A 114711-nucleotide genomic window follows, 5' to 3' on the forward strand; every position below is an offset into this window, starting at 1 on the left:
AGATGTACATATTTATACGTGGGATGAATGGTCCCAGAGTCGCGTGAATCCTCCTTATGTTTTTGGACATGAGTTTGCGGGAGTAGTCGTAGAAAAAGGGAAAAATGTTACGAATCTAGAAGTTGGAGACCACGTTTCAGCAGAAACACATATTGTTTGTAACCAATGTCCACAATGTTTAACAGGGAAGTTTCATATTTGTGAAAATACGAAGATTATCGGTGTGGATACAGACGGGTGCTTTGCAGAGTATGTCGCTCTCCCATCTCAAAACATATGGAAAAATCCTGAGTCGCTATCATTTGATGTCGCTTCTGTACAAGAGCCAATGGGAAATGCTGTTCATACAGTACTCGCTGGAGACGTTGCTGGAAAGACAGTAGCCATTATTGGTTGCGGACCAATTGGGATTATGGCGGTAGGTGTTGCTAAAGCAGCTGGTGCTTCACAGGTTATCGCACTGGATTTAAATGATTATCGTCTGAACCTTGCGAAAGAAATGGGCGCAACGACGGTCGTTAATTCTCGAAATGAAGATCCACTTCAAGTTGTGAATGAACTAACAAACGGTCACGGCGTTGACGTTGTCTGTGAAATGTCGGGACATCCAATCGCCATGAACCAGGGCTTTAAAATGGTAACAAACGGTGGACGTGTTTCCATTCTTAGTTTGCCAGTCCGTCCTGTCGAAATTGATGTAACGAATGACATTGTTTTTAAAGGCATCACGGTCCAAGGCATTACAGGAAGAAAAATGTTTGAAACCTGGCGCCAGGTTTCAGGATTATTGCAGTCAGGACAGGTCGATGTAGAACCGATGATTACGCATCATTTCCCGCTTGAAGACTTTGAAAAAGGCTTCGAATTAATGATTGAAGGTAAATGTGGTAAGGTAGTATTACATCCATAAGGCTCACAAGTGAGCCATTACATACTATTAAGGAGGCCGATCAATGAAAGGTTTTGAATATCTCCAAAAAGAGCTTGATCAAATGCAGGAGGAAGGCGTTTTTCGTAACTTGATTCCACTTGAGTCTGCTCAAGGATCACGCGTTACGATTAAAGGAAAAAATGTCATTCAGCTTTCGTCAAACAACTATCTAGGGCTAACGGACCATCCGAAAATGAAGCAAGCAGCGATTGAAGCGGTTGAAAAATACGGTGCAGGAACAGGGTCTGTACGTACGATTGCTGGGACGCTTTCTATGCATGAACAGTTTGAAGAAAAGCTTGCTGAATTTAAACATACGGAAGCGGCACTCGTTCTCCAATCCGGATTTGCCACCAATCAGGCAGTCCTTTCAGCGATTCTAACAAAAGAAGACGTCGTGATTTCGGATGAACTAAATCACGCTTCGATTATCGATGGCATTCGCTTAACAAAAGCGGGACGTCGTATTTACAAGCATACAGACATGGAAGACCTCGAGAATGCATTAAAAGAAACGCAAGATTATCGCACGCGTCTTGTTGTAACGGACGGCGTTTTCTCAATGGATGGAAACATTGCGCCACTTACTGAAATTGTGGAGCTTTGTGAGAAATACGATGCGCTTGTGATGGTGGATGACGCTCATGCAAGTGGTGTACTTGGTGAGAACGGTCGTGGAACGGTTGACCACTTCGGCTTAAACGGACGCGTTCACATTCAGGTTGGGACGCTTAGTAAGGCGATTGGCGTTCTTGGTGGTTACATTGCAAGTACGAAAACACTTCGCGATTATTTGATTCACAAAGGCCGTCCTTTCTTATTTAGTACATCTCACCCACCTGCAGTCACTGCTGCTTGCTCAGCTGCAATTGACGTTCTTGTAGAAGAACCTGAATTGATTGAGAAACTTTGGGATAACACGAAGTTCTTTAAAGCTGGTTTGAAAGAACTTGGTTTTGACACTGGTATAAGTGAAACACCGGTGACGCCAGTGATCATTGGTGATGAGGCACTTACGCACAAGTTTTCCGATAAACTGTTTGAAAACGGCGTTTTTGCGCAGGGTATTGCGTTCCCAACGGTTGCAAAAGGAAAAGGTCGCGTTCGTACGATCGTAACGGCGCAGCATTCAAAAGAAGATCTTCAAGAAGCTTTAGACGCATTTGAGAAGTCTGCAAAAGAGCTTGGAATCCTATAAATGAAAGAGAGAGGGGGGATGGTCCTCCTCTTTTTTTCGGCTAGTGAAGTCATTTTATAAATTGTTCACTAAATCGTGCTCTTAGGCTTTTCCAGGTTTTATTGATTAAATACTCTGAACCCCTTATAATAAAGGAATGTGCATTAGTTTCACATTTCTTAATTGACATTAAAGGATAACGAATAAAACGGAAGCTTTTATAGAATGGATTTCTATTAGCGAGGTTTTTCTAAGTTTAGGAGCATTAAGCTCTTTTTCATAGCAGGGTCATCCTTTTTAATTAGAAAGGGGTCGAGCGACATGAACGAACAGCAACGGCTGGATTCGCAGATCAATGTAAAGAAAACAGAGAAAACGACGGAAGATTACGCGAAGTATTTCCAGACAACGTATCAGGCACCTAACTTAAAAGATGCCAAGCGCAGAGGAAAAGAAAATGTAAACGTTCATTACGATTTTGAAATTCCAGAGAATATTAAAAACCTTGGGAAAGATAAGAAGTTTTTGATTCGTACGTACGGATGTCAAATGAATGAACATGATACGGAAGTAATGGCAGGAATTTTTGAAGAAATGGGCTTTGAAGCTACAACTGAGGTAACGGAAGCAGATGTTGTTCTCCTGAATACGTGTGCGATTCGCGAAAATGCGGAAAACAAAGTATTTGGTGAGCTAGGCCATTTAAAACCATTAAAGATGGAAAACCCGGACCTGATCATTGGCGTATGTGGTTGTATGTCACAGGAAGAATCTGTGGTCAACCGCATCATGCAGAAGCATCAGTTTGTTGATTTAATCTTTGGTACACATAACATTCACCGTCTTCCTGAACTAATGGAGCAGGCCGTCTTTGGGAAAGAAATGGTGATGGAAGTTTGGTCTAAAGAAGGCGACATTATTGAAAACCTTCCAAGAACGAGAAAAGGCGAAATCAAAGCGTGGGTTAACATCATGTACGGCTGTGATAAATTCTGTACATATTGCATCGTGCCTTATACACGAGGTAAAGAAAGAAGCCGTCGTCCTGAAGATATCATTCAGGAAGTACGCCATTTAGCCGCAAAAGGCTATAAAGAAGTGACGCTCCTCGGACAGAATGTAAACGCCTACGGGAAAGATTTAGAAGACATTGAATATGGTCTCGGTGACCTGATGAACGAGATTCATAAAATTGATATTCCTAGAGTTCGCTTCACAACGAGTCACCCACGTGACTTTGATGATCGTCTTGTAGAAGTACTTGGTCAGGGTGGCAATTTAGTCGATCATATCCATCTTCCTGTTCAAAGTGGAAGCAATGAGGTTCTGAAGTTAATGAACCGCCGCTATACGCGCGAAACGTATTTAGAGCTTGTTCGCAAGATTAAAAACGTAATGCCAAACGCAACCTTTACAACAGATATCATCGTAGGTTTCCCTAACGAAACGGATGAACAGTTCGAAGAGACGATGGAACTCGTGAAGGAAGTCGAGTATGACAGTGCGTATACGTTCATTTATTCGCAGCGTGATGGTACACCAGCTGCTAAAATGAAAGATAACGTCCCAATGGAAGTTAAGAAAGAACGCCTGCAACGCTTGAATGCACTCGTAAACGAAATGGCTGCGAAAAACAACGCTGTTTTTGAGGGTCAAATCGTGGAAGTGCTTGTTGAAGGGGAAAGTAAGAAAAACGCAGATGTGCTTTCTGGCTACACAAGCAAGAATAAAGTAGTAAACTTTAGAGGTCCAAAATCGTTAATTGGTCAAATCGTTCAAGTGAAAATCACAAAAGCAAAAACGTGGTCGCTTGATGGCGAATATATTGAAAAAACGGCTGAGGTGAATGCATAATGGTATCTAGAATGGAAGTTATTGCAAAAGCAAAAGATCTTGCGAAGCTCGTTTCTGAAACAGAAGAAGTCGATTTCTTCAAGCGTGCTGAAGAAAAGATCAATGAAAACAAAAAAGTGCAAAGCTTGATTGCGCGTATTAAATTAGAGCAAAAAGAAGCAGTGAACCTTCAGCACTACAGCAAGCATGAAGCGTTAAAGGAGAAAGATGAGCGCATTGATAAGCTGATGCAGCAGCTTGATGAGATTCCAGTTGTACAGGAATTCAAACGCTCGCAGTCAGATGTGAATGACCTTCTTCAGCTTGTCGCAAACACGATTTCTAACACGGTAACAGATGAGATCATCGAGTCCACTGGTGGAAATGTTCTTGAAGGAACAACTGGTTCAAGTCAGCAGGGACATGGATGTAAGTAAGCACAAATAAAATGAATCTAAAAGCCTTCCACTACACTGGAAGGCTTTTTTTCATGCCATACAAAGTATTTTTTCGAAATATTCTCTTAAATATCTGGATCATTATGCTAATATAAGCGAAGAGGATGTTCTAAGAAGTAGGGAGAATCGGGGGGATCGCGCGGTGAAACGATATAGTATTAAAAATGAAACGACGCATGTTCACCTCACTGAATGGGGAGAAAAAGAGTTTCCGGTTATCATCTGTTTGCACGGATTAGGAAGCACAAGTCTATCTTTTATCGAAATAGCCGAGGAGCTAAAAGATCACTATCACATCATTGCAATAGATGCGCCAGGTCATGGAAGCACACCACCTTTTAAGCATGCAGAAGAATATGAAATGCCTCAAATGGCTTGTTGGTTGGACAACATCATAGATGAGCTTCAAATACATGACTTTTATTTGTTATCCCATTCCTGGGGAAGTTTTCTAGCGCTATATTATCTCTATTATTATGGTGAACGCGTTATTGGAAGCATTTTAATTGATGGCGGCTATCAAACAAAACGTCTAGGGAATCAGTCGATGGAAGAAGAGGCTGCTTTCTATGAACAGGACTTTGAAGAGTATGTCGATTCGTGGAAAAAATTTTTAGATGAGGCGGCTTATGGAAGCGTAACAAGACGTTCGAAGCTGTTGGACCTGGCTGCAAAAGATCTCGCTATAGAGAAAAATGGTAATTTCTACTGGCATGCGAGAGGAAAGACGGCTGGGTACATCATTCAAGCCATGCACAAACATGAGACGATTGATCTTTATGACGCGTTACCTTCAACGATCATTTTATTAAGAGCAACGTTACCTGAGCATTTACAGGAGAAGCGGCAGCTAACTTCAACCATTTTTAAAGAGAAAACAGGTTGTTCGGTTAAACTTATACCGGAAACGACCCATATGTTGCATTGGGATAGCCCTGAAATAGTCATAAACGAAGTTAAATCAAATTGGGGAAGTAGGTAATTGAAGTGCAAAGAGAGGAAAGCACCCGAGTTGTCATTGGAGCAGGAGACTATTCGAATAACCCTGGCTGGATCGAAACACAGGAGTCCGAGCTCGATCTATTAAACGGGCTACAGTGGCAAGCACGTTTTGACGAGTCCTCCATTCGTGCTATTTTGGCGGAGCACGTATGGGAGCACTTAACCTATGAAGAAGGGAAGAAAGCAGCGGAAACCTGCTATCCGTATTTAATGAGAAACGGGTATATTCGTTGTGCCGTGCCGGACGGGTATTTTCCAGATAAAGCTTATCAAAAAGGTGTGCAAGTAGGAGGCCCAGGACCTAAGGATCATCCTGTTCATAATTACAAGACGCTAACATCCATGTTTGAAGAAGCAGGTTATCAAGTGCGTTTGCTTGAATATTGCAATGAACAAGGCGAGTTTATTTATAACGATTGGGATGAAAAAGATGGTTTTATCTATCGATCGAAGCGATTTGATCAAAGAAATGCTGAAGGGAAATTGGGATTTGTTTCGCTGATTGTTGATGCGATTAAATGGGAACAGAGTTAGGTTTCATTTGTATGAAGGGATGGTGAACTAATCATGTCTAACTGGCAAACCTGCTCCACTGAAGTAGCTGATTTTGTTAAACAACTAATGGAGGAAACGAAAAAAATACTTGGAAGTCATTACATAGGTTTCTATCTCCACGGTTCGTTAGCGATGGGTGGGTTTAATTCCAACCGAAGCGATGTCGATTTTTTAATCATAACCAAAAAGGGCGTTAGTGTTCAAGCGAAAAAAGAGTTAGCGCAATTGTATTTATTTTCCTCCAACAAGCCCTATCCGATCGAAATGAGTATCCTTCAGGAAAGGCACCTGAAGAATTGGGAACACCCGAGTGAGTACGATTTCCATTTTAGCGAATTTTGGAGAGAGCGTTATAAACGTGATTTAGAAACAAACGGAAGTGAATACTTAAATGCAGAAGTCTACAAAGACTCAGACCTTGCAGCTCATATAACAATCACGACAGAGCGAGGGATTTGTCTCGATGGGGAACCGATTGACCGAATTTTTCCTATTGTGCCTAAAGAAGATTATCTTTCTTCTATTTTAATTGACTTCGAGGAATGTGTAGAAGATATAAATCGTCACCCTATTTATAGCATCCATAACATGTTACGCGTTTATTGGTATGTGAAAGAGGAAGTGATTTCATCAAAAAAAGAAGCAGGTGACTGGGGAATAACTTCCCTTCCAAGAGAGCTTAGGTTAACTGTTGAAAAAGCCGTTCATTGTATTGAGGATGGAGAAAGCACTTATGAATTTAAGCAAGAAGAATTAATGACGTTCACTCATTACATAACGAAAGAAGTTCGCTCTCTTACTAAATAAGACCCGTTAAACTTAAAGGAGGCGCTCGTTTGCGCATTTTTCATGTTAGTGAAGAAGATGACATTCAAGAATTTCTGCCGCGCATTCCAACGCGTAAAGATCTTGACCAATCAAAAGGACTTGTATGGGCTGTTAACGAAACCTGTTTACCGAACTTTTTAACACCCCGGAATTGTCCACGCGTTTGTTTTCACATTGGGTCCAATACATCAGAAGCTGATAAGGAAATGTATCTCACGTCGTGCTCTCGCCATGTTGTCATCGTTGAGAACAGTTGGTTTGACAGGATGACTAACACCGAACTCTACGTGTATGAGTTTAATCCGGATTTTTTTTGCCTTCAGGATGACAATGCTGGCTATTACGTCAGTGAAAGGACTCAAGTGCCTATGAATAAATGGAAGGTTGAAAATCCTTTGGAGGAGTTATTCCGTCGCCAAGTCGAAGTGAGGTTTGTTGAGCATTTGTGGGACAGCTATGATGAAATACAACAAACAACGCTCCATTGGTCTATGTGTCGAATGAGAAATGCAAAGCCACGGAACTAGGAAGAGAGGGGAATTAGAATGAAACTTGGTCATCCAGTCGCTGAGGGAAATACAGCCACCATATACCAGATTCATGACAAGATTGTGAAGGTATTCCGCGAAGACCTCCCAGATGGAACCTCTTCCTATGAAGCGAAGAAGCAACGTTATGCCTTATCAAAAGGTCTTCCAGTCCCTAATATCTTTGAGGTAACGAAAATAGACGGTAAACAGGCCATTATCATGGAAAAAATGAGCGGCCGTACATTAGGTGATCTTCTTTTAGAAAATCGGGATCGTGCTGAGGTATATATGGAACTTTCCGTTAACATTCAACACAGCATTCACCAAATCAGCGCAGATTCGTTTGAACCGATGACTGAAAAATTAACGAGACAAATAGAAGAAGCGAACGAGTTAAGTCAAAAGCAAAAAGCAGCATTGCTCTGTAAGTTAAAGGAAATGCCTGTTAAGAAGCAGCTGTGCCACGGTGATTTGCATCTATTTAATCTGGTCATGGGCGATCAAGTGACGATCATTGATTGGGTAGATGCAAGTGCGGGGGATAGCCGAGCAGACGTATGCAGAACGTATCTCTTGTACACTCAATTTTCAAGTGATTTAGCGGATCTGTATTTAAAGCTTTACTGCATGAAAACCGGTGAATTAAAAGAAGTGATCCTGGAGTGGGCACCGATTATTGCTGGTGCACGGTTAGCTGAAGGGGTCCTATCAGAAGACTCTGATCGTTTGTTAAGGATTGTAGATCAGTACCTATAAGCCTGGAAGGAAAAAATTATTCTGAGGCTTCGTTTTATACTAATAATAATTTTCACATACCGTACTTTTTTAAAAAAATAACAAAAGGTTGTAAAGCATTGGACATTCGAGACATAGACTGATAGTGGAACAGCCTTTATATATAAAAAACTTTTATTCTATGGTGTTGGTTATGTTTTTTTGCTGTAAGAAAAAAAGAGGAACAATGGTCGTTTGTCTTGCATAGGATGAGAATGAAGATTGGAAGAGGAGGTATGATCGATGTCAGAGGAATATAATTACAGAGAGATATTCGCCAAAGCTGTTTGCGGAAAAGGGCGTAAATTTACACAGGATACAAACACAGTAACACCAACCCATAAGCCTTCTAGTATTCTGGGTTGCTGGATTATTAACAACCAATTCACTGCCAAAAAGCGTGGTGACGTTGTCCTAGTTGAAGGATCTTATGACATTAATATCTGGTATTCTTACAGCCATAATACCAAAACAGAAGTCGTAACCGAAACAGTTAAATACCATGAAGAAATTCCTCTTCGCTACAAAGACAAAGACTGTGTTGCTGATGAAGTAGTGGCAAAAGCAATTCAGGAGCCTAACTGTCTCGAAGCGACTATTGCGCCGAGCGGTCATAAGGTGATTGTACAAGTGGAAAGAGAATTTCTTGTAGAAGTTATCGGTGAAACGAAGATTTGCGTCTACGTAAATCCGGATGGCTGTGAAGACGATGACGATGATTGGGATTATGATGTAGATGATGAAGAGTTTGAGGATTTAGATCCGAACTTCTTAATTGGTGATCTTGAAGAATAGTGCGTCCAGGGAGAAGCAAACCTTCTTCCTGGTTTTTATTTTGTGGTAAAGTACGACTGATGAAACAGAAGCTTTCGTTTACTGATCCAGCTTTAGCCTCCAGACACCCGATCCCTTCACCTCTGAACACAATGCCCTAATGAAAAGGTTCCAGTGCTGTGCCTAAACCGAGGCTTCCGCTTTACTGATATGCTATACTGTTAGGTGACTAGATTTAAGATTGGTGGAGAAGAAACATGGCTCGTTATACCCCGATGATGGAACAATATTTGCGAATTAAGGCAGAGTACCAGGATGCCTTTTTATTTTTTCGTTTAGGCGATTTTTATGAAATGTTTTTTGATGACGCGATGCGTGCATCGAAGGAATTGGAAATTACATTAACAAGCAGAGATGGTGGGGGAGAAGGTCGGATTCCGATGTGTGGTGTCCCGTATCATTCTGCTGAAAACTATATATCCCAGCTTGTAACCAAAGGATACAAAATTGCGATATGTGAGCAAACGGAAGATCCGAAACAGGCGAAAGGTGTCGTTCGAAGAGAAGTTGTTCAGCTTATTACACCTGGAACGGTTATGTCAGACCATTTAATTAAAGAAAAAGAAAATAACTACATTGTCGCAATCTCATCGTTTGATGATGAGACGTTTGCGCTAGCAGCAAATGATTTAACGACGGGTGAATCCATGGCAACGATTTTAGCTGGTGACCATCATGAAGTGATTGGTGAGCTTTCAAATCTTGCCCCGCGTGAAGTAATTCTTGCGAGCGATAGCGAAGCGCTATCGAACGCGATTCAAGAGCGCATGACTGTGACTGTATCAATTGAGGATGACGTGACAATTCCAGATTCACTCAAAATGTTAAGCAACCATATCGATCAGCCTAAGCTTCTTCAAGTGTTTGGCAGACTGCTTCAGTACTTAATACGTACACAGAAGCGATCGATGGATCACCTCCAGCCGCTTCGTCACTACCATGTTTCTCAATACATGAAACTTGATGTGAATTCAAAACGTAACCTTGAACTTGTTGAGACGATTCGCGATAAAAAGCGGACAGGCTCTCTCGTTTGGTTCTTAGATAGTTCGGTAACGGCAATGGGAGGACGTTTATTAAAGCAGTGGGTAGAGCGACCACTCTTACAACAACGAGAAATTGAGAAGCGCCAGGAACTTGTTGAGACACTAATGAAGCAGTTTTTTGAACGTGAGACGATTCGTGAACAGCTTCAAGGGGTTTATGATCTGGAGCGACTTGCAGGAAAAGTAGCGTTTGGAAACCTCAATGCGCGTGACCTCGTCCAGCTACGAAAATCGCTTGAGAAAATTCCAGAGATCAAGCGAGCGGTGGGTTCTCTTGATAACCCGTATGCAAAAGAGCTTGCGGAAGAAATTCTTCCTTGTGATGACCTCGTTGGGCTACTGCAAGAAGCGATTGAAGACAATCCGCCGCTTTCAGTGAAAGAAGGGCAAATGATTCGAGACGGCTATCATGCTGATCTTGATAAATACCGTGATGCGAGCCGTAACGGCAAAGATTGGATCGCGGCGCTTCAAATGCAAGAGCGTGAGCGGACTGGCATTAAATCGCTTAAGATTGGCTACAACAAAGTATTTGGCTATTATATTGAAATAACGCGATCAAACCTAGCGAATCTCCCAGAAGGGCGCTATGAGCGGAAACAGACGCTTTCCAATGCGGAGCGTTTTATTACCCCGGAATTGAAAGAAAAAGAAACGCTTATTTTAGAAGCGGAAGAAAAGATTGTGGATCTAGAATATAGCTTGTTTACGAACCTGCGTGAAGAAGTAAAAGCCTATATCCCTGAGCTTCAACAACTTGCGAGAAAAATTAGCGAGCTTGACGTTCTTCAATCGTTTGCGGTTGTAAGTGAAGAAAATCGTTTCACCAAACCGATCTTTTCAAAAGAGCGTAAAGTAGCGGTTGAAGGCGGACGTCACCCGGTAGTTGAAAAAATGTTGAAAGGCAGAGAATATGTTGCGAATGACGTGATGATGGATCGTGATCGTGAAATCCTCTTAATTACAGGTCCTAACATGAGTGGTAAAAGTACGTATATGCGCCAGCTTGCGCTCATTTCCATTCTCGGTCAAATCGGCTGCTTCGTTCCGGCAGAATCCGCAGTACTTCCTGTGTTTGACCAGATTTTCACTCGAATTGGTGCGGCGGATGACCTTGCAGCGGGACAAAGTACGTTTATGGTGGAAATGCTTGAAGCGAACTACGCGATTACCCGTGCCACGCAAGATAGCTTGATATTGCTTGATGAAATTGGCCGCGGAACATCAACATATGACGGTATGGCGCTTGCACAGTCAATCATTGAATATGTGCATAGTGAAGTACGAGCAAAGACGCTGTTTTCCACACACTATCATGAACTGACATCGCTTGAGGAAGATCTTGATCGTGTAAAGAATGTTCACGTTAAAGCAGTTGAAGAAAAGGGACGAGTTGTTTTCCTTCACCGCGTGCATGACGGATCAGCTGATAAAAGTTACGGTATTCATGTAGCGCAACTTGCGAACTTACCCGATGCACTCATTCAGCGTGCAGAAGCTATACTAGCTGAGTTTGAGGCGGAAACGGATGTCGTGAAAGCGCCGAAAGTACCTGTAGAGAAACCTCGTCCTGAAGTAAAAGAAGACGAAGCGCAGCTTGCCTTCTTCGATCAGGAGGAGGATAAGAAAAAGCCCGCTCGTACATCAGGGGAGAAAGCGATCCTTGATCGATTAAAGTCAGTGGATATTATGGAAATGACGCCGATGGATGCGATTAATACGCTATACGAATTAAAGAAGCACTTAAAGTCATAGAGAAAGGGTGAGGAAGATGGGAAAGATCGTACAGCTTGATGATCAGCTTTCAAACAAAATAGCTGCCGGTGAAGTGGTGGAAAGACCGGCCTCTGTTGTGAAGGAACTTGTGGAGAATGCGATAGATGCACAAAGCAGTGAAATCACAATTGAAATTGAAGAGGGCGGTCTTTCCAAAATTCGCATCGTAGATAATGGAAGCGGCATGGACGAGGAAGACTGCAAACTCGCTTTCTTCCGTCATGCAACGAGCAAAATAAAAAACGAGCGTGACTTGTTTCAGATTGAAACGCTCGGCTTCCGAGGAGAAGCACTTCCAAGTATCGCGGCGGTGTCTCACTTAGAATTGAAAACCTCAACAGGTGATGAGGCTGGAACGTACGTCAAGATTGAAGCGGGAAAAGTAGCAGAGTTTAAAGCGACCGACAGTCGTAAAGGAACGGAAATGACAATTACGGGTTTGTTTTACAACACTCCTGCACGTCTGAAGCACATGAAAACCGTTCATACCGAGCTTGCGAACGTAGCGGACGTCATTAACCGTCAGGCGATGGCTCATCCGGACATTGCCTTCCGCTTCTTTCATAATGAGAAGAAGCTGTTATCAACAACAGGAAATGGTGATCTTCTACAAGTGATTGCGGCGATTTATGGCTATAACACGGCACGTAAAATGCTCCCACTAAAAGCAGAGACAATCGACTTTTCTGTTAGCGGCTATGCAGCAAAGCCAGAGTTAACGCGCGCTTCTCGTCAGTACATTTCACTCATCATTAACGGTCGTTACATCAAAAATTTTCCGATCTCAAAAGGGATACAGCAGGGCTACCATACGCTTCTTCCAATCGGACGCTATCCGATCGTTGTGCTTCATATTAAAATGAACCCAACGCTCATCGATGTAAACGTACATCCCTCAAAGTTGGAAGCGCGAATAAGTAAGGAACAGGACCTTGCTCTTGCGATTGAGAATGCGATAAAAGGTCTTTTTAAGAAAATTGAGCTCATTCCTGAGCAAGCTCCTCCAAAGAAAAAAGAAGAAGAAAGCGAGCAGCCGGCATTCCAGTTTCAACACAATGTTCATGAAAATGAGCCGGAAGAAATACCGATTCGTCAAGAATGGACGAAAGGGAAGGTGGAACATTCGGAAGAGCAGTCGAAGCCGCAGAATGATTTCCTTCAACCTTTTAGTATAAAAGAAGAAATGCAAACAGAGTCATACGAGTCGATGGCCCCTACCACACATTCCACGCGATCGGAAACCCGAGATGAGCTTGAGATGGCCATGGACTTTGTGAAGGAGACAAATAGTGATTCACGAATCCCGCCGCTTTACCCGATCGGTCAAATGCACGGAACGTATATCCTAGCACAGAATGAAAATGGGCTTTATATCATCGATCAGCACGCCGCTCAGGAACGAATAAAGTACGAGTTTTATCGTGAAAAAGTAGGTGAGATCGATCCAGTTGTACAAGAGCTTCTCGTTCCGATTACGCTTGAATACAACACGTCGGAGTCTGCAATCATTGATAGTCGGATTGATGACCTTGCGAAAGTTGGCGTTTTCTTAGAGTCATTCGGTCCCAACAGCTATATGGTCAGCGCTCACCCAGTTTGGTTCCCCAAAGGCGCTGAACAAAATACGATTGAGGAATTAATTCAGGAGGTCGTTGATAATCGCAGAATTGATGTGAAGAAGCTACGTGAAGAAGCGGCCATTATGATGTCCTGTAAGAAATCGATTAAGGCTAACCGTCATCTTCGTGATGACGAAGTGTTCACGCTATTAGAAACGCTTAGACAATCCGTTGATCCGTATACATGTCCACATGGACGACCGATTATTATTCATTATTCGACGTATGAAATGGAAAAAATGTTTAAGCGGGTTATGTAACGAGCACAATGAGAAAAGAATGCAGGAAAGTACGTGAGAGTAATGGATAAACAAAAACTAGTAACGGTTTTAGGTCCGACAGCTGTTGGTAAAACAAAGACAAGCATTGAACTTGCGAAGGCGCTTGACGGGGAAATCATTAGCGGTGATTCGATGCAAATTTACCGTGGCATGGACATAGGAACAGCGAAAGTCACGGAAGAAGAGATGGAAGGTATTCCCCATTATTTAATAGATATTAAGGAACCAAAGGAAAGCTTTTCAGCTGCTGAATTTCAAAAGCTTGCGACAGAGCTTGTTGCGGATATTAATAGCAGAGGCAAAGTGCCGATTATTGCTGGGGGAACGGGTCTTTACGTGAAATCCGTGACCCATCAGTACGCTTTTTCAGAAGCAAAGGAAGATCCGGCATACCGCCAGCAACTTGAGCAACAAGCAGAAGAAGAAGGGGCGGTAACGTTTCACGCGCGATTAAAAGATGTTGATCCAGTGAGCTATGAAGCAATCCATCCAAATAATGTACGAAGGGTCATTCGGGCATTAGAAGTGTATCACGTAACAGGTGAGCCCGTATCCGCTTCAAAAGATGCTTTGCCTGAGGAATCTCCCTATCATCTTGTAAATGTCGGTCTTACGATGGATCGTGATATCCTGTATGAGCGAATTAACAAGCGAGTCGACAATATGATGGAGGATGGGCTTCTTGAAGAAGCACAGCGGCTCTACAAGAATGGCATTCGTCACTGTCAATCCGTTCAGGCTATTGGCTACAAAGAAATCTACAATTATCTCGAAGATCGGATCTCATTAGAAGAGGCGGTCCTTGAGTTAAAGCAGAACTCAAGACGTTATGCAAAGAGGCAACTCACGTGGTTTCGTCATCAAATGGCGATGGACTGGTATGACATGACGGCGCATCGTGAAGAAAAAATTAACGAAATCTTGAAAGTTGTTGCAGGAAAGTTAGCAGAAAGATAGAAATGTAGTTAAGGAATGCCTTTAGAGAAAAAGAGGAGGACTGACAATGAAGCAGCAAATTAACATCCAGGATCAATTCCTGAACCAATTAAGAAAAGATAACGTTTTTGTAACCGTGTACCTGCTAAACGGATTCCAGCTAAAAGGGACAATTAAAGGATTTGATAATTTCACGATTATCCTTGAGTCCGACGGAAAACAACAGTTGATTTACAAACACGCCATTTCTACGTTCGCTCCACAGCGATCCGTTGAAATAAATTTTGAGTCTGACAAGTAAACACATAGTCCCTCGTTCTGGTTAAAGCAGGATGAGGGACTTTTTCATATTTACTATGATGAAATTTGCTGCTTTTCCATATAATCAAAATAGCGTTTCAGGGTAAGGTCGGCTTTAAGACCAAATTGCATCCGTAGCTGATCGACAGAAAGATCATTTTCAATGGCTTTGATGACGCATGTTCGTCTCATATGCTGAGCGGACACACCTTTACGGATTCCAGCTCGCTGAACTTCAAGGCGAATCATTTTTTGTACGGCAATTTCTGTTAACCGCTTCGGGCGATCAACTTCATAACTCCAGCGATACGTTTGCCGTTGAAAGTCGAACGAAACAAAAAGCGGATCGTCGCTATGAAGTCTTGGTCTAACCGGCGCTGGAATCGTGTGATAATAGTCGAACAAAATTTTCTTATGATCAGGATCTAACTGGATCGTTCGTTTTCCTAATGCCGAAGTGACGCTTAGTTCATTTTGTTCGAAAGAAATGTCTTTCATGGAAAGCGAACAGAGCTCTTGTAACGTTAATCCGTAATTCAGGAAGAGCCTGGCGATAATTAAATTTCGATCAATCAGAAATTCACGCGCTCTTAACTGGTTGTCCGTTAAATCGTCAAGCGATACGATCGTCTTAAGCAGCTTTTCAGCTTCTTCCTCTTTTAGAAAATCGGTTTCGATATAACCGGCGTCTTCGTTTGTTGGTAGGACGACTTCTTTCATTGGATTGGTCTTTGTTCGATTTAACGACATATAATAACGATATACTTGATTTAATACAGTCATAATTCTCTTTAACGTCCGCTCAGAATAATGACGCTCAAGATGCAAATAGCGCACGTACTCCTGAAGCTGCTCCGTTGTCAGATTACGAAAGTTCTCGAAATCGACCTTTCGATGGAGCGTTCGGTGCCAGACGGTATAATCGGCAAGGTCATAGCGATAGCGGCGAAGAGTAGAAGCCTTACGCCCTTTTCGTTCGAGCGACTGCAAGTACTCTTCTAGAAAGTCTGGAAGCGACTGATTAAAAAGCTCCATTCGATGATCACCTCTCATTTTGTTCCATTATAACAAAATCTTTGCACGACTTGTTTACAAAGGGTTACATGTTTTTGGGATAATTGGAAATACTAGTGATAACCAAATCGTAAAGGAGCGGTTAGACATGGCCTTTTTTTCAAAACAGCAGCAGGAACCTATTCCAGAAGTAGATACAGACGTCTGGTCTTGTTCGAGTGGAGATTGTGCTGGCTGGATGCGAGCCGATTACTCGTTTTCTGATACACCGGCTTGCCCATTATGTGGCGCTGAGATGATGAGTGAAGTTCGAAACCTTCCAGAAATTAAATAATGATGGAGAGGACACATGAATAAAATTGTAGAGAAAATTAGGAATAAAGCGGAACAAATTGTTAGCGTTACGAAAGCAGCAGGTAAAGGGAAACATGTTGCTTCGATGCAGCACTTTTATGACATTTTCACCGAGCTTCCTGAAGTGCAGAAGAAAGAGATTTCTCATTTGAGAAGTCGTTTTGTTTTATATACGCTTCACGAAGGCGATATATTCATGAAGATCCTCGAACGTTCAGATCGACACATACTTGAAATTGATGTCGTCGAAAAAGGCGAGGTCCTTACACACTACAGATCTTATAAAGCAAAGAAGGCTGAACCGAAAATTCATATTCCTGAATCGTTTGTTGAACGGATTGGGGCAAGTTAAACACTCCTAACGAGTGTTTTTCTTTTGGGCGTTTGTCACGGATTCTGGGCAGGTGCGTATACTATCGTGTGAGAATAAAGCGAGGTGAGCACCGTGCAGCAAACCGTAACGCAGCGAAAAGGTCAAATTAACATCGTCCTTCGACAAACCGAAGGGATTCAAGAGACGGCGGATGCCGCACTAAGTCAAGCAACGAAAAAGCATATGCCGCTTGAACGCATTCAGCAGGAAATGGAACAGCTAATCGGCTTAAAAGAGATGAAACATTTATTAAAAGAAGTGTATGCCTGGCTTTATGTGAACAAGTGCAGAGAGGAAAATGGCTTAAAACAAAATACGCAGGCGCTCCACATGATGTTCAAAGGAAATCCCGGCACCGGGAAAACAACGGTAGCTCGCCTGTTAGGAACGCTTTTTCTCGAGATGAATGTGCTTTCTAAAGGACACCTGATCGAGGTGGAAAGAGCCGATCTCGTTGGGGAATACATTGGTCATACCGCTCAAAAGACGAGAGAGCTTGTGAAAAAAGCAAAAGGCGGCATTTTGTTTATTGATGAAGCGTATTCGCTTGCGCGCGGAGGCGAAAAGGATTTTGGGAAAGAAGCGATTGATACGCTTGTGAAGGCGATGGAAGATCACCATAAAGATTTCATTCTTATCCTAGCAGGTTATTCAGATGAAATGGAGCACTTCCTTTCGCTAAATCCAGGCTTGCCGTCTCGTTTTCCGCTCGTCATTGATTTTCCGGACTATTCGAATGAGCAGCTGCTTGAGATCGCGAAAAAGATGGCAGCCGAGAGACAGTATCGTTTTTCAAGAGAGACAGAGTGGAAGCTAAAGCAAAGCTTTGTGAAAAAGCGTGAACGGGAAACAAGTACGTTTAGCAACGGTCGTTTCGTTCGAAACATCATTGAAAAAGCAATCCGTAAGCAAGCAGTCCGCTTGCTACAGGCAGACGTCATTGATCGCTCGGCGCTTGAGCTGCTCTTACCAGAAGACATCCCTATAGAAGATTAAATGCGCATCTGGTATGATGGGAACAGACTGATTGATAAAGGCAGGGAACGTACATTTGAATAAAGAACGAATTGAAGCAGCTGAACCGGCGATTTTAATCGGCATTCAGCTTCAAAATCAAACCGACGAACAGTTTGCCTATACGATGGATGAACTGGCTGCGTTAACAGAAACAGCTGGCGGCGTTGTAGAAGGCACCCTCTCACAAAAGCGGGAGCGGATTCATTCAGCTACTTTTATAGGAAAAGGAAAAGTCGAAGAGCTGGCAGAGTTAATTGAAGAAAAGGAAGCAACGATTGTCATCTTCAACAGTGAACTATCACCAAGTCAGCTTCGAAACTTATCCGAAGCGTTGGATGCGCGCGTCATTGACCGCACACAGCTTATCTTAGACATTTTCGCACAGCGAGCGAGATCACGAGAAGGCATGCTTCAGGTTGAACTCGCTCAGCTTCAATACATGCTGCCGCGCCTTGCAGGACAGGGGACGTCCTTATCAAGGCTTGGAGGCGGTATTGGGACAAGAGGACCAGGGGAAACAAAGCTTGAAACGGATCGTCGTTATATTCGTAACCGAATCACAGACCTGAAACGTCAGCTCGACAATACGGTGAAACACCGTGATCAGTACCGGGCGCGGCGAAAGCGGAACGAAACGCTTCAAGTAGCGTTAGTTGGGTATACGAACGCAGGGAAATCAACCATTTTTAATCGGTTAACAAAAGCTGATTCCTATGAAGAGGACAAGCTATTTGCGACACTTGATCCGATGACGAGACAGCTGAAGCTTCCGAATGGCTACAATGTGCTGTTAACAGACACGGTAGGGTTCATACAGGACCTACCAACAACGCTTGTCGCTTCGTTTAAATCAACGCTGGAAGAAGCAACAGAAGCGGATTTGATTCTTCATGTTATTGATGCGTCTCATCCTGATCGAGAGCGTCATGAAGAAATTGTACTTAAGCTATTAAAAGATTTAAAGGCATCACATATACCCGTCCTTACCGTCTTTAATAAGATTGATCGAGCCGATCCGTCTGTGCAAAGTAGCGTGAATGAACAAATTCTCATCTCAGCGCTAAAGCAGACTGATTTGAAGCGATTGAATGACCGTCTACAAAGTGAAGTGTTAAAGCAGATGGAGTATTTTTCGATTTCGATTAATGCGGACCAGGGCGACAAGCTCGCTTACTTGCAGCGGAATACGGTTCTAATTGAGCGTAAATGGGATGAAGAAAAAGATCACTATCGATGTAAGGGATACGCTCCTGAACATTTATACAAGCGCATTATTAACGAGTGGAACAACGACTAGGAGTAGAAAACTATGTTTATGAATTTTACACATCAAGAAGAACTGAAAACACTATCACAACAGGCAGAAGAAAAGATCCAGCCTGTTTTAAGAGAAATCGATACACGCGTCGAAGCAAATCAATACCGCGTTCTTGAGGCATTTCACAAAAATCGCATTAGCGACTTTCATTTCACACCTTCCACAGGGTACGGCTATGACGATACGGGTCGTGATACGCTCGAACAGCTTTATGCGGACGTATTCGGTGGCGAAGCAGGACTCGTGAGACCTCAAATCGTCTCTGGGACGCATGCGATTTCAACTGCGCTATTTGGCGTACTGCGCCCAAATGATGAACTTCTTTATATAACTGGTGCACCGTACGATACGTTAGAAGAAATCGTCGGAACGCGCGGTGAAGGAAACGGATCGTTAAAGGATTTTCATATTGGCTATCAAGCGATTCCGTTATCAAACGGAGCAGTGGATTTTGATGCTGTGAAGAATGCCATCACACCGCAAACAAAAATGATAGGGATTCAACGGTCCAAAGGATATGCGAATCGACCGTCATTTACCATCGCAGAAATCGAAGAAATGATTGGATTTGTTAAATCGCTCAAAGAAGATGTGATTGTTTTCGTTGATAACTGTTATGGAGAGTTTGTGGAAGAGCAAGAGCCATGTCACGTTGGGGCAGATCTTATCGCAGGATCGTTAATAAAAAACCCAGGAGCAGGTATCGTCAAAACGGGTGGTTACCTTGTAGGAAGAGAAGATCTCGTTGAGCTTTGCGGCTATCGTTTAACGTCCCCTGGAATCGGAAGAGAAGTAGGGGCATCGCTGTATTCGCTACAGGAAATGTATCAAGGCATCTTCCTCGCACCTCACACGGTAGGTCAAGCAGTGAAAGGAGCTGTGTATAGCTCTGCGCTTCTTGAAGTAGCAGGGTTTAACACAACCCCTCACTGGAACAGTAAGCGAACCGATCTGATTCAATCGGTTCAGTTCGATGACAGGGAACGAATGGTTGCGTTCTGTCAGGCAATCCAGGCAGCATCTCCAATTAATGCACACGTTCGCCCGGAACCTGCCTATATGCCAGGATACGAGGATGATGTCATCATGGCAGCTGGAACGTTTATTCAAGGTGCGAGCCTTGAATTATCAGCTGACGGACCGTTAAGACCGCCGTATGTTGCATATGTACAGGGCGGCCTAACATTTGAACACGTCAAAATCAGCGTGCTTCGTGCCGTCGATGATTTGTTAAAAAAAGGTTTGATCTCCGTTTCATAAGGGTAAAAGGTAGGAATTTCAGTCCCTGCCTTTTTTTGCGCGAAAAAGCATGTTAGATAATCTAACGTACGTTAACACGATAACGTAAATATTCGTGTATGATGAGAGTAAGTGAAGAAGGGAGCGGCAATTTCGAATGTTAATGCGATTCTGAATTTTGGGATTGCTTGAAACTGTCCTCAAGTGGAGAGAGCAAGCGTGTAGCACTCGGTATTCCTAAGGATTCACTAAATCTTTTTATTTCTTAAGGAGGATTCATTTTACATGGCGAACAAATTCACAGCAGACGATATTAAGAAAATGGCGCAAGACGAGAACGTTAAGTTCATTCGCTTGCAGTTTACTGACCTACTAGGGATTATTAAGAACGTTGAAATTCCAGTTGATCAGCTTGAGAAAGCTCTTGATAATAAAATGATGTTTGACGGTTCTTCGATCGAAGGCTTCGTGCGCATTGAGGAATCCGATATGTATCTTTACCCGGATCTTGATTCATGGGTTGTCTTCCCATGGTCATCTGAAAAAGGAAGAGTCGCTCGTCTTATTTGTGACATCTATAGCCCGGATGGCACGCCATTCGAAGGGGATCCTCGTTCAGTTCTAAAACGTGTTCTAAAAGAAATGGAAGACCTTGGATTCTCTGACTTCAATATTGGACCAGAGCCAGAATTCTTCCTATTCAAAATGGACGAAAACGGTGAACCAACGCTTGAACTTAACGACAAAGGCGGATACTTCGACCTTGCCCCAACAGACCTTGGTGAAAACTGCCGTCGTGATATCGTTCTTGAGCTTGAAGACATGGGCTTCGAAATCGAAGCATCTCACCATGAGGTAGCGCCAGGACAGCACGAAATCGACTTTAAATACGCTGATGCGATCACAACATGTGACAACATCCAGACGTTTAAGCTAGCGGTTAAAACAATCGCTCGTAAGCACGGCCTGCACGCAACGTTCATGCCGAAGCCACTATTCGGTGTTAACGGATCTGGTATGCATGCGAACATGTCCCTCTTTAAAGACGGAGAAAATGCATTCTATGAGCCAAAAGATGAGCTTGGCCTAAGCGAAACAGCACGTCAATTCATCGCAGGAACAATGAAGCATGCTGAAGCGTTCACAGCGATCACAAACCCTACAGTGAACTCTTACAAGCGTCTTGTACCTGGATACGAAGCGCCTTGCTACGTAGCGTGGTCTCTTCGTAACCGTAGCCCGCTTATCCGTGTTCCGGCTTCCCGCGGAATCAGCACACGTATCGAAGTACGTAGCGTAGATCCATCTGCAAACCCGTACCTTGCAATGGCAGCCCTACTTGCAGCTGGTCTTGACGGGATCAAGAACAAAATGACGCCACCAGCTCCAACAGAGCGCAACATCTACGTGATGGATAAGCAAGAACGTGTAGAAGAAGGCATCACAGACCTTCCAGCAACACTTCACGATGCGCTTGAACTTCTTAAGAAAGACGAAGTCATGATGAAAGCTCTAGGCGAGCACGCAGCCGAGCACTTCATCGAAGCAAAAGAAATCGAATGGGATATGTTCCGTACACAAGTACACCCTTGGGAACGCGAACAGTATATGACGACTTACTAAGATATAAGAATGACCCCTCGACACGATTGTGTTGAGGGTTTTTTGTTTTGAATCGCTGGGACGGTTCTCGCGATGCATAATCGAATAAAAGTGTAGAGTTGAGTTATATAATTTATATTAAACTTAAAAGTGGCTTACACTACCAAAATAATATGAGGTAGGGTAAGCCACTTTTATAATTATGGTATTCGAGTGAGGTGCATTATCTAGTAGGTAATTTGTAATACATTACAATTACAGGCAATATCTCTCGAAGCTCATTTGTTTTTACCTCATTGAAATACATAAGTTGCTAGTCCTTTATAACTTTTTCTTCATATACCTGCTCATAAGTCCGATACCCTCCATCAAGATTAACCGCCTGAAATCCATTCTCCCTAAGGATACGTGTCGCAATATACCCCCTTAACCCAACCTGACAGTGCACATAAATCGTTTCACCCTGCGGCAGCTCATGAAGCTTACTCCGTAATTCATCAACTGGAAGATTAATAGATCCCTTAATAAAACCTTTTTCAAATTCTGCAGGGTTTCGAACGTCAATGAGCGTACCCCCATTTTCCACGATTGCATCAATCTCATGCCACTGCACGGTTTCCATCATACCTTCAACGATGTTACTCGCTACATATCCGGCCATATTCACTGGATCTTTTGCAGAAGAGTAAGGAGGCGCGTAGGCAAGTTCTAAGTCAGGGAGGTCGAGAACGGTTAAATCTCCTTTAATCGCGGTGGCGATGACATCGATTCGCTTATCCACGCCATCCTTACCGACTGCTTGAACACCGAAGATCTTTCCGGTTTCTTTATCGAAAATAAGCTTCAAGGCAATAGGAGAGGCGTTTGGATAATATGCGGCGTGTGAACCTGGATGAACGTGCACAACTTCGTAAGCCATGCCAAGGCTTTTTAAGGTTTTTTCATTATTACCGGTCGTAGCAACCGTGTAGTCAAACACTTTGGCAATGGAGGTACCGAGTGTCCCTTTATACGGCGTTTTTTTGCCGTAAATGTTATCAGCAACGAGGCGCCCCTGTCTGTTTGCAGGCCATGCTAAAGGAATCATGGTTGGTTGCTTGTTAATGTAACATTTTACTTCAATGGCATCACCAATCGCATAAATGGAAGGATCACTCGTTTGGAGATATTCGTTTACTTGAATGCCACCTCGTGTTCCTACAGATAAACCGGCAAGGACAGCGAGTTCATTTTCAGGGCGGACGCCGATTGACAAAATGATCAGGTCCGTATCAATCTCTTTTCCGCTTACGGTGAGTACTTTCGTTCCATTGCCTTCAAACGACTTTACTCCGTCATTTAAAATCAGATCAATACCTTTATCTCTAAGGTGCTTGTGAACGATCGCGGCCATTTCATAATCGAGCGGTGGCATGATTTGATTTGCCATTTCAATTAGTGTGACGTTCATGCCAAGGTCGCTCAAGTTTTCAGCCATTTCCACTCCGATAAACCCTCCGCCTATGACAACTGCTTGTGATGGCTTCTCTACATCAACGTACGCTTTGATCCGATCGGTATCAGGAATATTGCGAAGTGTAAAGAGTGCCTTTGCTTCATTAAGACCAGGGATCGGTGGGACAATTGGACGCGCTCCTGGTGAAAGAATCAGTTGGTCATACGCTTCCTCGTAAGTTTGATCTGATTTTAAATCGTGCACAGAAATGGTTTTCTTTGTGCGATTAATCTGTGTCACTTCACTTAAGGTACGAATATCAAAGTTATACCTTGCTGCCATGCTTTCTGGTGTTTGGACAAGTAGTTTCTTTCGGTCTTCAATTGTTCTACCAATATAGTAAGGGAGCCCACAGTTGGCATAAGAAATATACTCACCTTTATCAAACATGACAATTTCTGCGGTTTCATCTAATCTTCTTAAACGAGCCGCTGCTGTTGATCCTCCTGCTACGCCACCAACAATGACTATTTTCTTACTCATATGATCGTCTCCTTTTTAATTACCGTAGGGGGTATTTATAATTTTATTATAGATCATTGAATCAAAAAGAAATGTGACATACCTCACGTTTTAATAGATTGTGGAGAAATGAAACGAAGGTATGGTCACTACTAATAGAGCTTCTAAATATTAATTAGACGGAAGAAAGTAGGATGAGTGATAAGGTATTACAGTGATACATCTTTTTGTAAAAAGTGATCATCTAGGCTTAATGACAGTGAAACCTCATTACAGAACTTTTCTGTTAGACTAAGTGAATCGGCTCGAAGGCGTGTGGAAATCACACGGCAACATCTGCCAATCGTTACATATCCTAAATTTTTATTTGTCTATCAAGTTGCAAACTTCAGCTAGAATCAATTACAGGAGGAATTTACGTGAAGTCAAGATTTACCCTACGAAAAACAGTAGTTTCATCTACTTTGGTGGCCGCGATGGTCTTTTCTCCATTCTTAAGTGAAGGGGCATTTGCGAAGGTCGATTCAAATGACGTGAAGCAAAGTGATACAGTTCGTTCATCAATCAATGTTCTGAGCGGGGATCGTGGCGAGGCTGTTACGGCGCTGCAATCAGAACTTGAATCACTCGGTTACTATACTTATCACGTCGATGGTATTTTTGGTCAGATCACAGAAGATGCCGTTGAAGATTTTCAAGCAGATAAGGGACTTACTGTAGACGGTATAGCTGGACCTGAGGTTATGGGTGCGCTATCTGCTAATGATAATTCCGGAGTTACAGAACCGACTTCAGATGAAGCACCTACTGAGTCTGTCTCCGAATCTGACGTCGTATCCACTGCGAAAAGCTTAATCGGAACGCCATATGTATGGGGAGGCACGACACCAGACGGGTTTGACAGCAGTGGCTTCATCCAATATGTGTTTAACGAAGCTGGCGTCGACATATCACGAACGGAACGTGATATGTGGAAATATGACGGAACAGAAGTAGCGTCTCCAGCAATCGGAGATGTAGTCTTTTTTGAAGGCACGTATGATGTAGAAGGTGCTTCACATAGTGGAATCTATATCGGTGACAACAAAATCATCCACGCTGGTAGCGAAGGTGTAGAAGTCACGGATCTTAGCTACGACTTTTGGCAAGACCATTATTTAGGCGTTAAATCATTCAAATAAATACGAAGCCAGTGCCCGGTGCACTGGCTTTTTTCTATGGAACAGAATAGCAATACATCCCTCATGCTCATTTACAGGCGCTTCAAATATGAATATAGTTGTAAGTGGTAAGTATGGAATGGAGGTCATTCATGGATTACATACAGCACTTACGCTCTATGGTAGGGCGCGAGAAAGTGATTATGGTCGTCGCGGGAGCAATGGTTTTTGATAAAGAGAATCGCCTTTTGCTGCAACTTCGTACGGATAGTGAGTCGTGGGGGTTGCCTGGTGGATTTATGGATTTTAATGAATCGGTTCAGGAAACGGCAAGGAGAGAAGTGTTAGAAGAGACTGGGCTAATGCTAAAGGAAATGTCGCTGTTTGGGATTTATTCAGGCCCGGATAAGGAAAAAACATTCGGTAACGGTGATCAGGTTTCGCCTGTTCAAATTCTTTTTCGCTGTCACGATTTTGAAGGTGAACTGCGCGGAAGTGATGAATCATTTAAGACAGCATTCTTTTCGCTTGATGCCCTTCCTGACCAGCTTTTTACTGAGCACAAACTGATGATCAATGATTTAATAATTGGTAAAGAACAGCCTATAATAGGGTAAGGTAAATCCATTGAAAAGGAGTAATTTAATGACAAAACGAAAAGTATCTGTTTATATCGCGACAAGCGTTGACGGCTATGTGGCAACAGAAGATGATTCACTTGACTGGCTTTTCAAAATCGAGCCTGAAGGAGACGCGGGGTACGAAGATTTCATGAAAGATGTGGACACCATGATTATGGGGCGACGGACGTATGACTGGGTCATGGAACAGGAGGATGGAGTAAACCCTTATGAAGGGAAAATGTCTTATGTGTATACAACTCAATCAAGAGAAAACACTGAAGATGTGATTTTCACATCTGAAGATCCGACGTCACTTATTGAACGATTAAACGAGCAGAGTGGTGGAACGATCTGGCTCATTGGTGGTGGTGTCCTTGTGCATGAATTTCTTGAGAAAAATTTGATTGATGAATTTATTATTTCGCTTGCTCCAACACTTATCGGAAAAGGGATTCCGCTGTTTCAGAAAAGCGACGTTACACATGATCTTGAATTAACCGATGTGCGTCAGTATGGTCAGTTTGCACAATTACATTACCTTGTGTTAAATAAGTAACTAATGAATAATAAACAGTTCTTTTGTGGAAACGATCCTCAACAAGAACTGTTTTTCTATAGGTCTTATTTGAAAACACTCTCGGAGGAGAAGCGAGATGGGAATTACTTATTTAGATAAAAATGATAACGGTTAACGAGTGAAGTAGAGGGTAAAGAACAGCATATGTAATGTAAAATTAAAAAAGGGGTCTATTGGAATGAAAAAGTTCTTGTATGTAAGTGGTGTTTGCCTCCTTTTCTTAGGATTATTCATGCTTTTTAAAGACCAGCTTCTTGGCACTTCTAACACTGAAGAGAACCATTCGACTGTGAACGAACAGTCCATTAGTGACCATGAAAATAATGAGGTAACCACTACGGTTAACGAGATTATCCAGCAGTCCGAACAAGGAAAAATTCCTTACTCTCCTATCGTAGTAGGCTCAACTAAAATGAGTAAATTAAAAGAAAAATGGGGGAACCCTGAACAAGTGACCCAAACTTCAGAGGGGCAATATGGAAGCTATCCAGGAGAAAAGATAGCGTTAGGCTTTCAAGAAGATACGATTTTTGATGTTCGGTATTTAGGTTCTTCTTTAAAAAAGATACATATGAAAGATATTAAACGAATCCAAGGAGAGCCGGATCAAGTAAACTATTATAAAGATAAAGAACATAATCAAATGATTCTTGTTTATCAAATGAATGATACTTATCAGCTGAAATGGATTTTGCCAAAGAATGAAAATGAAAATCCATCTGTCGATCATATTTCCGTATGGACAAAAGTACAAAGTAAAGCGGCCAAAATTGTTTCTAAAATGAGTCTTCAAGAAAAGATCGGTCAAATGATCATCGCAGGATTTTCGGGAACAACGTTAAATGAAGAAACCAAGGATTTAATCCAAAACAAACGTATTGGTGGCGTTATCTTTTATAGAAACAATATCGAATCAATCACACAAACCGTGACCCTTTTAAATGACATAAAGGCGATAAACGAACAGAATAAAACGCCTTTGTTTTTAAGCATTGATCAAGAAGGAGGAAGAGTATCGCGTCTTCCTGGGTCATTAAAAACGATACCTACAAACGAGTTGATTGGAAATGTAAATCAAACTAAATTTTCATATGGCATTGGAAAGGTAATTGGAAATGAATTAAAACAATTTGGTTTCAATTTAGATTATGCTCCGGTAATGGATGTCAATAGCAATCCCGATAACCCGGTTATTGGGGATCGTTCCTTTAGTAGTAATCCAAATGTTGTCAAAAAACTAGGCGTTGAAACGATGAAGGGGCTGCAGTCTGAAGATATTGTCACTGTCATTAAGCATTTTCCCGGTCATGGTGATACTTCAGTAGACTCTCACCTTCAGCTTCCTAAGGTGAATAAATCGGTTGAAGATCTTAAAAAGACGGAACTTATTCCTTTCAAAGGAGCGATTGAGGAAGGAGTAGATATGGTGATGATTGCCCATATTTTACTTCCTCAATTAGATGACAAGCCCGCTTCCCTATCTCCAAAAATCATTAACGGTTTGCTGCGGAATCAGATGGGCTATGAGGGTGTTGTGATAACAGATGATATGACAATGAAAGCCATTACAAACCATTATGGTATCGAACAAGCATCAGTGGATTCAATCAAAGCAGGAAGCGACCTGATTCTGGTGGCACATAATTATAATAAAGTAGTCGCTGTGATGAAAACGATAAAAGCTGCCGTAGAAAATGGAGAAATTTCAGAGGAGCGAATAAATGAAAGTGTTGAACGGATTATAGAATTGAAAGATCATTATCAATTAAACAACAAAGAACGTGAGAATGTGAATGTTAATGAGATTAATCAGTCGATTGAACAACTATTAAATACGTATATAAATGAATGAAAACATTCTTAGTGAACCTTGCGTTATACACCGATATAATCCTGAAGCTATATACCTTGACCGCTATCGTTTCTCCTTAGGAGTAGCGATCTTTTTTTTGTATAAAGAATGGCGCATGAAAGGATGAGAAAATGATATGCTTGAAACAACAGAAAATTCAGTCATCAGGATGATTGAGGGGAGGAGGAGGATAATGATGAGAAACTTTTATCTCGAGGATCCAAATTTGGGAGACTTATTAAAAAGTTATCTTGATCTTGATTTCTTTCAGTGGGCGAAAGAAGAATTAATAGAATACGGTGAACTGTGTGCCAATGAGATTGATGAACGTGCACGTCATACTGATCGTGAGGGACAGCCACGATTAGTGAAGTATGACAAAATGGGAAACGATATTTCCTATGTCTGGCGAAATGAAGGATATCTTAAAACGGTTAAACAAACATACGAGCGAGGAATAGTCGGTTATGTTCATAAAGAAATTCCTGAGATAAGTAAAAAAGGAAATTATATTTTTTCGTTTGCTCAAGGTTATCTGCTTTCGCAATCTGAACCAGGCTTTTATTGTCCTGTTACCTTAACGATGGCAACGGCTTATTTACTTGAACACTATGCGGATGAGAAGTTGAAGAACAAATTTTTGCCACACGTCATTGCGACAGGTGACGTCGAGTTATATGAAGGAGCCACTTTTCTAACGGAACGTCAGGGCGGATCGGACGTTGGGGCGAATGAAATGCGTGCTGTAAAAGAAGGAGACCATTACCGATTAACAGGAGAGAAATATTTTGCAAGTAATGCAGGCGCATGCGGTGTTGCGATGGTATTAGCTCGCATCGATGACCAAATACCAGGGACAAAGGGGCTAAGCTTGTTTTTAGTACCGTGGAAAAAAGAAGATGGATCGAACAATAACCTGACCATTAGAAGATTAAAAGATAAATTAGGAGTTAAAGCAGTTCCATCTGCTGAGGTCCTTCTTGAAGGATCGAAAGCATACCTTGTAGGGGAGGCAACAAAAGGGTTTTTTTACATGGCAGAAGCATTAAACTTGTCTCGCCTTTGCAATGCGATTGCGTCTGTGGGGATTATGCAGCGCGCTTATCTTGAAGCGAAAAGCTATGCGTATGAGCGAAGTGCTTTTAAACAAAAACTGAAAGACTTTCCTATGATACGTGAATCACTTGTGAATATGAAAGTGAAGCAAGAAGTAGAGATGAGTGCAATTTTCTCTAGTATTGCTCTTTTTGATAAAATCATAAGCGGTCAAAGTGTGAGTGAAGAAGATCAGGCGTTAAATCGGTTGCTAATTGCGCTAGTGAAAAAAGAATCGGCAGAGCAGGCTGTTCACTTTTCGCATGAAGCGATTGAAATGCATGGAGGAAATGGTTATATTGAGGATTTTGTAACACCTAGACTGCTTCGAGATGCACAAGTGTTAACGGTATGGGAGGGAACAGGAAATATCCTTGGACTTGAAGTCCTCCGGTTAATTCAGAAGTATGAGGTACATCATCTCTTTTTCGCTAAAATGAAGAAGGAACTTGATGATCTCCCTGAAGCCTTATCAGAGGAATCGAAAAAGGTGGTTACAGCGATTCATTCAGCCCACGTGCGGATCAACCAGATCTGTCAAATGGATGGTGAGAAGCAAGCATATCACTGTAAACGTGTTACAAAATGGTTAACCGATATTTTTGAGTGCACGGTTGCGTTAAAGGATGCGGCTAGGGGAGAAAGGAAGCGCGCTATTGCGAAAATCTTTATCGAGCAAACGCTGCAGAAAGATCTGTATGCGATTAGTGAGCTTGCGTTAAAGCATTTTGAGATTATCATTGAAAAGCAACTTGTTTATTCACAATGACAAAAGAACTACTAAAAAAACCACACCTTTACATGTAAGAAGGTGTGGTTTTTCTTGTGGCACAGAGGAACCTCATCCTGGCTGCCTTTGACCAAGTTCTTGATCGATCAGCAAGAGAGCTGACGTGTTATCTCCTGCTAATTTTAGTCTCTCGACAATCGTAAGTGCCTGTGCTTCTTCGTCAATCTGTTCTCGTAGGAAATCCTGCACGATGACAGCCGTTTGAGGATCAATTTTTTTAATATAGTTATAAGCCTGTCGATAAGAATTCGTTACATTTTGCTCGTGTTCTAAAACTTGCTGAAACGTTTCAAGTGGCGTTCCAAAGTCGGTCGATTGTTCTGGGAGAGCTCCTAATTCAACAACGCCATCTTTACCAGCTAGGTAATTAATCAAAGTAAGAAGATGTGTCCGTTCTTCATCAGATTGAATTTTTAACCAACTGGCCATTCCAGTATAATTTTTCCGATCCAGGTAAGCAGACATTGCTAAATATAATGTTGTTGAAACGTGTTCAATTTGAATGAGCGTGTTCAAAAGATCTTGAACTTCCTTTTGTACCACATTAATCACCTCATAAAGTTTGCTTCGTCACACAATATGATGGAAGTGGGTGTCTCGTTACTTCGAATTGACTAAATATAAGTATAAAAAAAAGAAGCGCAAATTGCGCTTCTAGTGGATGGAGCGGAATACGCCGACCACTTTACCGAGGATTGAAACAGAATCAAGAATAATCGGTTCCATCGATGAGTTTTCCGGCTGAAGTCGGAAGTAATTGCTTTCTTTAAAAAATCGTTTTACTGTTGCTTCACCATCGTCTGTCATCGCTACAACAATGTCTCCGTTGTTTGCGGTAGGCTGCTGTTTCACGATAACCATATCACCGTTATAGATACCAGCTTCAATCATACTATCCCCTTCAATGACGAGGATGAAAGTGTGCTCTTCATCTTGGGCAAACTGCTCAGGAAGTGGGAAGTACTCTTCAACATTTTCAATCGCTGTAATCGGTTGACCAGCTGTTACCTTACCGATGACAGGAACGTTCACTGTGTGTTGACGTGGAATGTCGATGGCTTCGTCAAGACCAAGCACTTCGATGGCTCTTGGTTTTGTTGGATCTCTCCTGATATATCCTTTTTTCTCGAGTCTTGCCAGGTGGCCATGAACAGTGGAGCTTGAAGCAAGTCCAACGGCTTCGCCAATTTCTCTCACAGAAGGTGGATATCCTTTTTGTTTTACTTCGACTTTAATAAAGTCCAGAATGTCCTGCTGACGCTTTGATAGTTTCATATTTCTGGCACCTCGTTCCAATCTATCTATTTGTTACTAGTATACCAGAATTTTTGTTCGCATACAAACATAAGTTCGAAAAAACCAGTTGACACGAACAGAGGTTCTTATTATACTAAAAACAGAACAAATATTCGTATATGGGGTGATTGGGATGAGAAAGCAAGCTGGGGGCTTGTCTGGAATTGATTTTCTTGTCATTATATCTTTTGTAGCTGTGTTAATTATCGTGTTCGTATCTTTGCGAACAGCTGCGGCGGAAGACTATGATCGTTACACAACGGTTCAATTGGAGCAGGGAGATACGGTGTTAGAAATTGCTGATGAATACCGTTCCGCACATGAATTATCTGATCAAAAATTTGTTAGCTGGGTTGAAGACGTTAATCGCATCGATGCCAATCGAATTACAGCAGGAGATACTCTCATCATCCCTGTTGAAGCGAACGCTACCGCACTTGGGGGTATAGAATAAAGAATGAACGCCGTTATTTATTGTCGGGTAAGCACAAAGAAAGAAGCGCAGGAGTCGTCTCTTGCAAGGCAAAAAGAAGAGTTGCAACGTTTTGCGTCAGAATCAGGTTTTTCCATTTACCGAATGATTGAAGAAAAGCACAGCGGCTATGATATTGACCGAGATGGCATTCTCGAAGTACTTGATTTGTTGAAAGAAGGGCAAGTTGAAGCACTGCTCATTCAAGATGAAACAAGGCTTGGAAGAGGCAACGCCAAGATTGCCCTTCTTCACGCAGTACATAAATATGGTGGAACCATTTATACGGTCAATCAAAACGGAGAGCTTCAATTGTCAGAAGCAGACTCAATGGTTCTTGAAATTGTGAGTATAGTTGAAGAGTTTCAGCGAAAACTTCATAATTTAAAGATTAAACGTGGTATGGATAAAGCTGTGAAAGAAGGCTATCGACCTCAGCGAAACTTAAGTCAACAACATCACGGCGGGCGAGATCGTGTGGAGGTGCCAATTGAAGAAATAGTAAATCTTCGTAATAGAGGTCTTACTTTTCATGAGGTAGCTGCAACACTTAAAGGCTTTGGCCACAACGTATCAAAAGCCACCGTCCATAGACGTTACAAGGAACATGTTGACGAACAGAGTGAGAAGCACTAAACTTGTCTGTGGTCAAAATATGCGTTAGCATAGAACATACAAGTTGCAGTAAAGGAGCGTTTTTACATGCTTTCTCAAGATAAAATTCAGCGAATTAACGAGCTTTCTCGTAAATCGAAAGAATCTTCTTTAACAGTGGAGGAGAAAAAAGAACAAAAGGATCTTCGTCAAGAATATCTAGCGAGTCTTCGTTCTTCTTTCAAAAATCAGCTCCATTCCATCAAAGTAGTGGATGAAGAAGGCACAGATGTAACACCAGAAAAATTGAAAGAAAGTAAGAAAAATCGAAGCTTTCTTCAGTGAAAAATAGCCTAATTTTGCTTTTAGCAAAATTAGGCTATTTTTATGGTTGCAATTTTTTAAATATTCGTTATACTGTACTATAACAAGATGTACTAATACAAAAACGGAGAGGGCGGATAGGATGTTTGTTGTAACTGATTCTGCAGCTGAGTTTTACAAAAACGAAATGGAACTTGGTAACGGTGATTGTCTAAGATTGTTTGTACGTTATGCAGGAAGTGGAGACAGCGGTGGATTTTCCCTTGGAGTCATGTCTGATCGGCCTTCATATGAAGATTATAAGCAAGAAATTGGAGGCGTTACTTACTTCGTCCGGCCGGATGATCAGTGGTTTGTTAATAAAATGAAGCTTGATTATGATGAGAGCTGCGGCGGCGTTCTTTGTGACCTGCCGAGTATGGCATAGCATTTAAGGAACCTGTACTATAACATTTATGTTATAGTACAGGTTTTTTGTTCGACAAAACTAGTGATGTCCCGCTCCAGGTTCAGACAAACCTTTTAAAAGAGATGGTGTAAACTATTTTTTATATGATTTGATTCTGATTTCCTGACAAGGGGGAAGTGGTATGAGGCATTATGAAATGTATTCTGTTAAACAACAAATCTCCGCTCATTATGCTGGCAAGGAGCACTTGTTGTTTCAACTTTTCCTCGAAAGAAAGCGGGCGGTCCAAACAGAAGAAAAAGACCTTCTCGGAAAACAGGTTGCCTTTATTACTGACCCTGTTGCAGAAGAAGAGTTAAATACCTATCTTGCCAATGAACTCGGAGGGTTCAGAACGTATGAATATAAAAACGCAGGACATCGGTTAAGTATTAAGCAGTCGAAAAGCGATGCATCGTTGTTTGTCAGAAGTGAGAAAATGAATATCTATGCGAGTGGTGGAACGGAAGCTGAAACAGTCTTTTTTGAAGTGATTCGAAAATTAACTCCTTCTTTTTTCGCGATCGACTTCCAATCAGGGCGATACGGATGGCTTAACCCGATCAAACAGCAGAAACTAGTTTAAACAAACTCCTACTATTTTAGTAGACGTTATTGTATAATCATTACGGGTTGTAGTACACTATTGGAAGAGAAAGAATAAGGAGGAAATCTAGAATGTGGTGGATGTACACGCTTGTGGGCGTGCTAGCGTTGATTGCTGGAGTAGCACTTGGCTTTTTTATTGCCCGCAAATATATGATGGACTATTTAAAGAAGAATCCCCCTATTAATGAAAACATGCTTCGTGTAATGATGATGCAAATGGGGCAGAAACCTTCTCAGAAGAAAATTAATCAGATGATGAAGGCTATGAATAGTCAAATGACGAACAACGATAAATAGCGTAATGGCACTCTGGTTGCAGAGTGCTTTTTGTATGGAGTAATTTTGGTTGACGGGTCTAATTGGTCAGATGGTATGATAGATTAGACTATAAAAAAATCAGGAAGTGTTTACATGACGATGAAGAATTTAGTAGTAGCTACAGGACTCTCATTTGCGCTTTTAGCAGGATGTCAGGCTGGAAGTGATGAGCAGACGTCTAACGAGCCACAGAATCAAGCAGAGAACGGCGGACAAACGAACAACGACTCCAAGACTCATTCTGGAAACGCAAATGAAAATCAAACGAAAGATAATCAAGAGAACGATCAAGCTAAGAATCAAGAAGATGACGCGAAACAAGATGATTCAGCAGCCTATCCTACGATGGCTGAAACTATTGAGAAGAAGGGTGACAATCTTACTGTCACAAATCCAGATAGCATCTATGTGGTAGCTAACAAGGAGCGTAATCTTCCTTCTGACTTCGTTCCAAAAAACCTTGTCGAACCCGATGTCCCTTCCTATGCACCAAAAGGTGATCCGAAAAGATTGATGGTTCAGGAAGCGGCTACCGCTCTCGAAAAAATGTTCGAAGGTGCAAAAGAAGATGGATTTGAGTTAAAGGCTGTTTCTGGCTACCGTTCCTATGAGCGTCAGGAAGCTATTTTTGCTTATAACGCTGAGCAGCGCGGGGCAGAAGTAGCGAACCAGGTGAGTGCTCAAGCTGGACAAAGTGAACATCAGACAGGTTTAACGATGGACATTAGCACACCTTCTATCGGAAGTTCTCTTACCGAAGACTTTGGGGATACACCAGAAGGGCAGTGGGTAGCGGAGCATGCACATGAATATGGGTTTGTTGTTCGTTACTTAAAAGGCAAAGAAGATATTACCGGCTATCAGTATGAACCATGGCACGTGCGCTATGTAGGGAAAGAAGCCGCTACTGAAGTACATAAGGCGGGCGTAACGCTTGAAGAATTTTTCTCTGAAGAAAAATAGTTATGGAATGTTCATAGTTTGAATAAGATAAATCGTTTACAATAAAGGTTGAAATGGTAATGACATGCACATGATAAGATCATGCATTAGACAGGGAGTAATTCTATGGCAGATTTGAACTTGTTTTTAGCGTTCGGTGCCGGCTTTTTATCGTTTATTTCACCGTGTGTACTACCGCTTTATCCTGCGTTTATTTCCTATATCACTGGGGTTTCTGTTGATGATTTAAAAGAAGAACGTGGTATGATGCAAAGGCGAGCTATTTTTCATACGATTTTCTTTCTCATTGGATTTTCGATTATATTCCTTGTGTTAGGGATGTCTACTACCCTGGTTGGTAATTTGTTTATTCAATACAAAGATCTTCTTCGTCAAGTTGGCGCCATCTTAATTGTGGTATTCGGACTTGTTGTCGTCGGTTTTTGGACACCAACCTTTCTAATGAAAGATCGCCGCTTAAAAATACGGAATCGACCATCTGGTTTTATAGGCTCAGTGTTAATTGGAATGGGATTTGCGGCAGGTTGGACACCCTGTACGGGGCCAATTTTAGCTGCCGTTATTGCGCTTGGTGTTTCAAATCCCGGTGCAGGGTTCATGTACATGGTGGCTTATACCCTTGGTTTTTCAGTTCCCTTTTTCATTTTGTCCTTTTTTATTGGGCGGATGCAGTGGATTAAGAAAAATAGTCGATTCATTATGAAGGCCGGCGGGTACTTAATGATTGTAATGGGTGTTTTACTATACTTTAATTTCATGACAATGTTTACGTCATTCCTTGTCAATAACCTGTTTGGTGGCTTTCAAGGATTTTAATCAGGAAAGGGTGCAATGGATTGAAAGGAACAAATGACCTCATTTTAAAAACGACGACAACCATTATCGTCTTTATCATTCTAGGATTTTCAATATACTTATTTTTCGCGGGTCATAATGCGCCTGGCGGTGGCTTTATCGGTGGTCTAATGACGGCTGGTGCCCTGGTCCTTCTCTATATTTCATACGGATTTAAAACGATGAACAGAGTGATTCGGATTGATTTTAAAAACTTTATTCCAGTTGGTCTTCTAATTGCTGTTTTAACTGGAGTTGGTTCGTTTCTTTTTGGTCAACCGTTTTTAAGTCATACGGATGCCTATTTTGAGCTGCCTATACTTGGGCATTCTCATCTGGCGACTGCGATGCTCTTTGATCTTGGCGTTTATTTCACTGTTGTTGGCGTAACGATGACGATTATTTTAAGTATTGCAGCGGATGAAGGAGAAGAACAGCTTTCAAGAGTAAATCGTTCGTGAAAAGAGGGCGGCTGATTGCCGTTCTTTTTTTCGTTCACTTGTATTTTTTGTCTCTTCCACATACAATGGGAATGATGGGTAGTACGGTATAGGTGAGGGATGAGTATATGCTTATTTTAAGTACAATTGTAGGAGCAATGATGGCTCTTGCCATGGTGGTAATCAGGTTGAAGGCATCAAGAAAACCTGCCACAATAAGAAAAATTATACTACCGCCATTTTTCATGGCAACTGGTTTTTTGATGTTTGTTGTTCCAGACGCGAGAGTACCGTGGTACGAAGCGATTGAAGCGCTATCAGTCGGTGCTGCTTTTTCATTATTGTTAATTCGAACCTCGAAGTTTGAAGTTAAGGATGATCAGATCTATTTAACTCGTTCAAAAGCGTTTGCGTTTATTTTGATTGGATTGCTATTAGTTCGGATTATCTTTAAGTTAATTATTGGGGAATCAATACCTGTTCTTCAGACGAGCTCACTTTTCTTTGTTCTTGCGTTTGGAATGATTTTACCTTGGAGAATTTCCATGTATTATCAATTCAAAAAGACGGAGCGAAGTAGAGGGCATGGAACAAGATTGCATGAAACATTACTATAAAAAAACTCGTTTAGCACTAGCTAAACGAGTTTTTTTATTGAAGCAAATGATGGTAAGGACTCATATCGATTCGCTTTTCATTTAATTTTTTAATAAGCCATTTGTGGTCACGCTTTGGAGTTGCCATAATATACCCTCGAATGATTAAATCCTGAGACATGTTATTTGCTTTTTCCCTTAGCGCTAACTCGCCTATTGTACCTGCAATTTTGTATTTCGCGATATCACGAAATAATTCAGGAACAGGTGCAACTAATTCATCTAAAAGTTTTTTCTGATCTTGACTCCACATATGTTTTGTTTGTTCAATATAATGCTCTTGCCAGTCGAGAATAGATTTGCCATCTTCTTTAGGAAGGCGCTTTAAAAACTTGCGAAACATAAAAAATCCACCAATTGCGATTAATGAAATTAAAATCACTGTCCACCCGACGATAAACCACTGAAACCATCCTGCCAACGCGCTCACCTCTTGGCAATTATAATGTTAAGAAATTTGTTTGAATACGGTCACATTATACGCCGAAAGCGCTTTTTAATCAAGAGGGCTAGTTTACGTTTCAACTGTAGAAGTTGATGTAGGAGTCATTGAACGAGAACGCCATTAGCAAACATTGAAATAACTATTATCTGTGGTGAGAGAGGGGAGAGTAGTGACGCCAGCTCCAGGATCATCAGTATCATCAAAAAAATCAGCTGCGTCGATCGTAAGGGTAGTTGGGACAGTCCAAAGGCCAGTTGTGTTGTAGAAAAAACGTTGTACGGTTGGAGCAGTCGTGATGGAAGTGGAGACATCCACGACAATGTTCATAATTTTTAAAGGCATACGATGCACCTACATGGGTTTACTGATCAAATAATATGTAAACATAAGGGGATTCAATGAGTGTATTTTCATCAATTATTGTGGATGGTCGGTTCAGCACACGTACTGAGTAAAGAGAAAGATTTGAAAGGGGGAGGGGAGTGAATAAGCAAAATGTGGTTAATGACACTGAGTTAAAACTTCCGAATGTTTCATTTCTTAAATTAAGAACACAAATCACCAAAACGAAAGTCCCCATAAAAGTATGTGTTTATGAATATTTTGCTTTGGCTAAGAAGAATCAATAAATTTATACAGATCGAGATGGAATATTGGCATCAGATGTATCTTATATAAACTTATTTATCAATGGAGTATTACAGCCGGAAATGAATTACCTTGTAAAGGAGGGGATGCTGATGATTCTCAGCGAGGATGCTCCAATCACTGGTACAACAATTAGTTTTCAGATGATTGTCGTTTAAGTGGCGGGACTGTGTGGGAATCGAACCCACCGAAGACGGCACGCGCCTCCCAGGCGGTTTTGAAGACCGTGGCACTCACCAGACGTACAACCAGCCCCATTTAAGTGTACTTTTAATATAGTAACGGAAGACATTCAGATGTGCAATGCATGTGCTCAAAAAGATGATGTTAAGAAAATGATGAGTAAATTTATAAGTAAAGTTTTACCTAGTACATTTTCCGGTTAGCCGTTTGGTGAAAACTTGTCGAATATAGTCTAATTAAGAACCAAACGAGGCAGCGGACGTTCTTGCTTTGTAAAAATCGACAAAAATCGTTTTGTATTTCGCTTTTTCCTTTTTCGACAAATTATCCATTGAAACAGTTTTTTATAACGAACTAATACAGTTTGGTGAATAGTACAGGTTGTAAATGGAGGTATAACAGTTTGCGCTGTGGATAGCTGTGAATAACTTTTCTGGTCATGCAGCAGTGTATAAAAATACGGAGATGCATAAAAGTGGTGAGTAAACTTTTAGGGAGGGCAATGGTTTAAATTTGCATCCTGTACTTACATTTATTACTGTTAATAGAGGATGGCAGGTGAGAATATGAACTATTATACAATTGGATTAGCAGGGCATATTGATCATGGGAAAACAACGTTAACGGGTGCATTAACAGGCGTTGACACGGATCGGTTGAAAGAAGAAAAAGAACGAAACATCTCGATCGAACCAGGATTCGCTCCGTTTCACTTATCGGATGACATGAACGTGTCCATTATCGACGTCCCTGGCCATGAACGTTTTATTAGACAAATGATAGCAGGCGTTGCTGGTATCGATCTTGTCGTTCCCGTTGTGGCGGCTGATGAAGGTGTCATGCCACAAACAAGAGAACATTTAGAGATTTTATCGCTTCTCGGTATTAAACGATCGATTATTGCGATTACGAAAGCAGACATGGTAGAGGAAGAGATGCTTGCTCTTGTTCGGGAAGATATCCGTGACTACATAAAAGGCACTGGATTTGAAGGATCCAGCATTCATATCGTAGATGCCAAAAGTGGGAGAGGCATGGAAGAGTTAAAAGAAAGCATTCATTCTTATCTTGCCAAAGTGCCTTCTAGAAATAAAGCTGGTGCATTAAGGATTCCAATTGACCAAGTGTTTACATTACAAGGGCACGGAACGATTGCAAGAGGAACGATTTTTGATGGAGAGTTAAAAGAAGGAGAGCTTGTTACGTTACTTCCTGATCGTATTGAAGCAAGAGTAAGGCAGGTACAAACACATAGCAAAAAAGTAGAGAGCGCTTTTGCGGGACAGCGCGTAGCGGTTAATTTGGCGGGGGTGGACCGGCATCAAATGGCTCGGGGCCAGGTGATTGTGAACTCTAATCACTATCCTGTTACGTCCACCATTGATCTTTCACTCACGAAAGCTCTCACCATGTCTCATGACTTAAAACAGAGAGCGGAAGTAACGGTCCACATTGGAACTGCAGAGGTACGAGGCACGATTGTATTTTTCGACCGTAACACGCTTGAGGTAGGAGAGCGAGAACCGCTTTTTTGCCAGATTCGACTCCAAGCCCCTATTACAGCTAAAAAAGGGGATCGGGTTATTTTGAGGCGCCCTTCTCCTGTAGAAACGATCGGTGGCGGCAGTATTCTCAATGTGTCAGGAGAGAAATATAAGTTTGGAACGGAAACGATCGCCAAGTTTGAACAAATGATGAAAGGGACTCCGGTTGAACAGCTTGTTCAGATTCTCGATCAGGTTCATCTTTTATCAAAAGAACAGGTGATGCAACAAATTGGGTTAAATGAGGAAGCTTTTCATCAGCTTGAAGAGAACGATCACCTCGTTTTTGTTAATGGAGGCGTGACTTCAATGAACGTTGTCACACGAGTCGTAGAAGGGATTCATACGTATTTAGAAGCGACCCATACAACGTACCCGATGCGAAAGGGTCCTCGAAAAGCAGAAGTCGTCCAGGAGTTATCTAAAAAGTATCCTAAGAAAGTAATTGATGCTGTTCTACAGGTACAGCTTGAAGAAACTTTACAGCAATCAGGACCATTTCTTGCCATGAGCTCATTCGAGCCAATTCTTCCAAACACATGGAAGAAGCGAATGACTAAGGTGCTGAACACATTAGAAGAGCAGGGAATGAACGTTTCACCAATTGATCGGTTAATGGATGAGCAAGAAATTCCCGTGACGTACCAAGCCGAGTTTAAGAGTTATGTTATTGAGGAAGGTATCGCCGTGAAATTAACCGATGAGCTTTACGTTCACACTGAAAATTGGAAAAAAGCAATTCAAGCGTTAAAAGCAGAAACAGAGCAGACCTTTACATTAAAGCAAGCGAAAGATGTCCTTCATGTGAGCCGTAAGTATTTAGTACCGATTCTTGAAAAACTTGATCATGAAGGCTATACCGTAAGAAAAGAACAGGAGAGATTTTGGAGAATAGAGAGCTAGGAAGATATGAGGGAGTGGAGAAAAATGAAAAAAGCAATTCTTTTTGTCATGGTGCTGATGTTAGGTGTTCTTGCCGCATGTAGCTCGAATGATAACGAAGATGGCGCTACAGATAGTAGTGAAAAAGAAGCGAGCGCCTTTACGATTGGGGTCATCCCAGTTCAAACAGAAGGTGAAATTGAAGAAGCGATGACAAAGCTCCAGGGCGAACTTTCCAAAAAGTTGGATCGTGACGTAGAAATCACAACGTATCCCGACTATAACGGTGTGGTTGAAGCGATGAATTATAATCAAATTGATATGGCCTATTTTGGACCGCTTACGTATGTCATTGCACATGAGAAAAGTGGAGCTAAGGCAATTGTAACGCAGCTAATTGATGGAGAGCCGTTCTATCATTCTTATATCATTACAAATAAAGAAAATGACTGGGACTCTCTTGAGGACTATCTTGAAAAAAGTGAAGAAAGAAGCTTTGCGTTTGGTGATCCAAACTCAACCTCTGGTTCTTTAATTCCTTCAATTGAACTCCAAGATCGAGGTGTTTTTGAAGATCAAGAAAACAATCGTTTTGCATCTGTATCGTACACAGGTTCACATGATGCAACAGCATTATCTGTACAAAATAAACAGGTTGATGCAGGGGCAATTGATAGTGCGATTTATAATCAACTTCTTGAATCAGGGAAAATTGATGGAGATAAGCTAAAGGTGATTTGGGAATCTGAAAAGCTTTTCCAATATCCGTGGGCAGTGTCTAAAGATACAGATGGAGAGACAATTGATCAACTACAAAATGCTTTCTTATCAATTGAAGACAAAACCATTTTAAATGCGTTTGGTGCGTCTGGATTTACGAAAGCCAGTAATGAAGATTACGAAAGCATCAGAAGTGCGGCTGATAAGCAAGGGATGTTAACGGAGTAAAATGGCTTGGTTTAAATGGAAGCACCTTATACTATTTCTACTAGTAGTAGCATTAATGGTGTGGAGCATAAATGTGACGGAGTTCGATATTCGGAAGTTTAGTCAATTTAACAATATGATTGATTTTCTATCGAACTGGTTTCCTTTCAATACATCTGTACTTCCGACGATGTTAAAAGCAAGTCTTGTGACATTAGGAATGGCGTTCCTTGGTAGTTTTGTTGGATTACTTGTTGCCTTACCTGTAAGCTTGCTAGCTGCCAAGAATACAGCAGGTCCCTTTTATGGATCTGTGCGTATTGGGTTAAGTTTTGTCCGGTCGATTCCCGAAATTGTACTAGGTTTAATGTTTCTTACCATCGTTGGGCCGGGTCCATTTGCCGCAACCATTGCGATTATCGTTCATAATGCAAGTGTATTATCAAAGCTGATTGCAGAATTGATTGAAGCGGCTGACAAAGGTCCACAGGAGGCAATGAAAGCGGTGGGAGCACGGCCGCTAATCGGCGCGCTTTTTTCTGTCTTTCCACAAATTTGGCCCAATGTCCTTTCCCACTATTTCTATCGATTCGAAGTAGCGATTCGAACGTCGCTGATGCTTGGTTTAGTCGGTGGAGGTGGTATAGGGCAGCAGCTGTTTGTCCATTTTAAAACATTTCAATATTCAACAGTTGCGGTCGATGTGATGCTGATTATGATCATTGTGATTGTCGTTGATTTTCTCGGAAGTAGGGTGAGGCAATATGTCATGTAATGAAGCGTTGTTAACGATAGAAAATGGAGCCGTTCGCTATCAAAAGGCTGAATCGTATGCGCTGGATCATGTTACTCTCACTTTTCAACGGGGCGAATTTGTTTGTATCCTAGGTAAAACAGGCGCTGGAAAGTCAACTTTCATTCGCACGCTAAATGGATTGCAGGCTTTAACTGAAGGTGATATTACCTACAACGGACGTTCTTACCAAACGCTTGATCGAGAAGGCTTAAGAAGACAAAGGCAAAAGATGGGGATGATTTTTCAGCATCATCAGTTGATTCCTCGGTTAACGGTTTTGCAAAATGTGTACACGGGATTATTTGGTTCACGATCAACCATACGCAATATCGCAGGTTTATTTAATGAAAGTGAAAGACAGCTTGCGAGGGATGTGGTTGAACAAGTTGAACTGTTACCTCATTTAAATAAGCGTGTGGATTTATTGAGCGGAGGACAGAGGCAACGAGTTGGTATCGCCAGAGCGCTTGCCCAATCACCTGATGTTTTTCTTGGGGATGAGCCTGTCGCAAGTCTTGATCCAGGCACAGCTAATCGCATCTTTCAGCTCATTCATCGTTTACATGAGGAGCGTAACTTGTTAACCGTTATTAACGTTCACGATGTGAAGTTAGCAAAAAGGTATGCTTCGCGGATCGTGGCCTTAAAGGACGGGCGTGTTGTTTTTGATGATCAACCTGAAGCATTGACTGAAGCAATCGAAGACATGCTGTATGAAAGTTAAAACGGAAGTAGGCAGAGCCCTACTTCCGTTTTGTTATTTCCTTGCGGTAATCGCAAAAGATTCTTTTTCAGTGACACACCCTACAATGCTGGCAGTCTTTCCTTTATCGCTCATTCGTGATTGATATTCCTTCGCTTGTTGTTTAGGAAGACTTATCAAAAGCCCCCCAGAGGTAACAGCATCACAAAGGATATATTGTTCAAGTTCGGATAGGTTTTCGTATTTAACCGCTTCAGATATCCAGCGATGATTTGCTTTAGATCCACCAGGGATAAACCCTTGTTCTGCTAGCTCCATCGTGCCAGGCAATACCGGTACGTTGTGATAATCGATCTGAATACTAACGTTGCTTCCTGTTGCCATTTCGTAGGCATGTCCAAGTAATCCAAAGCCAGTGACATCTGTTACGGCATTCGGTGACAAACCAGCTAGCTCTTCCGCTGCCGTTTTGTTTAACTCGGCCATCGTTTCCGTTACGAGCTGAAGCTGATCAGCTTTTAGCTTTTCGGGTTTAATGGCTGTTGTTTGGATGCCGACACCGATTGGCTTTGTTAAAACAATCGCGTCTCCAGGCTTAGCCCCAACGTTCATGAGAATTTTGTCTGGGTGTACGATTCCTGTTACAGATAATCCGAACTTTGGCTCTTGATCATCAATGGAATGTCCACCAGCTGTCACAGCGCCTGCTTCTTCGACTTTATCAGCTGCGCCCTTCAAAATCTCAGTAAGAATGGAAGGAGCTAACTTTTTAATTGGGAATCCGACTATGTTTAGAACGGTTTTCGGTACTCCGCCCATCGCGTAAACATCGCTTAATGAATTAGCCGCAGCAATCTGGCCAAACATATATGGATCATCAACGATAGGTGTAAAGAAGTCTACCGTTTGAATCATCGCAATTTCATCCGTTAGGCGGTATACGCCAGCATCGTCGGAAGTTTCAACTCCAACAAGCAAGTTTGGATCTATTTTCTTATTAGGTAGATGACGCAAAACTTGCGTCAGGTCCTCAGGACCGATTTTGCATCCTCAACCACCTTTTGTCGAAAGGGACGTTAATCGGATGTTTTCTTGATTTGACATATAACCACCTCCTTCTCTGAGTATAAATCTTTTCATCACTTTTTTGAAATGATATAGTATGTACAACTCAAATTTCAACAGAGGAGGTCGCTTATATGAAATATCGTGTAACGATCGAATTCTGCATGCAGTGAAACTATGCACCAAAAGCCGCGAGTTTCGCGGAAGCATTATTTAACCATTTTAGACATCAGATTGAATCACTTGAGTTAGTTCCTGGATCAGGTGGTGTGTTTGAGGTGACTGTAAATGGAAATCGAATTCATTCCAAAAAAGAATCAGGTCAGTACCCAGAAGTAGATTCATTTATTATAAAAATGGAAGGCAAAACATTCGAGTAGGGCACCCCGCGCGGGTGCCTTTCGTTTCGCAATAGGAGATGATCATGTTGAAATTACTTAGAGAACTTCCGCCGGTCCACCAGATTCAAGAAGCGTTGTTGAAAGAAGATCGTGGACGTGAATTACCTTATAATTTATTGAAGCAATTAATTCAGGAAGAAGTCAATAACCTGCGCGAGGCTTTAATTAAAGAAACATATACAGGAAAGGCTCGAGATCGTCACGGTTTTCAAGCTGAAATTATCGCGAGCATAAAAGAGAAGATGGCTTCTATGAAACTGAATAACTTAATCCCCGTTATAAATGCGACTGGCGTTGTTCTACATACGAATCTTGGAAGAGCAAGATTAAGCGAAGCTGCCATAGACCATATGACTAAAGTAGCCAAAAGTTATTCCACTCTCGAATATAACCTTTCAGAAGGAAAGCGAGGATCACGTCATAGCATTGTCGAAGAAGCGGTTTGTAAGGCAACCGGTGCAGAATCAGCTATGATCGTGAATAACAATGCTGCAGCCGTTTTCTTGATTTTGAGTGCTCTTGCAAAAGAAAAAGAAGTGGTTGTATCGCGAGGGGAACTTGTTGAAATTGGAGGATCCTTTCGGGTTTCTTCAATCATGGAAGAAAGTGGAGCGCGCTTGAAGGAAGTAGGCACGACGAATAAAACGCATGCTGCTGACTATGAACAAGCTGTGAGCGATGAAACAGCGATGTTCATGAAGGTACATCGTAGCAATTTTGCCATTGTTGGTTTTACGTCAGAAGTAGAGCGCGAGCAATTAGCATCCATTGCAAAAAAACAACAGGTCATTTTTTACGAAGATTTAGGTAGTGGCGCACTATACGATTTTCGGAAAAATGGGATTGGAGAAGAGCCTACCGTTCAAGAAACACTTTCTGCTGGAGCTGATTTAGTTTCTTTTAGCGGTGACAAGCTACTTGGTGGACCTCAGGCAGGGTTAATTGCTGGTAAAAAAGAGCTGGTTGATCGATTAAAGAAGCATCAGCTTGCTCGCGTATTACGAGTCGATAAGTTTACGCTTGCTGCTCTTGAGGCTACTTTATGGGAACAGTTATATGAAAATGAAACGAACATTCCAACGATAAGAGATATTACCGTAAAAGCAGAAGAAATACGACAACGGGCGAATCAGTTTAAGGTCCAACTTGAAAAGAAGTGTTCTCATTATAAGGTTGAGGTGGAAGCTAGTTTTTCTCAAGTAGGTGGAGGCACGATGCCAGCAGTTGAGCTGCCAACTTATGTTATAGCCATTCGTACGGATAAATACCGTGTAAATGAACTTGAAGAAAAGCTGAGACTTTCTGAACAACCAATTATTATGCGTATCAAAGAAGACAAATTGGTGATTGACTTAAGGACGGTCACGACGGTTGAGGAAGCTGTGATTTTAAGTGAGTTGGCGAATATTCATGACTGAATACTGAAAAGGCGGCCGGATTTGCCGCCTTTTGTCATTGAGTAAAAGGATTAAGATCCTTCACCATTTTTTTGTCTTGTATGATTTCTGTTTTTCACTTTGTGAGAGCCTTTCATTGGTTCAGGCTGTCCAGTGTGACCCTTAGGAGCGTTTTTCCTGATATCTTTAAACGTATTGCTTTCAGTCATTGCAATCCCTCCTTGTTGTTTAGTATGGACAGGTTAACCGTCCTTATTCTAATCGAATAGGACGCTGTTACCTGGTTACACTATGGTGAAAGTACATGAAAAGGAGGATGAATGAATGCCATATCATAAAAATAAACAGCAATCATTTCAGGCAGCTCAGCAGGGCTATGAACAAGCAATTGATGCCAAAAAAGAAATTGTGGTAAGTAGTAGTGGATATGGAAAAGACTTGAAGCATCTTCAACAAGAAGTTGGGGAAGCAAAACAACAAATTGAAAACGCGTTAGTCAATGCATCTGAACATCAGCGCGCACAGTTACAGCAATTCCAACAAGACTTGCAGTCGATTGAAGCAGAAATGAACAACGAGTAATTCAAAAAAAACCCGTCATCTTATAGTGACGGGTTTTGTATCTATTGGCGTTTTTTTGTCTTTTTATTGTATTGTCGCTGTTCTGCTGTCATATGCTCATGTGCATACTCATTATCATATCCAGCGCCGTTTCCCTGTGCGTCAGCGTCATTCATTCCTGGTCGAATACCATTTGCTTTTCGCTTTCCCATTGAGATCACCTCCTCATTCTAACTTGTCCTGAAGGAGGGAAAATATGTGGTGATAAGCTATACTTATCATTAGCAATAACAATCTTGTTATTTACTTATGTTTAGAAATTTACTAAACTGGATAAAGGGAAGTTGAAAACGTTTTTTCGACATCCGCTTTGTTATGCAATTTGGAGGAGGGAACTACATATGGCAAATCATGAACTTTATAATTCGAAAGCAACATTCGAGGCCAATGGTAAAACATATTCCTTCTATCGTCTTCAGGCGTTAGAAGAAGCAGGCATCGCTAAGGTAAGCAAGCTCCCTTACACGATCAAAATCTTGCTCGAGTCCGTTTTACGTCAGTATGACGGTAAAGTAATCAAAGAAGAGCATATCGAAAATCTCGCTAAATGGGGAACTAGCGAGCAAAACAAAGATATTGATGTACCATTTAAACCTTCACGCGTTATTCTTCAGGACTTCACAGGTGTGCCTGCTGTTGTTGACCTTGCGTCACTTCGTAAAGCAATGGCTGACATTGGTGGCGACCCTGACAAAATCAACCCTGAAATCCCTGTCGATCTTGTGATTGATCACTCGGTTCAGGTTGATAAATACGCATCCGAGGATGCGCTTGAATTTAATATGAACAAAGAATTTGAACGTAACCTTGAGCGCTATAAATTCCTTAAATGGGCTCAAGATGCATTTGATAACTACCGTGCTGTTCCACCAGCAACTGGAATCGTTCACCAAGTAAACTTGGAGTACGTTGCAAACGTGGTTCAAGAAAATACAGTTGATGGTGAGAATGTTGCTTATCCAGATACGTTATTTGGTACTGACTCTCATACAACCATGATTAACGGTCTTGGTGTTCTTGGATGGGGTGTTGGTGGTATTGAAGCTGAAGCTGGTATGCTAGGTCAGCCTTCTTACTTCCCAGTTCCTGAAGTAATCGGTGTGAAGCTTACTGGAGAACTTCCAAGCGGAACTACCGCAACGGATCTCGCACTTAAAGTAACTCAGCTTCTTCGCGAGAAAAAAGTAGTTGGTAAATTTGTTGAATTCTTCGGACCGGGTCTATCTGGCATGCCGCTTGCAGACCGTGCAACAATTTCCAATATGGCACCTGAGCAAGGTTCTACCTGTAGCTTCTTCCCTGTTGATGAAGAAGCGCTTGAATATATGCGCTTAACTGGTCGATCTGAAGAGCACATCAACCTTGTACGTGAATACTCAATCGCTAACGGGTTGTTCTACACGCCTGAATCTGAAGATCCTGAATTCTCAAGCGTTGTTGAACTTGATCTTGGAACAGTAGAACCAAGTCTTGCTGGTCCTAAGCGTCCACAAGATCTGATTCTTCTTTCAGATATGAAGAAAGAGTTTAATAAAGCGGTCGTTGCCCCTCAAGGTAACCAGGGTCTAGGTATGGATAAGAAAGAATTCGATAAGGAAGCTGTTGTTAAATTTAACGATGGAAAAGAAGTAACGATGAAAACCGGTGCAGTTGCAATTGCTGCGATTACAAGCTGTACAAATACTTCAAACCCATCCGTTATGCTTGGTGCGGCACTACTTGCGAAGAAAGCAGTTGAAAAAGGACTAAAAGTTCCTGAGTACGTTAAAACAAGTCTTGCTCCAGGATCTAAAGTTGTAACTGATTACCTTGATAAGTCTGGTCTTATGCCTTACCTTAGAGACCTTGGCTTCCACCTTGTTGGTTACGGCTGTACAACGTGTATCGGTAACTCAGGTCCTCTTAAAGAAGAGATTGAAGATGCGATTGCGAAGAGCGATCTTACAGTGACTTCTGTTCTTTCAGGTAACCGTAACTTTGAAGGACGTATCCATCCACTAGTAAAAGCAAATTACCTTGCATCACCACCGCTAGTCGTTGCTTATGCTCTTGCTGGTACTGTAGATTTTGATCTTCATTCTGATTCATTCGGTAAGGATAAAGATGGAAACGACGTATTCCTAAGCGATCTTTGGCCTTCACCTGAAGAAGTGAAACAAGCTGTTGCTGAAACAGTAACGCCAGAAATGTTTAAGCGTCAGTACAAAACTGTATTTGACGAAAACAAACGCTGGAACGAACTAAGCACAAGTGAAGGAGATCTTTATAACTGGGACGATCAGTCTACTTATATTCAGAACCCTCCATTCTTCGAAAATCTTTCGAAAGATCCAGAAGATATTCATGAGCTTAAAGATCTCAGAGCGATCGCGAAGTTTGGCGATTCTGTAACAACGGACCACATTTCACCAGCTGGTGCGATTGCGAAAGATATGCCTGCAGGTCAATATCTACAAAACAACGGCGTTCGTCCAATTGACTTTAACTCTTACGGCTCACGTCGTGGTAACCACGAAGTGATGATGCGCGGTACGTTTGGTAACATTCGTATTCGTAACGAAGTAGCTCCAGGCACTGAAGGCGGCTGGACAACATACTGGAATACAGATGAAGTGATGCCAATTTATGATGCTGCAATGAAGTACAAAGAAGAAGGAACAGGTCTTGTTGTTCTTGCTGGTAAAGATTACGGCATGGGAAGCTCACGTGACTGGGCTGCAAAAGGAACAAACCTACTTGGAATTAAAACGGTTATTGCAGAAAGCTATGAAAGAATTCACCGTAGTAACCTGGTTCTAATGGGTGTACTTCCTCTTCAATTTAGAGATGGTGAAAGTGCGGATACGTACAACCTTACTGGTAAGGAAACGTTTGCTGTCGAAATTACAGAAAACGTGAAGCCGCGTGATGAGATTAACGTTACGGCGACTACCCCAGAAGGCAAAACGCAAACATTTAAAGTACTTGCTCGTTTTGATAGTGAAGTTGAAATTGACTACTATCGTCACGGTGGTATTCTACAAATGGTTCTTCGCGACAAAATTGCAAATTAATGAAGAAAAGGGTGGCTCTTGCCATCCTTTTTTTGCGTTTTTTATAGGTAAACCATATCCAAGATTCTATATCGAGGTAGGATGGATGTTAATCTAATTAACAAAAAAATCGGATTTTTGTAATAAGTTTCTAAAAAACGGGAATACTGGTTTTAAAACCTGTTGAAAAGGAAAGGAGACTAATATGAGAAAATCTAAGAAAGTTTCGTTTAAAGAATTGGTCATGCAAAATAAATTGGAATTAATGAACGACAAGAAAGCGATTGAACGGATCGAAGAAAAATTCGAACAAAAGCATGCAAAAAATCTATAAACGGATAGATATTTCTCCTCTAGTTGCACAGCCTATAACGTAAAGGAGGAGATTGTGATGAGTAATCCCAAGAAGTTTCCTAAATCCTTTAAGCCCAATCATCTTGCTTCTGTCAATCCTGAGGCTGAGGGAAACAAAGGAAAACAAATGCAAACCAAAGGCAATGCTGAACCGGACTACGCCCCTCCAAAAGGGAAATAGGCTGATGACAACCAGAAAGGAATGCTCTTTCTGGTTTATTTCAATTTTAACAACTTCTTTTCATTTCATGTAAAGTTGTCCAAAAGGATGCATGTAGCGCGAAAGGTTAGGAGACAAACGTTTTCGGGGGGAACTATATGACAATTACAGCAAGAATTGAACCAATAACATCGATGGGCAGTATAGGAGAACAAAATGAAGAGCTTCTTGTAAAAGAACTTGAAATTAAAATGCAGCAAATGGGTTACCTTGTTCCTTATCGAGAGGAATTGAATTGGGAGCACACGATAGCGAGTCTCGAGTTAGGGGAAGCACAGACCCTTCATCAGCTAAAAAAAGCAGCGGCTCGTAATGATCGCGTTCTTCTTATCTATGCACGCCTTTTTAAGGGAACGATTTTTCAACATCTGATTCTTCATCCTAACCAGTCCGGAATTTATCTTCCCTTTCGATTTGAAGAACCGTTCGTTCTGCAAGTACAAGGGAAAAAAATATGGGTTGGTTCTTCTGTAAGGCTTCTTGAGGAATTATCATGGCTTCAAATTAGCTTTGATCAAGGAAATCATCAGGAAAGTGTGAAAGAATACTGGCAGAATTTGATAGAGATATCACAAAAAAGCGTCACTTACATGAGCCCGGTTATTTTTGAAGAAGCCATTTAGAAGATTTTAGGAGTAGAAGAAAGGGTATGGGACTCTAGGAGAGGTGATAAATGTGGATCATAAAGAATCGTTAGGGCATGACATTTACCGCATGCTTGATACTTCAGGACCGCCTTATGGCTGTGGGACTGCATCACTCGTAGGCGGTTTTGCAGCAAGACTTGCGGTTATGAGTCTCACAATTTCTGATATTGAGCATGACCTTCATGAGGTTCCAGGCTCTTTTTTTCTAATGTGTGATGAAGATGACCGCGAATTTCAATCATTTCTAGATGAGGGAGGAAACCATTCACCGAATGACGTGCCGAGTCGGTTGTTAGAATGTACGTATCGACTTCTCGTAGCTCTGTCTTCTTATGAAGAGCGAATTCAGGAAAATGTGGTCGTAGACTATCGGATGGGCATTCGAATGTTAAAGCAAGTCTTCACAGCTGCTGAAAACATCCTTTTATCAAATGGATGTTCGGCTGAAGTTCGGAAAGACATGCTGTATTATGAAGGAAAGCTAGAGGGAATCTTACCTAAAAGTCTCCAATCTTAAGCGCATATCACGTGAATCTGAAAGCCATAATAAGCACGTAACACCTTGTCACACACAACCGAGGAGGGCTTACTTTGAAAGCAAATCCAGATGATCGTCGTGATAATGCAGAAAAGTTACAGCGAATGGTAAAAGATACGAAAGAGAACATTCACGATGCAGAAGCATCTTTGGAATTTACAGATAGCAACCTACAAAAAAAGGCAATAAAAGAAAAGAATCAGCGTCGAAAGCAAAGTATACAGGCCATGAAAAACGAAATCAAAGATGAATCCAAGTAATAAAGAGCATAGAACTGAATGACGTTACGTCATTCAGTTCTTCTCATTCATGCTTCATAGGTGGTTTATGGTAAAATAAGAGCGACACCACGTTGAAGTTAGGAGAGGAAAGAGCATGTACATAGCAACTACACCAATCGATGTTCGTTATGCTGAAACTGATCAGATGGGGGTCGTTTATCACGCCAACTATCTTATTTGGTTTGAATTAGGACGCACAACTTTAATTAATGATTTAGGTTTTCGATATGCTGATATGGAAAAAGAGGGGATTCTTTCCCCCGTCATGGATATTCAAGCAAGCTACAAACGTCCGGTTCGATACGGCGATGAAGTTAAAGTGAAAACATGGGTAGATTCCTATGATGGCATTCGGGTTAATTACGGTTATGAAGTCATAAATGGAGACGGAGAGATTTGCGTGACGGGGCAATCGATGCACACTTGTGTCAAGCGAGATACGTTCCGTCCCGTATCAATCCGAAGAAAGTTTCCAGAATGGCATCAAGCGTATGAAAATGCCAAAAAGCAACCTGCAACTACTGGAGCTGAATAAATGGCTTTTGGATTGTCTAAGAGTGAGCTTGCAGAATGGAAAGCAAAGGTTAAAAGTGGGGAAGTCGCATTATTGACTCATTTTTGGTATGATCCTCGGTTTCCTCAGTTTCATTCGGTTACAAAAGCAGGTTGCAACGATAAAGAAAAGCTCGCGAGATGGGGCCGTAAGTATGGTTTAAAGCGTGAATGGATGCATGAACGAGAGAAGTTTCCTCACTTTGACTTGCTTGGAGATGACCAAATTCGCATTCTTGAACAAGAAGGCCTGCGATCCCATATTCATCGATTTCGATTAAAAAAGAGTCATTAAAAAACGCGAAAGCGAGAAGCTTTCGCGTTTTTCTAATTTCCGTGAACGAACTGAATCTCTTCGGTTTTGCGACTGAATTTCACTGTGAAGTCTTGATCCTCAAAGAACCAAACGTCCTTTTGCTCTATAAAAAAGGTGATCCCTTCTTCCTCAAGCATAAGAGCAGGCTCGATTGGCTCTTCAACCGTCATGCCAAGCGAAAATCCGTCTTGCACAGTACTGCAGCCGCCTACGCGTACAAAAAAACGGAGATGATCCCCTTTTTCCAGATCCATTTCTCTTTTAAACCAGTTTAATGCCGGTTTTGTGATTGTCATTTTCAAGTGTCGTTTCCTCCTTTGCCGAACGGGTCTACTCGTACTATTATAAAGAAGTAACGGGAACTTGCAAAAAGAAAAAGGTTATGAAGAGAAAAAAATGCCAAAAATTTAATAGCGTGTGTAACAGTATTTCGTATTTTACGTTAATTGCTCATACAATAAGGGTATAGTAGGAAGTGTAATGAGGAGGTTTTTTGTATGAAAAAACAGAGAGTATGGCTGTTTTTATTCCTCATTCTTGCTGGAGGTATTTTGCTTAGTGTGAAACCAATCATGGAATACCGCAGTCAGCGTATGAATGAAATAAAGCAAGCAGCATCTATGATGGTAATGAGTGAAGCACCAAATGAAACCGTTATTTCATCAATTGCAAATAAAAACGATCAAGCTAAAACGGATATAGTACCGGAAGTCACCACAACAGCAAAAGAGCAAAAACCCGAAGAGACTGAAGAAGCAGTGACGGATCCAGATGTTCGTATCGTAGGACTAGGGGATTCTCTCACAAAAGGGAGTGGAGACTCGACAGATCAAGGCTATATCGGCAGACTTGCTGCAAACCTTGAGCGAGATACGAATACATCGATACTAGTTGAAAACTACGCCGTCCATGGGAGACAAACGCCTAAATTATATAAAATGTTAGAAGAAGATCAAACGAAATCTTCGCTAGCTGAAGCTGATTTGGTTGTGATGAGTATTGGTGGTAATGATTTAATGAAAGTGGTAAAGGAACATTTCCTAGACTTACAGATCGACGTGTTTCAACAGGAACAAACGAATTATGTTGAGCGACTTGATGCGATAATGAAAAGGATCCGGAGCATTAATCCTGAAGCACCGATATTATTTATTGGCCTCTATAATCCTTTATTAGAGAATTTTCAATCGGTGACGGAAATTGACCAAATTGTGCAAAGGTGGAATGGTGCAAGTCAGGCCACAGTAGAGAAAGATGATCATACAACGTTTGTTCCCATCTATGAGTTGTTTAGTTCAGTAGATGAAAATTTGTTTTTTGAAGATGGATTTCATCCGAACGATCAGGGATATGAACTGATTGCGAGACAAATACAATATCGATTAAAGCAAGATGCTATTGTCGAAGAAATTCCTTTTGAATAGTGCGTGTACGAGTTCTGACTCATTTGATAGAATAGTAGTATCAATGGAATGTGAAAAGGATAATGACCATGAAACGATGGATGAAATGGATGCTCATAAGCCTAGTGCTCTTCATTTTTATTGGAGTTGGGGCATTTGCTTATTTTTATGTTAAGACGGATGATTCCGAACAAACGAATTCACTCCCAATGAGTGATGAAATACAAGAGGTCTTTCAAGATGAACCAGAGAGTGATGAACCGAAGAAAGTTCAAATTGTAGGACTTGGTGACTCCTTAACGAAAGGAGTAGGGGACAAGGATAAAAAAGGGTATATTGGGTATGTTAGTGACCAATATTTTGAAGATAGTCAGAATACAACGGTAACTCTTCAGAATTATGCCGTTACAGGAAATGAAACAGAAGATCTCTTGAAACGCCTAGAAGAAGAGACGGTGCAGAATGGAGTGAAAAAAGCTGACTATATTTTTTTAACGATTGGTGGTAATGATCTTTTTGGAGTTGTGAAAACTCATTTTATGAATTTAGATCAGCAGTATTTTACTCTTCAAAAGAAGATCTACCTTGAAAATCTGACAACGATCTTAGCGAACATTCGTTATCTTAATCCCGATGCCCCAATCTATTTTACTGGCTTATTCAATCCGTTCTCAAAAGCATTTGGAAATATTCCCGAAATGAATGATATTGTAGATGACTGGAATCAAGGGAGCCGATCGGTTATTGCCAAGACCTCTGGCGCCACCTTTGTCCCTGTTGCAGATTTATTTCTGGAGAGTGATGAGAATCTATTATACGAAGACGCCTTTCACCCTAACGAAGACGGCTATCATTTAATGGGAGATCGAATTGTAACTTATTTAAAAGAAAACAACGTAGCGAATCGATAAAGGTAGGGAATGGTTTATGGATACAGCAGAGAAATTTGAACAACAATATCAATCACTCGCACATAATTATGAAGTTCCAGAAATAATCTCACAGGAAACAAAGCTGATTTTTATATTGGAATCTCCACACGTAGCGGAAGTTCAAAACGGTGTGCCTGTGGCGGGTGCTTCAGGTGCAACGATGTCTAAAAAACTTTTTGGGCCGGAGTATGCAAAGCCTCTTGGACTTTTATTAAAAAAACACCAACAAGAAGTGTTGGAAAGACCTTCTCTTGATATTGTGGGATTGCTAAATGTGTGTAATATTCCTATGCAAGAGAGACCTTATTCCGCAAAAGACATGGAAAACAACCGTGAGTTGCTAGACTGTCTTGGTAAGATTCGAACGTCTGCTAAGAAAACTCCGTTTAAAGAGGAAGCATTAGTTGTGGTGGAAGATTTACTCTTAACCAAATTTAAAAACCGTTTGGAAAAACTAAGGGATCGAGAAGTAACGCTAATCCCGTGTGGCCGATTTGCGCAAAAATATTTTCAACTTGCTAACGTTTCAAGTCATAAATGGACGGTGTTAATGGATGTTCCTCATCCTAGCTATAATTCTTGGAGCCGTGATCGCTATCAACAGTCTGTCAATAAGGTGATTGAGGCGTTTAATCGTCATAAAATATAAGGATGTTTATGAAATAGAACGGAAAGCCCCATTCGAATTCGAATGGGGCTTTATTCATGAAGCAGAAGAACGCTCATGTCAAATGCATAAATATTGGCTCCGTTGTAATATAAATGTAATGAAAGGAGGGTTGACATAATGAAGAAATGGGCAGCTTTACTTCTCGTCTCATTGGTATTGGTAAGCGGCTATGCGATTACACCTCAGCACTCAACAGAAATGGTGCAAGGCTCAGCATATGTGGTTCAAGATGAAGATCTACCTTACTGTCATTAATTAATGAAAAGGGGTCTGTTGCGTGTCTGCACCTTTCCAGTATATCGTAAGTCGAATGAATAGCCCTTGATCTCTTTGAAAGGAGGACATGCTATGGAAGAGCTTACATTGTTTATTACGGCAGGACTTTTCTTCGTGTCTCTCTTTAATTTTATCGTTATCTTGATTGAAAAAACAAAACAAAAATAATTTAAGCATTTTGAATCAACCCAATTTTCTTTGCGTAGTGATCAACATGGTTTTTAAAGACTTGGTTTTGATCGAGTTCAAATATCGTTGAAGCAGTGGCAAGATATTCGTAAGCCAATTCTTGATTTCCGAGTAGATAGTGAAGCTTACCACATTGATAGCTAAGTTCACCAAATAGGTAAAGGCGTTGTTTTTCTCGACATAGTAAAAAACCTTCCCGTGCAATGGATAAAGCTTTCTCGTAATTTCTACAATTGGATAACGCTTTCGAATAATTATAATAGAGACGAATTTCAATCGTTTCATCATTAATAATGGGGAAAAAGCGGACATGATAGAGTGCCTTGTGAAATAACGGTAGCGAACGCTCCCAATCTTTTTCCTCACTATACAAAATCGCCATGCTAATGAGTAATTCAATTTCTCGTTCCGAGTAATTTTTGGAAGTAGTCGCTGTAAGGTGGAGGGCTTCATCTAGGAGCTGAAGTGCCGTATGAGTGTCATGATCTAGATAATAGGTGCAAATCGCTTTGTGCCAGAGATAGAACTGTTTATTCTTTACAGTTCGAAAAAGGGGGTTCGCTTCTTCAGCTTCAAGAATTTCTGCCACTTCATGGTATTCGCGTCGTTTGATATGTTTTCTAACCTGCCGAATCACTTCATTCACATAATCTAAGCGAGGTGTCTCCTTCATGTGAAAAAAATAGTTAATATCAACACCTAGTCTTGAGGCCAACTGATAAAGTAGCTCAGCAGAAGGTGAGACGTCATTATTTTCAATTTGGCTAATTAATGCTTGTGTACAGATGCCTTCCGATAAATCGGACTGTGAAAGTCCAAGGTACATTCGAAGTTCACGCAATGCATATCCGAGTGTATCCTGACGCACCTGCAATCCCCCTTTTTACCCTTATTGTATCATGAATCTCTTTTAAATACAGATTTTTCTAATTTTTACACCCATAATAATATTATGTAAACAAAAATCGTTGCAGGGTTTTTGCAAGTATAAGAGAATCTCTTATTTAAAGGCATTTCATCTAGAGGAGGAGACAGATTGTCTTATTTACCATCATTTGAATTAACCAATCAAGTCGTTGTCGTGACAGGGGCAGGAAAAGGAATTGGGAGAGCACTTGCGATCGGAGCGGCCGAAGCAGGGGCTGATGTAGTGGTCCTAGCAAGAACAGAAGAGGATATTCAGGAAACAGCTGGACTTGTACGTGATGTTGGTCGAAAGGCTTACCCTATTCGAGCAGACATAACAAAAGAGAGCGATTTAACAGAAGCTGTTCAACAAATTAAACAACAAGCTGGAAAGATTAACGTCCTCATTAATAACGCAGGTATGAATATTCGCTCAAAAGCGAGTGAAGTGACAGAGGATGAGTGGACGTCAATTTTCCAAACAAATTTGCGAGGTGCTTTTTTTATGTCGCAAAAGTGTTCAGAAGTGATGAAAGAAGTTGGAGGAGGAAAGATTATTAACATTTCTTCTGTTGCGGGTACCGTGGCGTTAAGAACTGGAGTTGCATACGCTGCATCTAAAGCAGGTATGATTCAGATGACGAAAAACCTTGCGCTAGAATGGGCTGAGAATGGGATTACTGTGAATGCAATTGGGCCGTGGTATTTTAAGACCCCGCTTACCGAAAAGTTACTACAAGATGAGCAGTACTTAGCAGATATTCTGAATGTCACTCCAATGAAACGCGTGGGTGAACTAAAAGATTTAGTTGGTGCAGCTGTCTTCTTAGCTTCAGAGGCATCAAATTACATAACAGGTCAGACGCTGTTTGTAGACGGTGGCATGACGAGCTATGGATTTTAGAAAAAACCGTTACTCAACAGAGTAACGGTTTTCTATTAGTCTACTAAATCAGCTGAAAAACTAGGTGCTGTCAGGCCAGCATCCTCGTAAACAGTAGCCATCTTTTCTTCGAAAGAAGCGAATTGTGCGTCTGATTCTTCATATGTTGCTTCAGGCTCGTCAGAAAGATTAGCGGCACGAGTTTCATATGATTTAGCAAGATCCTCTAATGCAGCTTCAATGTCACTTTTGTAAGTATCTAGTTCAGCTGGAACTTCAACACCACGAACATCTTCAGCTACTTTTTTAGCTGCAGCTTCAGCATCGGATTTCATTGTAGCTAGTTCTTCATCAGATGGTTTCTCCTCAGCTACCTTTGCTGCTTCAAAAGCGTAAATTGGGCTGTCGCTTTTATTAATGGTTTGAATTAAGTTCATTTGGAAGTCAAGAAGATCACTCTTTACGTCCGTTTCACTTGCTTCGCTTGCTTCTTCGGTGCTTCCTGAATTGTTAGCGTTTGTACTTGTATCGTTTGCTTCATTGTTGCTACAAGCAGCTACAAAAACGAAAACAAGCAGCATGACTAGGGGTAAAAATCTTTTCATTCAAAACCCTCCTAATTTTTAGAAAAATACCTTTCGAATACAAATTTTAGTGTATACAGTCCTGTTTGTAAACTAGAAAAAGAAAAACTTGTCATAAAATGTAATAAGTAAAACTATTCAGAAAAATACAGGTGAAGAGATCGCTTTTCATATGTTATTGTGAAGAGGGCTACTATTGGTTAAGGGAGTGAACATGATGATTTTATTTAATGAAGATTTAGTGAGTAGAGATGAGGCAACAATAGATATTGAAGATCGAGGTTACCAATTTGGTGACGGTGTCTATGAAGTGATACGCATTTATCATGGTGTTTTTTTTGAACTTGAGGCGCATCTTGATCGGTTGGAAAGAAGTGCAAGCGAAATAAAAATCGCTTTTCCATTTAGTCGGGAAGACCTTAAAGCTAATTTAGAGAAGCTTATTGAGAAAGAACCTGTCCAAAGTGGCCATGTCTACATGCAACTGACGAGAGGAGTTGCTCCACGCAACCACCCATTCCCAGAAAAGGCAGATCCGGTTTTTGTAGCGTATACAAAAGAATACGAAAAAGAGCCTTCAAGGGCACCCGGACGAGCTGTATTCACGGACGATATCCGCTGGTTAAGGTGTGACATTAAGAGCTTGAATTTACTCGGAAACGTTCTGGCAAAACAATTTGCAAATGACCAAAACGTAGAGGAAGCGATTTTTCATCGAGGAGAATGGATAACGGAAGGAAGCTCAACGAACGTATTTATTGTAAAAAACAAGACGCTTTATACCCATCCTGCTAATCATCTTATTCTTAACGGGATCACAAGAAGAGTCGTACTTTCTATCGCTAAAGATTTGGGGGTTAAGGTTAAAGAAGAAGCGTTTACAAAGCAAGACCTTCTTGATAGTGATGAAGTATTTATTTCCAGTACGACTCAAGAAGTAAGGCCAATTGTTGTCGTGGACGGGGTTCGAATCTCGGATGGAAAAGAAGGGGAAATAACCGCCTCTCTTCACGCAAAATTTGCTGGTCGTTTATCGTAGAAGCGACATTGATGCGAAAATATTTTTAGTTTGTGTAGTTGAATTTTGCACATAATAGTGTTACTGTTATCTTTGGCTATATGTGAATGAAGAGTTGCTTGTTCCGAGCGTTTTCAACATTAGGGAAATGCTTTTTTTGAACATTATCAGGAGATTTTTCTCCCGTCTATAGCATTTAATGCATTTTAAAAGTAAAAAGGAGTTTTTAAAAGTTGAAAAAATTTCAAGATCTAGGTTTAAGTAATACACTGCTAGAAGCAGTTAATCAAATGGGATTCGAAGAAACAACACCAATTCAAGCAGGTACGATTCCGCTAGCGCTTGAAGGCAACGATGTTATCGGTCAGGCACAAACTGGTACTGGTAAAACGGCTGCTTTTGGTATCCCAATGATTGAAAAGATCGACACTTCGCTATCTCATGTACAGGGAATCATACTTGCGCCAACACGTGAGCTTGCTGTACAGGTTGCAGAAGAATTGAACCGTATTGGTCAAGCAAAAGGCGTGCGTGCCCTTCCTATATATGGTGGACAGAGCATCGTTCACCAAATCAAAGCACTTAAAAAGAGACCACAGCTCGTAGTAGCGACGCCGGGTCGTCTTATTGATCATATGGAACGTAAAACGATTCGTCTTGCAGAAGTTTCATTTGTTGTTCTTGACGAAGCAGACGAAATGCTTAACATGGGATTCATTGAAGATATCGAAAAGATTCTTAAAGGTGTTCCAGAAAAGCGTCAAACGCTTCTATTCTCAGCAACAATGCCAAAACGCATTGCAATTCTTGCAGAGAAATTCATGAGCAACCCTGAAACAGTTAGAACGAAATCCAAAGAAATGACTGTTCCTTCAATCGAACAGCACTACTATGAAGTTCGTGATTCTAAGAAATTCGATATTCTTTGTCGCCTTCTTGATACTCAGTCTCCTGAGCTTGCGATTGTATTTGCAAGAACAAAGAAACGCGTTGATGAAGTATCTGAAGGACTTAAGAAGCGTGGATACATGGCTGAAGGTATTCATGGTGACCTTCCACAAGGGAAGCGTGACCAGGTTATTAAACAATTCAAGGACAGCACAATTGACATCATGGTAGCAACAGACGTTGCGGCTCGTGGTCTAGATATTAGTGGTGTGACGCACGTTTATAACTTTGACATTCCTCAAGACCCTGAAAGCTATGTTCACCGTATCGGTCGTACTGGCCGTGCAGGTAAGTCAGGCCTTGCTTCGACGTTCATTACTCCTCGTGAGTACGATCATCTTAAAGTGATTGAGAAAATTACGAAGAAGTCTATGCAAAAGCGTACGATCCCAAGCTTTGCTGAAGCGATGGAAGGCCAGCAGCAAATGGCGATTCAACAGCTTCAAAGCACAATTGAAGAGCAGGATCACGCAGGATACCGTTCATCTGCTGAACAGCTTCTTGACGATCATGATTCTGTAACACTTCTTTCTGCAGCACTTAAGTTGCTTACGAAAGAGCCGGATACAACACCAGTTAAGATTACTGAGATCGCACCACTACGTGCGAAGAAAGCTCATAATCGTGGCGGAGGCGGCAATCGCAACCGTAACCGCAGCAATGATCGCGGTCGCAAAGGTGGAAGCGGTGGCGGATATCGCGGAGACCGTAACAGCGGAGGCGCTAACAAGCGTCGTAAGTTTAACGACAAAGGAAATAAATAAGATACGCTAAAAGTCGGGAGAAATCCCGGCTTTTTTTATTTTATGATTGTTTTCTGTATTGGAAAAATCCAATCATATTCTTCTGCGCAGTCATTGACTATCATAAGAGATTATTTTAAGACAATACTGGGAAAATGTCATTGAAAGCGTTATTCTTAGAGAGACACTATTTACGGAAAGGCAGCGGGATACTATGAAGCATAATCACCAGTCAAAAACAAAAATAAAAGAAGACGCCCTGCTTGAACGTCTTGCCCTCATCGAGACAAAGGTAACGGCATCAGAAGCATCAAAAATCAAACAATTAAGTGATAAATTGAAGAGCGGTGAGCAGCACTTTCTTTTTTCTGGGCACTTTTCTGCAGGAAAGTCATCATTAATTAATGCTTTATTTGAAACCAATTTGCTGCCATCAAGTCCAATTCCAGCGAGCGCTAATACGGTACGGGTTCGTTCTGGAGAAGCCGGTGCAGCTGTTCATTTTATAAATGGTAAAAAGATGGTTTTTAAAGCACCATATGATATGGATCAAGTAAAAGGCTATTGTTTAAATGGAGAAGAAGTCGAACGGGTCGAATTATCTGCGCCGTCTTCAATTGAAGAAGACGTTATTTTCATTGATACACCTGGAATTGATTCAACTGACGAAGCACATAGGCTATCAACTGAATCATCGATGTATTTAGCGGACATTGTTTTCTATGTGATGGATTATAATCATGTTCAGTCAGAAGTGAACTATCAGTTTATTCGAGAGTTGTATCGTCAACATAAGAAGATCATTTTGATTGTGAACCAAATCGATAAACATAACGAAAGTGAAATTTCATTCAACGCATTTAAGAAGTCCGTGGTGGAGTCTTTTGAAACGTGGGGAATGTCTTTGGAATCCTTTTTCTTTATCTCTCTACGTGATCACCAGCATCCTCATAACCAATTTCATCAATTGAAAACCTATATTGAAGGTCTTTCTAAGAAAACAGCAGAGGATAAAATGAAGCGCGTGTCCAATGCTGCTATAGAATTAATTAACAATATGGATACAGTTATTGAAGATCAAGAAGTGATGCAGGCTTACGAAGAGATGGAGAAGAAACTTTCTTTTTCAGAGGAGCGGGTTAAACTTATTGAAGAAGAGTTTCAATCTGAAGGCGCTTCAATTCAAAAAAGCGCAATTTTAATGCCTTATGAAGTAAGGGAAGCTGGGCGTGACTATCTTGAATCATTGCAGCCTGGTTTTAAAGTTGGATTGGTTTTTCGCGATAAAAAAACACAGCAGGAACGTTCGAACCGTTATGAGTCATTTGTATCAGGATTAGAAGAACAAGTGAAGTCTCAGCTCGAATGGCATTACCAGGAATTACTGAAACAGCTCATCTCGACTGCAGCGTTAACAAAGGTGGAGCCTCCTGTTTTAGATGAAGCTTTTCATATTGATTTTAGCGTGATTCAAGAAGAAGCGAAAAAAGGAAACGGTGCAACGGGTGAAGCGGTACTTCATTACACTGAAAATATCGCTCATAGCATGAAGACTCAAATAAAACAGCAAGCAGAAAAACGAAAAAATTTGCTTATTGAGCAAGTTAATCTAGAACATAAGAAAATAGCAAGTGAGGTTCAAACATCCTTTAAAGAGCGCGTAGGGGAAAAGGAATCGGAAATGCTCCTAGCGGAGATGGAAGCGATCAGCGAGAAAGCAACTGAACTGATGTCAATTCTTCAAGGAGAACGAGATGAGGAGGCAAGCGCGGTTCAGAAGAGTGCCCAAAAAATTGAAGAGCCTGAAGAGGTCATCGTTGTGGAGCCTGTAAAAGAAATCCATTCAAAAGGTAAAAGTGAAAAAAGATCTATGGATGAAGCAGTGGCGGAAAAGAAGGATGCTGAACTTCCTGCTTCTGAAACGACGGCTCAGGCGCTTCAAAAGCTCGCAACAGAACTTACTGATCTGCCGGGCTTTCTTCATACAAAGCAAAACCTTATTAAGAAAGCGAGAAAGTTAACGGATAAATCCTACACGGTTGCGTTGTTCGGTGCCTTCAGTGCAGGAAAATCGTCATTTGCAAATGCTCTTATCGGTGAGAAGATTTTGCCATCCTCTCCGAATCCAACGACAGCAACGCTAAATCGAATTTGTCCTGTTTCAGAAGAGCATGTCCATAAAACTGCAATGATTCACTACAAAACGGAGGAAGAACTTCTTGAAGACTTAAATCATTCGCTTTCTTTCTTTGGGGAACAGGCTTTTTCACTTCGAGATTGTTTGCAAATCATTTCAGCCGGTAAGCTATTTAAGCGAGAGTCTGCTGAAACCAAGCCTCATGCGCTATTTCTACGTGCAGTTCTAAAAGGTGAAACCGAATTTTCGTATCTTGGAATGCAGCGTGAGGTGACGCTGGGAGAATACGAGGATATGGTTGTCAACGAATCAAAAGCGGCGTTTATCGCATCTATTTCGTTGTATTATGATTGCGCCCTTACACGAGAAGGGATTACGCTTGTAGACACACCGGGAGCGGATTCGATCAATGCGAGACATACGGGTGTTGCTTTTCAATATATGAAAGCAGCTGACGCTATCCTATATGTGACATATTACAATCATGCTTTTTCTAAAGCAGATCGGGAATTTTTAATTCAGCTAGGACGTGTGAAAGATGTGTTTGAGATGGATAAGATGTTCTTTCTTTTAAATGCCTCTGATTTGGCTGAAGACAACCAAGAGCTGCGCACTGTGCTTGATCATGTGAAAAAACAGCTACAACAGTATGGAATTCGATACCCAGCTCTTTATCCGGTCTCAAGTCTTGCAGGAATGCTTTCATCACAGGACCTTAGTGAAAAAGAGAGTGAGTTTCTTTCGAATTTACCTGAAAAACTTAAAAATAAAGGTGGTCTTGGGTCGTTTGAAGAACGATTTTACCGCTTTATCAAAACAGATTTATCAAAAATGGCTGTGGAGGCAAGCATTAGTGAGATAAACCAAGTGAAAGCAGAGATAGATGGATGGATCGAGAATTATGAATTAAATGCCGATGAAAAAGAGGAGCAGCTCGCTCGTTTGCAACGTGAAAGTGATGAAGCGATCGGAGTAGTAGAGCGTTACACGGTGTCATCCTCAGTGAAACAAATTGAACAGGAGCTTACAGAGCTCGTTCACTACATGCCACAACGTCTATTTTACCGCTTTAACGATTTCTTTAAGGAAGCCTTTAACCCTTCAGTCATCCAAGGCCGGGAAGGACTTCATCATGCGTCAGAGTCACTGCTAGAAGACATTACACAAGATTTGCTTCAAGAATTAAGGGCTGCTTCTCTTCGTATCGATCGATTTATTAATCGAGAGCTTCAAAAAAATGAGAAAGAAATGCAGCTTTCAATTCGGAAGCACTTATCAGACTTTCGCTATTCATTAAACGATTCAAAAGAGATGGAAACGCCTGACTTTACTGCTGCTCTATCAAAGTGGATTAGTAGTGAAACCATTCAAAAGCTAGCGCGAAGTTCATTTAAGTCTCCGAAGCAATTTTTTGAACAAAATGGAAGAGATGACTTACATGATGTGCTAAAAAAAGAGTTTCAACAGCCAGTAAGTAACTATTTAACTGCGGAGAAACAGGTGATTGAGTCCGTAGCGACGAATTTTTATGAAGAAAACCTAAATGACTTGAAGAGCGAGATTCAAAAAGAAATAAAGGTGTATATTGAAACTAGAAAAACGATGTTAACTAGTGAGCTATCGAAAGACTTCTTACTAACTAAACAAGGAAATGTAGCGAAAATCCAAACGAACTTATTGGAGGAATAGGCGATGAAAAATCTTGTTTCCGTTGAGTGGCTTGCACATCATTTACACGATGAACACCTTGTGATTGTTGATTGTCAGTTTGAACTAGGACAGCCTGAAAGAGGCTATGCTGCTTATTTAGAAGGACATATTCCTGGTGCTCTTTATGCAGATTTAGAAAAAGACCTATCAGGAGAAGTTGGGGAACACGGAGGGAGACATCCTTTGCCGGATCAAGAGCAGCTTCAGGATCTAGTAGAGAGATTAGGGATCGAGCAGGATTCGAAAGTCATTGTCTATGATCATGAATATGGAGCTATGGCAGCAAGGTTATGGTTTTTGCTTGGTTTTGCAGGTCATAAAGAACGTGCTGTCCTTGATGGAGGGCTAAGAGCCTGGAGAGGGGAGGGGCATAAACTCGAGACAAGGGTACCGAGTGTCAGTCGTTCAGAATATCCGATTAGTCTTGATAAGTCAATGATTGTTTCCATGAGTGATGTAAAGCAGGCGCAACAAGAAGGGCGAACCATCATAGATTCACGTGCCCCAGAACGCTATCGAGGAGAACATGAGCCAATGGATTCAAAAGCTGGGCATATTCCTGGTGCGATCAATTATTTCTGGAAAGATAACTTAAACGAAAAACATAAATGGAAAGACCCTGAGAAGAGAGTAGGGGGGAATGAACACGGTCAAGAGCCGATTGTGTACTGTGGTTCAGGCGTAACGGCTTGCGTGAACTTACTGGCTTTTCAGGAAGCTGGGATTCATGCAAAACTTTACCCAGGTAGCTATAGTGATTGGGTATCTTATGAAGAGAATTCAGTCGATTCAGACTAAATAAAAGCCAGCCTTTCGATGAAGGGCTGGCTTTTCTGTGGAATTTTTTAGTTGATTTCAAGTGTGTTTATGAATTGCTCTAATCGATCCATCCCTTCTTTTAACACATCGAGTGAATAAGCGAACGATATTCGAACAAATCCTTCTCCGTGTTTCGAGAAAGCGCTCCCCGGTACAACAGCTACATTGCCTTCCTTCGCAAGTTGCATGGCGAAGTCAAAAGAAGTTAACCCGAATTTTTTAATCGATGGAAGGATATAAAAGGCACCGTTAGGCTTAATAGGTGATAAACCCATTCCGACTAAACGGTCGTATACATAATGCATTCTTTCTGAGTATGCCTTTCTCATCTTGATCGGGTCATCAAGTCCATTTTCTAACGCTTCAAGAGCAGCATATTGAGAAATAGAAGAAGCGCAGGAAACATTATATTGGTGAACTTTCAATATGTGTTTAGCGAGCACTTCGGGTGCAAATAAAAATCCAATGCGCCATCCTGTCATCGCGTGGGATTTCGATAATCCATTGATGACAATCGTTTTTTCGCGCATATTCGCAAACTGAGCGATGGAAGCATGTTCTTCTGAGAAGGTAAGCTCTGAATAAATTTCATCAGATAAAACGAAGATATTCTTATCCTTCAATAAATCAGCAAGATCAGCAAGTTCAGCTGCAGACATGGCCACACCTGTTGGATTAGATGGTGAAGGAAGGATGATGCACTTTGTTCGTTCTGTTAGGGCTTCTTCAACCAAAGACCGTAACAATTTAAATCCGTTATCCGTCGTGTCAACGTGAACTGGTGTAGCACCACATAGCGTAATAATCGGTTCGTAACCTGGATAGACAGGCCCAGGGAGAATAACTTCATCGCCTTCTGTTAAAATCGTCCGAAGTGTTACGTCAATCGCCTGGCTCGCTCCAGAAGTTGTGATAACTTCAGTATCTGCTTTGTAGGTAAGATTGTATTTTGTTTGTAGAAAATGAGCGGCAGCTTTACGAAGTTTAAGTATGCCTGCATTATGCGTATACGTCGTTTTATTCTGATCAATCGCCGTGTGAGCGGCCTCTTTGATGTGATCGGGGGTTTCAAAATCGGGCTGACCAATTGTTAAAGAAATCATATTTTCATAATCTGCCACCATATTAAAAAAAGTACGGATACCAGAAATTTCAATTGCGTTTACTCGTGGGTTAATGAATTGTTCCATAGAGCCTTCTTCCTTTCCGTCTCAACTTTCATAAACATCATTGTAGCATAATTTTTAAACTATCGTCGAAATGGAGTGATTTTGCGGATAAGTTGCGAAATAGGTTGGGAACCAAGGTGTTGATAATTCGGATAAGTATTGGTAGTATTGGTTTTCTGGCACTTATCAACAGTAGAAAACATATACCCACACCCGGTATTTTTATTTCACAAGGGGGTATCAAGGTGGGGGAAGGGTTACCCACAAAAATCTGTGGATAACCAATATTCAGATAATTTTTAAGGTTAACCGATTAAGAGAATTAAAAAACCAGATTCCAAGGTTAATGGAATCTGGTTTTTTAATTGGATGATAAGATGCAGTCAGTTAAATAAGCCAGCAAAGCGAATTGAACATGGATGCGCTGATCATAGGAATAAATATCGATTCCTGTTAGTTTTTCTAATTGCTTAATCCGGTAATTTAACGTGTGCCTGTGTATAAAAAGTTTATCTGCTGTTCGATTAATAACAAGGTTGTTTTCTAAAAAAGCTTCGAGCGTTTTCATTAGCTGAGATTGATGTTTCTGATCGTATGCAACAATCGATGATAAAAGAGGTTGATAATAAGTTGTGAGATCTTCCCCGTTTTCCTTTAAGCGGATGAACACCTGGTATGCACCTAAAGATTCAAAATGAATGTATGGTGCTTTACGATACTTGGCAAACTGGTGGGCGATTAACGCTTCTTTTAGTGCTGTTTCAAGTTTTTGTATGCCAGTAGCCGTACTAACGCCTATCGTCGAATAAGAGGATTCAGCTAGAAATGGCTCAAAGTGGCCAGCTAATAGAACGACGACGTGGTCCAATTTTCTTTTTATTAAGCCCTTTGTTCGAGTTGAAATTAAGTTATCATGGCATTGCTGTTCAAGGTCGGCTAGATTAGACGATGAAAGAACTGCCACAGTATTAAGACCAGTGAAATCAAAGCCCATTTCTTTGCTTTTCTTTAAAATGTATTTCTCATCTTCATAGGAATGGGAGAAGAGAACGTCGAGAAAATCTGCTTCGATTTGCGCCCGAGTATCTTCTACAATTTGTAACTTTAAAAATTCGATAGCAAAAATATTCGCTGCTTGTTTAAGCGCAAGCTGATCCAATGAAGTGAGCGGCGTTTGTTTTTGAATAAAGATTGTGCCAATCGTTTTCCCTTCTGTCACAATCGGATATGCAAGCTCGAATGAATAATGACGGTTTGTTACGTAAGATCCTGCTAAAAGATCTTCGTTCGATTGATAAATAGATACGTTGCAGTGAAGTAGTTTTGAGAGGGCATCAGTTAAAGAGGAGAAGCCCGTATTTTTTATGACAAGTGCAGTTAACTCATCTTGAATGCGCTGAGCTTGTGTAAGCATACTGAGTTGTTTATTAACAAGCTGTTCAAGAATACTTCTTGTCACCGTTGAAAAATTCATTGTCCTAGGAATTTCTAGAAGTGGTAATCCTGTTCGATTTGCTGCTTCAATCATCGCTAAAGGAACGACATCAAGATAAAAGCCAGTGTGTATTGCTAAAGCAGAAAGTTTTCGGTTTGATAGTGCTTGAATAAGTCTTGTATAAGATTCGGATTTTTCTTGCCACCCATATGCTGTTGTGATTAAAAATTCACCCTCATGAAGGCGATTCACGTCTTCCATCACTTCTACGATCGTTAGCCATTTAATATCGCGATCAATGCCTTGTTTTCCTGCAATCAGTTTAATTTCACTCATTTCTGATAGTTGTAGCGCTTCTCGAACAGAAAGTCCCATAGATGATCCCCCAATCCTGTTATCCAAATCGTACAATAAAGTCAGAATTTTTTGTAGATGGTGTGGAATAGAATTTATGCTTTTTCCCACATAGGCTAGTGATATAGACAAAAAAAGTGAGGTGACGAATCCATCATGACGAAAAGAACCCACTTGATTAAACCATTACTGGGAATGGATTATGCAGTAATTTCTCATGGAAAAGGAATTTACTTATATGATGAACACGGTCATTCCTTTATTGACGGATGCTCAGGTGCTGTCACAGCGAACATAGGACATGGGGTTTCGGAAATTAAGGAAGCGATGGTAGCGCAGGCAGATCAGGTATCGTTTGTATATCGTTCCCAGTTTACAAGCACTTCAGCTGAGCAGCTGGCAGAACGCCTTTGTCAGTCAGCCCCTGGTGACCTTGATTGGGTGTTTTTTGTGAACAGCGGTTCGGAAGCGATGGAAACTGCTCTAAAGATCGCTGTGCAGTACTGGCAGGAACTAGGTCGTCCGACGAAGAACAGAATCATATCAAGGTGGATGAGCTACCATGGAATCACGATGGGTGCCCTATCGATGTCAGGACACGTCATTCGCAGAAGTCGTTTTAATGCGTTACTTGAACATTATCCAGCCCTATCGCCTCCTTATTGTTATCGGTGCTCCTTCCAAGAACATTGTCCGAATTGCTCGAAGCAGTATGCCCTTGAATTTGAGCAAACGATTCAGCGACTAGGTGCAGAAACGATCGCAGCGTTTGTCTGCGAGCCGGTGATTGGTGCTTCTGGAGGTGCTGTTGTCCCGCCTGAACATTATTTTAAAGAAATGAAAGCCGTATGCGACCGTTATGACATTTTGTTTATTGCCGATGAAGTCATGACTGGCCTGGGGCGAACGGGCAAAATGTATGCAATGGAGCACTGGGGGATCACTCCCGATCTATTAGCGCTTGGAAAAGGAATGAGTGCCGGTTATACACCTATGGCAGCAACGTTAGTATCTGATCGCATTATTCAAGTCATTGAACGTGGCTCAAAAGTGGTATTAAGCGGACATACGTTTAGTGCAAACCCCTTATCTTCTGCGATTTGTCTTGCTGTTCTCGATTATATCGAAAAAAACGATGTTATTTACAATGCAGAAAAAAGTGGTGCTGTTCTAATGAAAGGATTAAAAGAATTGCAAGCGCATTTTCCTATTATTGGTGATGTGAGAGGGCTTGGTTTATTAACTGGCATAGAATTTGTTCAAAACCACATAACAAAAGAGCCGTTTTTGCTTCACTATGAAGTGACTAATCGTTTTATTCGAAAGTGTTATGAAGCCGGTCTTTTAGTGTATACAGCTGCTGGTGGATTAAATGGGATGGCGGGTGACGCTGTGATTGTAGCTCCTCCGCTCGTTATTCAGGAAAATGAAGTTCGCCTTATTTTATCTAAACTGAACGGTGCATTAAAAGAACTGGAGAAAGAGCTTGAGGCAGAAGGACTTTATGTTAGGCGTTCGATCAGCTGATGATGGGAGAGGGCTTACGATGAGAAGCAAGGTATGCAAATTGTCTGAGTTAACTGTCTTAAAAGATAACATGACCATTATGTGCGGTGGATTTGGTGGAGTTGGCTCACCTCCATCGGTTATTGAATGGATACTCGATTCTGGTATTAAAAACATTACATTAATTTGTAACGATGCGGGATTTCCATGGATTGGACCAGGCAAGCTTGTAACAGAAAAACGGGTTTCAACGCTTATCGCCTCTCATATCGGATCTAATCCGGAAGCAGGTAAGCAAATGCACCGAGGTGAGCTGAATGTCCACTTTTATCCTCAAGGGACCCTTGCTGAGAAAATTCGTGCGGGCGGAATGGGGCTAGGTGGAATTTTAGTTGATGTTGGCCTTGGGACGTCGGTGGAAGAGGGAAAAGAAAAAACGGTCGTGCATGGAAAGGAATATATGATTGAACCTGCTTTAACAGCAGATTTATCGATTGTAGCTTGTAAACAAGCCGACTGTTTTGGAAACTTGCTTTATGATCAAAGCGCACGAAATACAAATCCTCTTGTGGCACAAGCGGGAGATGTCACGATAGCGGAAGCGGCTGAAATCGTCGAGATCGGCGAACTAGACCCTGAACAAATTATCACGCAGGGCGTTTTCGTCGATCATGTGATCAAAAGCAAAGGGGTTGATTGGAAATGGGTATGGGAGCTGAAACGAGAAGGTTAATCGCAGAAAGAGCTGCACGGGAAGTGACATATGGCATGATGGTGAACCTAGGCATCGGTATCCCTACATTAGTAGCCGATTATATTCCAACTTCTCTAGACGTAGTGCTTCATACGGAAAACGGAATACTTGGTATGGGAGGTAGCCCTGCACCTGGTTATGAAGATGGAAACCTTTCAAACGCCGGCGGGTATCCCGTCACTATTCAACCTGGCGCATCTTTTTTTGATAGCGCAGAAGCTTTTGGAATGGTAAGAAGGGGATACCTTGATTTAACGATTCTCGGTGCTCTTGAAGTTAGTGGAAAAGGAGATATAGCCAATTGGATTGTTCCAGGAAAAAGAGTCCCTGGTATGGGGGGAGCGATTGATCTTGCCCAAAAGGCCAAGAAGGTAATTGTATTAATGAGCCATACGACGAGGGAGGGTTATCCGAAAATTGTACAAGAATGTACCTTGCCTTTAACGGTGAAAGAAGGAGCTCATATGATCATGACTGAGCGAGCGGTCATGAAGGTGGAGCGCGGTGAACTGATTCTTTTGGAAGTCATGCCTGGCTATTCTATTGAGGACATTTTAAATACGACAGAAGCTAAGGTTAATGTTGATCATGTGAGGGGGCAGATGATTGAAGAATAAAATCAAAAACTGGATGGAGCTAAATCAAGAAAATGGTATTAAGTTGCTCCAACGTTTTGTCCAATGTGACAGTGTTCAGGGGAATGAGGCAGAAGTGCAACGTCTTGTGGAAGAAGAGCTCCATCAATTAAACATGGTCGTGGATCGATTCATTCCTGGAGCTGAGACAATTAATCATGATGCTTTCTGTGCGAATCGCACCGATTTCTCACAAAGTCCTAATATCGTTGGGGTTTGGAAAGGAAAAGGTGGTGGTCGATCGCTCATCTTAAATGGTCACATTGACGTTGTGCCACCAGGGAATCGAAATGATTGGACAGAGGATCCCTATAGTGGTGTGGTGAAGGACGGACGTCTTTACGGAAGGGGAGCAACAGATATGAAAGGCGGCAATACTTCTATGTTGCTTGCCTTACAATGTCTGAAAGATTTGGGAATAACGTTAAAAGGAGATGTGATTTTCGAAAGTGTAATCGAAGAAGAAAGTGGTGGAACCGGTACACTTGCGGCGATTAAAAGAGGGTATAAAGCGGATGCAGCGCTTATTCCAGAGCCAACTAAAATGAAAATATTTCCAAAACAACAGGGGTCAATGTGGTTTCGAATAACCGTAACAGGCAGAGGTGCACATGGTGGAACACGATATGAGGGTGTATCAGCTTTAGAGAAAACAATGTTGGTTCTAAAAGCCATCCAAAATCTAGAACAGAAACGTAATGTAGCCATAACTGATCCCCTTTATCAAACTATTCCAATCCCCGTTCCAATCAATGTGGGGAAAATTTCCGGTGGTGAATGGCCTTCATCAGTACCAGATCAGGTTGTAATTGAAGGGAGAATGGGAGTCATCCCAGGAGAAGAGCTCGAACATGCGAAAAAAGAGATGATGCAGGCGATAAACAATGTGGATGATCCCTGGTTAGCTCAATATCCAGTAAAGATCGAGTGGTTTGGCGCGAGGTGGCTTCCTGGTGAAGTTGCTAAAGATCATCCTCTTGTGTCAATCATTAGTCGTAGGTACGAAGAAATAACAGGGGAAAGTGTCGTTGTGGAAGCATCTCCATGGGGGACGGATGGTGGTTTATTGCAAGAAGTAGGGCAGACGCCATCCATCGTATTTGGTCCTGGGGAGACGTCGGTCGCTCATTTCCCGAATGAATACATTGAAATTAAACAAATGATGCTTGCGGCAGAAATTTATGTTCATATCCTGATGGAATGGTGTGGCTTCAACGAATAAGAGCGGACTCGCTCTTTTTTCTTTTTAAGAGGAATTTCTTCTTAGAAAGAAGAACTACTGATTAGGAAGTGAGGGAGGCTGTATATGAACAATAAACAAATAGAGGCAGTGGAACAAGTGTTTCAGGGAGGAGACTATGCATTTGCATGTACCTTTGATCGCTTTAATGAGCGGATTCGCATTGACTATTATGATGGTAACCTGCTTTCAATTACGGAGCACATTCGGTCTATATTTACAAAAGAATATACTAAATGCATCGTGAAAGCACAGCGTGAACACGTCTCCTACTTTCTTTCGATGGGCTATACGATTGAAGGGATGATTGAAGCCTATTTTTCAGGAAGCGATGCTTATCTTATGACATTATATAACGCAGACTGGCGGCGAAATAGTCTCTCCTGGCTAGAAGAGGATCATTTACTAGCTGCCGTGCGGAGCAAGCAAGCAACTCCCTTAACGGAAAAACCACGTATGAGAAGAGGGACTGAAGAAGATGCAGAAGCGCTTGCAATTCTCTATAAAAATGTGTTTGCTGTTTATCCAACCCCAATGGATAACCCCAAATATATTGAGAAAGTGATGAAAAATGATACGATTTTCTTTCTAATTGAAGACAAGGATGTCATCGTTAGCGCTGCTTCAGCTGAAATAAACCGCACCTATAAAAACGCGGAGATGACGGATTGCGCAACACTTTCAGCGAACAGAAAAGCGGGAACGATGCGTCACTTAATTTTGGCTTTAGAACAAGAACTACTAAAAGAGAAAATTTATTATGCTTATTCGATTGCAAGAAGCCGCTCCTTTGGAATGAACGCAGTCTTATATCAGCTTAATTATCAATATGGTGGCAGGCTTGTCAATAACGTGAGGATTTTTAATGATTGGGAAAATATGAACCTATGGAGCAAGCCGCTTATCAAGAGTGCCGAATAATGGGCATAGAATGACGAATTTCCGGCATAAAGGAGGACGTCTATGAGAAATATGTTAACAGAAGGTATGTTTGAAGCCATTTTAGAAAGTATTGATGAAGGCATTCATGTGATTGATAACCACGGCATAACAATTTACTACAACGAAATGGCGGCGAAGCACGATGGGTTACTCGTAGAAGATGTGTTAGGAAAACACTATTTGGAGGCGTTCCCTTCTTTATCGAAAGAAACGAGTACATTGTCGCATGTTCTAACAACAAGGAAGGCGATCTTTAATAAAGACCAAACGTATCGAAACATGAAAGGAAAATTGATTTCTACGATTAATACGACGTTACCTATTGTGGTCAAGGGACATCTGGAAGGCGCGGTTGAAATTGCGCGGGACATTTCACGTATTAAAACGCTATCTGATAAGGTGATGGAATTACAATCTAAAATGAATAAAAAAACGGTTAAGGAATATGACGATGGGACGAGTTTTACATTTGACCACATCCTAACGAACGATTCATTGTTTATGCAGGTAAAAGAGCGAGCGAAGAAAGCGGCCACTCTCCATTCCCCAGTTCTTGTTTACGGAGAAACAGGTACCGGAAAAGAGCTTCTCGTTCAGTCTATTCACAACGCATCGAAACGATCAGGACCATTTATTGCTCAAAACTGTGCGGCATTACCATCATCCATTCTTGAGTCTATTCTATTTGGAACAACTAAAGGGAGCTTTACAGGTGCTGAGGAAAGAGAGGGGTTATTTGAACTTGCAGATGGTGGAACGCTTTTTCTTGATGAAATTAATTCAATGCCGATTGATGTTCAGGCTAAGCTTTTGCGGGTATTAGAAGATGGCGTCATTCGAAGAATAGGGGCAGGGAAAACGAGAAAAGTAGATGTGCGAATCATCGCAGCAATGAATGAAGAGCCAGAAATAGCACTAGATGATAAACGATTGCGAGTCGATTTATATTATCGATTAAATGTTATTTATCTTAGAATCCCACCTCTTCGCGAGCGATGCGAAGACATACCAGAACTTATGAATCATTTTATTAAAAAATATAATGTGAAATTTAATAAACAAATAACATCCATTGAAAAAAACGCGGAATTGCTTTTGTGTCAAAGAAGCTGGCAAGGGAATGTGCGAGAGCTCGAGCATGTGATTCAATCAGCGATGAATTTTGCAGAAGGAACGATACTGCATGAAAAAGACTTTTCGATGTTAGTATCGGAACCGAGCCGGGAAGTCGGAAATTCGTTGCCAGAAATTTTACGTCAGACGGAGTTGGATCATATTCAACATGCGATGAAAAACAGTCGTGGCAATGTAAAAAAAGCTGCAGAACAGCTCGGAATTCCAAGACAAACGCTTCAATATAAACTTATGAAACTTCAACGTCAGAGTGCCGAATAATGAGCACCTCTGACTTTTTTATTTGGTTGAGAAATAGCTCGTTCAGAGCCTCCTACATAGCTTTCTAGAAAGAAATAATGGAGCTGGCACGCAACTTGCATAGTATAGAAGTAGATTACTTGAAGGGGGAATGTATCATGCTGATGCAACTTTATAAACCAGGTCGTCATTGGAAAGACATTGAACTTTGGAAGGATGTAACGGAGGATCAGTGGAATGACTGGATTTGGCAGCTTACGAATACGATTCGAACGCTTGATGATTTAAAGAAGGTTGTGAATTTAACACCAGATGAAGAAGAAGGTGTGAAGATTGCGACGAAAACCATTCCTTTAAACATTACGCCTTATTATGCTTCATTAATGAATCCAGATGATCCTCGTTGCCCGGTACGCATGCAGTCAGTGCCTATCTCTCAAGAAATGCACAAAACGAGGTATGACCTTGAAGACCCTCTTCATGAAGATGAAGACTCGCCTGTACCAGGATTAACACATCGTTATCCTGATCGCGTCCTTTTTTTAGTCACAAACCAATGTTCCATGTACTGCCGTTACTGTACGAGAAGACGCTTCTCTGGACAGATTGGTATGGGTGTCCCTAAGAAACAGCTGGACGAAGCGATTCAGTATATTTCAAACACACCAGAAGTGAGAGATGTGCTCATATCTGGCGGTGATGGACTATTAATTAATGATAAAATTCTTGAGTACGTTTTGAAAAATTTACGAGCGATTCCACATGTAGAAATCATTCGAATTGGAACGAGAGCGCCAGTTGTGTTTCCACAGCGAATTACAGAAAACTTATGTAACATTCTTAAAAAATATCATCCTATTTGGTTAAATACTCACTTTAATACAAGTATTGAAATTACAGATGAGTCCAAGAAAGCATGTGAAATGCTCGCAGACGCAGGCGTTCCGGTCGGCAATCAAGCGGTCATTCTTGCAGGTATAAATGATAGCGTTTCAATTATGAAGAAGCTAATGCATGATCTAGTCAAAATACGTGTACGCCCATACTATATTTATCAATGTGACTTGTCTGAAGGAATTGGCCATTTTCGTGCACCTGTATCGAAAGGATTAGAAATTATTGAAGGCTTAAGAGGTCATACATCAGGTTATGCTGTGCCAACCTTTGTAGTCGATGCACCTGGTGGCGGTGGGAAAATTGCGCTTCAGCCTAATTACATGATTTCCCAAAGTGCAGATAAAGTTATTTTACGAAACTTTGAGGGAGTTATTACTTCTTATCCAGAGCCTGAAAATTATACTCCTGGAACTGCTGATCAATATTTTAATCAAGTCTATGAATTGGAGAAAAAACCTGCAATTGGCATCCATTCACTCATGACGGATGAACGGTTCAATCTTGTTCCTGAAGGTATCCAGCGTTTTGATCGAAGGTCGAAATATGAACAGGATGCAGCGCACAGCTCCTTAAAAGATAAGCGAGATAAGCGAGATTTAATGAAAGAAAAGAAATTTAATGCGGAGCAGCAGAAGTACACTGAGAAAGGAGAAGAAAGCGTATGATCTGTAAATGGTGCGAGCAAGAAGGCGCATTTGAAACGCTGGATATAGGCTACTGGGAACTTCCTGACGGAACAAGAGCTGTAGAAATAAGTGATTTGCCGTCGATTCAGTGTAATGATTGCGGAATGTGTTATCAAACGGATGAATTAGTAGGTGATGTCGAGGAGCAGCTTATGTTGATTGATACGGGGAAATTACCATCTTCTTTTTCCTATCAGAAATTAATGAGCCAGGAGAGACTCCTCAAGAAAAACTATTTTGACATTAACCGCTACCCGCTTTAACTATGAAAAAAGACAGTTTACAAAGGAAAGAAAAATACGTAAAAAAAGTTATATCGGAATATTCTGAAAAATATTGATATTTTGACGATTCCCTCGTATAATAGAAAAAAGAGCTTCAGAGGGGGGAGAGCTAGCATGAACAATCATCATAAGTCGTATAAAGACAATATGAAACAACGTGCTATGAAAAAGAAACAAGAACAGGAAACGTTTGAGTTGGAATTGTACGCCCAATTAATCCTTGATGAAGCCGTGTTTACTTTCCAGGAAGAACGTTATCAGCAAACCATTGATCAAGCTCTAGACCGACGAGACGAAAAAGCATTTGAAGAAGCGTCAAGACAGTATGTTGCGTTTCTCCGTTCTTACAAACAGGAGCTTCATTTCGACTGAATAGAATGAGACCTAACTGACACAAACTAGAGAAGAATTACTTTCTAAAGGAGTGTCAAGATGGGCAGACAGAAAAAAGGGAATCCCAATGCACAACGTAATAATAACGCCAAGCAGCACAAAGCGAAACAAATGCCATCTTATGCAGAGATGGAAGCTGAAAAATTGAAAAACCCGCAAGATTAAAGAAAAAGCCTTCAATTCATTTTGAAGGCTTTTTCTTTTGAGGAAACAACGAACTTTCACAATCTATGGTACCATTACAAAAGAAAATAGGTTCAGTGAGTGAAAGGATGATAAGAATCATGGGACGATTGATCTTAATTGATGGGTTTAATTTATTGAGTAGGGGCTACTTTGCAACTGCATATGGGAAATCAGAAGAACAGCTTTCAAAAACACCTGAGGGTCTCTATACGAACGCTCTAAGAGTAAAATTGCAAAAAATGATGTTACTTATAAATGAGTATGAGCCAACACATTTAGTCGTAACCTGGGACGTTAAGCGAAATGAAGTGAAGCGTAAAGCGCTATTTGAAGACTACAAGGGGACAAGAGAAGATCTCCCTGCACCTTTAATTCAGCAGTATGAAACAGCAGTGAATTTGTTCCGTGCAACAGGAATACCACAAATGAGTGTAGAAGGATTTGAAGCGGATGATGTAATCGGTACGCTATCTGACAAGTGGACGAAAGAAGGCCACGGAGATTGTTACATATACAGTAACGATAGGGACTTGCTTCAACTATTAAATCCAAATGTGTCACAAATCATCGCGATTCGAAAAGAAGGCGATCGGGTATATTCTGAAGAGCATTTTAAAACAGAGTATAGAATTACTCCTGATCAGTGGGTAGATGTGAAGGCTCTTTTAGGAGATAAAAGCGATAATATTCCTGGAGTGGCGGGAGTTGGAGACAAGGCTGCGTTACCTCTCATCCAACAATACGGATCGATTCAGGGTGTGTATGAGAACATCGATGAGCTAGATAGCAAATTTAACCGGTATCGAAAAAAGTTGATTGAAGGAGAGGAGCTCGCTAAATTAAGTCTAGAGCTTGTTACAATCGAGTGCGCCATTCCTGAGCTTGATCGTTATACGTTTAACGAGTGCAAATTAGCACTCGATTATACCCAGATGAAGTCCGAGTTCGATAGGTTAGGGTTACGCGTTCGGATGTAATGAAACGAGATAAAAACAGCGCCTTTGCATGGAAGGCGCTCAATTTTCATAGGGTTATGATTACTGTTGCTGTTCATTTTGCTGAATGGCTTTTCGCGCGAGTTCGTCTGCCATTTTATTTTTTGAACTAGGAATCCATTTGATAAAACAAAGATCAAACTGATCGACTAATTCAAGACAGCGAGTTAAATAAGGTTGAAAGTCTTTATTTTTTACGTATCTTCCATCTACAGCGCTGCTCACGAGCTGGGAATCTGTTCGGATAGATAGGGTACGGTACTGATTCTCTGTGCAAATCGAGAGAGCGTGAATTAATGCTTCAAATTCTGCTTCATGGTTTGTAAGCGTGCCAAGTGGAAGAGAAGATCGAATAACGCTACCTTCAGCTTTAATAAAGACACCGGCTCCAGAGGGACCCGGATTGCCTGCACTTGCTCCGTCTACATAGACTTCAATCATTTGGTGCTCCTCTCTGTGGACTAGTCTTGTTGTATTTTATCATAATCATGTTCGTAGAGAGAAGACATACATTTAAGATAAAAGGAGAAAGCTGTATAGAAGGGACGTGTGTAGGAGTGAAGATGATGAAGAAAAAAGAAGTGATGATGGAAGTTGGATTAATCCTTGATACATATTGTCAGGATTGTTTATTAAAGAGAGTGAATCAGCATGATTATGGGAAGTGTCATGCCCAGCGGTTTTGTATTACGGAGTGCACGGTTGGAGAAGAATTAAAGCAATTGGGCAAACATTTGACATAAGGAGGACCCACCAATGGATGTGATTGTAAAGTGGAAATACAAGACACCTAGAGGCATTTCCTCCTGGATGACCTCTGATGAAATGCCGTTTAATGAAGCCATGCTTATGGCACGAGATATTACAAAGACGGGTCGATCCATCGACCTTTACTTTTTAGATAATCGAGGAACAAAATGGTCAGTGAAAGAATTGGAAACCTATATGACCAAAAAGCAGGAACGCCCAGCTTCGATTGAGATCATTTTTGATGGTAGCTTTGATAAGCAAACGAAGAAAGCTGGATGTGGAGCGGTAATTTATTATCACGAGGGAAGACAGCGAAAGCGAATACGGATAAATAAAGCGCTTGATTATCTTGAAAACAATAATGAAGCAGAGTATGCCGCTCTTTGGTTAGGTCTTCAAGAAATTAAAACCATTGATGTAGAAGACACAGAAATCATGATCAAGGGTGATTCTCAAGTCGTTATTAATCAGCTTGCAGGTGAGTGGGCTGTTTATGAACCACTGTTTACGAGGTGGATGGACCGAATTGAAGATACACTCCGTCAATTACGACTTCAACCGGTGTACAAGCATATCTCACGGGATGAGAATAAAGAGTCTCACCGGTTAGCCAAGCAAGCGTTAAATGGAACTGAAATTAGTAGTTCGATTGAGCTGGATAACGAATAAGAGAAGCAGCGAAGGGCTGCTTCTCTTATTCGTTTGCTTCTCTTAATTGCGTTTCGCATTTTTCAATTAATTCACTTGAAAATTCGTAAAACTGCGCATTAGTCCCTGACTTATGTGACAGTGCTTGTTGAAACTGTTCTTTTGCCTGGTTAATAGCATCTTGTGCAGCTTTCAATTGGTTCCCATTCATGCTTTTTGTAGCTTGCCCTACGAGATGCTGAGCTGATTTAATGGACATTTCAATTTGCTGCAAATCAGAATATGGCTCTGACATATGATCCCACCCTTTCACAATCATAGTATGACCACGGGGGATGGGGATTAATCGAAAAAGATACAAAAAAAAGGAACTGATGCAAGCATCAGTTCCTTGTGGTTTTATAATTAAAGTTTGTTTACGTTAGCAGCTTGAGGTCCGCGGTTTCCTTCAACGATTTCGAAAGAAACTTCTTGGCCTTCTTCAAGTGTTTTGAAACCTTCGTCATTGATTGCTGAGAAGTGTACGAAAACATCGTCAGCTCCTTCGATTTCGATGAAACCGAATCCTTTTTCTGCATTAAACCATTTTACTTTACCGTTTTGCATGTTTGTTCCTCCTAAAAGCTTAGCACAATCCTTGTGCACTTTAAATTTCAACCATTCACCGGATGTTGAATAAGAGATATTCGACGTGTACGAGAAGTGCACAAAAAATCGAATTCAAAGTCTCAATCAAATATCCTATGTGATAAATGGTTAATTTAACTATAACGTCTCACTATAAAAATGTCAACACTCCTGACAGATTAGCACATAATCCTTAACGTGAAGAATAAAGTTGGGTAAGATGGATAATGGAGTTAAGTAATTTAACGCATGGAGGGGTCTTATGAAGCCGGAAATGAAGTATAAAAGTGACATTGAAATTGCGCAAGAATCTCAGATGAAGCGAATTAAAACCATCGCTGGTCAATTAGGATTACATGAAGACGAATGGGAACCTTATGGTCACTACAAAGCAAAAATTTCTTTGAATGCGATGAAACGTTTGGATGATTTTCCTTCTGGAAAAGTTGTTCTTGTTACTGCAATCAATCCTACACCTGCAGGAGAAGGGAAAAGTACAGTAACAGTAGGGCTTGCCCAGGCATTAAATCGAATTGGCGAAAAAGCCATCGTTGCGATGAGAGAACCTTCATTAGGGCCAAGCATGGGTATCAAAGGGGGTGCCGCTGGGGGAGGATACGCTCAAGTCATGCCTATGGAAGATATTAATCTTCATTTTACAGGGGATATCCATGCGATCACTTCTGCTCACAACGCCCTATCGGCCCTAATCGATAACCACATTCATCAAGGTAATGAACTCGGCTTTGACACGAGACGTGTAACGTGGAAACGAGTCGTGGATTTAAATGACCGTGCCCTACGAAATGTCATTGTTGGATTAGGTGGCAGCACGCAGGGTGTCCCTCGTGAAGATGGTTTCGATATTACAGTTGCGTCAGAAATCATGGCGATTCTTTGCCTCGCTTCAGACTTAACTGATCTTAAGAAACGTATTGCTTCGATTGTCGTAGGATATAACATGAACAAAGAGCCAATCACGGCTGGAGATTTAGGTGTAGAAGGAGCAATTACTCTTTTATTGAAAGATGCGATGAATCCAAACCTCGTTCAAACGTTAGAAAATACCCCAGCACTTATTCACGGCGGTCCATTTGCAAACATTGCTCACGGATGCAATAGTGTCGCTGCTACGAAAATGGCTCAAAAGCTTTCTGATTATGTGATTACTGAAGCAGGCTTTGGAGCAGATCTTGGAGCTGAGAAGTTTTTTGATATCAAAACAAGGGCAGGTGAGATTGAGCCCGCAGCAACTGTTATCGTTGCGACGATTCGCGCCCTTAAAATGCACGGTGGTGTACCAAAGGACGAGCTTAAAAAAGAGGATGTTGGTGCTTTACATAAGGGACTAGCTAATCTTGAACACCATGTCGCTTCCATTAAAAAGTTTGGTGTTCCATTTGTAGTGGCCATTAACCGTTTTGTTACCGATACTGATCTTGAAGTAAAAGCATTGCAACAATGGTGTAAGGAAAATGAGATACCAGTAGCGTTAACCGATGTGTGGGCAAATGGTGGCGAAGGTGGCGTTGAACTAGCTAAAACGTTATTAAAAGAAATCGAGCAAAACGAGAACCATTTTAAACCTCTTTACGATCTAAATCTTACTCTTCAAGAAAAAGTAGAAAAAATTGCAACGGAAATCTACGGAGCAGAGGGCGTCGATTTGTCTTCTAAAGCAAAGAAGCAGATGCGAGAATTCGAAGAAAATGGGTGGGATCAACTGCCAGTATGTATGGCGAAAACCCAGTACTCTCTTTCAGATGATCCCTCTCTGCTAGGACGACCTTCTGGATTTAGAATTACAATACGTGAATTCCGTCCTTCCATTGGAGCTGGATTTATCGTAGCATTAACCGGTAACGTGATGACAATGCCTGGATTACCTAAAAAACCTGCGGCTCTTAATATGGATGTTTCAGAAGATGGAACAGCAATTGGGCTTTTCTAGAAAGTGTGGATAAAAAATGACGAATACGGTTTTAACAAAGAAATTAATACGTGATTCAAGAACAACGAAATCAAGTTTTGTATTACCTTCAGACACGAACACACATGGCACGCTCTTTGGTGGGAAGCTTATGTCTTACATTGATGATATTGCAGCGATTGCAGCGTCGAAACATGCAAGATCTGCAGTTGTCACGGCATCAGCCGACTCCATCGATTTTCTTAGTCCGATTCGTGAAGGAGAAGTCGTAAGTTTAGAAGCTTACGTTAGTTGGACGCATAACACATCGATGGAAGTGTTTGTAAAGATTTTTGCAGAGAATGTGATATCAGGGAAAAAGAAAGTATGTGCGACGTCCTTTTTGACGTTCGTAGCCCTTGATGAAGATAGCATTCCAACCAGGGTACCAGAAGCGATGCCTGAAACGGAAGAAGAAAAATTTGTAAATGATGGTGGATTTGAACGAATGAAAGCGAGAAAAGCTAGAAGGAAACACTCTCAGACGTTAGCCAGTGAATTTGGGTTTTTTTCTTAATCGACTTCAAAAATAAGAGACCTGCTGTTAGCAGATCTCACGTTTCAAATCCAAGGATGAAATTATTCTGACGATCCTGAATTTGTTGTTGCGCTCTGTTAAGGGCGTCACGCTGTTCAGGATTTGCACTGTGAATCATTTTACCGAGCTCTACCGACATACGCTCAAGCAATTGTTGTGTTTCCGTATATCCTTTATCGGTCAATGCAGATTGCTGTTGGGTTGCTAGTTGAAGCTGTTCATCAGCATATTCAGTTAGCTCATGAGCGTTTTTTAACATTTCTTCGACTTTACGGTAAGTGGACATAAAGAGCCTCCCCTTTTGACTGGATTCACCATTAGTATTGACAGGAAAGATACTTTTATGAGAAAGAAGGGAAAATACCTTTAGTGGAAGTGATATACTAAGACGAGAAACAAGAAAGGCGTGAAGCACGTTGGCAAGTGAATTACATGCAGGAGAAATGACAACATTACGGGTCGCACGTATTCAAGAATACGGTTATTTTTTAACAAATGGTTATGAAGATGTGATGCTTCATAAAAAGGAAGCTAAGAATCATTACGAAGAAGATGATGAAGTAGAGGTTTTTTTGTATCATGATCATCAGGGCAGACTTTCTGCAACTGAAACTGTTCCACTCGTTACAATGGATTCTTTTTCAATTTTAAAAGTTGTAGAAGTCAAGCGAAGTCTTGGCGTATTTGTAGACATTGGTATTCAAAAGGACATGCTCTTATCAAAAGATGACCTTCCTTATGACTGGGCAACGTGGCCAGCGATTGGTGATGAGCTCTATTGTGGGTTAAAGCTTGATAAAAAAAAGCGCTTGTTTGCTGATTTAAGCAAATTTGAAGAAATCCAGGAACTTTCGGTGGCAGCGCCTGTCGATAGCAAAAATGCAGAAGTAGAAGGCCTTGTGTTCCGTTTTCTTGACGATGGTGTCTCCATTCTGACAAACGAAGGATATCTTGCTTATCTTCATAAAGATGAAATGAAAGATCAAGTAAGGCTCGGCCAACGTTTGACAATGAGAATTACATTTGTAAGAGAAGATGGTCGTGTCAATGTGTCAACAAGGCCACTTGTAAAGGAAGCAAGACTTGAGGATTCGGATCGTCTCGTTGCTTATATGCAACAGCATGATAATCAAATGCCTTTCACAGATAAAAGTGATCCAGAAGCGATTAAAAAGGAATTTAACATCAGTAAAGCTGCTTTCAAGCGAGCGATGGGAAAACTGATAAAAGAAAAGAAAGTGGAACAACAAGACGGAGTCACCTTTTTGAAATCCTAATATGACATCTTTTTCTTCGTGTAACCGGGGCTTACGGGCAAATACTATAGGTAAGCTCCTAGAAAGGGGGCAAGTCATTGGATATAACCGACTATGACAAAGCTCTTTATTACACGCATCATTGTGCATGTATTGATCTCAGCATTTTAATGATGAAAACAGAAGATGACATTCTTTCGAAGCGAATTGAACAATTCGTGCATGCCTTTATACGCGAAACTGAATTTATGAAGGTAAAAGAAGCACGAGATACGCTTCTTTCCTACATTGATTACGTTTATCGCATGGAACCTGAAATTGGTGAGATAGCGGCTATAAATCAGACTTTAGACTGACCTCGTACAGATTGAGGTCAGTTTTTTAATTGGTGAAAAGGTTTAAAATTGTCGAAAAGGGTATAATTGTAGTAAAAAATAAGGAGCAGGTGAGAAATATGAATCAACAGCAGCTGCACAGTGTACTTGAAAGCATGCGACTACCTAACGGAGCTTATGTTGCAAGTACATCTGATGATTATGACTACGTTTGGATCAGAGATGTATGCTATGCGGTTATGCCATATTTAAATTCAAAGTGTTCACGATATGAAAAAGCGTACCATGCTTTGCTCACGTTACTTAGAAAATATGAGTGGAAGCTTGATATTCATACGGAACAGAAGCCACATTATCTACATGAATACATTCACGCCCGTTATTCGAAAGACTTAGAAGAAATCCCGGTTGAATGGGGTCATGCGCAAAATGATGCAATAGGTATACTGTTATTCGGAATCGGTCAGGGGATACAAAATGGTAAACCAATGCTAAGAGACAAAGTAGATCATCGCATTGTTCAAAAGCTTGTCGATTACCTGGAATGCCTCGAATATTGGAAGAGCCCTGATAATGGGATGTGGGAAGAAAATGTGGAAATACATGCATCAAGTGTCGGAGCATGTGTCGCTGGCTTAAAGGCAGTTAAAACTTTGGTGAACGTACCGTCTTATATGATTGAAAAAGGTGAAAAGACTTTAGATGACCTTGTACCTTGTGAGAGTGAAACGAAAGAAGCTGACTTAGCACTTTTATCATTAATTTATCCTTTAAATGTTGTTTCGAGAGAGCAGGCGATACAAATTGTGGACCGCGTAACGGATCGCCTAGAAAGAGAACGTGGCATCATTAGGTACGAGAATGATATTTATTACAATGAAGGTAGCGAAGCAGAATGGTGTTTTGGATTTCCATGGCTTGGCTTATGTTATGAGCAACTAGGAGAACTTGATAAAATGAGTGAGTATTGGTCCAAAACAATGAGCATCACACCAGAAAATGGAAAAATACCTGAACTCTATATTGGTGGTACGAATATCCCGAATAAAAATACTCCGTTAGCATGGTCTATTTCAATGGCTTATCAGCTACAAGTGCGTATGGCGGAAATGCAAGAGAATGTTTCATAAACAATGATGAGAAGGTTGCGCTGTTCCTGCGTAGCCTTTTTTTAGTGGAAAAATGAAAAAATATTCCCTTATTTGTCGAAAAACTCATGTATTTTTCGACAAAAAAATTTTTAAAAGGAAACCTAATGGGACGTGTCGAATCTTTAGGATGTAGAGGATAACTATGGTGGAATCCCTCTATTTATCAATGAGAGCGAGGTGTCACAATGACTGTATCTATACCGACAGAGTTTGATCGGTATCTATTTCATCAGGGAAATTTATTTCAGGCTTATCGTTCAATGGGTGCCCATTTAAGGGAGGAACATGGACGGTTTGGAGTCAGGTTTACAGTCTGGGCTCCTCATGCTGCAGCCGTAGCCGTAACAGGGAATTTTAACCAATGGGATCCCACTGCGCATCCGATGGAAAAAGTGGAAGAGTCAGGGCTTTGGTCGTTATTTGTAGAACATTTATCAGAAAATGAACTCTACAAATATGCTGTCGAAACACGTGCAGGCGAGATGCTGATGAAGTCGGATCCGTATGCTTTTTATTCGGAATTAAAACCGAAGACTGCATCGATCGTCAAAAAAGTAGATGAGTTTGACTGGCAGGATACGAAGTGGATGACAAAGCGAAAGAAAACCGCCCCTTATAATGGACCTCTATCAATTTATGAAGTCCATCCAGGATCGTGGCGCAGAAAAGAAGATGGTTCTTATTACACCTATAAGGATCTCACGAAGGAGCTCATTCCTTATGTGAAAGAACATGGTTATACTCATATCGAGCTGATGCCCGTGATGGAACATCCTTTTGACCGATCATGGGGCTATCAAATTACAGGCTATTTTTCTGTCACAAGCCGATTCGGTGAGCCTAATGATTTGAAAGCATTTATTGATCAATGTCATTTGGAAGACATCGGCGTAATCCTTGATTGGGTTCCTGCTCATTTTTGCAAGGATGCCCATGGACTCGGGCAGTTTGATGGTGGGCCAGTCTTTGAACCCTCTGATCCCGCTCGAGCTGAACGCCATAATTGGGGAACGTATAATTTTGATTATAGTAAGCCTGAAGTGGTCAGTTTTCTAATCTCAAATGCGGTTTTCTGGTTTGACTTTTATCACATTGATGGATTAAGGATCGATGCGGTGTCACAGATGCTTCTCTATCACCATGACGATGAAAGCGGTGGAGTGGAAGGTGAAAACGCTGCAGCGAAAGAGTTTATTCAGAAATTAAATCGTACCATCTTTGAGCAATTTCCTAACGTGCTGATGATGGCAGAAGAGTCGACAGATTACCCGCTTGTGAGTGCGCCAATTCATGAGGGTGGACTCGGTTTTAATTATAAATGGAACATGGGATGGATGAACGATGTTCTAAAGTATATGGAACTTCATATGGACGATCGCAAACACCATCATAATCTACTGACATTCTCTTTCTTCTATGCTTTTTCCGAAAACTATCTTCTGCCATTATCACACGACGAAGTGGTACACGGTAAAAAGTCATTATTGAATAAAATGCCAGGAGACTATTGGCAGAAATTTGCCAATCTTCGCGCGCTTTATGGGTATATGATGGCTCACCCCGGAAAGAAGCTACTGTTTATGGGAGGAGAATTTGGTCAATTTGATGAATGGAAAGACTTATCCGAATTAGACTGGATGCTTCTAGACTATGACATGCATAACAAAATGAATGCTTACGTAAAAGACTTAAATCATTTTTATTTAGAGTCAAGAGCGATGTGGCGCATTGATCACGAGGCCCAGGGGTTTGAATGGATTGATGCAAATGATAACAGTCAGTCTGTTCTAACATTTATGAGAAAAGGGAAAGCGAAAGGTGATTGCGATATCGCGATTATCAATTTTTCTCCTAACGTTTACTATGATTATCGAATTGGGGTTCCTTCTTCAGGAACATATATTGAAATGTTTAATAGCGATCAAGAAAAGTACGGTGGATCAGGTCAACTAAATGCAGAAGAATTGCTAAGCGAAAAAACCCCTTATCATAATCAGTCCTATAGCCTGATGCTTAAAGTACCACCGCTTGGAATTGTGATTCTCGGCAAAAAAAATAAGAGCAACCTTGAAAGGAGAAGTCGCTATGTCTAGAAAACGTTGTGTCGCCATGCTACTTGCAGGAGGTCAGGGGACAAGGCTTGGAAAGTTAACAACTCGTCTTGCGAAGCCTGCCGTTCCGTTCGGTGGAAAATATCGTATTATTGATTTTACTCTTAGTAACTGCAGTAATTCAGGAATTGATACGGTTGGCGTGCTTACGCAATATCAGCCGTACATACTCAATTCGTACATTGGAATCGGCAGTTCTTGGGATTTAGACCGTAAAAATGGAGGAGTTTCTGTCCTTCCACCTTATATGGGTCAAAAAGGTGGCGAGTGGTATCGCGGCACAGCGAATGCAATTTATCAAAACATGTACTATATCAGGCAATATGACCCTGAGTACGTGCTCGTTATATCAGGAGACCACATTTATAAAATGGATTATTCTGAAATGCTTGATTACCACGAACAGCATGATGCAGACGCGACGATTGGCGTTCTTGAAGTGCCGTGGAATGAAGCGAGTCGCTTCGGTATTATGAATACGGATGATGAAGATCGCATTGTTGAATTTCAAGAGAAACCAGCAGAACCAAAAACGAATTTAGCATCAATGGGTATTTATATTTTTAACTGGAAAGCTTTGGAGAAATATTTAACAGAAGATGAGCAGAATCCTGACTCATCCAATGATTTTGGGAAAGACATTATTCCAGCAATGATTGAAGATGAAAAGAACGTGTTTGCTTATTCATTCAATGGATATTGGAAAGATGTCGGAACGTTACAAAGTTTGTGGGAAGCGAATATGGATCTCCTTGATGATGACCCAGCGTTAATTTTGAATGACCCGGCCTGGAAAATTTATTCGGTAAACCCGAATCAACCACCACAGTATATCGCTCCTCAGGCGAAAGTAACTCGCTCGCTCGTAAACGAAGGTTGCGTTGTGTATGGAGATGTCTATCGATCGGTACTTTTCTATGGTGTGCACGTTGGACTTGGAAGTACGATTCGGAATTCAATCATTATGCCAAATGTAAAAATTGGTGCCAATGTAACAATTGAAAACGCAATCGTTGAAAGTGGCACTGTTGTAGAAGATGGTATGACACTTGGTTCAAGTGATGGTTCAATTTCTTTAATTGCTGACGGCGAGATTGTCTCGGTACCAAAATAGAGCAGGGAGATGAAACGATGAAAAAAGTAGTAGGAGTTATTAACCTCGTAGATGAAAAGAACACACTTAGTGAGCTAACCAATCATCGGAGTTTTGCCTCCGTTCCATTTGCAGGTCGGTATCGATTGATCGATTTCTCATTATCAAACTTAACTAACGCAGGCGTTAACACAGTCGCCGTCTTCACTCGGGAGAAATACCGTTCTTTATTTGACCATTTAGGATCGGGTAGAGAGTGGGATTTAGATCGCCACCAGGGAGGTCTTTTTTTCCAACCTCCTGCAGATGAAGAGCGGAGAAGTACTGGTGATATTCAATCTTTTTATGAAAACCTTTCCTTTTTCAAAAGAAGTCTTTCTCACTATGTTGTCGTCACCAACGGTCAGCTTGTTTGGAATGTGGACTTCGATCAAATTATTGAAGAACATGAAGCTGAGAATGCTGACATAACGGTCGTTTACAAACCCTGCGACGATCCTTATACAAGTGGTAGTCATTATAATGTCCTTTATACAAATGACGATGAACGTGTGGATCGTTTGAACTTGGGGGTTGAACCATTACCAGGAGATAACGTGTTTTTGAACACATTCTTGATGAAATCTTCCCTTCTTATCTCACTCGTGGAAGAAAGTATTGAGAATGGTAAGCATGAATCTATTAATGAAGCGATTGCGGCTAATTTAGACCGTTACCATGTTCATGCCCATCATTTTGGTGGATATGTCACGTTTATTGATAGCATCGAGAGCTACTATCGTTACAGTATGGAAATGCTTGATCCGAATGTAACGCAGGAGCTATTTTATAATACAGGTCCAATCTACACTAAAGTAAAACACGAATCACCAGCTAAATATTTGGAAAGCTCGAGCGTTTCCAACTCCTTAATCGCTAATGGCTGCACCATCTCTGGAACAGTTGAAAACAGTATTCTGTTTAGAGGAATTAGAGTTGGCAAAGGTGCGGTCATTCGAAATAGTATTATCATGCAGAAGTGTGAAATTGGTGAAGGTGCAGTGATTGAAAATGTGATTCTAGATAAAGATGTCTCCGTTTCACCAAATGAAAGCGTAACATCTGAAGACCAGCCGCGCGTCATCGCAAAATCGACTGTCATCTAGTAGGGGGAAACATAACATGAACGTATTATTTGCTGCATCAGAAGGTCATCCATTTATTAAAACAGGTGGGCTAGGAGATGTGATTGGTGCTCTTCCAAAAGCACTTCAAAAACAAGGAGCGAATGTATCGGTTATCTTACCTAAATATCAAGATATGAACGAAACATTTAAAAGTCAGCTTGAACTAAAGGAGAGCATTACCGTTTCTGTTGGCTGGCGTGATAAATATTGCGGTATTGAAATGCTTAAGTATGATGGCATTACCTATTATTTCGTAGATAATGAATACTACTTTAAGCGAAGTGGTAGTTATGGTTACTTTGATGACGGTGAACGTTTTTCATTCTTTTGTAAAGCTGTGTTAGAAGCGATTCCTTATTTGGACGAAAAGCCGGATATTCTTCATTGCCATGATTGGCAAACGGGAATGATTCCTGTGTTAAAAAAAGCGCATTATCGAAATCATCCAACCTATGAAGGGATGAAGGTCGTTTATACGATTCATAACTTGCGCTATCAAGGTGTTTTTCCGAAGACGATTCTTCATGATTTGCTTGACTTAAGTGAACTTCATTTTAACAATGAAGGGGTAGAATTTCATGGAAATGTAAGCTTCATGAAAGGTGGACTGGTTTATGCAGATTACGTTACGACTGTAAGTCCATCATACGCTGATGAAATTAAACAGCCTTACTTTGGAGAATATCTTGATGGTGTTATGAGAAAAAGAGAAAACGATTTTACAGGAATCATCAATGGCATTGATACGGATCTTTATGATCCTGCCACGGATGCCGCATTAGCATACACGTACCACGCGACGCATCTTTTAAAAGAAAAAAATAAAATCAATCTTCAAAAGAAGCTTGGTCTACAAGTGGGAGAAGGAATTCCAGTTTTGGCTCTTATTACTCGACTTGTCGAACAAAAGGGGATTGACCTCTTCTTTAGAGTATTACCTGAAATCATGGAGCAAAACGTTCAGGTCGTTGTCCTAGGAACAGGGGATGAACATTATGAACATATGCTTCGTGAAGCGCAAGCACGCTATCCTGGCCGATTCTCAGCTAATATTTATTTTGATGATGGCTTTGCTCGACAGCTTTATGCATCATCTGATTTGTTTTTAATGCCTTCACAATTTGAACCATGTGGAATTAGTCAGCTAATTGCGCTACGCTACGGTAGCCTTCCAATTGTCCGCGAAACAGGTGGACTAAAGGACACTGTACAACCCTTTAACAAGTATACAGGTGAAGGTCATGGATTTAGTTTTGCCAACTACAATGCGCATGAAATGTTAGATACAATTCGTCTTGCCCTTGATCTTTATCACCATGATGAAATCACGTGGAAAAAATTAGTCAAAAGAGCCATGCAGTTGAACTATTCTTGGGAAGCTTCCTCTGTGAAATACTTAAATTTATATCAAAAACTATTAAAATAAACAAACAGGTTACCGATAAAAAGCAGAGGGGAAACTCTCTGCTTTTTTGTGACGAACATTATACTTACAAGATGGGAGAAGTCGATTGATGATATCATGTACGAAATGCCAAACCATACCAGACATTCATCCTTCTGGGTTTATAGAAATTTTCACTGCCGTTCCTCAGTTGAATCAAAGTTTGCATCAACTTATGGGCCGCAAGAAGCTCGAAAATCCGCTAGTTATTCCTTTTCAAGATCTTGAATCACTAGAAGAAGTGTGCGAACGCATTGAATCTAATTTTAATAGGGCTGCAACTGAAATGTTTTATTGCGCAACCTTTTCTAAAGATGAGAGAGAAAAAACGCAGCCTCTTTCATTTCCTCAGTTTTATTCAAGGGTGCAGCATCCCAATTACATAGAAATCATGAAGCATTCTCTTTTTACAAGCCATATGCAGCCAATTATCACACTCGCTGACCAAAATATTACTGGTTATGAGTTTTTAATGCGTCCTACAAGTGAAGATTTTCTCTTTTATCCTAATGAATTATTCGAAATGGCAAGGCAATCGGGTCTTCAGTCATTTCTCGATAGTGCTGCAAGAATCGCATCACTTAAAGCAAGCGCTTTTCATCTAGGAAGAGGGGTGAAACGGTTTATCAACTTCTTGCCTTCTTCCATTTATGACCCTGCCCACTGCCTTCAAACAACATTTCAAGCTGTAAATGAATTCGAGATAGATCCTAACGATCTCGTATTTGAAGTGGTGGAAACAGAGAAGATAAGTGATATTGCTCATCTGAAAAAGATTTTTACATCCTATCAACGTGAGGGCATGAAGATGGCTCTTGATGATGTCGGAACAGGATTTGCAACAAGAGAATTGTTACTTGAATTGAAACCAGATTACGCAAAACTGGATAGAAGTTTAATTTCTTTCTGCGATCAGGATGCTGAGAAACAGGATCGTTTAGTTGAGATGGTGTCTTTATCGAATGAGGAGGGCATTACGTTACTTGCTGAGGGAATTGAACGAAAAGAAGAAGTGGATTTATGTCGTGACATCGGGATCTCGCTTGGTCAAGGCTATTATTTTGGAAAACCATCAAAAGACCCTGTTGCATCTCTTCGAATTTAAGAGAACTAGTAGCTCGCATTCTGATTATAGGAATGAAAGCAAAAAAGTCGAACAACCTTTCATAAATCTAAGAAAAGAAGGGAGCTCCCTTCTTTTTCTTATGGGAATTTCTACAGAAAACCGATATACTTACGACAGATTACTAAATTGAGGTGACAGGATGTTAACGTTTTATCGACGCTATGCACGTACGGCTTTTGATATTGGACTTATTGTGTTAACTGTATTTTTAATTATGCTTGTATCTAGTTTTTTATTTGACATTGCAGCACCGATTATTGTTGGGTATGTCATTTTCCTTATTATTGAGCCTTTTGCACGCTTTTTGAATCGAAAAGGAATTGGTAAAACAGCCGCCACGACGATTTCTACACTTCTTTTTGTTCTCATTATTTTAAGTGTTGTTTTTTTGGCTGGAGCTATTTTTGTCCTTCAATTACAAAATTTAATTAGTTTAATTCCAGGGTATGTTGCGAAGTTTCAAGATCAAATCATGAGTTATATCGAATGGGGACAGCTTCAAATGAATGCACTTCCACCAGATGTTCTTGAAAAGGCGCAGGATTTTTCATTAACGCTTGTTGAAAAAGCATCGTTTATGTTGACCGCTTTCTTAAATAGTGTCTTTGCTTTTGTAACATCAATTCCAACACTTGTTATAAATTTTATTGTAGGAATTGTCCTCGCTTATTTCTTAAGTATCGAAATTGAGATGTGGAAACGTATTGCAAAGAAACGCACACCGAATACCTTTAAGACCGCGTACTTTTTCCTAAAAGAAAATGTTTTAAGTGGGATTGGGGCGTATGTTAAAGCGCAGCTTAAACTGATTACAATTACGTTTGTGCTCGTGCTCTGTGGGCTGTGGATCTTACGAGTTGATAATGCATTTACTCTTGCTTTACTATCTGCGTTTTTTGATCTATTGCCACTTCTCGGGGTCTCAGCTATTTTCTTACCGTGGGCCATTTATCTTTTTGCAGTAGGTCACACGTCACTTGCAGTATCTCTTTTAATCCTGCTTGGTGTTGTCATGCTTGTGCGACAGATTATGGAGCCTAAAATTACAGGTGATTCGCTTGGGGTATCGGCATTTACGATTCTTTCTTTTATGATCATTTCACTCTCACTATTTGGAATTGCGGGGGTCATTATTTCTCCAATTTTACTTATTTTAATCAAAGCGCTTTATGATCACGGGTATCTTAGTAAGTGGATTCATCTCCCTAGTGAAGAATTTACAAATCCCGATGAAAGACGTTAGGAAGGAAGAACTTTTGTGAAACGAACGGGAAGTTTGATTATCGGAACAATGATCATTAGCATTGTGATTGGGCTGATGCTCCAAAGATCGCCGGATCCTTTCTCTCAGCCTTTAAAAAAATCTGAGGTGCCAGAGGAATATATTGATTTGTATCGTGAAGCTGGAAAAGAATACGATGTTCAATGGGAGCTTCTTGCAGCTGTTCATCGTGTTGAAACAAAATTCTCTACAATGTCCACTTTAGAAAGTCCGAAAGGGGCGATTGGACATTTCCAATTCATGCCTCTTACCTGGATTGGTTGGAGCTACGGAGGCAGTGAGTTAGGCGAGCTTAATAAAGACGACCTGGTTGATATTACAGACTTAGATCTTATTCAAAAATACGGTGGATATGGAAAAGATGGAAACGGAGATGGAAAAGCAGATCCATACAATCTTAAAGACGCTACTTTTACAGCTGCGAGTTACCTTTCTGCGAATGGTGCGAGTGAGGGAAGAATTGAAAGTGCGCTGTTTGCTTATAATCAAAGTGATGAATACGTGGAAGAGGTACTTTCTTTTTATAATGAGTATAAAGAAAACGCTACAGTAGTGAAGTTAGATCCTTAATTCAATGTAATGGTACAGGACAGACACATATGATAAAATCACGATTAGAAGGGGGCGATTGCGTGAAGATTGTTTCAATCGAACCGACTCCAAGTCCAAATTCGATGAAAATTAATTTAAGTGAAGAATTACCATCTGGAGATACAAGGCAGTATAAGCTTGATACTGACCTTACAAATGCTCCAGTTTATATTCAAAAATTAATGGCCGTTCCAGGCGTGAAAGGCCTTTATCACGTAATGGATTTCATTGCACTAGAACGAAATGCCAAATACGCATGGGAGGATATCCTCCCAGGGGCGAGAGAAGCTTTTGGAGAAGTGCAGGAAGAATCTGCTTCTTCAAAGCAAACTTCTGTAGAAGATTTTGGTGAAATCAAAGTATCGGTCCAAATGTTTCGAGGAATTCCAATGCAAGTCAAGTTAGAAGAAGGGGAATCTGAGCATCGATTTGGATTACCAGATCGCTTTATGGAGGCGGCGATGAAAGCCTCATCAGCTTCCGAAAACATGGTGATGGAAAGACAGTGGAAAGAACAAAATCCAAGATACGGTTCACCTGAAGAAATTGGCCAGGAGGTAACGGAAGAAATTGCAGCAACTTATAGCAGCGAGCGCCTTGAAGCTCTTGTGACTGCGGCATTTTCTGATCAAAGTGAACCTTCACCTAAGCAAGAGAAAAAAGTGGTTACGCTTGCTATGCTGGATGATCCAGATTGGAAGGCAAGATACGCTGCGCTTGATCGTATGGATCCAGAGCTTTCGGATTTACCTGTTTTAGAAAAAGCTTTACAGGATGAAAAAGCCTCTGTTCGCCGCTTAGCTGTTGTTTACCTTGGGATGATCGAGACGAAAGAAGTGCTTCCACTTCTTTATAAGGCACTGAAAGATAAGTCAGTCACAGTGCGGCGAACAGCAGGAGATTGTATGTCTGATCTCGGTTATTTAGAAGCCATTCCTGAAATGATCCAGTCGCTACAAGATCGAAACAAGCTAGTCCGTTGGAGAGCAGCGATGTTTTTATATGAAGTTGGGGACGAAACAGCTATCCCTGCGCTTGAACATGCGATGAACGATCCTGAATTCGAAGTAAAGATGCAGGCTGGCATGGCATTAGAACGGATTAAAGGCGGAGAAGAAGCAAAGGGTTCTGTTTGGCATCAAATGACGCAAGCAAGAAAATCGAATTAATTACAGGAGGTATCGGATATGAATCCATACGAAGAATACATGCGCCAGATGGCACAGCCAATGCGCGACGAATTAACGTCAGCTGGTTTTGAAGAACTTACAACACCTGATGAAGTTGCAAGCTTTATTTCAGAGAGAAAAGGGACATCATTAGTATTTATAAATTCCGTTTGTGGTTGTGCAGCTGGTCTTGCTCGTCCGGCGGCTCGTGAAGCCATTGAGTACGATAAGAAACCTGAGCACCTTGTGACTGTTTTTGCAGGTCAGGATCGTGAAGCAACTGGGAAAATGCGCGAGTATCTCGAAGGGTACGAACCATCATCTCCTTCCATCGCTCTGTTAAAAGATGGACAGGTTCTTCATTTTATTCCAAGAGAAGAAATTGAAGATCATGAAGTGGAAGACATCGTAGCGAATTTGACAGGAGCTTTTGAACAATATTGCTAATCACAAAACTCCACTCACTTGAGTGGAGTTTTGCTCGAATTAATAGGAGGTTGTGAAAATGGATCACGTATTTGAGTTACAAGGAAGCTGGAAGGGCGGGCTTTCTGGTGAAGGGAAAATCAAAACAGAACACCTTACAACCGACGTTTCCATTCCCTCATCAATGGGAGGAAGCGAGAAGGGAACAAACCCCGATGAACTGCTTTTAAGTTCTTCAGCTGCCTGTTATTTTATGACAATAGGCTTGTATTTGGAGCGAAATCAAATTCCTTTCGAAGATGTTAAAATATCGTCTAAATTAACGGTAAGTAGTAAGGGAAGACTTCATGTTGAATCCATTCATCATTATCCAGTCATTTATCTGGCAAACGATCCAGATGAGACTATGTCTGAACGTATTCATGCGATTGCGCATCAAGCAGAAGAAGGTTGCATGATTACAAGAGCGATTAAAGGAAACGTTGACGTTTACATTGAACCATCTATTAAAAAAGTGTGAGGTTTTTCACTGTCTATGAGCTTTTGTTTTGATAGACTAACCTAACATGTCCGTTCTGTTCCTGAGGGAAAGTCCACCCTTTGCATTTCTTGAAAAAATCATTATAATAAGGTTTTGGAACGGAAAAGTAGCGGGCAAAATGGAAACAGTGAAATAAAGGAGATAGAAGCATGAATAAAGACTATCGTGTATTATTGTTTTATAAATATGTACAAATTGATCAGCCGGATGACTATGTCGAAGAACATCTTGCTTTCTGTAAAGAACATAACTTAAAAGGGAGAATTCTTATAGCAGAAGAGGGAATTAACGGGACCCTCTCCGGCACAGTTGAAGAAACGCAACAGTATATGGATATGATGCATGCAGATGAGCGATTTGCTGACCTGTTCTTTAAAATTGACGAAGCACCAGAACACCCATTTAAAAAGATGCATGTTCGTTTACGCCCAGAGCTTGTTACGCTTCGGCTTGAAGAAAACCACGATCCGAACCAGGTTGGTGGAAAACACTTGAAACCTGCTGAGTGGCGTGAAGCGATGCAACAAGAAGATGTCATTATTCTTGATACGCGTAATGATTACGAGTATGATGTGGGTCACTTCCGTGGCGCCATTCGTCCAGATATTAAGAATTTCCGAGATTTACCTGAGTGGGTTCAAGAAAACCTGGCGGATAAAAAGGATAAGAAAATCCTTACGTACTGTACTGGCGGAATTCGCTGTGAAAAATTCACTGGCTGGATGGTTAACCAAGGATTTGAAGATGTGAACCAGTTAGATGGTGGTATTGTGACGTATGGTCAGGATGAGGAAACAAAAGGCGAGCTTTGGGATGGCCAATGCTATGTGTTTGACGGCCGGCTTACTGTTCCGATTAACCAAAAAGATCACGTCGTTGTTGGTAGAGATTACTTTACAGGTGAGCCGTGTGAACGGTATGTTAATTGTGCAAGCCCTGAATGTAATAAGCAAATTATTACATCAGAGGAGAACGAACATAAATACCTACGAGGATGTTCACATGAGTGCCGGACATCACCTCGTAACCGTTATGTAGCCGAACACGGTTTAACGCAAGAAGAAGTGAATGAGCGTCTACAAAAATTAATGCAAGAGCAAATTGAACAAGAGGTTTAATGAAAAAGCTAGCTGTCTTTGGACAGCTAGCTTTTATTTATGATAGCGCATGTTATTTACTTTAAGGAGATGATCCACTTTAGATAGTCGATTGTTTTCAATTTTTTCAAGATACTGATGAAGGGCTAACTCCATTTGGCAAAGAGCTTGAAAGAGATCACGGTGACGCAATTCCTGATTTTGTGCAGAGAGTGAGAGATAACCTGTTAATAAATCCGGAACCTCAGTTGAAAGCATTCGCTTTACAACATGCCGTTCCTCAAGGTCAAGAGACTCAAGTTCAGGTAAGATTTGACGAAACAGGTGTATGAGCCTTGTCGTTCTAGAATGAATCACGCCATTAATGGAAGCGTGTGAAGTGATCTTCTCTAACTGACTTAGCTGTTCCTTTAAGACTGGATCAATGGTTTCTTGCCCCTGTGATGAATTCGAACCAAGTAAAGCATGATCCAATAGCTTCATGCGTTGAAAAATCCCTTTAAAAAAAGGAGATCGCTTAATGCTTCGTTTAATAATTCTTCCTCGATCATTTATTAAAATGGTTCCCTGTTTACATTTCCCTGAATCTCGTTTGGTGACCATTTGTCGCTCCCATTGAATAAAAAACTTTTTTGGGGTAGACGAGCGGTCTTTTTGACTATCATATCCTGAAAAAAGAATCAGGTTACGTCTGATTTTCAAGTAAACCGTAAATCCTCGCTCCGTGCGCTTCCATTTTTGTGTTTTATTCTCTGTAGGATTGAGTTTGTCTATAAATTCATCTAACAACTGTTCCGCATAAGAAAGAAAGCTCGTGGTACTCGCATCGTTAAGAAGTGATGGTTCCACCGTCTTAAATTGAGGCGGTAACAGTTTTTCAAGCCATTGGGGTTCAGTAGAATCGAAAAGCCCCATGGGATTCCCTCCTGTCATTAAAGTCGATCGGCTGCATCAGAAAGCTGTTTTTGCCTCGCCGTAGTACGATCTAATTTGGTTTTCATTTCTTTATTTAACTGATCCATTTCTACTATAAATTTCTTACCACTATCTATAATGCGGACGTTTGATTTCTCGGTAATTTCAATCGCTTCGAATACGTCCTGATAGGCTTTACGGAAAGATTCGATCGCAATGGCCGGTTTTTCAAGCGTTTTGACCGTTTCCTCCGTATTTTGCTTTAACATTTCAGCATTTCGAAGGAGCATTGATTCGGTTGCTTCATTCACATTTTGGACAGCGGAAATTACTTTCTGCTGGTTGCCAAGTGCAAGCTGAATAGAAGCTGTAACAGTAATGATGTTTTTGGTCATGGTTACCGCATTAAAAATGGCTTCTTCTAGCTTTTCGTTGTTTTCCATAATTAAATCTACGGAAGCCATTGACTGGCGTAAAACCATAACAGCTTGTGACATATTCTTCACTCGGCTAACGACTTTTTGCTGAGCTTTTTGGATGGGGAGGGGGTTGTCTTTCCATTCATCCTTTGCTGCCTCTTCCTCAAGCATCGTCATTAAGGTCTGACCAAGATCCATCTGGTCTTCGAGTCCAATAATTCGTTCTCTTGCCACATCTTTTAGTTCTTTCAGCATTACATTATCTTCTTGTAGTTTATCTCTACCTGTAAGAAGCGATTCAACAATCACTTCAACCTGAGATTCTACTGTTTTGTATTTCTTCGCATACTGCTCAACTTCATTACGACCCATGACGCGATTGAGCAGTTTATTGAATTTATTTTTCTTTAAATAAGACGGCTCAAGTTCTGAAACATGCTCCCTAAGTTTGTGGAGATTATCTGGTAAATCGTTATTTGGTTGATCAATCATTCCTTTAACGGGCCGTTTTAACGCTTCCAATGACTCTCCTGCATGACGCTGGGCATCCTCACCTAGACCTGACAAGGATTGTAGGATCTTATCTGTATCATCTTCATGATAAAAGCTTTGGATAATCTCCTCAGCTTTTTCACGTTGCGCGTTTATTTTTTCAGGCTGATTACTCATATTTGTCACTCCTTCAATAGAATGAATGCGTTTGTTATGGCTTCCTAACATTCTATACGAATAGATTTCGTGAAAAGTTTCAAAACACCTTCAGCGAAACCTTTCCCTTAGCCTTATGAGTACAAACTTCTCTAGAGTAAAATAGTTGAAAGATGAGGAAAGGGGTGATATGTTTTAAACGGATTTAGATTAGTGATAGGACGTGATGTAAGATGAAAAATGTAAAACTTTATACACAACCGGCATGTCCACCGTGCGAATTTGTGAAAAATTATTTTCAAATGCATGATGTGAAGTATGAGTTGCTAAATATAAAAGAAGATCGAGCTGCGCGTAATGAGTTGATCAATGACCACGGCTCAATGTCCACGCCAACCGTCGTCATTGATGGTGAGGTTATCATTGGATTTGATCAGAATCGTATCGATGAACTGCTTCACCTGTCTTCTAGAAAGAACGATTGATAACTGGTTGAAAGAAGGTGTACCCAATGTTTGGGAATTTTGTTCGGAATGAACGAGAAAATGTGCTCTTGGAACTCGCTAGTAAGCATCGTGCTGAATTAAAAGAAAACGCAACACGAATTGATGAGGAAGCTCGCATTCCTGATTCCATTATAGCAAGTATGAAAAGTTCAGGTTTTACTACACTGCCCATTCCTAAAGAATTTGGTGGGAAAGGGCTCTCTCTTTATGAACTTGTCTTGATTCAAGAGGAGTTAGGAAAAGGAGAAGGTGCCGGCGCGTTATCAATTGGATGGCACTTTGGCATACTAAAAGATCTTCATGACCGTCGTCCGTGGAGTCAGGATACGTATGAAGAGCTTTGTCGGGCCGTTTTAGGCGGAGCGCTTATAAATAGAGCTCAAACAGAAGAAGAAACTGGGGACCCAACTAGAGGGGGGCTTCCTGCCACAATGGCAACAGAAGTAGACGGAGGTTATCAACTCACTGGACGAAAAACGTTCACTACACTAAGCCCACATCTTGATAAGGTGATTGTGAAGTCCACGCTAAATGGAGTGCCAGCTGACTTTTTGGTTTCTATGAATCAAAAGGGCGTGTCGCTGGAACAAACGTGGGATGTTCTTGGCATGAGAGGTACGAGAAGTGATGATCTAGTCTTAAATGATGTTTTTGTATCCTCAGATTCTCTTCTTGAAATCTATGACAAGGAACGTAAAACAGCATCGCTTCCTCCAGGGTGGTTGCTGCATATACCGGCAGTGTATTTAGGTATCGCTGAATCTGCACGAGAAGAAGCAGTAAAGTTTGTCACTTCGTATCAACCGAACAGTCTTGATATGCCTTTAAAAGATGTTCCACATATTCAAGATAAGTTTGGTCGCATTTCCCTGGCACTCTTAAGTGCTCGTCATTTTCTCTATTCAGTGGCAGATCAGTGGGATCGTTATCCAGAAGAACGAATGAACATGCAGGGGCAACTGTTCGCAGCAAAAACTCAGGCGGTAAAGGCAGCCATAGAAGCCGTGGATCTTTCCATGCGTATCGTTGGTGGGAGAAGCTTAATGAAAAAGAATCAGCTAGAACGTTTGTACCGAGATGTTCGAGCAGGGCTTCATAACCCACCTAGCGATGAATTGTCGCTCCAAGTTCTTGCGATGAAGCAATTTTAAAATGATGAATCGAACTCCTTCTTTTTGGAAGGAGTTTCTTTTTATTCTTATATGTGGATTATCAACCTTTGACTCCCTATTGTAAGGGGCGTTTTCTTCCTCTATCCTTTATGGCGTGCTTAAAAGCTACTGAAAGGATGAGGTCTATGAAAAAATCGGTTTCAGCTATTTTAATGACAAGTCTCTTTTTTACGATGTTTTCTGCTCAGTCTCATCAGGTAGAAGCGGTTACGATGATGAAGGCACCTCATTTGATAGAAGAAGAGCAACCTGCCATTGCGCCACTAGAAACACATGAACCAAAAACAAAGCAGGATGTAGCCTTGTTGCTAAATCTTCCTGTTAAAAATATGAATGACGTTAATCAAGTAACGAGGGATCAATTCTCTGTTACGAATTATTCAATAGAAGAAATCGAAATGCTTGCAAAATTAGTAAATGGAGAAGCGAGAGGCGAAACGTTTGAAGGAAAAGTAGCGGTGGCAGCTGTCACCCTCAATCGCGTCCTTTCCTCTAAATTTCCAAACAGCTTAAAGAAAGTGATTTTTGAAAGCGGCGCATATACAGCCGTTTCAGATGGTCAATACAATCAGCGTCCGGGACCAGAGTCATACAAAGCCGTTTATGCCGCGCTTAGTGGACAAGATCCAAGTTCGGGTGCTTTATTTTATTATAATCCAGCTATTGCTACTGACGATTGGATTCGAACGAGGCACATTATTAAAGAAATCGGTAAACATGTCTTCACAAGATAAAAGGATTTTATGATATCATCGACGTGTATCCATAGTTTGATGAAGGAGTGAAGCGAAAATGACACAGAGAAAAACGTTTCAACCAGGTGAAATGGTGACCGCAGGTTATAAAACAGGTAGGTACATTGGTGAAGTGGTTGATTTAAAAGAACCAAAAGCTGTCGTCAAAGTTCTTGCGGTCATGAAACATCCAACTCAAGGTGATCTTCATAATCCGAAACAGCTTGATGTGCCTCTATTCCATCAACGTAAAGCACTCGCCCAATTTGAAAAGGCCCTCGTGCCGTTATCTGCCATCAATCATTATGAAGGTCAAGTACCTGATTACAAAGAATCGTTGCGTGAAGCGCTCGATACACAAGAAGCAGAGCTGAAACACGAAGGTGGAAGATGGGCAGAGGCTTCTCTCCTTGAAATTGAAAAACTTAAAGAAGAGTATTTTCCGACAAGATAGTCTTCTTTACATCACTATCTAAATCAGGTAAGATATAGTATTGATTTAGGCTTCCGATCGGATGACCTAAGTGAAGAAGACGTAAAGGGTGGTTTTTGATTTGCAATCAGAAGCTTCAGCATACCAAGTGCTGTTATATTATCAATATGTAGAAATCGAAGATCCTGCTTATTTTGCTCGCAAGCATCTTAAGTTTTGTCAGTCTTTGAACTTAAGAGGAAGAGTGCTTGTAGGTACAGAAGGAATTAACGGAACTGTTTCAGGAACCGTTCAGAATACTGAACGTTATATGCAAGAACTAAAAGCTGACGAACGCTTCCGCGATATGGTTTTTAAAATTGACGAGGCCGATGGTCATGCGTTTAAAAAGATGCACGTCCGCCCACGTGAAGAGATTGTTTCATTACGACTTGAGGAAGATGTTAATCCGAAAGAAATCACGGGTAACTACCTTGACCCGAAGGATTTCATGGAAGCGCTAGAAGACGATGATGTGATCGTAATTGATGCTAGAAATGATTATGAGTATGATATTGGTCATTTCCGAAATGCCATCCGTCCTGATATTAAAGCCTTTCGTGATCTTCCTGACTGGATTGAGCAGAACCTTGCCGACCAAAAAGACAAAAAAGTATTAACGTATTGCACGGGTGGAATCCGCTGTGAGAAATTTTCAGGGTATTTATTAAAGAAAGGGTTCTCTGATGTTTCGCAGCTTCATGGTGGGATTGTCACGTATGGTAAAGATCCAGAAGTACAGGGCAAATACTTCGACGGTAAGTGTTTTGTTTTCGATGATCGTCTTGCTGTACCTGTGAACCGTACGGATGAAGATACGGTCGTAGGGAAATGCTATCATTGCGAGGAGCCGGCAGATACGTATATTAATTGTGCAAATGTTACGTGTGACAAGCTCCATATCGTGTGTGATTCTTGCAAAGAAGAACATAAGCACTATTGTTCATCAGCTTGTGAAAAAGAAGTTCACATGGCGTAAGTGTAACGCAGCGGATACCGCTGCGTTTTTTTACAATGACTAACGGTGAGGAGGTACGTAGCGTGTGTCTAATTGCTGTAGCAATCGATGCTCATGAAAAATATCCCTTTATTCTAATCGCCAATCGAGACGAGTTCTACGAGCGCCCCACAATGCCTGCGCATTATTGGGAAGATGTACCCGGACTTTTAGGTGGTCGGGATTTGAAAGCAATGGGAACCTGGCTGGGTGTTACGACAACAGGAAAAATTGCGGCGCTCACGAATTATCGTGAGCCCGGTGAAGAACCCAAGAACCATTCAAGAGGCGATTTAACTGCGGATTACTTACGACAGAATCAATCAGCAGAGGCATACTTGAAAACCGTCCAGCTAAAGAAAGAGCAGTATAATGGTTTTAATTTACTAGCGGGGGATTTCAATACTCTTTACTACTATTCAAACAAGGAGAACCAAATAAAAAGAGTAGAAAGCGGCATTCACGCTGTAAGTAACCATTTACTGAACACAAATTGGCCGAAAGTAGAGAGGCTTAAAAAAGAGCTAGCCCACTATATGCGGCAAGAGAAAGAACTTGACCAAGAGGAGCTATTTGAAATGCTCTCACACGCTGAGCCTGCGCCAGATCATTTATTACCTGAAACAGGAGTGCCAATTGAATGGGAAAGAATGCTTTCACCGGTGTTTATTTCATCAGAAAATTACGGAACAAGAGCACAAACGATCATCACTGTAACTCAAAATGGCCAAGTAACCTTTACCGAACGATCAGGAAGGGAACAGGAAAACACGTACCAATTTATCCTATATGAGGAATAAAGCTTTAGGTTTAGAATACATTATGTGTTACCTGTAACTTTTCGATTTCAAATAAAGTATTAGGTTGTGGTTTTAAAACCAGCATACAGGGGTACTGAAAGTTAATACGTATGAGGAGGGGTTTTTTTGAAACGAAAGCGTCACTATCTTGAAGATCAGCTTTTGAGGGAATCACTTGATATGAAAGAGTACCGAAAATATGATTCTGAAATGGTGACTAAAAAAAGACCTATACTCAATAAAAATAAAAAGAAAAAACCACTCATTCAGACGCCAGTATAAGTGAGGGAGAAATTCCTCTCTTTTTTTTGTGGAAAAGGGTTGTGTTTTCTATAAAGCGATGATAAGATAAGTTTTGTCCTTGAAAAAACACGAGAAATAAAGTGTTGACAAAACAACGGATTGTGTAGTAAGATAATGAAGTCGCTGTTTAATGGAGGATTAGCTCAGCTGGGAGAGCATCTGCCTTACAAGCAGAGGGTCGGCGGTTCGAGCCCGTCATCCTCCACCATTTCTTTTAAAAGTACTATCAGCGTTATCACTAAGGAAAATATGCCGGCCTAGCTCAATTGGTAGAGCAACTGACTTGTAATCAGTAGGTTGGGGGTTCAAGTCCTCTGGCCGGCACCACACATGCGGGTGTGGCGGAATTGGCAGACGCGCTAGACTTAGGATCTAGTGTCTTACGACGTGGGGGTTCAAGTCCCTTCACCCGCACCATATATTGCGAAAGTAGTTCAGTGGTAGAACATCACCTTGCCAAGGTGGGGGTCGCGGGTTCTAATCCCGTCTTTCGCTCCAGGACTCACGCGCCCGTAGCTCAATTGGATAGAGCGTCTGACTACGGATCAGAAGGTTAGGGATTCGACTTCTCTCGGGCGCACCATATTTCGGGGCCTTAGCTCAGCTGGGAGAGCGCCTGCCTTGCACGCAGGAGGTCAGCGGTTCGATCCCGCTAGGCTCCACCAATTTCATATCGGAGGAATACCCAAGTCTGGCTGAAGGGATCGGTCTTGAAAACCGACAGGGGCTTAGTCGCCCGCGGGGGTTCGAATCCCTCTTCCTCCTCCATCTTTGCGGGTGTAGTTTAGTGGTAAAACCTCAGCCTTCCAAGCTGATGTCGTGGGTTCGATCCCCATCACCCGCTCCAAATTTGGCCCGTTGGTCAAGCGGTTAAGACACCGCCCTTTCACGGCGGTAACACGGGTTCGAATCCCGTACGGGTCACCAGATTCATTTTAATACGTAGTGTATCAAGCATACTCAGGAGAGGTGCTTTTTTTGTTGATTTTAATTCGGTACGTCTCACCCATATACCGCATACATTGCTGTATAAGAGAGAGGGGATGGACCGAATGGTTTACGAAGAACATGAGCATATTGCCTATCACTATGACAGTACAGACGCGTATCGACAGCAGCCCGTAGCCCCGACATCGGGCCCACCTGCATCACCGCCTCCGAGACCACAGTCAGCTCAGTCTGGAGCATTTGCTGTTGATCCTGGATCGATTAGAAGATGCATGTATCGATTTACGTATATTTGGATGCGTGGTGGCAACTCATTCTGGTTCTGGCCCGTATTTGTCGGGCGTACGTCGGTATCTGGATTCAGGTGGACAGGTAGAAGATGGGTGTATACAGGAATTAGCTTAAATAGAATTGATATGTTTACATGCTAAATTGAAGAGCGCTTACATCAGGCGCTCTTTTGGTGATTAGATTGTGAAAAATAGCGTAAACATCTGGCTTTTTTTAAGAGATCATGCGAAAATATAACTAACTATTGATCTTCGAAAGTCAGGTGCACTTCATGAAATTTCCTCTTTGGATGAGAAAGTTATTTGTAGCATTTGTCGCAGTTATGACGTTGGGAACAGTCATTCCTACTGGTTATCTAGCAGACGAAAAAACGGAGCCTTCTGAAACGTATCAGGAGGAAAGTCATCTTCTTCTAGATCCGTTGGACGAGCCAGTCAAACTCTCTGATCCTACGGAGAATGCTACAGACTGGCCTAAGATTGCAGCACAAATCCCTTCTGCTGATTTGGTTGATCATTTTGTTACTTATGCAAGCAGTCAATCGGAAGAACAGGGATTATCAAAGTTTGGAGACATCATCTCGACTCGCGTTGGTCACCAGTATACAGAGTCAATTGTGCCTAAAGTAACTGAAGTTATTGCTGCATCTGTTGCCGATTTGGATGCTGATGAGATCCGGTCACTTCGTTTAACTGAGTCACCGTCTGGTGGGTACGGTGAACGAATTCTTCATGTTTATAACGAACAGAATGGAGAAGATCTACTTCGCTTTCATGTTAGAAGAGATCATCCACCGCAGGATGGCTACTGGTTCAACTTTCATTATCATGCAGCAAACGATAATTTTGAAGAACATTATGAAGTAGGTAAAATTTATTGGGATAAAAACACTCCGCCTAAGTGGCTCTCATAAGAGAGGTGCGCGGAGTGTTTTTGGTTGGAGAGTAAGGAGGATCACAGCTTAGATGGAACTTGTCCAATGTATTAGAGATGTATATGAAGAAGAACCGTTTGGCGGTTCAGAAAGTGCGTTTCAGCGAAAGTTATTTAAAGAGGGAAATTTTTATCCAGTGTATCGGGATGAACACAATAGTTGGATTACACTCGATGAAGAAGGCGAACAACATATCATTGCAACAGGCGATTTGTTAAATGATGATTTTTGGTTCACATTTCGGTTTCGAATCGCATAAGAAAAAGCCGCAAGGAGCGGCTTATTACTTCTTTTTAGGGCGCGCATTTTGCGGGCCTCTTTTTTTATTCATCAGAAGTGCATCTTCGCCTTCTTTTTCGCCCTGGATCCCCGTTTTAGGATCATATGCATTACGTTTTTTCATACAAGTGCCTCCTCTACATGGATTCACCTGTTAGTATATCCGAATCTCCTTAAAACATCGGATTTTCTTCGATGAACTGATAGACGTTATCAACAAGTTCATCTGGCGTTTCGCCTGTCACACGTTCGCCGTTAACAAGGCAGTACATTTCTTGGCTACATAGCGTGCAATGGCCAAGACAGGAATATTCAAGGACGTCTAGGTCCGTATCTTTTTCTAGAGCTTCCATTGCTTTATGTGAACCGCTTGAAAGATTGCTCATGCAAAATTCTACAATTGGATTCATTTTCTATTCACCTCAAGTTTTCCTAACAGAATTCATAACTCTTTTCATTCTACCAAGAAGGAAGGAAAATGGACAACCATTTGCATGAACCAAGAAACATCTTAACTATTACTCATATAATTTGTAAGAGAAGGGTTTATTTCTTTATAATTAGGAAAAATAACATAATGAAGTCGATAGAGGAGGGTCATCATGCATAAAGCAGTTATTGTCGGAACAGGACCAGCAGGTTTAACAGCAGCGATTTATCTGGCGAGAGCAAATATGGAGCCGCTTGTCATAGAAGGGCCGGAACCTGGTGGTCAGCTTACGTTAACAACTGATGTAGAGAATTTTCCCGGGTTTCCAGATGGAGTACTTGGTCCTGAACTGATGGAAAATATGAAAAAGCAGGCGCTCCGTTTCGGTGCCACGATTGAGCGCGGATGGGTGAAGGATATTGATTTCAGTGAACGACCTTTTAAACTGACAACAGATACGCTGGGGGACATAATGGCAGAATCTGTTCTCATTTCAACAGGAGCTTCAGCGAAGCTTCTTGGTATTCCTGGCGAATCGGAAAATATGGGCAGAGGAGTAAGTACCTGCGCCACGTGTGATGGCTTTTTCTTTCGTAATAAGAAGATTGTCGTCATTGGTGGAGGAGACTCTGCAATGGAGGAAGCAACCTTCTTAACGAAATTCGCATCAGAAGTAACCGTTCTACACCGAAGAAAAGAATTAAGAGCATCTAAGATCATGCAAGAACGTGCACGCACGAATGAAAAAATTAGTTGGAAACTCAATGCTTCACCAATTGAGGTTGTGGCAGAAAACAATAAGGTAAGCGGTATCAAAGTGAAGGATGGCGATACCGATGAAGAAGAAATTGTGAAAACCGATGGTATTTTCGTTGCGATCGGCCACCGTCCAAACACCGATTTTCTTCAAGGGAAGCTGAATATGGACGATAAGGGCTACATCCAAGTGGAACCTGGAACCACTCGAACGAATATACCGGGTGTTTTTGCCTGTGGCGATGTTCAGGATTTTACTTATCGTCAAGCCATTACAGCGGCAGGAACTGGGTGTATGGCCGCAATGGATTGTGAGCGATTCTTAGAAGGAAACGCCTTTATTGATTGGAGTATGTAAGTGTAAAGCGCAGGGTATAAGCCCTGCGCTTTTTTAATCGATGTCGATATAGTTAGCATCGTTTCGTATGCGATTCGCTTTTGGAATCTTAATCGCGAGGATACCGTTTTCGTATTTTCCCTTCACATCTTTCATTGAAAAGTGATACGGTAGTTTGATTGTGCGACTCGTACTAGCATAGGAACGTTCTTGTTTATAATATTTTTGTTTATCATTTCGTGTCTCTTGGTATTCTTTCGACTCGATTGAAATGCGCAGTCCATCTCCAAGTGGTTCAACTTTAATTTGTTCCTTTGCAATGCCAGGTAGCTCTGCCTCCACAATAAAAGCAGCATCGGTTTCGTAAAGATCAACGCGAAACGATTGAGCAGGGAGAAGGTTGGCAAACGGCTCTTTAAAAAAATCATCAAACGTGTTCATCCAATTTTGGATAGCAGGGTCCTGAAACAGTTTAGGCAACTTATCGCCTTTACCCATTTGACATTCATCCTTTCCAACATTTCTGATATACAGTATGTAAGCCCATGGAAAAGGTTCCTTTTGCCAAGGGATTCCGAAGTTACTTCTCTCCTTTCTTCATGTTACAATGGTCAGTAGAGAATTGAAGGAGGAGTATCATGAAGACTTATCTGCAGCTTTGCGAGGAAATTTTACATAACGGAACAAAAAAGTCTGATCGAACGGGTACAGGTACAATGAGTGTGTTTGGTCACCAAATGCGCTTTGATTTGCAGGAGGGTTTTCCTGCATTAACAACAAAAAAACTTCATCTAAGATCCATTATTCATGAGCTGCTTTGGTTCTTAAAAGGGGATACGAACGTAAAGTATCTTCAAGAGAATGGCGTGCGTATTTGGAATGAATGGGCTGATGAAAACGGAGAGCTTGGTCCTGTTTACGGTCATCAATGGCGCTCATGGACAGGCGCAGACGGATCAACAGTCGATCAAATTGCAAAAGTGGTTGAACAAATTAAAACAAATCCGAACTCCAGACGAATGATCGTAACAGCATGGAACCCTTCTGAAGTTGATGATATGGCTTTGCCTCCATGTCACTGTCTTTTTCAGTTTTATGTAGCAGATGGAAAACTTTCTTGTCAGCTATACCAGCGATCTGCTGATGTGTTCCTTGGTGTACCATTTAACATTGCTTCTTATGCGCTATTAACGATGATGATGGCACAGGTGTGTGACTTAGAGCCAGGTGAGTTTATCCATACGTTAGGTGATGCGCATATTTATAATAATCACATCGAACAGGTTCAGCTTCAGCTTACACGTGAACCAAGATCACTTCCTAAAATGAAAATAAATCCAGAAGTGAAATCAATCTTTGATTTTTCATTTGATGATTTTGAATTAACGGATTATGATCCTCATCCTCATATTAAAGGAGAGGTATCTGTATGATTTCATTTCTTCTTGCGATGGATGAAAAGCAGTTAATTGGAAAAGACAATGATCTTCCATGGCATTTGCCAGCTGATCTTGCTTACTTTAAGCGAATGACGACAGGAAAGTCGATTGTGATGGGAAGAAAAACGTTTGAGTCAATTGGAAAAGCATTACCAGGACGTGAAAACTTTCTTATTACGAGAAAAAATCTCGCATATGAAGGGGTTACAGTCCTCCATTCAATCGAAGCCTTTCTCGACCTTGCAAAGTGTGAGGAAAGAGAGTGGTTCGTAATCGGAGGAGCGGAAATTTATCGGCAAATTCTGCCGCATGCGGATCGTCTATACATTACTGAAATTCATGAAACATTTAATGGAGATACGTATTTCCCTACCTTCTCTAAAGATGATTGGAAAGAAACATCACGAGAAAAACATGAAAGCGATGAGCGAAATAAGCATGATTTTGATTTTGTAGTGTACGATCGTACTTAATGAAAACAATCCCCCGGTGAATCTCACCGGGGGATTGTTCATTATGTTTTTGGAAAGGTAAAACCTTCTCCAAAAACATCTCGCACATCATGGACCACAACAAAAGCTTTATCATCCACTTGCTGAATCATTTTTTTGAGAAGAAAGAGCTCCTGTTTGTTAATCACAACATAAAGAATATCCTTTGATTCGTTGGAGTAATGACCGCGTGCGTTAATCACCGTTACGCCCCGGTCCATTTCAGCGCTTACTTTTTCTGCGATTGCAACTGTGCTCTTTGAGATGATTGTAACGGCTTTTCGTGTATCAAATCCATCAATTAAATAGTCCAATATTTTCGTGCTAATATAGATGGAAATCCCGGTATACATCGTATTCTCGATCCCAATAACAACAGAAGAACCGAGGACGACAAGAATATCAAATACAAACATCGATGTACTAACGCTCCATCCAAAGTGCTGGTTGAGCATTCTTGCTACAATCGTAGAACCACCAGTTGTACCGCCTGAGCGAAGAACAAGTCCAAGACCAATTCCAATAAAAACACCTGCAAAAACTGTACCAAGCATGATATCGAGCGGCTCACCCATTCCTTCAGTAAGCTGGATAAACAAGGAGCTAAAGAAAATGGCGAGCATTGTGTACCATGTTACTCGTTTATTCAGAACTTTATAACCAATCGCCAGAAGCACTGCATTCATTACAAAGTTTGTAATCCCAGGGGACCAATCAAGGATATAATAAAGCGTCATGGAAATACCTGTTACGCCGCCTTCACCTAGTTCGTTTGGAATCGCAAACCAGTTTACACCAAGTGCAAAGAAAAGCGAACCAATGATAATTAATGTAATTTCTTTTCCTGTGTTATTCAAATTATCACTCCGATCTGTTCCTGAATACCTAGGATAATATAACACAGTGGGTTATGTGCAACAAGATTGAAAAGCAATGTTGTTCGTAAAAACGTCATTAGGTTAAAATGAGAAAAAAGTAAGGCAAGGAGGGCTAGTGGCAGGCGAATATAAACGGTGGAACAAACGATATCAACCTATATGAACGAGATAGAAGGACGGGATTTTAGAAAGTCGCTAAAGGGGTTATTTCGAAAGGTTTTGTACACGTTTGATAAATCTTAAAGAGTAAGCAAAACAAAGACGAGCTACGTGAGCTCGTCTTTGTTTTGCTTATTCAGCCGGTCTTGGTCCAGCATCAAGGCCAGAGCTTTCCACAGTCATCGCAGGCTTTACTTCGCAGTTGCCGTTAACGCGAACCTGGCAAGAAAGACGAAGTTTTTCCTCTACGCCTTTTTTCTTAAACGCTTCTTCTTCAATTTCAGTAAGGTCACAAAATTCTCCATCTAACACTTCAACGCGGCAGGTTGTGCATTTAGCATTTCCTCCACACCGGTGCAGCACATGTACTCCGTTATCTTCAAGAGCCAGTGCTAACTTAGTTCCTTCTTTTACTTCAAATGTTCCGTGATCTGGTACGGTTACTTTAGCCAAAGAAATTCCTCCTTATAATTGGTTCCCCGTTCATTCTCTATCATATCGGAATTTTGTCACCGTTTGAAGTACTCATTTTATTGTAAAATTTCGTCGAATGATGTGTAAAGAATAGAAGGGAGGGTAAATAGAAAGTAGTAAAGACGAACCAGGAGGAAAAACATGGATAAAAAATATTTCACTTTAGAGGAAGCGAATGGTTTATTACCCGTGATTAAAAGAGAGCTTGCTGGATTAAAGCGTTTGAAAGCCCAATTTAGTGAACATTACGATCAGATTGAGCAACACAAGAAGACGCTCCTTTACCGCCACAAAACAAAAGTAGATGAAGATATTCTATTTAAGAAAGAAGCTCGAATGGAGTTTATGGAGTTAGAAGCCCAAACGTTTATCAATAATATTATGGCACTCGGTGTCGAAATTAAAAATGTCGATGAAGGTTTAATTGATTTTCCAGCAGTTATTAACGGAAAAAAAGTACTGCTTTGCTGGAAAGAAGGCGAGAATGAGGTTTCCTTTTATCACTCGGATCTAGGTGGATTTAGTCAGAGAGAGCCAATTGAAAATATTATGAAGGAAGAAGAAGAGCAGGGCTGAATTCATTCAGCCTTTTTTTGAATAGAATAATAAATTTCACTTACTGTACTAGTATAGAAAATAATTAATCGTCCAAATTAAGAATCTAAGGAGGTGTAACAATGAAAAATCCAAAGCAAAACCATAAACATGAAACAGAATTTGCAAGTGAATTAGCAGCTGATCAGAACAATAATAAAAAGCATAAGAAAAACAAGCAGCAGAAAAAGAACGCATAATAAAAAGAAGCTCTGAATGGAGCTTCTTTTTGTTTATCGGTAGATTAGTTCCCTTCTTTCTTTAAAACAGTTAAAATAGAAAGCAGACTAAAGAGAGAAAAGGATGAGTATCATGAGCTTGTTACAGGCTGAATCAATCACCAAGTCGTATGGGGAAAAAACATTATTTGATGAAATATCTTTTTCACTCGAAGAGAAGCAGAGAATTGGGTTAATCGGGGTTAACGGGACGGGTAAATCATCTTTACTTAAAATTCTTGCAGGGCTTGAGTCGATGGATAGCGGTAAGCTACATCACGCAAATCAGTTCCATGTTGAATATTTACCCCAAGATCCTGTTTTTATAGAAAAGAAAACGATTCTTGAAACGGTATTTGATAGTGACGTACCACTTTTTAATACGGTCAGGAAATATGAAGAGGCGCTCCAATCTGTTATGAATTATCCCGAAAAAAAATCAGTCCAAGATAAGCTCCTACAGGCACAAGAAGACATGGATCGTCTGCAAGCTTGGGACTTTAGTACCCAGGCTAAAACGATTTTAACAAAGCTAGGTCTTCGTGATTTTGAGGCGAAGGTTAATGAGTTATCGGGTGGTCAACAGAAACGAGTTGCACTAGCGAAAGCATTTATTAATCCTGCCGATTTGTTAATTCTCGATGAGCCTACAAATCATATTGATAATGCGACAGTGGAGTGGCTAGAGCAATATCTCGCAAGCTATTCAGGTACGCTTTTACTCGTTACCCACGACCGATATTTTCTTAATCGCGTAACAAATCGCATTTTTGAATTAGATAAAGGTAGATTATTTGAATATGAAGGGAACTATGCAACATTTCTAGAACAAAAAGCTTTGCGAGAAGAACGTGAAGCGAAAGAAGAGGATAAGCACAATAAGCTATTAAAAAGTGAACTTGAATGGCTAAAAAAAGGAGCTAAAGCAAGAACCACAAAACAAAAAGCCAGAAAACAAAGAATTGAGAACATGAAGGAAGTTCCTGAGCGTACGACTGAAGGCAACGTCGATATGGCGTTAGGCGCTAGTCGACTAGGTAAAAAGGTTATTGAAGCCACAGACCTTACTAAAGTCATTAATGGTCGAACGTTAACTGATCGTTTTAATTACCTAGTACTCCCTCAAGACCGCATTGGGATCATCGGGCCAAATGGTTCTGGAAAAACGACGTTACTTAATATGCTTGCTGGTCGAATTGCACCAGATTCTGGTCAAGTGGAGATTGGAGTAACCGTTAAACCAGGTTTTTACACGCAACAAAATGAAGGACTTGATGAATCACTAAGAGTGATTGAATATATTCGAGAAGGGGGAGAAGAAGTACGTCTCCGCAAAGGCGGTACTGTATCGGCTTCTCAAATGCTTGAGAGATTTTTATTTTCTCCGGATATGCAATGGACCTATATCTCTCGGTTATCTGGGGGAGAGAAGAGACGTTTATATTTGTTGCGGATTCTTATGGAAGAACCAAATGTCCTTTTCCTCGATGAACCAACAAACGATTTAGATGTTCAGACGCTGGCTGTGCTCGAAGACTATTTGGCTGATTTTCCAGGCGCTGTCATTACGGTTTCCCATGACCGATACTTTCTAGATAAAGTCGCTGAACAGCTCTTTGTTTTTGAGGGGGATGGAGAGATCACTCATTATTATGGATCCTACTCTGATTACCTTGATGTTATTAAAAGAGAAAAAGAACTTGAAGCGCTTGATAAAAAGCAATCGAGTCAACAAGAAGACATCGTGAATGAAAAGCCTAAACAAGTGAAAT

At 41.1% G+C, this 114711-nt stretch carries 129 protein-coding genes, 10 tRNA genes and 1 pseudogene (2 of these 140 cut by a window edge); 115 read left to right on the plus strand and 25 right to left on the minus strand.

Annotation, left to right across the window (positions count from 1 at the left end; translation table 11 throughout):
* The 14 genes from tdh to hfq all read left to right on the plus strand — a co-directional run.
* Positions 1-910, plus strand: partial view of an L-threonine 3-dehydrogenase gene (gene tdh, locus PQ511_RS02990; RefSeq protein ID WP_273850435.1) — the 3' portion only. 131 nt of this gene lie to the left of the window's left edge; the window shows 910 of its 1041 coding nt (coding positions 132-1041); its start codon lies off the left edge, out of view; its stop codon occupies positions 908-910.
* Positions 911-953: 43 nt separating this feature from the next.
* Positions 954-2129 carry a glycine C-acetyltransferase gene (locus PQ511_RS02995; RefSeq protein WP_273850436.1) on the plus strand — a complete coding sequence of 392 codons (1176 nt, stop codon included), beginning with the start codon at positions 954-956 and terminating at the stop codon, positions 2127-2129.
* A 300-nt stretch (positions 2130-2429) separates the two neighbouring features.
* Positions 2430-3962, plus strand: coding sequence for a tRNA (N6-isopentenyl adenosine(37)-C2)-methylthiotransferase MiaB (gene miaB, locus PQ511_RS03000; RefSeq protein WP_273850437.1), 1533 nt, complete (start codon positions 2430-2432; stop codon positions 3960-3962).
* Positions 3962-4378: a YlbF/YmcA family competence regulator gene (locus tag PQ511_RS03005; RefSeq protein ID WP_224600078.1), complete on the plus strand. Its 417-nt coding sequence runs from the start codon at positions 3962-3964 to the stop codon at positions 4376-4378. Before miaB ends, PQ511_RS03005 begins: the two co-directional genes overlap by 1 nt.
* 163 nt (positions 4379-4541) lie before the next feature.
* Positions 4542-5381 (plus strand): alpha/beta hydrolase, encoded by an 840-nt coding sequence (locus PQ511_RS03010; RefSeq protein WP_273850438.1) that lies wholly within the window; start codon positions 4542-4544, stop codon positions 5379-5381.
* A 5-nt stretch (positions 5382-5386) separates the two neighbouring features.
* Entirely contained in the window at positions 5387-5935 is a 549-nt protein-coding gene (locus PQ511_RS03015) for a class I SAM-dependent methyltransferase (protein WP_273850439.1), read from the plus strand.
* Between the two features lie 33 nt (positions 5936-5968).
* The gene (locus tag PQ511_RS03020) at positions 5969-6763 is read left to right on the plus strand and encodes an aminoglycoside adenylyltransferase domain-containing protein (RefSeq protein WP_273850440.1); all 795 of its coding nucleotides are present in this window, start codon (positions 5969-5971) and stop codon (positions 6761-6763) included.
* A gap of 29 nt (positions 6764-6792) precedes the next feature.
* A complete protein-coding gene (locus PQ511_RS03025) occupies positions 6793-7311 on the plus strand; it encodes a DUF6886 family protein (protein ID WP_273850441.1) in 519 nt (172 codons plus the stop codon).
* 18 nt (positions 7312-7329) lie between these two features.
* The gene (locus PQ511_RS03030) at positions 7330-8070 is read left to right on the plus strand and encodes a phosphotransferase family protein (RefSeq protein ID WP_273850442.1); all 741 of its coding nucleotides are present in this window, start codon (positions 7330-7332) and stop codon (positions 8068-8070) included.
* Positions 8071-8331: 261 nt separating this feature from the next.
* Complete coding sequence (cotE, locus tag PQ511_RS03035) at positions 8332-8883, plus strand: outer spore coat protein CotE (protein WP_273850443.1); 552 nt, start codon at positions 8332-8334, stop codon at positions 8881-8883.
* 236 nt (positions 8884-9119) lie between these two features.
* Entirely contained in the window at positions 9120-11723 is a 2604-nt protein-coding gene (gene mutS, locus PQ511_RS03040) for a DNA mismatch repair protein MutS (RefSeq protein ID WP_273850444.1), read from the plus strand.
* Between the two features lie 16 nt (positions 11724-11739).
* The gene (mutL, locus tag PQ511_RS03045; RefSeq protein WP_273850445.1) at positions 11740-13623 is read left to right on the plus strand and encodes a DNA mismatch repair endonuclease MutL; all 1884 of its coding nucleotides are present in this window, start codon (positions 11740-11742) and stop codon (positions 13621-13623) included.
* A 33-nt stretch (positions 13624-13656) separates the two neighbouring features.
* Positions 13657-14601, plus strand: coding sequence for a tRNA (adenosine(37)-N6)-dimethylallyltransferase MiaA (gene miaA, locus PQ511_RS03050; protein WP_273850446.1), 945 nt, complete (start codon positions 13657-13659; stop codon positions 14599-14601).
* A gap of 46 nt (positions 14602-14647) precedes the next feature.
* A complete protein-coding gene (hfq, locus tag PQ511_RS03055) occupies positions 14648-14881 on the plus strand; it encodes an RNA chaperone Hfq (protein WP_048309744.1) in 234 nt (77 codons plus the stop codon).
* 53 nt (positions 14882-14934) lie between these two features.
* On the opposite strand, the gene PQ511_RS03060 is transcribed toward hfq, so the two are convergent.
* Positions 14935-15915 (minus strand): tyrosine-type recombinase/integrase, encoded by a 981-nt coding sequence (locus PQ511_RS03060; protein ID WP_273850447.1) that lies wholly within the window; start codon positions 15913-15915, stop codon positions 14935-14937.
* A gap of 127 nt (positions 15916-16042) precedes the next feature.
* Here PQ511_RS03060 and PQ511_RS03065 point away from each other — a divergent pair, with 127 nt between their 5' ends.
* From PQ511_RS03065 to glnA, 6 genes are all read left to right on the plus strand, one after another.
* Positions 16043-16228, plus strand: coding sequence for a cold-shock protein (locus tag PQ511_RS03065; RefSeq protein ID WP_224600068.1), 186 nt, complete (start codon positions 16043-16045; stop codon positions 16226-16228).
* A 15-nt stretch (positions 16229-16243) separates the two neighbouring features.
* Positions 16244-16600 carry a hypothetical protein gene (locus PQ511_RS03070; RefSeq protein ID WP_273850448.1) on the plus strand — a complete coding sequence of 119 codons (357 nt, stop codon included), beginning with the start codon at positions 16244-16246 and terminating at the stop codon, positions 16598-16600.
* A gap of 93 nt (positions 16601-16693) precedes the next feature.
* On the plus strand, positions 16694-17617 hold the full coding sequence (gene spoVK / locus PQ511_RS03075; RefSeq protein ID WP_273850450.1) for a stage V sporulation protein K: 924 nt from the start codon (positions 16694-16696) through the stop codon (positions 17615-17617).
* Positions 17618-17672: 55 nt separating this feature from the next.
* Positions 17673-18935 carry a GTPase HflX gene (gene hflX / locus PQ511_RS03080; RefSeq protein ID WP_273850451.1) on the plus strand — a complete coding sequence of 421 codons (1263 nt, stop codon included), beginning with the start codon at positions 17673-17675 and terminating at the stop codon, positions 18933-18935.
* Between the two features lie 12 nt (positions 18936-18947).
* On the plus strand, positions 18948-20216 hold the full coding sequence (locus tag PQ511_RS03085) for a methionine gamma-lyase family protein (protein ID WP_273850452.1): 1269 nt from the start codon (positions 18948-18950) through the stop codon (positions 20214-20216).
* A gap of 264 nt (positions 20217-20480) precedes the next feature.
* Entirely contained in the window at positions 20481-21818 is a 1338-nt protein-coding gene (gene glnA / locus PQ511_RS03090; RefSeq protein WP_273850453.1) for a type I glutamate--ammonia ligase, read from the plus strand.
* 292 nt (positions 21819-22110) lie between these two features.
* On the opposite strand, the gene PQ511_RS03095 is transcribed toward glnA, so the two are convergent.
* Positions 22111-23775 carry a CoA-disulfide reductase gene (locus PQ511_RS03095; protein ID WP_273850454.1) on the minus strand — a complete coding sequence of 555 codons (1665 nt, stop codon included), beginning with the start codon at positions 23773-23775 and terminating at the stop codon, positions 22111-22113.
* Between the two features lie 398 nt (positions 23776-24173).
* On the opposite strand from PQ511_RS03095, the gene PQ511_RS03100 reads away from it, so the two are divergent.
* From PQ511_RS03100 to PQ511_RS03120, 5 genes are all read left to right on the plus strand, one after another.
* Positions 24174-24935 carry a C40 family peptidase gene (locus PQ511_RS03100; RefSeq protein ID WP_273850455.1) on the plus strand — a complete coding sequence of 254 codons (762 nt, stop codon included), beginning with the start codon at positions 24174-24176 and terminating at the stop codon, positions 24933-24935.
* Positions 24936-25066: 131 nt separating this feature from the next.
* On the plus strand, positions 25067-25531 hold the full coding sequence (locus PQ511_RS03105) for an NUDIX hydrolase (protein WP_273850456.1): 465 nt from the start codon (positions 25067-25069) through the stop codon (positions 25529-25531).
* Positions 25532-25559: 28 nt separating this feature from the next.
* Positions 25560-26093, plus strand: coding sequence for a dihydrofolate reductase family protein (locus PQ511_RS03110; protein WP_273850457.1), 534 nt, complete (start codon positions 25560-25562; stop codon positions 26091-26093).
* A 199-nt stretch (positions 26094-26292) separates the two neighbouring features.
* Entirely contained in the window at positions 26293-27966 is a 1674-nt protein-coding gene (gene nagZ, locus PQ511_RS03115) for a beta-N-acetylhexosaminidase (RefSeq protein WP_273850458.1), read from the plus strand.
* Positions 27967-28162: 196 nt separating this feature from the next.
* The gene (locus PQ511_RS03120) at positions 28163-29830 is read left to right on the plus strand and encodes an acyl-CoA dehydrogenase family protein (protein ID WP_420541649.1); all 1668 of its coding nucleotides are present in this window, start codon (positions 28163-28165) and stop codon (positions 29828-29830) included.
* Positions 29831-29902: 72 nt separating this feature from the next.
* Here the strand turns inward: PQ511_RS03120 and PQ511_RS03125 are convergent, their stop codons facing one another.
* Both PQ511_RS03125 and lexA read right to left on the minus strand, forming a co-directional pair.
* Positions 29903-30394 carry a ferritin gene (locus tag PQ511_RS03125; protein WP_273850460.1) on the minus strand — a complete coding sequence of 164 codons (492 nt, stop codon included), beginning with the start codon at positions 30392-30394 and terminating at the stop codon, positions 29903-29905.
* 111 nt (positions 30395-30505) lie between these two features.
* Positions 30506-31126 carry a transcriptional repressor LexA gene (lexA, locus tag PQ511_RS03130; RefSeq protein WP_159782425.1) on the minus strand — a complete coding sequence of 207 codons (621 nt, stop codon included), beginning with the start codon at positions 31124-31126 and terminating at the stop codon, positions 30506-30508.
* A gap of 154 nt (positions 31127-31280) precedes the next feature.
* Here lexA and yneA point away from each other — a divergent pair, with 154 nt between their 5' ends.
* The 10 genes from yneA to PQ511_RS03180 all read left to right on the plus strand — a co-directional run bounded on the left by yneA (position 31281) and on the right by PQ511_RS03180 (position 36766).
* On the plus strand, positions 31281-31601 hold the full coding sequence (yneA, locus tag PQ511_RS03135; protein ID WP_273850462.1) for a cell division suppressor protein YneA: 321 nt from the start codon (positions 31281-31283) through the stop codon (positions 31599-31601).
* A 3-nt stretch (positions 31602-31604) separates the two neighbouring features.
* Complete coding sequence (locus PQ511_RS03140) at positions 31605-32255, plus strand: YneB family resolvase-like protein (protein ID WP_273850463.1); 651 nt, start codon at positions 31605-31607, stop codon at positions 32253-32255.
* A gap of 66 nt (positions 32256-32321) precedes the next feature.
* Positions 32322-32558 carry a DUF896 domain-containing protein gene (locus tag PQ511_RS03145; protein ID WP_273850464.1) on the plus strand — a complete coding sequence of 79 codons (237 nt, stop codon included), beginning with the start codon at positions 32322-32324 and terminating at the stop codon, positions 32556-32558.
* 121 nt (positions 32559-32679) lie between these two features.
* Positions 32680-32964, plus strand: coding sequence for a HesB/YadR/YfhF family protein (locus PQ511_RS03150; RefSeq protein WP_273850466.1), 285 nt, complete (start codon positions 32680-32682; stop codon positions 32962-32964).
* A 163-nt stretch (positions 32965-33127) separates the two neighbouring features.
* Positions 33128-33571 carry a sporulation inhibitor of replication protein SirA gene (gene sirA / locus PQ511_RS03155; RefSeq protein ID WP_273850467.1) on the plus strand — a complete coding sequence of 148 codons (444 nt, stop codon included), beginning with the start codon at positions 33128-33130 and terminating at the stop codon, positions 33569-33571.
* Between the two features lie 92 nt (positions 33572-33663).
* Positions 33664-33891 carry a YneF family protein gene (locus PQ511_RS03160; RefSeq protein ID WP_098443499.1) on the plus strand — a complete coding sequence of 76 codons (228 nt, stop codon included), beginning with the start codon at positions 33664-33666 and terminating at the stop codon, positions 33889-33891.
* A 114-nt stretch (positions 33892-34005) separates the two neighbouring features.
* Positions 34006-34875: a M15 family metallopeptidase gene (locus PQ511_RS03165; protein WP_273850468.1), complete on the plus strand. Its 870-nt coding sequence runs from the start codon at positions 34006-34008 to the stop codon at positions 34873-34875.
* A 105-nt stretch (positions 34876-34980) separates the two neighbouring features.
* Positions 34981-35691, plus strand: a complete 711-nt coding sequence (locus PQ511_RS03170) for a cytochrome c biogenesis protein CcdA (protein ID WP_273850469.1) — start codon at positions 34981-34983, stop codon at positions 35689-35691.
* 20 nt (positions 35692-35711) lie between these two features.
* Positions 35712-36170 carry a Na(+)/H(+) antiporter subunit B gene (locus PQ511_RS03175; protein ID WP_273850470.1) on the plus strand — a complete coding sequence of 153 codons (459 nt, stop codon included), beginning with the start codon at positions 35712-35714 and terminating at the stop codon, positions 36168-36170.
* Positions 36171-36277: 107 nt separating this feature from the next.
* A complete protein-coding gene (locus tag PQ511_RS03180) occupies positions 36278-36766 on the plus strand; it encodes a CcdC family protein (RefSeq protein ID WP_273850472.1) in 489 nt (162 codons plus the stop codon).
* A 34-nt stretch (positions 36767-36800) separates the two neighbouring features.
* On the opposite strand, the gene PQ511_RS03185 is transcribed toward PQ511_RS03180, so the two are convergent.
* Both PQ511_RS03185 and PQ511_RS03190 read right to left on the minus strand, forming a co-directional pair.
* Positions 36801-37226, minus strand: a complete 426-nt coding sequence (locus PQ511_RS03185; RefSeq protein WP_273850473.1) for a DUF2621 domain-containing protein — start codon at positions 37224-37226, stop codon at positions 36801-36803.
* A gap of 144 nt (positions 37227-37370) precedes the next feature.
* Complete coding sequence (locus PQ511_RS03190; RefSeq protein ID WP_273850475.1) at positions 37371-37592, minus strand: hypothetical protein; 222 nt, start codon at positions 37590-37592, stop codon at positions 37371-37373.
* 140 nt (positions 37593-37732) lie between these two features.
* Here PQ511_RS03190 and PQ511_RS03195 point away from each other — a divergent pair, with 140 nt between their 5' ends.
* Positions 37733-37879, plus strand: a complete 147-nt coding sequence (locus PQ511_RS03195; protein ID WP_273850476.1) for a hypothetical protein — start codon at positions 37733-37735, stop codon at positions 37877-37879.
* The gene (locus tag PQ511_RS23695) at positions 37880-38056 is read left to right on the plus strand and encodes a DUF4183 domain-containing protein (RefSeq protein WP_420541653.1); all 177 of its coding nucleotides are present in this window, start codon (positions 37880-37882) and stop codon (positions 38054-38056) included.
* A gap of 1 nt (position 38057) precedes the next feature.
* Here PQ511_RS23695 and PQ511_RS03200 read toward each other — a convergent pair.
* Positions 38058-38154, minus strand: a tRNA-Sec gene (locus PQ511_RS03200).
* 493 nt (positions 38155-38647) lie between these two features.
* Here PQ511_RS03200 and selB point away from each other — a divergent pair.
* Genes selB through phnC form a run of 4 tightly spaced genes read left to right on the plus strand, consistent with a single transcriptional unit; the run spans position 38648 to position 42954 of the window.
* A complete protein-coding gene (gene selB, locus PQ511_RS03205; RefSeq protein ID WP_273850477.1) occupies positions 38648-40528 on the plus strand; it encodes a selenocysteine-specific translation elongation factor in 1881 nt (626 codons plus the stop codon).
* Positions 40529-40552: 24 nt separating this feature from the next.
* The gene (phnD, locus tag PQ511_RS03210) at positions 40553-41455 is read left to right on the plus strand and encodes a phosphate/phosphite/phosphonate ABC transporter substrate-binding protein (RefSeq protein WP_273850479.1); all 903 of its coding nucleotides are present in this window, start codon (positions 40553-40555) and stop codon (positions 41453-41455) included.
* Position 41456: 1 nt separating this feature from the next.
* Positions 41457-42209, plus strand: coding sequence for a phosphonate ABC transporter, permease protein PhnE (gene phnE / locus PQ511_RS03215; RefSeq protein ID WP_273850480.1), 753 nt, complete (start codon positions 41457-41459; stop codon positions 42207-42209).
* On the plus strand, positions 42199-42954 hold the full coding sequence (phnC, locus tag PQ511_RS03220) for a phosphonate ABC transporter ATP-binding protein (protein ID WP_273850481.1): 756 nt from the start codon (positions 42199-42201) through the stop codon (positions 42952-42954). The genes phnE and phnC overlap by 11 nt, the downstream gene beginning before the upstream one ends.
* A 33-nt stretch (positions 42955-42987) precedes the next feature.
* Here the strand turns inward: phnC and selD are convergent, their stop codons facing one another.
* Positions 42988-44037 (minus strand): selenide, water dikinase SelD, encoded by a 1050-nt coding sequence (gene selD / locus PQ511_RS03225; protein ID WP_273850482.1) that lies wholly within the window; start codon positions 44035-44037, stop codon positions 42988-42990.
* A 146-nt stretch (positions 44038-44183) separates the two neighbouring features.
* On the opposite strand from selD, the pseudogene PQ511_RS23640 reads away from it, so the two are divergent.
* Positions 44184-44378 (plus strand): annotated as a pseudogene (locus PQ511_RS23640) (Rdx family protein); the annotation flags it as partial.
* Positions 44379-44422: 44 nt separating this feature from the next.
* On the plus strand, positions 44423-45817 hold the full coding sequence (selA, locus tag PQ511_RS03230) for an L-seryl-tRNA(Sec) selenium transferase (protein WP_273850483.1): 1395 nt from the start codon (positions 44423-44425) through the stop codon (positions 45815-45817).
* Positions 45818-45867: 50 nt separating this feature from the next.
* Here selA and PQ511_RS03235 read toward each other — a convergent pair whose 3' ends face one another.
* The gene (locus PQ511_RS03235) at positions 45868-46005 is read right to left on the minus strand and encodes a small acid-soluble spore protein P (protein WP_273850484.1); all 138 of its coding nucleotides are present in this window, start codon (positions 46003-46005) and stop codon (positions 45868-45870) included.
* Positions 46006-46120: 115 nt separating this feature from the next.
* Here PQ511_RS03235 and PQ511_RS03240 point away from each other — a divergent pair, with 115 nt between their 5' ends.
* Positions 46121-46378, plus strand: coding sequence for a hypothetical protein (locus PQ511_RS03240; RefSeq protein ID WP_273850485.1), 258 nt, complete (start codon positions 46121-46123; stop codon positions 46376-46378).
* A gap of 41 nt (positions 46379-46419) precedes the next feature.
* On the opposite strand, the gene sspO is transcribed toward PQ511_RS03240, so the two are convergent.
* Entirely contained in the window at positions 46420-46569 is a 150-nt protein-coding gene (sspO, locus tag PQ511_RS03245; protein ID WP_273850486.1) for a small acid-soluble spore protein SspO, read from the minus strand.
* 189 nt (positions 46570-46758) lie between these two features.
* Here sspO and acnA point away from each other — a divergent pair, with 189 nt between their 5' ends.
* The 8 genes from acnA to PQ511_RS03285 all read left to right on the plus strand — a co-directional run bounded on the left by acnA (position 46759) and on the right by PQ511_RS03285 (position 52336).
* Complete coding sequence (gene acnA / locus PQ511_RS03250) at positions 46759-49470, plus strand: aconitate hydratase AcnA (protein WP_273850488.1); 2712 nt, start codon at positions 46759-46761, stop codon at positions 49468-49470.
* A 184-nt stretch (positions 49471-49654) separates the two neighbouring features.
* Positions 49655-49783 carry an FbpB family small basic protein gene (locus PQ511_RS03255; protein WP_226658216.1) on the plus strand — a complete coding sequence of 43 codons (129 nt, stop codon included), beginning with the start codon at positions 49655-49657 and terminating at the stop codon, positions 49781-49783.
* A gap of 57 nt (positions 49784-49840) precedes the next feature.
* On the plus strand, positions 49841-49984 hold the full coding sequence (gene sspN, locus PQ511_RS03260) for a small acid-soluble spore protein N (protein ID WP_098443515.1): 144 nt from the start codon (positions 49841-49843) through the stop codon (positions 49982-49984).
* Positions 49985-50121: 137 nt separating this feature from the next.
* Positions 50122-50646 (plus strand): hypothetical protein, encoded by a 525-nt coding sequence (locus PQ511_RS03265; RefSeq protein WP_273850490.1) that lies wholly within the window; start codon positions 50122-50124, stop codon positions 50644-50646.
* Between the two features lie 52 nt (positions 50647-50698).
* On the plus strand, positions 50699-51187 hold the full coding sequence (locus PQ511_RS03270) for a hypothetical protein (RefSeq protein WP_273850491.1): 489 nt from the start codon (positions 50699-50701) through the stop codon (positions 51185-51187).
* Between the two features lie 74 nt (positions 51188-51261).
* The gene (gene tlp / locus PQ511_RS03275) at positions 51262-51468 is read left to right on the plus strand and encodes a small acid-soluble spore protein Tlp (RefSeq protein ID WP_273850492.1); all 207 of its coding nucleotides are present in this window, start codon (positions 51262-51264) and stop codon (positions 51466-51468) included.
* 115 nt (positions 51469-51583) lie between these two features.
* Entirely contained in the window at positions 51584-52024 is a 441-nt protein-coding gene (locus tag PQ511_RS03280; RefSeq protein ID WP_273850493.1) for an acyl-CoA thioesterase, read from the plus strand.
* Positions 52025-52336: a hypothetical protein gene (locus tag PQ511_RS03285; protein ID WP_273850494.1), complete on the plus strand. Its 312-nt coding sequence runs from the start codon at positions 52025-52027 to the stop codon at positions 52334-52336.
* 32 nt (positions 52337-52368) lie between these two features.
* Here PQ511_RS03285 and PQ511_RS03290 read toward each other — a convergent pair whose 3' ends face one another.
* A complete protein-coding gene (locus PQ511_RS03290; RefSeq protein ID WP_273850495.1) occupies positions 52369-52659 on the minus strand; it encodes a HesB/YadR/YfhF family protein in 291 nt (96 codons plus the stop codon).
* 195 nt (positions 52660-52854) lie between these two features.
* Between PQ511_RS03290 and PQ511_RS03295 the strand changes: the two genes are divergently transcribed.
* The 5 genes from PQ511_RS03295 (at position 52855) to PQ511_RS23795 (ending at position 55806) form a co-directional block, all read left to right on the plus strand.
* The gene (locus PQ511_RS03295; protein WP_273850496.1) at positions 52855-53781 is read left to right on the plus strand and encodes an SGNH/GDSL hydrolase family protein; all 927 of its coding nucleotides are present in this window, start codon (positions 52855-52857) and stop codon (positions 53779-53781) included.
* Positions 53782-53849: 68 nt separating this feature from the next.
* Positions 53850-54671: an SGNH/GDSL hydrolase family protein gene (locus PQ511_RS03300; RefSeq protein WP_273850497.1), complete on the plus strand. Its 822-nt coding sequence runs from the start codon at positions 53850-53852 to the stop codon at positions 54669-54671.
* A gap of 16 nt (positions 54672-54687) precedes the next feature.
* Positions 54688-55341, plus strand: a complete 654-nt coding sequence (locus PQ511_RS03305; RefSeq protein ID WP_273850499.1) for a uracil-DNA glycosylase family protein — start codon at positions 54688-54690, stop codon at positions 55339-55341.
* Between the two features lie 138 nt (positions 55342-55479).
* Entirely contained in the window at positions 55480-55617 is a 138-nt protein-coding gene (locus PQ511_RS03310) for a hypothetical protein (protein ID WP_273850500.1), read from the plus strand.
* A 93-nt stretch (positions 55618-55710) separates the two neighbouring features.
* Positions 55711-55806 (plus strand): putative holin-like toxin, encoded by a 96-nt coding sequence (locus PQ511_RS23795; protein WP_430622278.1) that lies wholly within the window; start codon positions 55711-55713, stop codon positions 55804-55806.
* Between the two features lies 1 nt (position 55807).
* Here PQ511_RS23795 and PQ511_RS03315 read toward each other — a convergent pair whose 3' ends face one another.
* Positions 55808-56695, minus strand: coding sequence for a helix-turn-helix domain-containing protein (locus tag PQ511_RS03315; protein WP_273850501.1), 888 nt, complete (start codon positions 56693-56695; stop codon positions 55808-55810).
* A gap of 168 nt (positions 56696-56863) precedes the next feature.
* Between PQ511_RS03315 and PQ511_RS03320 the strand changes: the two genes are divergently transcribed.
* Positions 56864-57637, plus strand: coding sequence for an SDR family NAD(P)-dependent oxidoreductase (locus PQ511_RS03320; protein ID WP_273850502.1), 774 nt, complete (start codon positions 56864-56866; stop codon positions 57635-57637).
* Positions 57638-57672: 35 nt separating this feature from the next.
* On the opposite strand, the gene PQ511_RS03325 is transcribed toward PQ511_RS03320, so the two are convergent.
* On the minus strand, positions 57673-58221 hold the full coding sequence (locus tag PQ511_RS03325; protein WP_273850503.1) for a hypothetical protein: 549 nt from the start codon (positions 58219-58221) through the stop codon (positions 57673-57675).
* A gap of 193 nt (positions 58222-58414) precedes the next feature.
* Here PQ511_RS03325 and dat point away from each other — a divergent pair, with 193 nt between their 5' ends.
* The 4 genes from dat to PQ511_RS03345 all read left to right on the plus strand — a co-directional run bounded on the left by dat (position 58415) and on the right by PQ511_RS03345 (position 65554).
* Positions 58415-59239: a D-amino-acid transaminase gene (gene dat, locus PQ511_RS03330; RefSeq protein ID WP_337957736.1), complete on the plus strand. Its 825-nt coding sequence runs from the start codon at positions 58415-58417 to the stop codon at positions 59237-59239.
* Between the two features lie 212 nt (positions 59240-59451).
* Positions 59452-60930: a degradosome RNA helicase CshA gene (gene cshA / locus PQ511_RS03335; protein WP_273850506.1), complete on the plus strand. Its 1479-nt coding sequence runs from the start codon at positions 59452-59454 to the stop codon at positions 60928-60930.
* A gap of 193 nt (positions 60931-61123) precedes the next feature.
* The gene (locus PQ511_RS03340; RefSeq protein WP_273850507.1) at positions 61124-64735 is read left to right on the plus strand and encodes a dynamin family protein; all 3612 of its coding nucleotides are present in this window, start codon (positions 61124-61126) and stop codon (positions 64733-64735) included.
* Positions 64736-64738: 3 nt separating this feature from the next.
* Entirely contained in the window at positions 64739-65554 is an 816-nt protein-coding gene (locus tag PQ511_RS03345; protein WP_273850508.1) for a sulfurtransferase, read from the plus strand.
* 47 nt (positions 65555-65601) lie between these two features.
* On the opposite strand, the gene PQ511_RS03350 is transcribed toward PQ511_RS03345, so the two are convergent.
* Positions 65602-66765, minus strand: a complete 1164-nt coding sequence (locus PQ511_RS03350; protein WP_273850509.1) for an aminotransferase A — start codon at positions 66763-66765, stop codon at positions 65602-65604.
* Between the two features lie 340 nt (positions 66766-67105).
* Positions 67106-68554: a PucR family transcriptional regulator gene (locus PQ511_RS03355; RefSeq protein WP_273850510.1), complete on the minus strand. Its 1449-nt coding sequence runs from the start codon at positions 68552-68554 to the stop codon at positions 67106-67108.
* Positions 68555-68689: 135 nt separating this feature from the next.
* Between PQ511_RS03355 and PQ511_RS03360 the strand changes: the two genes are divergently transcribed.
* From PQ511_RS03360 to PQ511_RS03410, 11 genes are all read left to right on the plus strand, one after another.
* Positions 68690-70060, plus strand: a complete 1371-nt coding sequence (locus PQ511_RS03360) for an aspartate aminotransferase family protein (RefSeq protein WP_273850511.1) — start codon at positions 68690-68692, stop codon at positions 70058-70060.
* A 19-nt stretch (positions 70061-70079) separates the two neighbouring features.
* Entirely contained in the window at positions 70080-70772 is a 693-nt protein-coding gene (locus PQ511_RS03365) for a CoA transferase subunit A (RefSeq protein WP_273850512.1), read from the plus strand.
* Positions 70742-71410: a 3-oxoacid CoA-transferase subunit B gene (locus PQ511_RS03370; protein ID WP_273850513.1), complete on the plus strand. Its 669-nt coding sequence runs from the start codon at positions 70742-70744 to the stop codon at positions 71408-71410. The genes PQ511_RS03365 and PQ511_RS03370 overlap by 31 nt, the downstream gene beginning before the upstream one ends.
* Positions 71411-71423: 13 nt before the next feature.
* Positions 71424-72650, plus strand: a complete 1227-nt coding sequence (locus tag PQ511_RS03375) for a peptidase (RefSeq protein ID WP_273850619.1) — start codon at positions 71424-71426, stop codon at positions 72648-72650.
* An 84-nt stretch (positions 72651-72734) separates the two neighbouring features.
* On the plus strand, positions 72735-73589 hold the full coding sequence (gene ablB / locus PQ511_RS03380; protein WP_273850514.1) for a putative beta-lysine N-acetyltransferase: 855 nt from the start codon (positions 72735-72737) through the stop codon (positions 73587-73589).
* Between the two features lie 42 nt (positions 73590-73631).
* Positions 73632-75005: a sigma-54 interaction domain-containing protein gene (locus PQ511_RS03385; RefSeq protein ID WP_273850515.1), complete on the plus strand. Its 1374-nt coding sequence runs from the start codon at positions 73632-73634 to the stop codon at positions 75003-75005.
* 137 nt (positions 75006-75142) lie between these two features.
* Entirely contained in the window at positions 75143-76546 is a 1404-nt protein-coding gene (gene kamA / locus PQ511_RS03390) for a lysine 2,3-aminomutase (protein ID WP_273850517.1), read from the plus strand.
* On the plus strand, positions 76543-76830 hold the full coding sequence (locus PQ511_RS03395) for a YokU family protein (RefSeq protein WP_273850518.1): 288 nt from the start codon (positions 76543-76545) through the stop codon (positions 76828-76830). Before kamA ends, PQ511_RS03395 begins: the two co-directional genes overlap by 4 nt.
* Before the next feature lie 135 nt (positions 76831-76965).
* Positions 76966-77223: an IDEAL domain-containing protein gene (locus PQ511_RS03400; protein WP_098443541.1), complete on the plus strand. Its 258-nt coding sequence runs from the start codon at positions 76966-76968 to the stop codon at positions 77221-77223.
* Positions 77224-77283: 60 nt separating this feature from the next.
* Entirely contained in the window at positions 77284-77409 is a 126-nt protein-coding gene (locus tag PQ511_RS03405) for a hypothetical protein (protein WP_273850519.1), read from the plus strand.
* Between the two features lie 119 nt (positions 77410-77528).
* Complete coding sequence (locus tag PQ511_RS03410) at positions 77529-78407, plus strand: 5'-3' exonuclease (protein WP_337957734.1); 879 nt, start codon at positions 77529-77531, stop codon at positions 78405-78407.
* Between the two features lie 60 nt (positions 78408-78467).
* Here the strand turns inward: PQ511_RS03410 and PQ511_RS03415 are convergent, their stop codons facing one another.
* Complete coding sequence (locus tag PQ511_RS03415; protein WP_273850520.1) at positions 78468-78866, minus strand: reverse transcriptase-like protein; 399 nt, start codon at positions 78864-78866, stop codon at positions 78468-78470.
* A 122-nt stretch (positions 78867-78988) separates the two neighbouring features.
* Here PQ511_RS03415 and PQ511_RS03420 point away from each other — a divergent pair, with 122 nt between their 5' ends.
* Together PQ511_RS03420 and PQ511_RS03425 are read left to right on the plus strand one after the other, a co-directional pair.
* A complete protein-coding gene (locus PQ511_RS03420; RefSeq protein WP_273850521.1) occupies positions 78989-79168 on the plus strand; it encodes a zinc-finger domain-containing protein in 180 nt (59 codons plus the stop codon).
* A gap of 13 nt (positions 79169-79181) precedes the next feature.
* On the plus strand, positions 79182-79844 hold the full coding sequence (locus PQ511_RS03425) for a DUF771 domain-containing protein (RefSeq protein ID WP_273850522.1): 663 nt from the start codon (positions 79182-79184) through the stop codon (positions 79842-79844).
* Between the two features lie 25 nt (positions 79845-79869).
* Here the strand turns inward: PQ511_RS03425 and PQ511_RS03430 are convergent, their stop codons facing one another.
* Together PQ511_RS03430 and cspD are read right to left on the minus strand one after the other, a co-directional pair.
* A complete protein-coding gene (locus PQ511_RS03430; RefSeq protein WP_273850523.1) occupies positions 79870-80118 on the minus strand; it encodes a DUF2564 family protein in 249 nt (82 codons plus the stop codon).
* Between the two features lie 110 nt (positions 80119-80228).
* A complete protein-coding gene (gene cspD, locus PQ511_RS03435; protein WP_159782470.1) occupies positions 80229-80429 on the minus strand; it encodes a cold-shock protein CspD in 201 nt (66 codons plus the stop codon).
* 283 nt (positions 80430-80712) lie between these two features.
* On the opposite strand from cspD, the gene PQ511_RS03440 reads away from it, so the two are divergent.
* The gene (locus tag PQ511_RS03440) at positions 80713-82401 is read left to right on the plus strand and encodes a formate--tetrahydrofolate ligase (RefSeq protein ID WP_273850524.1); all 1689 of its coding nucleotides are present in this window, start codon (positions 80713-80715) and stop codon (positions 82399-82401) included.
* A 16-nt stretch (positions 82402-82417) separates the two neighbouring features.
* Entirely contained in the window at positions 82418-82936 is a 519-nt protein-coding gene (locus tag PQ511_RS03445; RefSeq protein ID WP_273850525.1) for an acyl-CoA thioesterase, read from the plus strand.
* Between the two features lie 37 nt (positions 82937-82973).
* Here PQ511_RS03445 and PQ511_RS03450 read toward each other — a convergent pair whose 3' ends face one another.
* Complete coding sequence (locus PQ511_RS03450) at positions 82974-83243, minus strand: DUF2524 family protein (protein WP_273850526.1); 270 nt, start codon at positions 83241-83243, stop codon at positions 82974-82976.
* 130 nt (positions 83244-83373) lie between these two features.
* Here PQ511_RS03450 and PQ511_RS03455 point away from each other — a divergent pair, with 130 nt between their 5' ends.
* From PQ511_RS03455 to trhO (PQ511_RS03520), 14 genes are all read left to right on the plus strand, one after another.
* On the plus strand, positions 83374-84234 hold the full coding sequence (locus tag PQ511_RS03455; protein ID WP_273850527.1) for a CvfB family protein: 861 nt from the start codon (positions 83374-83376) through the stop codon (positions 84232-84234).
* A gap of 77 nt (positions 84235-84311) precedes the next feature.
* Complete coding sequence (locus PQ511_RS03460) at positions 84312-84569, plus strand: YhdB family protein (RefSeq protein ID WP_273850529.1); 258 nt, start codon at positions 84312-84314, stop codon at positions 84567-84569.
* A gap of 98 nt (positions 84570-84667) precedes the next feature.
* Positions 84668-85678, plus strand: a complete 1011-nt coding sequence (locus PQ511_RS03465; RefSeq protein ID WP_273850530.1) for a glycoside hydrolase family 15 protein — start codon at positions 84668-84670, stop codon at positions 85676-85678.
* Between the two features lie 206 nt (positions 85679-85884).
* Positions 85885-87792, plus strand: a complete 1908-nt coding sequence (gene glgB, locus PQ511_RS03470; RefSeq protein WP_273850531.1) for a 1,4-alpha-glucan branching protein GlgB — start codon at positions 85885-85887, stop codon at positions 87790-87792.
* Positions 87785-88924 carry a glucose-1-phosphate adenylyltransferase gene (locus tag PQ511_RS03475; protein WP_273850532.1) on the plus strand — a complete coding sequence of 380 codons (1140 nt, stop codon included), beginning with the start codon at positions 87785-87787 and terminating at the stop codon, positions 88922-88924. Before glgB ends, PQ511_RS03475 begins: the two co-directional genes overlap by 8 nt.
* Positions 88925-88941: 17 nt before the next feature.
* Complete coding sequence (glgD, locus tag PQ511_RS03480; protein WP_273850533.1) at positions 88942-90048, plus strand: glucose-1-phosphate adenylyltransferase subunit GlgD; 1107 nt, start codon at positions 88942-88944, stop codon at positions 90046-90048.
* Positions 90049-90064: 16 nt separating this feature from the next.
* Positions 90065-91495 (plus strand): glycogen synthase GlgA, encoded by a 1431-nt coding sequence (gene glgA, locus PQ511_RS03485; protein WP_273850534.1) that lies wholly within the window; start codon positions 90065-90067, stop codon positions 91493-91495.
* An 88-nt stretch (positions 91496-91583) separates the two neighbouring features.
* Positions 91584-92618, plus strand: a complete 1035-nt coding sequence (locus PQ511_RS03490) for an EAL domain-containing protein (protein WP_273850535.1) — start codon at positions 91584-91586, stop codon at positions 92616-92618.
* A gap of 160 nt (positions 92619-92778) precedes the next feature.
* Positions 92779-93882: a sporulation integral membrane protein YtvI gene (gene ytvI / locus PQ511_RS03495; RefSeq protein WP_273850536.1), complete on the plus strand. Its 1104-nt coding sequence runs from the start codon at positions 92779-92781 to the stop codon at positions 93880-93882.
* A gap of 15 nt (positions 93883-93897) precedes the next feature.
* Positions 93898-94491 (plus strand): lytic transglycosylase domain-containing protein, encoded by a 594-nt coding sequence (locus tag PQ511_RS03500; RefSeq protein WP_273850537.1) that lies wholly within the window; start codon positions 93898-93900, stop codon positions 94489-94491.
* Between the two features lie 62 nt (positions 94492-94553).
* Complete coding sequence (locus tag PQ511_RS03505) at positions 94554-95681, plus strand: conserved virulence factor C family protein (protein WP_273850538.1); 1128 nt, start codon at positions 94554-94556, stop codon at positions 95679-95681.
* Between the two features lie 18 nt (positions 95682-95699).
* A complete protein-coding gene (locus PQ511_RS03510) occupies positions 95700-96128 on the plus strand; it encodes a BrxA/BrxB family bacilliredoxin (RefSeq protein ID WP_273850539.1) in 429 nt (142 codons plus the stop codon).
* Positions 96129-96186: 58 nt separating this feature from the next.
* Entirely contained in the window at positions 96187-96627 is a 441-nt protein-coding gene (locus tag PQ511_RS03515) for an OsmC family protein (protein WP_273850540.1), read from the plus strand.
* A 170-nt stretch (positions 96628-96797) separates the two neighbouring features.
* Positions 96798-97766: an oxygen-dependent tRNA uridine(34) hydroxylase TrhO gene (gene trhO, locus PQ511_RS03520; RefSeq protein ID WP_273850541.1), complete on the plus strand. Its 969-nt coding sequence runs from the start codon at positions 96798-96800 to the stop codon at positions 97764-97766.
* A 33-nt stretch (positions 97767-97799) separates the two neighbouring features.
* On the opposite strand, the gene PQ511_RS03525 is transcribed toward trhO (PQ511_RS03520), so the two are convergent.
* On the minus strand, positions 97800-98660 hold the full coding sequence (locus tag PQ511_RS03525) for a hypothetical protein (RefSeq protein WP_273850542.1): 861 nt from the start codon (positions 98658-98660) through the stop codon (positions 97800-97802).
* A gap of 17 nt (positions 98661-98677) precedes the next feature.
* Positions 98678-99748 (minus strand): toxic anion resistance protein, encoded by a 1071-nt coding sequence (locus PQ511_RS03530; RefSeq protein ID WP_273850543.1) that lies wholly within the window; start codon positions 99746-99748, stop codon positions 98678-98680.
* A 212-nt stretch (positions 99749-99960) separates the two neighbouring features.
* Here PQ511_RS03530 and PQ511_RS03535 point away from each other — a divergent pair, with 212 nt between their 5' ends.
* The 19 genes from PQ511_RS03535 (at position 99961) to PQ511_RS03625 (ending at position 107143) form a co-directional block, all read left to right on the plus strand.
* Positions 99961-100212, plus strand: a complete 252-nt coding sequence (locus PQ511_RS03535; protein WP_273850544.1) for a glutaredoxin domain-containing protein — start codon at positions 99961-99963, stop codon at positions 100210-100212.
* Positions 100213-100238: 26 nt separating this feature from the next.
* Positions 100239-101384 (plus strand): acyl-CoA dehydrogenase family protein, encoded by a 1146-nt coding sequence (locus PQ511_RS03540; protein ID WP_273850545.1) that lies wholly within the window; start codon positions 100239-100241, stop codon positions 101382-101384.
* 146 nt (positions 101385-101530) lie between these two features.
* A complete protein-coding gene (locus PQ511_RS03545; RefSeq protein ID WP_273850546.1) occupies positions 101531-102139 on the plus strand; it encodes a cell wall hydrolase in 609 nt (202 codons plus the stop codon).
* 58 nt (positions 102140-102197) lie between these two features.
* Positions 102198-102593, plus strand: a complete 396-nt coding sequence (gene kapB, locus PQ511_RS03550) for a kinase-associated lipoprotein KapB (RefSeq protein ID WP_273850547.1) — start codon at positions 102198-102200, stop codon at positions 102591-102593.
* A 100-nt stretch (positions 102594-102693) separates the two neighbouring features.
* Positions 102694-103590 carry an oxygen-dependent tRNA uridine(34) hydroxylase TrhO gene (trhO, locus tag PQ511_RS03555; protein WP_273850548.1) on the plus strand — a complete coding sequence of 299 codons (897 nt, stop codon included), beginning with the start codon at positions 102694-102696 and terminating at the stop codon, positions 103588-103590.
* A 62-nt stretch (positions 103591-103652) separates the two neighbouring features.
* Positions 103653-104408 carry an NRDE family protein gene (locus tag PQ511_RS03560; protein WP_273850549.1) on the plus strand — a complete coding sequence of 252 codons (756 nt, stop codon included), beginning with the start codon at positions 103653-103655 and terminating at the stop codon, positions 104406-104408.
* A gap of 126 nt (positions 104409-104534) precedes the next feature.
* The gene (locus PQ511_RS03565; RefSeq protein WP_273850550.1) at positions 104535-104690 is read left to right on the plus strand and encodes a hypothetical protein; all 156 of its coding nucleotides are present in this window, start codon (positions 104535-104537) and stop codon (positions 104688-104690) included.
* A 153-nt stretch (positions 104691-104843) separates the two neighbouring features.
* Positions 104844-104919: transfer RNA gene (locus tag PQ511_RS03570), tRNA-Val, on the plus strand.
* 43 nt (positions 104920-104962) lie between these two features.
* Positions 104963-105038, plus strand: a tRNA-Thr gene (locus PQ511_RS03575).
* Positions 105039-105043: 5 nt separating this feature from the next.
* Positions 105044-105128 (plus strand) — tRNA-Leu (locus PQ511_RS03580).
* A 6-nt stretch (positions 105129-105134) separates the two neighbouring features.
* Positions 105135-105209 (plus strand) — tRNA-Gly (locus tag PQ511_RS03585).
* An 8-nt stretch (positions 105210-105217) separates the two neighbouring features.
* Positions 105218-105294, plus strand: a tRNA-Arg gene (locus PQ511_RS03590).
* 6 nt (positions 105295-105300) lie between these two features.
* Positions 105301-105376 (plus strand) — tRNA-Ala (locus PQ511_RS03595).
* A 10-nt stretch (positions 105377-105386) separates the two neighbouring features.
* Positions 105387-105479 (plus strand) — tRNA-Ser (locus tag PQ511_RS03600).
* Between the two features lie 5 nt (positions 105480-105484).
* Positions 105485-105558, plus strand: a tRNA-Gly gene (locus PQ511_RS03605).
* Positions 105559-105563: 5 nt separating this feature from the next.
* Positions 105564-105638 (plus strand) — tRNA-Glu (locus PQ511_RS03610).
* 125 nt (positions 105639-105763) lie between these two features.
* Positions 105764-106090 carry a transporter gene (locus PQ511_RS03615; RefSeq protein ID WP_273850551.1) on the plus strand — a complete coding sequence of 109 codons (327 nt, stop codon included), beginning with the start codon at positions 105764-105766 and terminating at the stop codon, positions 106088-106090.
* Positions 106091-106221: 131 nt separating this feature from the next.
* Positions 106222-106863: a YpjP family protein gene (locus PQ511_RS03620; RefSeq protein ID WP_273850552.1), complete on the plus strand. Its 642-nt coding sequence runs from the start codon at positions 106222-106224 to the stop codon at positions 106861-106863.
* Positions 106864-106915: 52 nt separating this feature from the next.
* Complete coding sequence (locus PQ511_RS03625; RefSeq protein ID WP_273850553.1) at positions 106916-107143, plus strand: hypothetical protein; 228 nt, start codon at positions 106916-106918, stop codon at positions 107141-107143.
* Between the two features lie 193 nt (positions 107144-107336).
* Here PQ511_RS03625 and PQ511_RS03630 read toward each other — a convergent pair whose 3' ends face one another.
* Positions 107337-107573, minus strand: a complete 237-nt coding sequence (locus PQ511_RS03630; RefSeq protein ID WP_224599977.1) for a YuzB family protein — start codon at positions 107571-107573, stop codon at positions 107337-107339.
* A 192-nt stretch (positions 107574-107765) separates the two neighbouring features.
* Here PQ511_RS03630 and trxB point away from each other — a divergent pair, with 192 nt between their 5' ends.
* Positions 107766-108707 carry a thioredoxin-disulfide reductase gene (trxB, locus tag PQ511_RS03635; RefSeq protein WP_273850554.1) on the plus strand — a complete coding sequence of 314 codons (942 nt, stop codon included), beginning with the start codon at positions 107766-107768 and terminating at the stop codon, positions 108705-108707.
* Between the two features lie 33 nt (positions 108708-108740).
* Here trxB and PQ511_RS03640 read toward each other — a convergent pair whose 3' ends face one another.
* Complete coding sequence (locus PQ511_RS03640) at positions 108741-109184, minus strand: Hsp20/alpha crystallin family protein (protein ID WP_273850555.1); 444 nt, start codon at positions 109182-109184, stop codon at positions 108741-108743.
* Between the two features lie 140 nt (positions 109185-109324).
* Between PQ511_RS03640 and PQ511_RS03645 the strand changes: the two genes are divergently transcribed.
* Positions 109325-110119, plus strand: coding sequence for a thymidylate synthase (locus PQ511_RS03645; protein ID WP_273850556.1), 795 nt, complete (start codon positions 109325-109327; stop codon positions 110117-110119).
* Positions 110116-110598, plus strand: a complete 483-nt coding sequence (locus tag PQ511_RS03650) for a dihydrofolate reductase (protein ID WP_273850557.1) — start codon at positions 110116-110118, stop codon at positions 110596-110598. Before PQ511_RS03645 ends, PQ511_RS03650 begins: the two co-directional genes overlap by 4 nt.
* A 41-nt stretch (positions 110599-110639) precedes the next feature.
* On the opposite strand, the gene PQ511_RS03655 is transcribed toward PQ511_RS03650, so the two are convergent.
* Positions 110640-111473 carry a YitT family protein gene (locus PQ511_RS03655; protein ID WP_226658148.1) on the minus strand — a complete coding sequence of 278 codons (834 nt, stop codon included), beginning with the start codon at positions 111471-111473 and terminating at the stop codon, positions 110640-110642.
* Positions 111474-111785: 312 nt separating this feature from the next.
* Positions 111786-112106, minus strand: a complete 321-nt coding sequence (locus PQ511_RS03660; RefSeq protein ID WP_273850558.1) for a 2Fe-2S iron-sulfur cluster-binding protein — start codon at positions 112104-112106, stop codon at positions 111786-111788.
* A 162-nt stretch (positions 112107-112268) separates the two neighbouring features.
* Between PQ511_RS03660 and PQ511_RS03665 the strand changes: the two genes are divergently transcribed.
* Positions 112269-112703: a DUF2203 domain-containing protein gene (locus tag PQ511_RS03665; protein ID WP_273850559.1), complete on the plus strand. Its 435-nt coding sequence runs from the start codon at positions 112269-112271 to the stop codon at positions 112701-112703.
* A gap of 330 nt (positions 112704-113033) precedes the next feature.
* Positions 113034-114711: the 5' portion of an ABC-F family ATP-binding cassette domain-containing protein gene (locus tag PQ511_RS03670; protein ID WP_273850560.1), read on the plus strand. Its footprint extends 212 nt past the window's final position; 1678 of the gene's 1890 nt are visible here — the first part of the coding sequence; it begins with the start codon at positions 113034-113036; the stop codon falls past the right edge of the window.

Origin of the sequence: Guptibacillus spartinae (assembly GCF_028610625.1) — a bacterium.
Classification (GTDB): domain Bacteria; phylum Bacillota; class Bacilli; order Bacillales; family Guptibacillaceae; genus Guptibacillus; species Guptibacillus spartinae.

What these genes read in the sequence shown, in the direction of transcription:
- PQ511_RS02995 (WP_273850436.1), top strand. Translation starts at nt 954, where the DNA reads ATGAAAGGTTTTGAATATCTCCAAAAAGAGCTTGATCAAATGCAGGAG.
- miaB (WP_273850437.1), top strand. Translation starts at nt 2,430, where the DNA reads ATGAACGAACAGCAACGGCTGGATTCGCAGATCAATGTAAAGAAAACA.
- PQ511_RS03005 (WP_224600078.1), top strand. Translation starts at nt 3,962, where the DNA reads ATGGTATCTAGAATGGAAGTTATTGCAAAAGCAAAAGATCTTGCGAAG.
- PQ511_RS03020 (WP_273850440.1), top strand. Translation starts at nt 5,969, where the DNA reads ATGTCTAACTGGCAAACCTGCTCCACTGAAGTAGCTGATTTTGTTAAA.
- PQ511_RS03030 (WP_273850442.1), top strand. Translation starts at nt 7,330, where the DNA reads ATGAAACTTGGTCATCCAGTCGCTGAGGGAAATACAGCCACCATATAC.
- cotE (WP_273850443.1), top strand. Translation starts at nt 8,332, where the DNA reads ATGTCAGAGGAATATAATTACAGAGAGATATTCGCCAAAGCTGTTTGC.
- mutS (WP_273850444.1), top strand. Translation starts at nt 9,120, where the DNA reads ATGGCTCGTTATACCCCGATGATGGAACAATATTTGCGAATTAAGGCA.
- mutL (WP_273850445.1), top strand. Translation starts at nt 11,740, where the DNA reads ATGGGAAAGATCGTACAGCTTGATGATCAGCTTTCAAACAAAATAGCT.
- hfq (WP_048309744.1), top strand. Translation starts at nt 14,648, where the DNA reads ATGAAGCAGCAAATTAACATCCAGGATCAATTCCTGAACCAATTAAGA.
- PQ511_RS03060 (WP_273850447.1), bottom strand. Translation starts at nt 15,915, where the DNA reads ATGGAGCTTTTTAATCAGTCGCTTCCAGACTTTCTAGAAGAGTACTTG.
- PQ511_RS03065 (WP_224600068.1), top strand. Translation starts at nt 16,043, where the DNA reads ATGGCCTTTTTTTCAAAACAGCAGCAGGAACCTATTCCAGAAGTAGAT.
- PQ511_RS03070 (WP_273850448.1), top strand. Translation starts at nt 16,244, where the DNA reads ATGAATAAAATTGTAGAGAAAATTAGGAATAAAGCGGAACAAATTGTT.
- PQ511_RS03085 (WP_273850452.1), top strand. Translation starts at nt 18,948, where the DNA reads ATGTTTATGAATTTTACACATCAAGAAGAACTGAAAACACTATCACAA.
- glnA (WP_273850453.1), top strand. Translation starts at nt 20,481, where the DNA reads ATGGCGAACAAATTCACAGCAGACGATATTAAGAAAATGGCGCAAGAC.
- PQ511_RS03095 (WP_273850454.1), bottom strand. Translation starts at nt 23,775, where the DNA reads ATGAGTAAGAAAATAGTCATTGTTGGTGGCGTAGCAGGAGGATCAACA.
- PQ511_RS03105 (WP_273850456.1), top strand. Translation starts at nt 25,067, where the DNA reads ATGGATTACATACAGCACTTACGCTCTATGGTAGGGCGCGAGAAAGTG.
- PQ511_RS03110 (WP_273850457.1), top strand. Translation starts at nt 25,560, where the DNA reads ATGACAAAACGAAAAGTATCTGTTTATATCGCGACAAGCGTTGACGGC.
- nagZ (WP_273850458.1), top strand. Translation starts at nt 26,293, where the DNA reads ATGAAAAAGTTCTTGTATGTAAGTGGTGTTTGCCTCCTTTTCTTAGGA.
- PQ511_RS03120 (WP_420541649.1), top strand. Translation starts at nt 28,163, where the DNA reads ATGAGAAACTTTTATCTCGAGGATCCAAATTTGGGAGACTTATTAAAA.
- lexA (WP_159782425.1), bottom strand. Translation starts at nt 31,126, where the DNA reads ATGAAACTATCAAAGCGTCAGCAGGACATTCTGGACTTTATTAAAGTC.
- yneA (WP_273850462.1), top strand. Translation starts at nt 31,281, where the DNA reads ATGAGAAAGCAAGCTGGGGGCTTGTCTGGAATTGATTTTCTTGTCATT.
- PQ511_RS03140 (WP_273850463.1), top strand. Translation starts at nt 31,605, where the DNA reads ATGAACGCCGTTATTTATTGTCGGGTAAGCACAAAGAAAGAAGCGCAG.
- PQ511_RS03145 (WP_273850464.1), top strand. Translation starts at nt 32,322, where the DNA reads ATGCTTTCTCAAGATAAAATTCAGCGAATTAACGAGCTTTCTCGTAAA.
- PQ511_RS03150 (WP_273850466.1), top strand. Translation starts at nt 32,680, where the DNA reads ATGTTTGTTGTAACTGATTCTGCAGCTGAGTTTTACAAAAACGAAATG.
- sirA (WP_273850467.1), top strand. Translation starts at nt 33,128, where the DNA reads ATGAGGCATTATGAAATGTATTCTGTTAAACAACAAATCTCCGCTCAT.
- PQ511_RS03160 (WP_098443499.1), top strand. Translation starts at nt 33,664, where the DNA reads ATGTGGTGGATGTACACGCTTGTGGGCGTGCTAGCGTTGATTGCTGGA.
- PQ511_RS03165 (WP_273850468.1), top strand. Translation starts at nt 34,006, where the DNA reads ATGACGATGAAGAATTTAGTAGTAGCTACAGGACTCTCATTTGCGCTT.
- PQ511_RS03170 (WP_273850469.1), top strand. Translation starts at nt 34,981, where the DNA reads ATGGCAGATTTGAACTTGTTTTTAGCGTTCGGTGCCGGCTTTTTATCG.
- PQ511_RS03180 (WP_273850472.1), top strand. Translation starts at nt 36,278, where the DNA reads ATGCTTATTTTAAGTACAATTGTAGGAGCAATGATGGCTCTTGCCATG.
- PQ511_RS03190 (WP_273850475.1), bottom strand. Translation starts at nt 37,592, where the DNA reads ATGCCTTTAAAAATTATGAACATTGTCGTGGATGTCTCCACTTCCATC.
- selB (WP_273850477.1), top strand. Translation starts at nt 38,648, where the DNA reads ATGAACTATTATACAATTGGATTAGCAGGGCATATTGATCATGGGAAA.
- phnD (WP_273850479.1), top strand. Translation starts at nt 40,553, where the DNA reads ATGAAAAAAGCAATTCTTTTTGTCATGGTGCTGATGTTAGGTGTTCTT.
- phnE (WP_273850480.1), top strand. Translation starts at nt 41,457, where the DNA reads ATGGCTTGGTTTAAATGGAAGCACCTTATACTATTTCTACTAGTAGTA.
- phnC (WP_273850481.1), top strand. Translation starts at nt 42,199, where the DNA reads ATGTCATGTAATGAAGCGTTGTTAACGATAGAAAATGGAGCCGTTCGC.
- selA (WP_273850483.1), top strand. Translation starts at nt 44,423, where the DNA reads ATGTTGAAATTACTTAGAGAACTTCCGCCGGTCCACCAGATTCAAGAA.
- PQ511_RS03235 (WP_273850484.1), bottom strand. Translation starts at nt 46,005, where the DNA reads ATGACTGAAAGCAATACGTTTAAAGATATCAGGAAAAACGCTCCTAAG.
- PQ511_RS03240 (WP_273850485.1), top strand. Translation starts at nt 46,121, where the DNA reads ATGCCATATCATAAAAATAAACAGCAATCATTTCAGGCAGCTCAGCAG.
- sspO (WP_273850486.1), bottom strand. Translation starts at nt 46,569, where the DNA reads ATGGGAAAGCGAAAAGCAAATGGTATTCGACCAGGAATGAATGACGCT.
- acnA (WP_273850488.1), top strand. Translation starts at nt 46,759, where the DNA reads ATGGCAAATCATGAACTTTATAATTCGAAAGCAACATTCGAGGCCAAT.
- PQ511_RS03255 (WP_226658216.1), top strand. Translation starts at nt 49,655, where the DNA reads ATGAGAAAATCTAAGAAAGTTTCGTTTAAAGAATTGGTCATGCAAAAT.
- sspN (WP_098443515.1), top strand. Translation starts at nt 49,841, where the DNA reads ATGAGTAATCCCAAGAAGTTTCCTAAATCCTTTAAGCCCAATCATCTT.
- PQ511_RS03265 (WP_273850490.1), top strand. Translation starts at nt 50,122, where the DNA reads ATGACAATTACAGCAAGAATTGAACCAATAACATCGATGGGCAGTATA.
- PQ511_RS03280 (WP_273850493.1), top strand. Translation starts at nt 51,584, where the DNA reads ATGTACATAGCAACTACACCAATCGATGTTCGTTATGCTGAAACTGAT.
- PQ511_RS03285 (WP_273850494.1), top strand. Translation starts at nt 52,025, where the DNA reads ATGGCTTTTGGATTGTCTAAGAGTGAGCTTGCAGAATGGAAAGCAAAG.
- PQ511_RS03295 (WP_273850496.1), top strand. Translation starts at nt 52,855, where the DNA reads ATGAAAAAACAGAGAGTATGGCTGTTTTTATTCCTCATTCTTGCTGGA.
- PQ511_RS03300 (WP_273850497.1), top strand. Translation starts at nt 53,850, where the DNA reads ATGAAACGATGGATGAAATGGATGCTCATAAGCCTAGTGCTCTTCATT.
- PQ511_RS03305 (WP_273850499.1), top strand. Translation starts at nt 54,688, where the DNA reads ATGGATACAGCAGAGAAATTTGAACAACAATATCAATCACTCGCACAT.
- PQ511_RS03310 (WP_273850500.1), top strand. Translation starts at nt 55,480, where the DNA reads ATGAAGAAATGGGCAGCTTTACTTCTCGTCTCATTGGTATTGGTAAGC.
- PQ511_RS23795 (WP_430622278.1), top strand. Translation starts at nt 55,711, where the DNA reads ATGGAAGAGCTTACATTGTTTATTACGGCAGGACTTTTCTTCGTGTCT.
- PQ511_RS03325 (WP_273850503.1), bottom strand. Translation starts at nt 58,221, where the DNA reads ATGAAAAGATTTTTACCCCTAGTCATGCTGCTTGTTTTCGTTTTTGTA.
- dat (WP_337957736.1), top strand. Translation starts at nt 58,415, where the DNA reads ATGATGATTTTATTTAATGAAGATTTAGTGAGTAGAGATGAGGCAACA.
- PQ511_RS03340 (WP_273850507.1), top strand. Translation starts at nt 61,124, where the DNA reads ATGAAGCATAATCACCAGTCAAAAACAAAAATAAAAGAAGACGCCCTG.
- PQ511_RS03345 (WP_273850508.1), top strand. Translation starts at nt 64,739, where the DNA reads ATGAAAAATCTTGTTTCCGTTGAGTGGCTTGCACATCATTTACACGAT.
- PQ511_RS03350 (WP_273850509.1), bottom strand. Translation starts at nt 66,765, where the DNA reads ATGGAACAATTCATTAACCCACGAGTAAACGCAATTGAAATTTCTGGT.
- PQ511_RS03355 (WP_273850510.1), bottom strand. Translation starts at nt 68,554, where the DNA reads ATGGGACTTTCTGTTCGAGAAGCGCTACAACTATCAGAAATGAGTGAA.
- PQ511_RS03360 (WP_273850511.1), top strand. Translation starts at nt 68,690, where the DNA reads ATGACGAAAAGAACCCACTTGATTAAACCATTACTGGGAATGGATTAT.
- PQ511_RS03365 (WP_273850512.1), top strand. Translation starts at nt 70,080, where the DNA reads ATGAGAAGCAAGGTATGCAAATTGTCTGAGTTAACTGTCTTAAAAGAT.
- PQ511_RS03370 (WP_273850513.1), top strand. Translation starts at nt 70,742, where the DNA reads ATGGGTATGGGAGCTGAAACGAGAAGGTTAATCGCAGAAAGAGCTGCA.
- PQ511_RS03375 (WP_273850619.1), top strand. Translation starts at nt 71,424, where the DNA reads ATGGAGCTAAATCAAGAAAATGGTATTAAGTTGCTCCAACGTTTTGTC.
- ablB (WP_273850514.1), top strand. Translation starts at nt 72,735, where the DNA reads ATGAACAATAAACAAATAGAGGCAGTGGAACAAGTGTTTCAGGGAGGA.
- PQ511_RS03385 (WP_273850515.1), top strand. Translation starts at nt 73,632, where the DNA reads ATGAGAAATATGTTAACAGAAGGTATGTTTGAAGCCATTTTAGAAAGT.
- kamA (WP_273850517.1), top strand. Translation starts at nt 75,143, where the DNA reads ATGCTGATGCAACTTTATAAACCAGGTCGTCATTGGAAAGACATTGAA.
- PQ511_RS03395 (WP_273850518.1), top strand. Translation starts at nt 76,543, where the DNA reads ATGATCTGTAAATGGTGCGAGCAAGAAGGCGCATTTGAAACGCTGGAT.
- PQ511_RS03400 (WP_098443541.1), top strand. Translation starts at nt 76,966, where the DNA reads ATGAACAATCATCATAAGTCGTATAAAGACAATATGAAACAACGTGCT.
- PQ511_RS03405 (WP_273850519.1), top strand. Translation starts at nt 77,284, where the DNA reads ATGGGCAGACAGAAAAAAGGGAATCCCAATGCACAACGTAATAATAAC.
- PQ511_RS03410 (WP_337957734.1), top strand. Translation starts at nt 77,529, where the DNA reads ATGGGACGATTGATCTTAATTGATGGGTTTAATTTATTGAGTAGGGGC.
- PQ511_RS03415 (WP_273850520.1), bottom strand. Translation starts at nt 78,866, where the DNA reads ATGATTGAAGTCTATGTAGACGGAGCAAGTGCAGGCAATCCGGGTCCC.
- PQ511_RS03420 (WP_273850521.1), top strand. Translation starts at nt 78,989, where the DNA reads ATGATGAAGAAAAAAGAAGTGATGATGGAAGTTGGATTAATCCTTGAT.
- PQ511_RS03425 (WP_273850522.1), top strand. Translation starts at nt 79,182, where the DNA reads ATGGATGTGATTGTAAAGTGGAAATACAAGACACCTAGAGGCATTTCC.
- PQ511_RS03430 (WP_273850523.1), bottom strand. Translation starts at nt 80,118, where the DNA reads ATGTCAGAGCCATATTCTGATTTGCAGCAAATTGAAATGTCCATTAAA.
- cspD (WP_159782470.1), bottom strand. Translation starts at nt 80,429, where the DNA reads ATGCAAAACGGTAAAGTAAAATGGTTTAATGCAGAAAAAGGATTCGGT.
- PQ511_RS03440 (WP_273850524.1), top strand. Translation starts at nt 80,713, where the DNA reads ATGAAGCCGGAAATGAAGTATAAAAGTGACATTGAAATTGCGCAAGAA.
- PQ511_RS03445 (WP_273850525.1), top strand. Translation starts at nt 82,418, where the DNA reads ATGACGAATACGGTTTTAACAAAGAAATTAATACGTGATTCAAGAACA.
- PQ511_RS03450 (WP_273850526.1), bottom strand. Translation starts at nt 83,243, where the DNA reads ATGTCCACTTACCGTAAAGTCGAAGAAATGTTAAAAAACGCTCATGAG.
- PQ511_RS03465 (WP_273850530.1), top strand. Translation starts at nt 84,668, where the DNA reads ATGAATCAACAGCAGCTGCACAGTGTACTTGAAAGCATGCGACTACCT.
- glgB (WP_273850531.1), top strand. Translation starts at nt 85,885, where the DNA reads ATGACTGTATCTATACCGACAGAGTTTGATCGGTATCTATTTCATCAG.
- PQ511_RS03475 (WP_273850532.1), top strand. Translation starts at nt 87,785, where the DNA reads ATGTCTAGAAAACGTTGTGTCGCCATGCTACTTGCAGGAGGTCAGGGG.
- glgD (WP_273850533.1), top strand. Translation starts at nt 88,942, where the DNA reads ATGAAAAAAGTAGTAGGAGTTATTAACCTCGTAGATGAAAAGAACACA.
- glgA (WP_273850534.1), top strand. Translation starts at nt 90,065, where the DNA reads ATGAACGTATTATTTGCTGCATCAGAAGGTCATCCATTTATTAAAACA.
- PQ511_RS03490 (WP_273850535.1), top strand. Translation starts at nt 91,584, where the DNA reads ATGATATCATGTACGAAATGCCAAACCATACCAGACATTCATCCTTCT.
- ytvI (WP_273850536.1), top strand. Translation starts at nt 92,779, where the DNA reads ATGTTAACGTTTTATCGACGCTATGCACGTACGGCTTTTGATATTGGA.
- PQ511_RS03510 (WP_273850539.1), top strand. Translation starts at nt 95,700, where the DNA reads ATGAATCCATACGAAGAATACATGCGCCAGATGGCACAGCCAATGCGC.
- PQ511_RS03515 (WP_273850540.1), top strand. Translation starts at nt 96,187, where the DNA reads ATGGATCACGTATTTGAGTTACAAGGAAGCTGGAAGGGCGGGCTTTCT.
- trhO (WP_273850541.1), top strand. Translation starts at nt 96,798, where the DNA reads ATGAATAAAGACTATCGTGTATTATTGTTTTATAAATATGTACAAATT.
- PQ511_RS03525 (WP_273850542.1), bottom strand. Translation starts at nt 98,660, where the DNA reads ATGGGGCTTTTCGATTCTACTGAACCCCAATGGCTTGAAAAACTGTTA.
- PQ511_RS03530 (WP_273850543.1), bottom strand. Translation starts at nt 99,748, where the DNA reads ATGAGTAATCAGCCTGAAAAAATAAACGCGCAACGTGAAAAAGCTGAG.
- PQ511_RS03535 (WP_273850544.1), top strand. Translation starts at nt 99,961, where the DNA reads ATGAAAAATGTAAAACTTTATACACAACCGGCATGTCCACCGTGCGAA.
- PQ511_RS03540 (WP_273850545.1), top strand. Translation starts at nt 100,239, where the DNA reads ATGTTTGGGAATTTTGTTCGGAATGAACGAGAAAATGTGCTCTTGGAA.
- PQ511_RS03545 (WP_273850546.1), top strand. Translation starts at nt 101,531, where the DNA reads ATGAAAAAATCGGTTTCAGCTATTTTAATGACAAGTCTCTTTTTTACG.
- kapB (WP_273850547.1), top strand. Translation starts at nt 102,198, where the DNA reads ATGACACAGAGAAAAACGTTTCAACCAGGTGAAATGGTGACCGCAGGT.
- PQ511_RS03615 (WP_273850551.1), top strand. Translation starts at nt 105,764, where the DNA reads ATGGTTTACGAAGAACATGAGCATATTGCCTATCACTATGACAGTACA.
- PQ511_RS03620 (WP_273850552.1), top strand. Translation starts at nt 106,222, where the DNA reads ATGAAATTTCCTCTTTGGATGAGAAAGTTATTTGTAGCATTTGTCGCA.
- PQ511_RS03625 (WP_273850553.1), top strand. Translation starts at nt 106,916, where the DNA reads ATGGAACTTGTCCAATGTATTAGAGATGTATATGAAGAAGAACCGTTT.
- PQ511_RS03630 (WP_224599977.1), bottom strand. Translation starts at nt 107,573, where the DNA reads ATGAATCCAATTGTAGAATTTTGCATGAGCAATCTTTCAAGCGGTTCA.
- trxB (WP_273850554.1), top strand. Translation starts at nt 107,766, where the DNA reads ATGCATAAAGCAGTTATTGTCGGAACAGGACCAGCAGGTTTAACAGCA.
- PQ511_RS03640 (WP_273850555.1), bottom strand. Translation starts at nt 109,184, where the DNA reads ATGGGTAAAGGCGATAAGTTGCCTAAACTGTTTCAGGACCCTGCTATC.
- PQ511_RS03645 (WP_273850556.1), top strand. Translation starts at nt 109,325, where the DNA reads ATGAAGACTTATCTGCAGCTTTGCGAGGAAATTTTACATAACGGAACA.
- PQ511_RS03650 (WP_273850557.1), top strand. Translation starts at nt 110,116, where the DNA reads ATGATTTCATTTCTTCTTGCGATGGATGAAAAGCAGTTAATTGGAAAA.
- PQ511_RS03665 (WP_273850559.1), top strand. Translation starts at nt 112,269, where the DNA reads ATGGATAAAAAATATTTCACTTTAGAGGAAGCGAATGGTTTATTACCC.